The following is a 115343-nucleotide window of genomic DNA, read 5'->3' as shown; positions in this document are numbered from 1 at the left end:
AGCCGTCGCGCGGGACTGGCACGACCATCACCTACACGCCCGACCCGGAGATCTTCCAGACGCTCGACTACGACGTCGCGATGATCGCCGAGCGGCTCGAAGTGAAGACCTACCTCAACAAGGGGCTGGTCATTCAGTTCGTCGATCAGAAGAACAAGACGAGCGTCGAGTTCCGCCACGACGGCGGGGTGGCCGACTTCCTCGAAGCGGTCAACCGCCAGCGCGAGGACGTCCGGGTCGCCCCCTTGCCGTTCGTCCTGGAGCGTGAGGATGACGACCTCCGCTGCTACCTCGCGTTGAGCTGGACCGAGGCGACCGACGAGGACGTCCGGTCGTTCGTCAACACGATCCCGACCCGCGACGGCGGCACCCACGAGATGGGCATGCTGAGCGCCGTGGGGACCGCCGTTCAGCGATTCATGGAGACCCACGACCTGGTCAAGAAGGGGACCGAGATCAAGCGCGAGGACGTCCGCGAGGGGCTCACGGCGGTCCTGGCGGTCTGCCTCCACGAGCCCCAGTTCCAGGGGCAGACGAAAGGGCGCCTGAACAACCCCGAGGCGCGGGCGCAGGTCGAATCGATGGTCCGGCCGAGCCTCGAAAACTTCTTGCTCAAGAACAAGAGCGTCGGCGACGCGATCGCCGCGCGGGTGATCCAGGCGGCCAAGGCGCGCGAGGCCAGCCGGGCGGCGGCGTCGCAGGTCCGCCGCAAGACGGCGATCAGCGGCCGGCTCAACCTGCCGGGCAAGCTGGCCGACTGCGACAGCACCGACCCCGAGGAGTCGGAACTGTTCATCGTCGAGGGCGACAGCGCCGGCGGGTCGGCCAAGCAGGGCCGCGACCGCGACATCCAGGCGATCCTGCCGTTGCGCGGCAAGGTGCTCAACGCCGAGCAGGCCGGGAAGGCCAAGGTGCTCGACAACAAGGAGCTGACCGACCTGATCAGCGCCATGGGCTGCGGGATGGACGACCAGTACGACCCCGCCCGGCTCCGCTACGGCAAGATCGTGCTGCTGACCGACGCCGACAGCGACGGCCACCATATCGCGACCTTGCTGCTGACCTTCTTCTACCGCCACGTCCCCAGCCTGTTCGCCGAGGGCCGGATCTACCTGGCGTGCCCGCCGCTGTTCAAGATCTCCTGGGGCAAGGAGACGTTCTGGGCGTCGGACGACGCGCACCGCGATCGGATTCTCGGCAAGCTGCCGTCGAACGCCAAGCCGAACATCACCCGCTTCAAGGGCCTCGGCGAGATGCCCGCGAAGCTGCTGTTCGAAACCACGCTCGACCCGACGAGCCGTCGCCTGCTCCGCGTCGTGGTCCCCGAGGAGGATCGCTCTTACACCGAGCGGACCGTCTGCGACCTGATGGGCAAAGAGCCCGAGGCGCGTTTCAAATTCATCATGGAAGAAGCCTACACGGCCAAAGACATCGACATTTGAGTCGATGCGAGCCGCTGAACCGAGGAGGACGTCGCGTCCCATGCCGATCATCGAGGTCGCCGGCCTGACGAAGACCTACCGCGTCTTCCAGAAGAAGGAAGGGCTCGCCGGCGCCCTTCGCGGCCTGTACCGCCGCGAATACAAGGAGGTCAAGGCCGTCGATCGGATCGATTTCAAGATCGAGCCGGGCGAGATGGTCGCGTTCCTCGGCCCCAACGGCGCGGGCAAGACGACCACGCTGAAGATGCTCTCGGGCCTGGTCTATCCGACCTCGGGCGAGGCGAGCGTGCTCGGCTACGTCCCCTGGCAGCGGGCCGACGCGTTCCGCCGCCAGTTCGCGCTCGTCATGGGCCAGAAGAACCAGCTCTGGTGGGACCTCCCCGCCGGCGACAGCTTCCAGCTCCACCGCGAGATCTACTCGATCCCCCAGGCCGAGTTCGACAAGACGCTCGCCGAGCTGATCGACCTGCTCGGCGTCGAGAAGCTGACCCGCCAGGCCGTCCGCGAGCTGTCGCTGGGCGAGCGGATGAAGATGGAGCTGATCGCCGCGCTATTGCACGGCCCCAAGCTGCTGCTGCTCGACGAGCCGACCATCGGCCTCGACGTCGTCGCCCAGGCGGCGATCCAGAAGTGCCTGCGCGACTACCACGAGAAGCGCGGCGTGACCATGCTCCTGACCAGCCACTACATGCGCGACGTTGAGGCGCTCTGCGACCGGGTGATCGTGATCACGCAGGGAAGCATCGTCTACGACGGCCCGCTGGCCAAGATCGTCGAGCGGTTCAGCGAGTCCAAGCTGGTCCGGCTCCAGTTCGAGGAGGACGCCCCCGACGACCTGGGGCGGTACGGCGAGGTCGTCCGCTGCGAGGGGCCGTTCGCCGACGTCAAGATCGAGCGGGCGCGCGTGGCCGAGGTGCTGGGCGCGATGCTCAATCGGCACGCCATCGCCGACGTCAGCGTCGAAGACCCGCCGCTCGAAGAAGTCATCGCCAAGGTGTTCGAGGAGGCTCGGCTCGCCCATGACGCCGCCTGAAGCGACCACGACCACCGCGCCGCCGTTGCGGAACCCCGCCGACGCCGAACTCGACGCCGGGCCTCCTCGCGCCTCCGGCCGTCGCGGTGTGCTGGGGACCATCGCCAAGTACGCCAAGATCTTCCGCGTCTCGCTGATCGAGCGGATGACCTACCGCGGCGACTTCCTGTTCGGGACCATCCTCCGGTTCCTGCCGATCGTCACGACGATCCTGCTCTGGAAGGCGATCTACGAGAGTTCGGGCCAGGTCGAGCTGGGGGGCTTCCACTACCGGGAGATGATCGCGTACCTGTTGCTCACCAACATCAGCCGGATGTTTTCGAGCATGCCCGGCCTGGCGGGGGGGATCGCCCGCGAGGTCCGCGAAGGGACGCTCAAGCGCTATTTGATCCAGCCGCTCGACCTCGTGGGGTTCCTGCTGTCCTCGCGGGTCGCGCACAAGGTCGCTTATATCACGATGTCCTTCTTGCCGTACGCGCTTTTGTTCTACCTCTGCCGGGGCTACTTCGACGCTTTCCCCGACGCCCTGACGCTCGCGGCCTACGCGGTGTCGCTGGTGCTCTCGTTCATGGTCGGGTTCTTCTTCGAGGTCAGCGTCGGCATGGTCGGCTTCTGGTTCCTGGAAGTGACGTCGCTGCTCTACATCGTGATGACGCTCAACTTCTTCATCTCCGGGCACATGCTGCCGCTCGACCTGCTCCCCGAGCCCTGGTCGACCCTGCTCAAGATCCTGCCGTTTCAGTATATGGCCTATTTTCCGGCCGTGGTGTTCCTCGGCAAGATCCGGGGCTGGCAATTGGTCCTTCATCTAGGGCTCGAACTGTTGTGGGCCGTCGGGTTCATGGCCCTGGCGCGGGTGCTCTACCGCGCGGGTTTGAAGCGCTACAGCGCGTACGGAGGCTGACGTCGTGGTCGCTGTGGTTTCCAAATACGTGCGCATGATCGGATATCTGGCGCGTTACACGCTCGCCCGCGAGCTGGCGTTTCGCGGCAACTTCCTGGTCAAGGTCTCGGTCGAGCTGCTCTGGCTGGGGATTCTCATCGCCTTCTATAAGACCGTGTTCGCCCGCACCAGTCACATCGCCGACTGGTCCGAGCCCCAGTACTTCTTCTTCGTCGGCTGCTTCTTCGCCCTCAACGGGCTGATCGAGACGCTGTTCCTCGAAAACTGCAACGAGTTCGCCGAGCTGGTTCGCACCGGCGACCTCGACTTCCTGCTCTTGAAGCCGATCGACGAGCAATTCCTGGTCTCGTGCCGACGGATCGACTGGGGCTCCGCGCCTAACCTGCTGATGGGGGCGATCCTCATGGCGACGGCCCTGGTCCAGGCGGGATGGGTGTTCGACCCCGTCCGGGTCGGCGCCTTCTTCCTGACGTTCACTTGCGGCGTGGCGATCGCCTACAGCTTCATGCTGCTGCTGACGTCGGTCTCGGTCTGGATGGTCCGCAACCAGAGCCTGATGGAGATGTGGTGGCTGTTCTCCAGCCTCGCCCGCTACCCCCGCGAGATCTTCTCCGGGCGCTGGGCCGAGCCCCTGGGGCAGTTCTTCACGTTCTTCATCCCGATCCTACTTGTCTCCAACGTGCCGGCCAACGTCATGGTCCGCGCCCTCGAACCCGCCATGGTCGGCCTGACCGTCGTCGCGGCGGTCGTCCTGCTCTGGGTCAGCCGCCGGTTCTTCCTCGTCGCCCTCCGCTCCTACCGCAGCGCCAGCAGTTGAGTTGAATCGAAGCGTGCGGGAACGCCTCGACTGTTGCGTGCAATCGACAAAGTCGAATCAAGGTCGCGATCGGGAGTCATCCGCCGCTCGACGCTCGATGTAGCCTACGCTTCTCATAACGACGCCCCGGCATAATCGTTCAACCCGGACGCGGCTCCCGAGCAGGGAGCGCGGCCGAGGCGAGCGGAGGCCGGCGCGTGTTGAGTCGCGAACGGCGTCGCGGTACGTCCACGGAGCGGCGGTCCACGTGGTGGGACCGTGGGCGACGCCGAAGCGAAACCTGGGGCGAGGTCGGAAAACAACCATGGTCTCGTTGGAAACGAAGCGAAATCTTGGGCCTGGCGTGAACGGCGACGCATCTCTTTTGGGGACGCCGGCGCACGACCTTGCGGAGGTCTCGGCGCGGCTCGGCTCCGCGTCGCCGCCGGCCGTGCTGGACGAGATCCACCAGTTGCGCTCGAAGCTTGAGGAAGCCTACGCGACCATCGACGAGCTGCGAGCCAGCCGGAGCGGGATGGAGGAGGACCTCCATCAGCTCAAGCGGATCGCGTCGATGGACGACTTGACGGGCCTCTGGAACCGGCGGTTCCTGGTCGATTCGCTCGACATCTCGTATTCGTTCGCGCTGCGTCATCAGCTCTCGTTGTCGATCGTGCTCTTCGACGTCGACCACTTCAAGGCGTTCAACGACGGCTACGGGCATCCGGCGGGCGACGCGGTGCTTCGCGAGGTGGCGTCGATCGTGCTCAACTGCGCCCGCAACCACGACGTGGTGGCGCGGTACGGGGGCGAGGAGTTCGCCGTCCTGCTGCCGGGCACCGGACGCAGCGGAGCGATTGCGATGGCCGACCGCGTGCGGCGGTCGCTGGAGGAGCGGCAATGGAACCTCCGGCCGATCACCGCGAGCTTTGGCGTGGCCACGCTCCGTCACTGCGAGAGCGAAGAGGCCGCGACCGCGGCGAACCTCGTCGAGGCCGCCGACCTCGCCATGTACCACTCGAAACGCCACGGCCGCAACCGGGTCACCCACGCGGAAGACGTCGTCTGCGCCGTGTTCATGCAGCCCTGCACTCCGGAATCGCCGGCCGACCGCCGGGCCGACGCCCCCCCCGACTCACGCCTTGGCGACCTCTGAGCCGACGCGGCTTCGACGCGCTCGTCGGAATGCGGCGCTCGCCGCGCGAACGTCCTGTTGACCCTCGCCGACCCGCACTCGATACTGAGAAGCCGTGTCGGCGTGAGCAGGTGTTCCCGTGTCGAGGTCAGGGGATGTTCTACGTGGCGGGGGTCCTGATTTCGGCCATGGCGGTCGCGGTCGTCGCGATCGGCTGGCGGCGGGCGCGCACGCTCGGAGAGATCGCCCGGGGCCTTGAGATGCTGGCCGAGGGGCGGCGGAGCCGGCAGTTGCTCGCCCGCCCCGGGGGTTCGCTGGGGAAGCTGGTCCGGGTCTTCAACGCCTCGTCGCTGGAGGTTCACGAGCGGCTCACGCGGTTCGAGGAAGACCGCCAACAGCTTCGGGTCGTGCTGGGAGCGATGGCCGAGGCCGTCGTCGCCGTCGACGCCCGGCGTCGGCTGCTGTTCGCCAACGCCAGCGCCGACGCGCTGTTCGGCCTCGACGCGACGTCGGTGGGCCGCCTGGCGCCCGAGCTGATCCGCAGCCCCCAGGTGCAGAACGCCGTCGAGGCGACGCTCCGGCTGGCTCATCCCAACGCCTATCAAGGAGAACTGTCGCTGCCGGGGCGCGACGCCCCGTTGCGCGGGCCGGCGCGCGTGCTCGCCGTTCGCGGCACGCCGCTGCCGGGCCATCCCCCCTCGGGCGCGGTGCTTGTCTTCCACGACGTCACCGACCTCCGCCGGCTCGAACGGATGCGGCAAGACTTCGTCGCCAACGCCTCGCACGAACTGAAGACGCCGCTGGCGTCGATCAAGGCGTACGCCGAAACCCTGCTCGACTGGGCCCTCAACGACGACGCCGTCAACCGACGGTTCCTGGAGCGGATCGACGAGCAGGTCGACCGCCTCAACGTGCTGATCCTCGACATGCTCAGCCTCGCCCGCCTGGAATCGAGCCAGGCGTTCTTCGAGCACGGCCCGCTCAGCCTCATCCCGGTCATCGAGCGGTGCGTCGAGGCGCACCGCGATCGCGCCGCGGCCGGCGGCCTGGCGCTCGTGTTCGACGCCGGCTCGCTCGACGGCGACGTCCTGATCCTGGCCGACGAAGAGGCGATCCGGCAGATCTTCGACAACCTGATCGACAACGCGATCAAGTACACGGCCGAAGACGGTGAGGTGAAGCTCGTCTGCTCGCTGGCGCCCACGGCCGTCGTGGTGGAGGTGTCGGACACCGGCATCGGCATCCCGCGCGACGACCTGCCAAGGATCTTCGAGCGGTTCTACCGCGTCGACAAGGCGCGAAGTCGAGAGCTGGGGGGCACCGGCCTCGGCTTGGCGATCGTCAAGCACCTGGTCTCGTCGCTGCGCGGCCAGATCACCGTGACCAGCCGCCCCGGTGTGGGGACGCGGTTCACCGTGCAGCTCCCCCGGGCCTTCGTCCCGGCACCGCGGGCTCTGGACGCCTGAGATCGCGTGCGAACGGACGGTTCGCCTGCGGTGCGGAATTGAAGAGGGAGCAGCCCTTTCCCATCTTCCAACGCAGCGCAGCACCGCCCGAGCGCTCACCAACAAGGCCGGGTTGGCTTCGGTTTGAGTGTTTGGGCTCAAGCGTTTCGTCGGTGCGCCTTGCGTATCTTAGGGATGACGTAATAGGCCATTAATGGGCAAAAGAGCAGAGACGTGCGAAAGGCCTCGAGCTGATTGTAGGAGACCATCTCCCGGAACGGCGTATTCATGTCAAACGTCTTGACGCCGCGATCTTTTATACGCATTAACACGCAATCGCCTAATGACATCGCGACTGAAAGGACCAACGTCCAGAACGCGATGCAGATAACCATTCGTATGACATGGCCTATTATGCGTTTGAACGATGCGTGTCGCATGCCGTTGCTCCGTGGCTATGTCGATTTCAATATGAGCATGTCCGGGACGCCGCAAGCCAGGAGTCATTGACACCGAAAAGGAGAATACGTGCAAGCGATGTATCGGCGGCGTCGGCGAGATCATGAGCCGCCCACATCGACACGGGTTCCACGGGGTGTGAGCGACCCGTGGAACCCGGAAGTCTCGACGCACGCATCCTGCTGAATTCGCCGAGTCGTCACTCGCCCTGGGTTTCCAGCCACTTTTCGCAGTCCATGGCGGCGGCGCAGCCGGAGCCGGCGGCGGTGATGGCCTGGCGGTAGTGGGTGTCGACGACGTCGCCGCAGGCGAATACGCCTTCGATGTTCGTCGCCGTCCCGTAGTTCGGCAGCGAGTCGAGCAGGCCGGCGGGGGCCTCGACGTCCTTCCAGGCGAGCGCCGAGCGCGTCAGCAGGTAGCCCTCGGGCGTCATGGCGAGCTGGTTCTTGAAGATGGCCGAATTCGGGACGTGGCCGATGGCCAGGAACAGGCCGGAGATCGGGAGGTCGCGCTTCGAGTTGTCCTTGGTCGAGCGGAGCCGCACGCCTTTGAGGACCGACAGGTTGCCGTCCTTCTCGCCGAGGATCTCTTCGACCACCGAGTTGAGCGCGTACTCGATCTTGGGGTTCTTTTCGAGCCGATCCTGCATGATCTTGGACGCGCGGAGGTCTTCGCGGCGGTGGATCAGCGTGACCTTGGGTGAGAATCGGGTCAGGAACGTGGCTTCCTCGACGGCCGAGTCGCCGCCGCCGACCACGGCGATCTCCTTGCCCTTGTAGAGCGCCCCGTCGCAGGTCGCGCAGGTGGTGACGCCGTTGCCCTTGTAGGGGCCTTCGAGGCCCAGCCAGCGGGCCGAGGCGCCGGTGGCGACGATGACCGAGTCGGCGGTGTACGTGCGGACGTCGCCGCTCGTCGGGTCGCCGCTGGGATCGTCGGTGGTGCGGACCTGGAACGGCCGCTTCGAGAGGTCGACCTCGAACACGGTCTCCCACTTGGTCACGGCCCCGAACCGCTGGGCCTGCTTCCGCATCAGCTCCATCAACTCGGGACCCTCGACGCCCTCGGGGAACCCCGGGAAATTGTCGACGGAGGTCGTCAGGGTCAACTGTCCGCCCGGCTCCTTGCCCTCGAAGACCAGGGGCGCCAGGTTGGCGCGCGACGCGTACAGCGCGGCGGTCAGTCCGGCGGAACCCGATCCGATGATGATCACGGCCGAATGAGCTTCAGACATCATTCCCTCAAGAGAGCAGGCGTGTTGTTGCGACCAGGCCGCCCGGCGACGGCCGGCCCCGCGGTCGAGAATTCGACTCGTCCGTATTTCAAATAGGGGGGCGGCCGGGCGGAAATCAAGTCTCCGCCGCCGATCGAGGGCCGACCCGCGCCTATTCATTGTCGAGCCCGCGGCCCGATCGTCCAGTCCCTTTCGGCCTGGAACGCCGCGAGCGACGCGAAGAAAGGCCTTGAAACCGAGCGCCGGCCCGGCCGAAGGCGAGATTTCCCGATCATTCTCGATGAGCGAGTCTCAAACCCCGCGAGACATGAGCTAGGTTTTGAGCAGACACCCCTGAACGGCTTCAGAGAACGGCTCTCTCAAGGCCACGACTATCCAGGTAGGCGATAGGCCCAGGGGCGCCAGGAGGATGATCACGCCATGCTCGTGTTGACGCGAAAGCTTATGGAAAAGCTGTACATCGGAGACAACATCTGTGTAACGGTCGTCCGCCTCGAAGGAGGGCAGGTTCGGCTGGGGATCGAGGCGCCGCTCGATATCGCCGTCGTCCGCGCCGAGCTGGTGCCCGAGCGACGGCTGGAACGTCCGCGGCCGACGGCTCGGATCGCGGAGGAGGCGGGCCGATCCGACGTCAGGCTTCCACCAGTCGCGGCTCGTGAAACCGATATCCGACGCCGCGAACGGTTTCGATGAGCTCGCCGGCCTCGCCGAGCTTCTTCCTGAGACTCTTGATGTGGACGTCGATCGTCCGTTCGAGAACGATGGCGTCCTCGCCGATGGCCGCGTCCATCAGCTCGTACCGAGTGAAGGCGCGGCCGGTCTGGCGGAGCAAGACTTCGAGCAGGCGGAACTCGGTGGGGGTCAGCGGCAGTTCCTGACCGCGATACAAGGCCCGGTGGCTGTGGCGGTCGATGACCACTCCCTGGCTGACGATCTGGGCGGCGGTCGGGGCCTCGTCCTGCGACTGGCTCCGTCGCAGCTCCTTCTTGATCCGCTGGATCAGGACCTTCATGCTGTAGGGCTTGGCGACGTAGTCGTCGGCGCCCGTCGCGAACCCGACCAGCTCGTCGGATTCCTCGGCTCTTGCCGTGACCATGATGATGGGGATGTCCTTCGTCCGGGCGCCCCCGCGAAGGTCGCGGCAGACCTCCAGGCCCGGCTTCAGCGGCAGCATCAGGTCGAGGACGATCAGGTCGGGCAGCTTCAACTGAGCCTGCCTCAGCCCTTCCTGGCCGTCGTTGGCCACGAAAACCTCGTAGCCCTCGCGCTCCAGGTTGTAGGTCAAAACCTCGACGAGAGACCGTTCATCCTCGATGATCAGAATCTTCGGCTTGGGCATGAGTCTTGATCCGTGTCGGCTGGCGGGGCGATCGCTCGAATGTTGCTTCCATTGTAGATGCACCGATGTTCCGAACGTGAACATTGCGCGAAGAAATCGTGAAGACGCCCCGGTTCATGATCAGGCGTCGGCAAGCGCTTCGGCCGTCAAGATCGCGCCGTGAGCCAGGATCTTCGCCCCCAGCGTCAGCGCCCGCTCGTCAATGTCGAAGTGCGGCGAGTGCAGGTGATGCCGGGTTTTCCCCTCTTCGGCGACGCCCAGTCTCAAGAGGCAGCCGGGGGCCTGCGTCAGGTATCCCGCGAAATCCTCGCCTCCCATGCTCGGCAGGGGGATCTCCTCCAGGTTCGCCGGACCGAGGACCTCCCCGGCGGCGCGGAGGCAGGTTCCGGTCACGCCGGGGTCGTTGACGACGCCGTCGGTGCTGTTGCCGAGGCTCACCGCGAAGCTCGTCTCGGTGGCGGTCGCGACCCCTTCGGCGATCTGCTGGATGCGCTCGGCGACGCGCTGGGACGAGGCGCGCGAGAGGGTGCGGATCGTTCCCCTGAGCACGACTTCCTCGGGGACGACGTTGCCGCTCGTCCCCCCCTGGATGCTGCCGAACGTCACGACGGTCGGATCGCGCGCGTCGACCGACCTTGGCACGAGCTGGTAGACGGACGAGACGAACTGCGAGGCCGCGATGATCGGATCGCACGCCTGGTGCGGCCGCGCCGCGTGCCCGCCGGCGCCCCGGATCGTGACCTGTAGCTCGTGGCAGAAGGCGGTCAGCGGCCCGACCCGATAGCCGACCCGGCCGGTCGGCCGCTCCGGATCGACGTGCAGCGCCAGGATCGCCCCGACGCCTTCCATCGCGCCGGCGGCGACCATCTCGAAAGCGCCCTCGCCGACCTCCTCGGCGGGCTGGAACAGGGCGCGCCACGCCAGCGGACTCGGGAGGATTTCGCGGCACCGCCAGAGCGCCAGCGTCGCGCCGAGGGCCATCGTGGCGTGAGCGTCGTGGCCGCAGGCGTGCATGACGCCGTCCTGACGCGATCGATATTCGACGTCCTTGGCGTCGGTGATCCGGAGGGCGTCGACGTCGGCCCGGAAGGCGGCCAGGGGGCGGCCGTCGGCCTCCAGCGCGCCGGCGAGGATTCCGCGCCGCGAGGGGGTCAACTCGTAGGGGACTCCCTCGGCTTCGAGGCGGGAGGCGAGGAACCGGATCGTCTGGAACTCTTCGCGACTCGGTTCGGGGTGGGAATGGAGATGGCGTCGAAGGGATCGCAGTTCGTCGGCGTGCGAGTCGATCCAGGAGTCGACGGCGTTGCGCCAGTCGGTCATCAGTCAGGGCCCCCCTTCATGGAGACGCCTCGTCGGGCTCGCGGTCGTGGGATGGTTGTGCTCGACTTATTTTATTACTTCGTTGCGTCCAATTTGCGGCCCTTGCCTTTCATGATCCTCGCGAGTCCCGACAGGACGTTGAGCCCAGGGACGGAGTCGAACCATGCCGTGGTGATGTCGCTCTTGGAGCTGCGCTGCCAACCCAGGCTGGGCTGCGCGACCAACGTGAGGACGTCCGGATTCTGCTGGCGGAAGGTGCTGTACGCGCCGTCCACGTGCATGGGGCCGCCGTCGGGGTGCCCGCCGGGCCGCCCGAGCACCGTGTCGAGGAAGTCGATCAGGCGCGGCAGCACCGTTCCGTTGATCCCCACGAAATGGGCCGTGACGATCGGTCCTCGATAGGGAATGAGAAGCTCGCCACCGGGCGACGGCGGCACGTCCGTGAGCCGATGACCGAAGTAGACGAACCCCCAGGGTTCCTTTCGCAGGGTCGAGACGAACGCGTCGGTCAGGTTGGAGAACTTCGGATCGATCTCAAGATCGTCTTCCATGAGCAAGACGTTGGCGGCCCCCTCGTCGCGGGCCTTTTTAAGGGCTCCGAGATGGCTCAGGAAGCAGCCTCGCGTGCCGATGCTCGCGAAATCGCCGGCCGAATCCGGCCGGGTGGCGGGGAAGTACTCGATCCCCCCGCTTCCCGTCGCCAGGCCGACCCGCTTCAACATGGCGTTCGTCTCGCGCCGGCGGTCCGATCGCGCGGGAAGATTGATGATGTAAGTTTTTGCGAAATAGTCGGAAATCACCATGTGCGCCCCTGGGTGCGGAAAACGAGCCGAAAGTCCGGTCGACGCGCGCCGGCTCGGCCCGGCGAGGCTCGGGGCCCGAACTCCGATCGAGATTCGTCGCGTTCGGGTCGAACGACTCAATCAAGAGACTAACAGAGTCTAGGTTCCGGTTTCGAGACGGATTCGGCCGAGGACGCCGATTCCCGCGGGCCGATCGCGAGCGCGGGTCAGCCGATGCGGCCGGTGATGTAGGCCTCGGTCCGCTTGTCCTTGGGGTTGGTGAACAGCAGGTCGGTCGGGCTGAATTCGGCGAGGATGCCGGTGCGGTGGCCGTCGACGGCCGTCTCGTCGAGCATCAGGCAGGCGGTCAGGTCGCTGACGCGGCGGGCCTGCTGCATGTTGTGGGTGACGATGACGATCGTGTAGTCGGTCTTGAGGTCGTCCATCAGGTCCTCGACGCGCGCCGTTGAGATCGGGTCGAGGGCGGAGCAGGGCTCGTCCATCAGGATGACCTCGGGCTCGACGGCCAGCGTCCGGGCGATGCAGAGCCGTTGCTGCTGGCCTCCCGAGAGTTCCATGCCCGAGCGATGGATCTTGTTCTTGACCTCTTCCCAGAGGGCGGCGCGGCGGAGCGAGCGCTCGACCAGCTCGTCCATGTCGCCGCGGTAGCCGTTGATCCGCGCTCCCCAGGCGATGTTGTTGTAAATGCTCTTGGGGAACGGGTTGGGCTTCTGGAAGACCATGCCGATCCGGCGGCGGAGCGACACCGCGTCGATCCCCGGACCCGAGATCAGGTCGCCGTCGAACCGGATGTCGCCTGCCATTCGGGCACCGTTGATCAGGTCGTTCATCCGGTTGAAGCACCGCAGGAGCGTGCTCTTGCCACAGCCGGACGGCCCGATCAAGGCCGTGATCTTGTTGCGGGGGATGTCGATCGAGATCTGCTTGAGGGCCAGCGAGGAGCCGTACCAGACCTGAAGGTCGCGCGTCGAGAGGACCACGGGGTCGAGGCCGGGCGCGGAGGCGGGGGCGGCCTTGGAGAGGTCGGCCGGGCGTTGTTCCAGACGGGGCTCGGAAAGGCTCATAAGCGAGTCGCTGGGGGATTAGAGGAAGCGGCGGCCGGTTCAGCGGTAGCGTCGAAACCGGTTGCGGATCAGGATCGCCGCCGCATTCATGGATAGCAGCAAAACCAACAGAATCAAGATGCCGCCGGCCGCGATCGTCTGAAACTGACGATTGGGCTCCTTGGCGTAATTGTAAATCTCGACCGGCAGCGCTGTATAGCGGTCGAGCGGCCCCCGGGGCAGCCGGAGGATCGAGCCCGCCGCGCCGACCATCAAAAGCGGGGCGGTCTCGCCCACGGCCCGCGACAGGCCGAGGATCGTCCCGGTCATGATCCCCGGCAGGGCCATGGGGAGCACGTGCCCGCTGACGACCTGCCACTTCGTCGCGCCGAGGGCCAACGCCGCCTGGCGGAGCGAGTTCGGCACGGTCCGGAGCGCCTCCTGGGTCGTGATCACGATGATCGGCAGGATCAGCAGCCCGAGGGTGAACGCGCCGGCCACCAGCGACGGCCCCATCGCCAGCCCCCGGACGCCGAAGGCCCGGACGAACAGCGCCAGGCCGAGTATGCCGTACACGATCGACGGCACGCCCGCCAGGTTGGCGATGTTGGTCTGGACGATCCGCTTGAGCCGCCCCGGCGGCGCGTATTCTTCGAGGAACACGCCGGCGCCGATCCCGGCCGGTATCCCGATCAGGGCCACCAACCCCAGCAGCCAGAGGCTCCCCACCAGGCCGACCCGGTAGCCCGCGATCGCCGGATCGCTCGACTGCCGCTGGGAGATCAGCCGACTGAGCAGAGCGAACAGCTCCCGCATGTTGGCCCCGACGGCGTACCACGGATGGTGCGGCGGGCCGGCGAGCGCGGCGAACAGGATCGCCCCCAGAAGGACGATCAACACGACCACCCCGGTCAACGTGGCCAGGAAGCAGGCCGTCCCGAAGATCGGCCCCAGCCAGCGGCGGACCTGGCGATTGGGGCGAAACCGATCGCCGTCGCCTTGGCTCATTGGTAGACCTCGCGATAGCGCCTGAGCACCAGGCTCGAAATGATGTTGAGGGTCAGCGTGATGGCGAAGAGGGCCAGGCCCACCGCGAACAGCGACAGGTACTTGGACGACCCGTACGACGCCTCGCCGCCGATCACCTGGACGATGTACGTGGTCATGGTCTCGATCGAGGTCAGCGGGTTGACCGTGATCTGGGGGAGCATGCCCGCGGCGAGCACCACCGCCATCGTCTCGCCGACCGCCCGGCTGATCGCCAGCATGAACGAGGCGACCACCCCCGAGAGCCCCGCCGGCAGCACCACCCGCGTCGACACCTCGAACTTGGTCGCCCCCAGCCCGTACGCCGCCTCGCGCAGCCCTTGCGGGACCGCCGAGAGCATGTCCTCGCTCAGCGACGACACCAGGGGCACGATCATGACCCCCACCACGATGCAGGCGCTCAGCGCGTTGAACTGCTCGACCCGGAAGCCGAGCGGCTCGAACACCGCCTTGAGCACCGGCGTCACCAGCAGCAAGGCGAGGTAGCCGTAGACGATCGTCGGCACGCCCGCCAGCAGTTCGAGCGACGGCTTGAGCACCGCCCGGACCGCGCGCGGCGCGTACTCGCTCAGGTAGATCGCGCTCATCAGGCCCAGCGGCAGGGCGATGCACGACGACCCGAAGGCGATCACGAACGTCCCCCAGACCAGCGGCAGGATGCCGAACCGGGGGGGCGAGGCGTCGGGCTTCAGCTCGGTCCCGAGCAGGAAGTCGGCCACGCCGATCTTGGCGTGCACGAAGAACTCCACCGTCTGGACGCTGAGCACCACGACGATACCGATCGTCGTGAGCACCGACACCAGGGCGCAAAGGCCCAGCACCAGGCCGACGAAGACCTCGAGGAAGCCCGAGAACCGAGAATGGCCGGGCCAGAGGTCGTCCTGGGAAGGAGAGACGGACAAGCGAGCCTCCGCCGAGTCGGGTGTCATGGAGTCTTCGCCGGCGTCGGTTCGCCGCCGTCGCCCTGGGGGGCCAACTTGGCGAGGGCCTGGCGGTCGGCCGCGACGTCCTCGGGGGTCGGCGGATCGTAGCCCCCCTTCTGGGCGAGCGTCTCGACGTTGTCAAGGTAGTATTTGAGGAACTTGGCCACTTCCGGCCGCCGCGAGGCCGAATTCTTCACGAAGATGTAGAGCGGACGCGACAGCGGCGTGTACGACTTGTCGGCGATGCTCTCCGGGTTCGGCGCGACCGGCTTGGCGTCGGGGCCGGCCTGGACCGCCAGGCAGCCGAGCCGATCCTTGTTGGACGCGTAGTAGGCGTAGCCGAAGTAGCCGAGCCCGTCGGGGTCGCTGGCGACGCCGTTGACCAGAATGTTGTCGTCCGAGCTTTGCTGCACGCCGTCGCGCTGGTGCGTCCCCTTGCCGAGGATCGCCTCGACGAAGAACTCGAACGTCCCCGAGTCGTTGTCGGGCGAGTAGAGGACGATCTTCTGGTCCGGCCACGACGGGTCGAGGTCTTTCCACGTCTTGATCGTCGACCCGGCGGCCCACAGCTTCTTGAGCTGCTCGACCGTCAGCGACTTCACGAACGTGTTCTTGGGGTTGATCGCCAGCGTGATCCCGTCGTAGCCGACGAGGAACCGGGTCCACTCGATGCCCTGGCTCTTGGACTTCGCTTCTTCATCCGGCTTGGCGTCGCGCGAGGCGTCGACGATGTCGACCTCGCCCTGAAGGTAACGGCCGAAGCCGCCCCCCGTGCCGTGGTTGTCGACGACCACCGTGACTTCGGGCTCGACCGCGCTGAAGCCCTCTTGCGCGGCCTTGCTGATCCGGAACACCGTGCTCGACCCGTCGATGATGATCGAGGCCGACGGCGTCAGGCCGTCGACGCCTTCACCGCCGCCGCCGCATCCGCCGCCGACCGCGCACGCCAGGCCCAGCCCGACGGCCGAGAGCGTCATTCGATAAAACCGCATGAACGGAAGTCCTCGTTCCATATAATGATTCCAGACGAGAGGCGACGACCTTCGCTCGCTCGCGGGAACTCGAATCGTACTCCCTATCGCCCCCCAATGATAAGCTTTCATCATGAAGATTGCGTGAAGGTCTCGCGAGGCTTCGCTGTTTCCACGCCCCCGCGCGGTTGGGGAATCGATTCGAAGCCCTGACGACGGCCGGCGATTTCCGGGCGTCAATTGGTGTAAACTCTACGGACGAGCCTTGCCCCACGGGGGCGGGCGAGCCGAACCCGCGCCACCCATCCGTCGACGCCTCGGGAGTTTGGATTTTTCGCCATGATCGTGGTCAATGATCGCGTGACGCTTGACGACGCCGAGCTCGATTTCGAGTTCATCCGGGCCGGCGGCCCGGGCGGGCAGAACGTCAACAAGGTGTCGACGGCCGTCCGGCTGCGGTTCGACTTGAAGGGCTCGCCGTCGTTGCCCGAGGACGTCCGCCGCCGGCTGATCGGCATGGCGGGCCGAAAGCTCGGCGCCGACGGTTTCCTGACGATCCACGCCCGCGCCAAGCGGACCCAGGAGGCCAACCGCCGCGAGGCCGTCGACCGCCTCGTCGAGATGATCGTCGCCGCCAGCATCCGGCCGAAGCTCCGCCGACCCTCCAAGCCCACCCTCGGCTCCCAGAAGCGACGGCTTGATACTAAGCGCAAGCACAGCGAAACCAAGGCCCGACGTCGCGACAACGGGCCGCCCGACGGCTGACCGACTCTCAGCCCGGCAGCTTCAACGGGTCTGGCCGGGCGGGAACGAGCGTCGTCGAGGGAGCGGACTCGCGGCCGAGCCGGCTCCAGACGATCAGGCCGGACGCCAGCAGCCCCAGGCTGATGAGCTGCGAGATCGTGATCCCCGCGATGATCCCCGGGTCGTCGCCGCGGAGGATTTCCACCGGCCACCGCGTGATGGGGTAGGCGATCATCAGCAAGGCCATCATCTCGCCCGTGCGGCGACGGAACGGGATGTACGCCAGCAGGCCGACCAGCAGCGCCAGGCCGGCCAGCGAGGCGTAAAGCTGGGTCGGATGCACCGGCAGCGACCACGGCGCGCCGGGGTCCAGCAGCCCTTCATCGACGTGTGCGGTCCAGGCGTGCGAGCCGGCCGGAAACTGTATCCCCCAGGGGACTTGCGTGATCGCGCCGTGGCAGCAGCCGTTGAGGTGGCAGCCGAGCCGCCCGAAAAACACCCCCACCGCCAGCGCCGGGGCGACGGCGTCGGCCATGCGCAGGAACGGGAACGGGTGCCGTCGCCAGTAGATGAGCGTCCCCGTCAGGCCGCCGATGATGCAGCCGTAGAAGACGTTTCCCCCCTCCCAGCTTCGGAACAGGTCGAGGGGCGATTGGATCAGGTCGGGACGGCTGGCGACGAACAGGGCGCGCGCGCCGACGACCCCGCCGAGGAACAGCCAGGTCGCCAGCTCGTAGACGGCGTCGGTGTTCAGGCCCTCGCGGCGGGCGCGCCAGACGGCGATCCCCAGGGCCGACGCGCAGCCCAGAAGCATCATCAGCCCGTATCCGTGGACTTTGAAACCCAGAACGGGGAGTTCGAGCACGATCGGGTGCATGGCCGCATCCTCATCCTTTCCCGGCGGGCTGGCTCGTCCCGGCTGGGGCGAGCGAGGGGAGGATGCCACCACGGTTCGAAAGCGGCAAGGTCAAACCCGGGCGTGGGATCGAGCGCTGAAATCGTCGGATTTCGGCTTCGGCCATCTCCGTCTGGCCAGGGTGGGTCGTTTCGATTAGGGTGAATACTCCTTTCGTGATGCCGGTGCGCGGCGGAAATTCGGTTGCGACCTTCGGTTTGGTTGGTTGGGTGCGTGGGTCCGGGAAGTCGGGTCCGGGTTGATCGTTGGAGCCTGGTTGAGGGATTTGACCGGTGTCCTATCGCAGCTTCAAGCACCTGCTCGGCGAGACCAGCCTGGAACGCAAGTGCCGCTTCATCTTCGGACTCGGCATCTTCCTGCTGGTCACGGTCAGTTTCACGCTCTACGGGCTCAAGACCGAGGAGCTGGTCAAGAACCAGACCACCCAGACGGCGCGGATGTTCGTCAACCCGACGCTCAAGGACATCCACGTCAAGGCGCTCGGCAACGAGAACTGGGGAGCGGTCATCGACGTCCTCTGGGGCGATCTGACCATGCTTGACGAGGCGCCCAACGCCAAGGCCTCCGTCCTCAGCCCTTACAGCCCCAAGAAAACCAGCCGCCAGCCCTCGGACGATTTCGAGCGGAACACGCTCGCCCGATTCCTCAAGTCCGCGACCGACGAGGACGCCCTCGGGAAGACGGGGAAGCCGCGCGACAAGCCTTACACGTTCGCCGACGGCACGCCGATGTGGGCCGATCATGTCACGGCGGGGGACGAGGAGTACCAGTACATCCAGGCGGTCACGTTCAAGTCGAGCTGCCTGATGGACTGCCACAGCCGGGAAGACAGCGTGCTCGAAGGCTCCGAGACTGGCCGCAACCACATCGACAACCACATGATGCGGCCGACCGGCGACGGCCAGCACTGGGTCCCGGTCAAGGCCGGCGACCTCGCCGGCGCGGTCGTCGTGCACTATCCGCTCAAAGCCACCAAGAAGGCGATCAACAACAACCGGGCGATGCTGATCGCCGCCGCCATCGTCACCGCCATCCTGGCGATGGTCTCCTCGTACATGATCGTCCGCTACATCATCGTCAAGCCGGTCAAGCACCTCCGCGACGTCTCCGACGCCATCGCGGCGGGTCGGCTCAACATCCGCAGCCAGATCCAGACCGGCGACGAGTTCGAAGACCTGTCGCACGCGTTCAACCGGATGCTCCACAACCTGGTGGCCATGCAGCAAGAGCTCCGCGACGTCAACAACGACCTCGACTACAAGGTCGACGAGCTAGCGCAGGCGAACATGGCGCTCTACGAGATGAACCGGCTCAAGAGCGACTTCCTGGCGACCATGAGCCACGAGCTGCGGACCCCCTTGAACTCGATCATCGGCTTCTCCGAGGTCCTGGGGGGCAACGAGAGCCTCAACGACCGCCAGAAGCGATACGCCAACAACATCCAGACGTCGGGCAAGATGCTCCTGGGGATGATCAACGACATCCTCGACCTGGCCAAGATCGAGAGCGGCAAGATGGAGGTCCGGAGCGAGGACTTCTCGATCCGCGACGTCTGCGAGGCGCTCACGAACCTGACCCGGCCGATGGCAGACAACAAGGACATCACGCTCGAATGCCGGCTCGACGAGGTGATTCCGCTGCTCCGCCAGGACCCCGGCAAGATCCGTCAGATCCTCTACAACCTGCTCTCCAACGCGATCAAGTTCACGCCCGAGGGGGGCCGCGTGACGCTGCGGGCCCGGACCGAGGGGCGGTTCGTCGTGCTTGAGGTCGAGGACACGGGCATCGGCATCGCCGAGGAAGACCGCGACACCATCTTCGAGAAGTTCCGCCAGGCGAAGGCGCCCGGCCAGGAGAACGACGTGCTGATCCGCGAGCACCAGGGGACCGGCCTGGGGCTGTCGATCGTCCGCGAACTGGCCAAGCTTCTGGGCGGCGAGATCCACCTTCGCAGCCAGCTTGGGCAGGGGAGCACGTTCACGGTCCGCATCCCGCTCCAGCTTCCCGGCAACCGACGGTTCGAGGTCAACCTCTCCGACGAGCGGATCGACCTTTCCAAGGCGCGCCGGATCGAGCCGCCGCCGTCGTTCCCTCACCTCCCGCTGTCGAAATCGCCGTCCAGCGGCGTTCCGCCCGACGCGTTGCGGAACCGAGACCGGGGGAGGAACGCGCCGGTCGTTTGAAAGCCTGTTGGTCCGTCTCTCCTTCGTCGAGCTGACATGAGCACCACGAATCGCTTTTCGATCCACGACCGGCGAGGCCGCCGGAACCTCGTCGCCGCCGTCGCCGGGGCCGCGCTGGTCGTCGCCCTGGCCGTCGGGACGTTCGTCTTGCTGCAACCCCAGGTCCAGAACCTCTCCTACGGCCAATTCCGCAAGCGGCTCGCCGAGGGGAGCGTCGGCTCGGCCCGCGTCGGCCCGACGTCGATCGCTGGCCGCCTCGCCGAGCGGGATTCGGGCGGTCGGGCGGTCCGCTACCAGGTGTCGCGCGTCGGCATGGAGCACGACGAGGACCTGATCCGGCTCCTCGAAGCCCACGTCCCCGGCGGCGACTACGACGCCGAGGCCGGGCCGTCGTCGATCCAGACGATGGCGGCCCCCGCGATCATGTTCCTGCTGACGATCGCGTTCCTCTCGATCATTCTCGTCCGTTCGGGTGGGTTCGGGTCGGCCCTGGCTTTCAGCAAGAGCCGGCCCCGCGTGTACGGCGACGACGAGGCTCGGGTCACGTTCGACAGCGTGGCCGGCCACGAGGAGGTCGTCGACGAACTGCGCGAGGTCGTCGACTTCCTGCGGACCCCCGATAAGTTCCAGTCGCTCGGCGGCCGGATTCCCAAGGGGGTGCTCTTGATCGGGGCGCCCGGCACCGGCAAGACGCTCCTGGCCCGCGCCGTGGCGGGCGAGGCCGGCGTGCCGTTCTTCTCGCTCTCTGGGTCCGATTTCGTCGAGCTGTTCGTCGGCGTCGGCGCGGCGCGGGTCCGCAGCCTGTTCGCCCGCGCCCAGGCCAAGGCCCCTTGCCTGATCTTCATCGACGAGCTGGACGCCATCGGCAAGGCCCGAAGCGCGGGGGGATCGGGCGGACACGACGAGCGCGACCAGACGCTCAACCAGCTCCTCGTCGAGATGGACGGCTTCGACGCCAACCGTGGCGTGATCCTGCTGGCCGCCACCAACCGCCCCGAGACGCTCGACCCCGCCTTGGTCCGGCCCGGCCGGTTCGACCGCCAGGTGGTCGTCGACCGTCCCGACCTCGTCGGCCGCGAGCAGATCCTCAAGGTCCACGCCCGGGTCGTTCCCCTGGCCGACGGCCTTAACCTCCGGCAGATCGCCGCTATGACCCCCGGCTTCGTCGGCGCCGACCTGGCGAACCTCGTCAACGAAGCGGCGCTCCTGGCGGCGCGGCGGGGCAAGGACCAGGTCGGGCAGCCGGAATTCGAGGAAGGCATCGAACGCCTGATCGCCGGCCCCGAAAAGCGCCAGCGGCTCCTCCGGCCGGACGAGAAGGAGCGGATCGCCTTCCACGAGGCCGGCCACGCGCTGGTCGCCCGCAGCCTTCCCGGGACCGACCCGGTCCACAAGGTCTCGATCGTCGGCCGCGGCGCCGGCGCCCTCGGCTACACGCTCTACCGGCCCGAGGACGACCGCTTCCTGCACACCCGGACCTCGCTTGAACACGCGGTGTGCAGCCTGCTGGGGGGGACGCTCGCCGAGGAGATCGCGCTGGGCGAATCGTCCGACGGCTGTACCAGCGACCTCACCCGCGCCACCCGGATCGTCCGCCGCATGGTTCTGGAGTTCGGCATGAGCCCCGTCATGGGGAGGCAGAGCTACGGCCGCGACCCGTCCGACCCCTCGGCCGCCGGCGGCCCCGAGCTGGCTTGCAGCGAACAGACCGCCCGCGAGATCGATCTCGAAGTCCGGCGGATTCTCGACGAGGCCCTCGCCAAGGCCCGGCGGATCCTCGTCGAACGTCAGGCGACGCTCGAACGGATCGCCCGGCGGCTGATCGATCGGGAGACGATCGGCGCGGTCGAACTCGCCGAGATCCTTGCCGCCGAGACCGCCGCCGACGCCCCGGCCTCGAATTGACGAACTTTGTTCCATTCCGAAGCGTCGCCTGGTCTTGTAGAATCGTCCGGGCGTCGGCGATGTCGCGCCGTGGTCAATACCGGTTGGGAGCGTTCGAATATGGCAGGGCTGGACGGCGGTCCCCTGGTGGTCGGTGTCGACCTCGGCGGGACGAAGATACTGGCGGGCGTGGTCAGCGCCGACAATCGCATCCTCGGGCGCGGCAAGCGCACGACGCCGGCGAAAGATGGCGGACCGGCGATCCTCCAGGCGATGACCGAGTGCGTCGACGAGGCCCTGGTTCAGGCCGGCGTGTCGCGCGACGCGATCGCCGCGGGGGGGATCGGCTCGCCCGGCCCGCTCGACGTCCATACCGGCGTGATCCTCTTCAGCGCCAACCTGAACGTCAAGAACTACCCGATCGGCCCCGAGCTGGCGGCCGTCCTCGACGCGCCGGTCGTCGTGCGGAACGACGTCCGCGTGGGGGGCTACGGCGAGTTCGTCCTGGGGGCGGGGCGGGGCTACCGCAACGTGATCTCGGCGTTCGTCGGCACGGGCATCGGCGGCTGCATCATCGTCGACGGCCGGATCGTCACGGGGTCGACCGAGAACGCCGGTGAGATCGGCCACATCATCATCAAGGCGGGGGGCCCGAAGTGCGGCTGCGGCCAACGCGGCTGCATGGAGGCGCTTTCGAGCAAGACGGCGATCGCCGGGCGGGTCGCCAAGGCGGTCAAGAAGAAGACGCCGACGGTCCTCGGCGCCAAGATGGCCCGCAAGGGGGGCCGGCTCAAGAGCGGCGACCTGGCCGAGGCCGTCGCCGACAACGACTCCGTGGCGGTCCGCGAAGTCCGCCGCGCCGCCCACTTCCTCGGCCTGGGGCTGGGGGGGCTCGTCAACGTCCTGGGGCCCGAGATCGTGATCATCGGCGGGGGGGTCGCCCAGGCTCTCGGCGACTCGTGGCTCGACCTCGTCCGCGTCTCGGCCCGGCGGCAGATCCTCACCGACCCGGAGGGCAAGATCCAGATCGTCCGCGCCTCCCTCGGCGACGACGCCGCCGTCCTCGGCGCCGCCCTGATGGCCCGCGAAAGCCTGCTCCAGAGCTGACGCGGTCGGTCAGGGTTTGACCTGAAGCAGCCAGGCGAAGACGTCGTGCTGCTGCGAGGCGTTCAGCACCTTGTCGAACGCCGGCATCTTGCGGACCCCCTTGTGGACGGCCTCGTCGTAGGCCTTGCGGCTGTTCAGGACCGCCCGGCCGGCCAGGCTCGGCCCGAGGTCGCCCCCCAGGGCCGTCGGGCCGTGGCAGTTGGCGCAGTTGGTCTTGTACAGCTCCGCGCCGGCGGCTGGATCGCCGGCGTCGGGCCCGGGGGCGGTCCCGGGCCTCGGGATTTCCAGCGAGTTGATCGTCGCCAGCGTGACGCGTCCCGGCGGGACGGCCGGGTCGACGTCCCGGTAGGTTTTCGCCAGGTGATCGATCACCCCCTGCTGGTCCTGCGGCGGCAGGGGCGCCCCCCACGAGACCATCTTGTCGATCTCCGCCTTCCACTGCGCCGGGGTCAACCGCTGGTTCGTGTACATGCCTGCTTCATGACATATAAGGCAGTTTTCCTGGATCGCCCGCTTGGCCAGGACCTCGCGATAAGCGGCTTCATCGTCCTCTTCGTCGTCCTTGTCCGCAGTCTTGGGCGTCGCGTCCTGGGCGGCTTTCTGGTCCTGGACGGCTGAACGGCAGTGCGAGGCGACCGGGGGGAGCAACAGCCCGACGACCGGTACGACGGCGAGTACAGCGGATAATTTCATATTAGGATCTCACGAAACCACGCAGGCGACTTGGTCGTAACCGTTCCACAGGTAGCCGCTCTTGTTCCACGGCGACTTCTCGGGCTGGACGTCCCCTTCCGAGTCGGTCGCCCGGACGCGGAGGACGTACGAGCCCGCCGCGGGGGGCGTCCAGGCGATCTTGAACCGCCGCCAGCTCCCCTGCACGGGCTCGCCGATCAGCTCGGCGACCTGCCAGGTCGGGTCGCGGTCGGTGGAGAACTCGACTTTCGTCACATGGCCCTTGCCCGTCCAGGCGACCCCGCGCACCTCTTGCGGGCGGTTCGCGACCGTCTCGCCGAGGCCCGGCCGGGAGATCAGCGATTTCACATTCATCCACGTCACGGGGGCGAGGTCCTTGGGGTCGGGATTGACGCCCGGGGGACCGGGTGGCGGGCGAGCCGGTAGCCGGTCTTCATGAAGAAGGCCTGCGACTCCTCGGCCGACACGATGATCTTGCGGATCCACTTGGTCCAGTTGTTGGCCGCCCAGCCGGGGACCACCATCCGCGCCGGGCCGCCGTGCAGGACGGGCAGGGGCTCGCCGTTCATGCGGACGGCGATCAGGGCGCCGGCGTCGATCGCCGCTTCGATCGGCACGCTGCGGACGAACGCCGGGGACTTGGGGTTCGGCGGCACGTCGCCGCCGATCAGGTGGACGTGGGCCGCGCCCGGCTTGAGCCCGGCCTTCCGGAGCAACGAGGCGAGGCTGACGCCCGACCATTCGGCGTGCCCGACGGCCCCGCGCTCCCAGGGCGTCCCCGGCATCCGGGGGCGGAACAGCGCCCGACCGTTGCCCGCGCACTGGAGCACGGCCTGCCGGGTCGTCGAATCCAGATCGAGCAGGGCGTCGAGGCTCAGAGCCAGCGGCCGCTCGACGAGGCCCTCGACGGCGATCTCCCACGGGCTGAGCCCGACGGCCGGCGCTCCGTGGTGGCTGCGGACGAAGAACTCCTCGGACGGCGTCAGCCACGAGTCGAGGGAGGCGGAGGGGGACTCCAGGTTCAGGGGCCGCTCGGTCCGGACGATCAGCCGATGGTCGGCGGCCTGGGGCGCTTCGTCGGCCAGGACGCACCCAGCTGTCGCGAGCCGGCCGGCGACCACGCCCGCGCAACCCGACTTCAGGAAGGCGCGACGATCGAAGGATCGACCCGACGACGGAGGCTCGCTGGTGCAATCGCTGTGATCGGAAGAATCCGTGAAATCCGAAGGCATGGCCAGGGGCCTCGCGAAAAGTCCGAACCGCGGCGGCGGATGATGCGTCGAAAGTATGCAGGAACGCCCAGAGACTGCCCAGCGTCGGGACGGTCGCGGCGTGCCGAACGACCAAAATCCACCATACCGCGCGCCGTCACCCGCGGCGAGTCGTTTCCATTTTGCGGCCGCCGCCCGAAGTATGAAGATTCTCACGAAGGAAACTATCGTGATTCGAGTCGAAACCGGTGACCTCGGTATTCCTTTTGCTCTATAATGGAAACGTCGAGAACGAGCCGTCTCCCGGGTCGTTTCGCGTCGCCTCGTCCAACCCGGCGAGAATTGGTTTGCTCGGCCCGTCGTCCCGTCCTAACGGCGTTCGATTTGAGGTGGCCACCGAATCCATTACACGGGTTGCGAACGATGAAAAAAATCCGTCGCAAGCGTCAGCAAGCCCTGTTCTCCCGTCTCGGCCGTCATCTGGAAATCTGTTTCGACTCCTTTCGCCCCCGGCGCATCCGGACCCGTTCGGCGCGTTACGCGGCCGCCCTCGGCGAGTCGCTGGGCTTGATCGATCGTCCCAAGGTCTGTTCGTGGTGTCGCCGTCGCCAGCGCTTGCAACGTCACCACTGGGACTACCAAGAACCACTCAACGTCACCTTCCTCTGCCCCGACTGCCACGCCATCGCCGACGGCATGGTGATGGCCCAGGCGATCGCATAGCATAGATCAGTCGAATCGCCCGTGCGGTGGGCGGTGGATCGACGCCGCACGGGCCTCTCTTTACTTATGGAATCAGCCGCTCGTTTCGCTCGCGCCGCCGTCCGGCGAATTGGGTTCGATCGTCCGATTTCCCACGATCACCGTTGATCGTCCACTGTCCCCCGCCGACGTCCGGCGGATTGGGTTCGATCGTCGCTGTTTTTGATTCATTCGACGTTCCTTCCGACGTCCGCCGTCCGGCGGATTGGGTTCGATCGTCGCTGTTTTTGATTATCCAATCGTTCCCTCTCGTCGTCCGATGGATGGGGGAGGTGAGTGGTGCTGGCCTTACGTAAACCCTTTGGAGGCAACGTTGTAGTGTGGGCATCGCCTGCCGATTGATGGCCGGCGGTCAAGTACCACGAGGGGATCTCGCCTTCGGCGGATTGGGTTCTTCTGAAAATCTTCCGGGCCATGTGTCAGGCTGCAGGGGCTGGTAGTTGGCGTTCGCGGTAGTCGGCCCCGTTCTTGAGCAGGTGCCAGATCACCACCAGGATCTTGTGCGCCACGGCGATGAGAGCCTTCTTTTTCCCGAGTCGTGGGACCCATCGACGGTAGCAGATGCTGAAGGCGGTGTTCTTGGCGTGGCTGGCCGACCACGCCGACTGCACCAGGAGCGAACGCAGCCACGGACTCCCCTTGGTCGTCTTGCCGCTGCGGCGTTTGCCGGCGCTTTGGTCGTTGCCCGGGCACAGCCCCGCCCAGGAGCAGAGGTGGCCCGCGGTCGGGAACGACTCCACGTCCGGCCCGATCTCCCCCACGATCACCTCCGCCGCCCGATCCCCCACTCCGGGGATCCCCTGGAGCCGGCCCGCCGCCTCGTCGAACGGCCTCATGGCCTCGTCGATCCGCTCGTCCAGCCGCTCGATCAGGCGTTCCAACGCGTCGATCTGATCCGTCAGCAGCCGGAGCACGAAGCGGTGGTGGTCGGTGACCCGGCCCAACAGCGCCCGCCTCAGCTCGGGGATCTTGCCCCGGAGCCGCTGCTTGGCCAGATCGGCCAGCTTCTCCGGGTCGTCCTGGCCGTCGATCATCGCCCGGATCATGTCGCGTCCCGAGGCCCCCAGGACGTCGCTGGCCACCGACCCCAGCTTGACGTTGGCGTCCTCCAGCGTCTTCTGGAGGCGATTGGCCACCGCGGCGCGGTCGCGGACCAACTCGGTGCGCTGCCGGGTCAGGTCGCGAAGCTCGCGGATCTCCGGCTTGGGGATGAAGCTGGGCGACAGCAGGCCGTGCTGGAGCAACTGGGCGATCCACTCGGCGTCCTTGACGTCGGTCTTGCGGCCGGGGACCTGCTTGAGCCGGCCGGCGTTGACCAGCATCACGTTGAACCGCCCTTCCAGGATGTGGAAGATCGGCTTCCAGTAGACGCCCGTGCTCTCCATGGCGACCTCGCGGACGCCGTGGGCGTCGAGCCAGTCGGCCAGGGCCAGCAAGTCCGCGGTCATCGTGCCGAAGGTGTGGACCACCGAGGCGACCGAGCCGTCGGGGTTGATGTGGCGGACGCAGGCGACGACGGTCTTCTTGTGGACGTCGAGCCCGGCGCAGCGATCGTGAACGATGTCCATGACGTCCCCTCCAACTCGAGTGGTCGGAAACGAAGCAGTCCGAGCCGGTGGGACGACCTCGGGGCGTAAAGCAGTTTCTTCTACGTGCTTCCCCGCTTCCGGGGGGCGACAGGACGGGGTTCGACGTGAAGTCGAGCCGAGGCCGGGGCCAAGTTCCTTCGCGGGTTCGCGACACCAAAGCCAATGACGGCCTCTCGCCCAGGGCCGGACCCCCACAGCATAACCAACCCCGAACCCATTTTCATGGGTCGGGGTGAGCCAAAGGCTCATGACAGTTCGATCGTCGGCTTTGTGCGATCGTCGTCGGCCGCCGCCGCCCTTGCGCCCGCCCTGGCGAATTGGGTTCGATCGTCGTCATTTCGATCGTCGATCGCCATCAAGCTCGGCTTCCGTCGCCCACTTTCGCCGCCCTGGCGAATTGGGTTCGATCGTCGTCATTCTCGGATCGCCCGAGGCTGTCGATTGAGGATCGGGACGGCCCCGGAACAGCTCGCCGCCGAATTGTCAAAGAGCCGCCGCGCGGGGGAAGTCGTCGCCCCTTCTACTAATTTACGACGGATCATGCATTTTGAACGTGGGATCGACGGTTTCTCGCCGTCAGGGGATTTCGTGGATACGGGCGCTCGCCGGGATCGCCCCGGTCGACATGCTGGGACGAATTGACAATATTTGCCAGTTTCCCTAGCATGAACTCGATCTCAGGAGGGTCGACTATGCCCACGCGAAACGTGAATCTCACCGATCACTACGACCACTTGGTGGCGAATCTGGTCGCCTCGGGGCGTTATAAGAATGCCAGCGAAGTAATGCGTGCGGGTCTGCGGCTGCTGGAGCAGGAGTCGAGGGAGGACGAAGAGAAACTGAACGTCCTCAGGAGCCTGGCATCCGAGGCGTTCTCCTCGCTGGATCGGGGTGAAGGGACGAGGCTCGAAGGGGATCAGCAGCTCGCCGACTTCATCGGGGGACTCGGCCGGCGAGCGGCCGATCGCTGCGCACGCGGTGCCGGTGGCCAATAATCGATGCAACTCTACCGGCTCTCCCCCCAGGCCGAGCGGGATATCGAAACGATCCTGGAATGAACACATGCGGAGTTCGGCAAGAAGGCCCGGATCCGCTACGAAGCCCTTCTGATTCAAGCCATCCTCGACGTGGCCGAGAACCCCGAGCGACATGGCAGCCACTCCCGGCCGGAAATCGCCCCTCCCGCCCGCACCTACCATCTCCGGAACAGCCGCGATCGAGTCAAACGATCTTCGGATCGCGTTCGGCAACCCCGGCATTTTCTCCTTTACCGGGCCGTGGGCGACGGATGGATCGAAATCGCCCGAGTTCTTCACGACGCGATGGACCTGAGCCGCCAACTTCCTGGGGAATACAAACCATCATGATGCGGTCGGGACACCCGGCCTCATGGAGATGGGGCATCGCGTCGGCCGGGGCCGGATACGAGCTCGAAGCGCCAGCGAGTGCATTTCCAGTCGGCCGTTCGAAATCGATTCACTCGCTGGCGCTTCGGGCTCGTATGGGGAGGCCGCCCGTTGGACGACCCGAAGCCCCCTTTTCATGAGGCCGGGTACCGCCACGGCGTCTCGTCAGGCCATCGCCGGCATCGGGCCAAGCACCGCGCTGAATCCCTCCGAATTTCTGGAATGATCGTCCCGCCTCGTCCGTCTATAACATCAGAATGGGCGAGACACCGACACGCGGAGGGGCGGGCTTGTGGCCGTTGAGGGAAGCGGAGCGGTTCCTCGGTCGATCCACGCGCTGTTGACGGCGGGGACGTTCGGGGGCTTGACCGACGGGCAATTGATCGAGCGGTTCGTGACCCGCGAGGGGGAGGCGGCCGAGCTGGCCTTCGCGGCCTTGATGGACCAGCACGGGCCGATGGTCCTGCGCGTCTGTCGAGGCGTACTGCCCAATGAGCACGACGCCGAGGACGCCTTTCAGGCCATGTTCCTGATCCTGGCTCGCAAGGCCCGATCGATCCGGCCGGGGTTTTCCATACTACGTCCTGGTCGACGCTCAGGGCCGAGGCGTCGGAGAGCCGCTAAGGGACCTGAAAACAGAAAGCTCGTCTGAAACCCCAATTTGCTTCTTGCGAATCCCTAAACCCCCGCGTCTTGCCGCTTGCCGAGGGCTTCGCGGAGGCTGCGGTTCTCTTCGACGAGGGTGGCGATCGTCCGGTCTTGGTCGGTCTTGCGGCGCAGGGCGCGGACGACGAAGACGACGAATGTGATGACGCCGCCCCAGACGAGGAGGGACGCCAATCCCATGATCAGCAGTTCGATCGGTCCGATAATGGGCAACATAGCCAGCATGGGCGACGGCTCCGGCGGTCGGTTCTTGAACGTCTTCGCTTCAGCTTACGTCACGGGCTGATCCGCGTCGATAGAACACGGTGCGGCCGGCGCATGGATTTCGCTTCATGTTCCGGCATGCGCCTTTACGGATCGCCCCGATTGGTTTAGTGGTCTGGAACGCATGGGCGAACTCCAAAGGGTTCGGCGCTCCAAGGGATTGAGATCGTGGAAGGGCGGGAGGCCCGGTGAAGACGACCGAATCGACGAGAGGCCGGGCCGACTCGACGGCGAGCAGAGATTCCGCGACGAAGTCCGACGCGGGGGTGATGAGCGGGCGCGTGCTCGAGCTCGACGCGCTGCGCGGACTGGCCTGTCTGGCCATCCTGTTCCACCATTTCAAGCCGCACTTGCTGCCGTTCGGATGGGCGGCCGTCGATCTGTTCTTCATCCTCTCGGGCTATCTGATCACGGCGATCATCCTCAAGAACGGACGCCAGAAGCATTTTCTCTTTCATTTTTACATGCGTCGCGGGCTCCGCATCTGGCCGATCTACTATTTGACGGTCCTCGTGGTCGCGGCGGCCTCGCCGTGGCTGCCTCGGACGTACGACTATGCGGGCCTGCCGTACATCTTGACCTACACGCAGGAAGTCGGGCTGCACTGGTCGCGGTCGACTCCGGCGTTCAGCGAATACCTGATGCACACCTGGTCGCTGGCCGTCGAGGAGCAGTTCTACCTGATCTGGCCGGTTCTGGTCTGCCTGGTCGGGCGTCGCGGGGTCGTGTCGCTGGCCCTGGCCTTGGCGACGGCGGCCGTGTGCGCGCGGTCGTCGGAGATGTACTGGCGGGTGCTGCTGACGAGGGCCGACGGCCTGGCGCTCGGCGCGTTGCTCGCGGCGCTGTTCACCGCCCGCAAGGCGATCCGCGAGCATTCCGCCGTGCCGAAGGTCTTCGCCGCGATCGGCCTGGGCGCGGTCGCGTACCTGGCGTTTCTGATCGCGTCGGGCGGGATGTCGAAGCCCGAAGCGCCCCCCTGGCCGGGGCCGTCGCTCCTGGCGGTCAACGTGCTGGGCGCGGCGATCGTAGGCCTGGTGATCTACTACCAGGGCCGGCCGGCCTTGAGCGTCCTGCGACGGCCGAGGCTCGTGAAGATCGGCCAGTTGAGCTACGGCCTGTACATCTATCATTACGTCTTGATGCTGCTCAGCGACGACCTCGCCCGCGCGTTCGGCCTGGGCGGCCGTCCCTTCTGGCGCGAGGCCCTCACCGCCGCCGTCATCTACGCCGTCGCCGCTCTCTCCTGGCGATACGTCGAGATGCCGCTGCTCCGCCTCAAAGACCGCTTCGACTACCGCCCCACCGCCCGGGCCGAAGCCTCGAAGCCGCACTTCACGGCGTAACGAGCCGGCCGAACTTCTCCCCCTACCAGCCGGCTGAGTTGGAACGGTACTTGAGGATGGTGCCGCTCAGTGGTATAGATTGGTGGTGTGGTCGATTCGGGTCCAGGGGTCGGAAAATGCCCGAGTTCGATTCGGAAAATGCCCGAGTTCGATCCCGAGAGGTGGCTGCGGTTCGTCCGGTTTCCGGCCTTCACGCGTGATTGGGACCGGCTCGGTTTGAGCGGCGAGGATCTCCGACAGCTCGAACTCGTGATCCTTGAGAATCCAACCCGGCCTCCCGTCGTTCAGGGGACCGGGGGCTTGAGAAAGATCCGATTCGCCGGGCGGGGATCGGCTCGCGGCAAGAGCGGGGCGTACCGGGTTTGCTACGTCGTCTATCCTGATTTCGGTGTGATCGCCTTGGTGGTCGTGTTCGGAAAGAAAGAGAAGGATGACTTGAGCCCCGCCGATCGCCGAGCGGTCGCGGTGGTCATCGGAGCGTTCAGGGAGGAACTTGAGGCGGAGTTCCGTCGCGATCAGGCTCGCGATCCAGGCCAGGAGCAAGGGGGCCGATAATGAGCAAGGCGGTCGACGAGAAGCCCAGGCGTGGCGGGAAGAACGCCCGGCCCACGGCGGGCTCTACAGGGAGCGAGAAGCTGTCGTCGGCGGGGTCGAAGATCGTCTCGGCTTTCGAGGAGGCGATCGAGGCCGTGCGATCGGGCGGCCTGGCCGACGGCCGGCTCACGATGCGCAACTACCACGCGGATTTCGTTCGCCCCACCTATGGGCCGGACGACGTCCGTCGCGTTCGCGACGTCCTGGGGATGAGCCAGGTCGTTTTCGCGCGGTTCCTCGGCGTCGGCCCGAACACGATCCGGTCGTGGGAGCAAGGTTCCCGCCCCCCCAGCGCGATCGCCCGGCGTTTCATGGGGGAGATCGAAGGCGATCCGGATTACTGGCGGAACCGCGTGGCGCGAGGTCGCGGCGAGTAGCTCCGATTTCAATCCGCCCGCCCGCGTCGAAGCCGTACTTTTCGGCGTGAAGAGCCGGGTTTCCTTGGACGCTCGTCTCTCGGAGCCGTGAGGCGCGGGGGCGGTGAGTGGTTATACTGATTGTCGCGAATAGGGCGGGGCGCGGGCGGGGGCGCGTCGGGCGGCTTCTTTATAACGATAACGCACAACGAGGATCGAGCAGACGCGATGAGCACTTCCAACGAGGTTCCGGGAGGTCGCCGGTCGCGACGCCGATGGCTGTTGTGGCTGGTCCTGGCGGTCGTGGCGGTTCCGTTCGCGCTGTTCGCGGCGCTGCCGTGGATCGCGGGGACGCCGTTCGCCAAGCATCGGATCGAGGCGTTCGCCAACCAGATCCTCGCGCCGGGGGGCGTCGCCTTCGACCGCGTCCGGCTGTCGTGGTTCCGACCGACGGAGATCGACGGCCCGACGCTGATCGACCCGCAAGGCGACAAGATCGTCTCGGCGCCGTCGGGGACGTTCAGTTGGAGCCTCTGGCAGATCCTCTTCGCCCGGCCGATGGTCGGCACGCTGGCGCTCCATCACGGGGAGGTCGACATCGAACGCGCGGCCGACGGCACGGTCGACCTGCTCCAGACCCTCAAGCCGATCTTGAAGGACAAGCCCGAGCGAACGATCCAGGTCCGACTCGACGACGCCACGCTCCGGTTCCGCCAGGAAGGGCTCGCCGACCCGTTCTACGCCGACAAGGCCGACATCGAGATCGACCTCGCGCGCTATCCGGAACCGATCGCCTGGAACCTCAAGCTCGCCCGGACCAGCGAGCCCTCAGGCCCGGGGACCATGGGCATCGAAGGCCACATCGGCCACGACGAAGTCGGCGGGCCGCCCCGGAACGCGGCGCTTGCGGTGAAGGCCGACAACTGGCCCTGGCGGTTCACCCAGCCCAACCTCCACGCGACGGGCGTCTTCACCGGCTCGCTCGCCGCCCAGCTCGTCGATGGTGTGGCGACGACCGAAGGCGACGCGGCGATCTTGAACCTCGTCGTCGGCGGCGGCAAGCTCTCGGGCGACGAGTTGCGGCAAGACAAGGTCGCGTTGGGCTGGAAAGTCGAAGGCCGCGACGGCTCGTACAAGGCCGACCGGTTCACGCTCGACGCGCCCGTCGCGACCCTCTCGGCCGCCGGCGTCTTCCCGCCCGCCGCCGACCAGCAGGCGAAGGTCGAGGGCCGCGTCGACCTCGCCGCCCTTGCCGGTCAGCTTCGCCATACGCTCCGACTCCAAGACGACCTGAAGCTCGAAAAGGGGACCGTCGAGATCCTCGCCGAGGCGAAGGCCCGATCCGACGAGGAGACCAAGGCGCAGGGGCCGGGCCAGCGGATCAACGTCACGGCGAAGCTCGGCGAGCTGGCCGCGACCAAGGGGGGCCGGGCGATCACCTGGAAAGACCCCGCGACGCTCGTCGCCCGGCTCGACCGCTCGGCCGACAGCCTGAGTCTCGATCAGCTCGAGGTCCAGACGCCGTTCCTGACCGCCACGGGCCAGGGGGACGTCGATCGCGGCATCGACGTGACCGCCACGTTCGACCTCGCCGCCGTCCGCGACCGGCTCCGCGACTGGGTCGAACTCGGTGCCGTCGAGACGGCCGGGCAGGGGACGTTGCACGCCCGATACCGCCGCGAGAAGGCCGATTATCAGCTCGCGGCCGACGCCGAGGTGAAGGGGCTGGTGCTCGGCGGCTTGCCGGTCGTCGAGACCGTGCGCCGGGACGCGGTTCGCGGCGATCTGGCCGTTCGAGGCGCGGCCGAAGCCTCGGGAATTCCGCGCGACTGGCGGTTCGTCTCGCTGCTCGGCAAGAGCGGGGTCGACGAGATCAAGCTCGAATCGACGGCCGACGCCGCGAGCCCCGCGCCGGCGACGGTCAAGGCGAGCGGCCGGACCGAGCTGACGTTCAACGGGTCGAAGCAGGTCGTCAAGGCCGGCTGCGACGTCCGCTCGAACGCCGACGCGATCGACCTGGGCGCGCTCGCGCTCTCGGTCGAGCCGTTCGTCGGGCCCGGCGGCAAGTTCCTGCCGGCGGCGGCGACGGTCTGGAACGGCGGCGGCCGGTACGACCGCAAGAAGGACGAGCTGGTCGTGGAAGCCCGGCCGGCGGCCGACGGCGAGGCTGTGAAGGCGTTCGCGATCGCTCCTCAAAAGCTGAGCGCGGGGGGCTTCCGGTCGAAGGGGGCGGCCTGGTTCGAGGCCGACCTGAAAGGCGATCTCGGCGCGCTCCAGAAGCTGGCCGGGCTCGACGCCGCCTCGGTCGCCGGCCGGCTGACCGGGATCGTTCAGGGGCGACAGAATCAAGACGCCTGGGACCTCGGCTTCCGGCTCCTGGGACACGAGCTGTCCCGAAAAGCGGCGAAGCCGGACGCCCCGCGCGAGGAGATCGGCGAGGTGGAAGTTCAGGCGCGGGCGACGCTCGCGATGAACGCCAGGCGGCTCGATCTCGCCGAGCTGGCGATCGTCACGCCGTACGTCCGGGCGGATGGCGAGGGGACGATCCGCGACCTCGGCGACACGCCCGACGTCGACCTCAAGGGAAACCTCAGCCCCGACTGGGAAGGTCTCACGAGGCTGCTGGCGAGCAAGGTCGAGCCCAACGCCTCGATCAGCGGCCAGGCCTTCCCCTGGCGGCTCGTCGGCAAGCTGCCGCTCTCGGAAGCGACCGATGGAAACCTGCCCGAAACGCTCGACGGCGAGGTCGGCGTGCACGTCGATCAGGCCGACGTCTTCGGCATGCGGCTCCAGCAGACCAAGGTCGTCGTCCGCGTGAAGGAAGGGCAGGTCCTCATCGACCCGATCGACTCGACGCTCAACGCCGGCCGGCTCCATCTCGACCCCGAGCTGGTCGTCGACAAGAAGGGAGTACGATGGCTGCATTTGGGGCGGTCATCGAGCCTGATCGACGCCGAGATCAACGACGAGGTCTCGCACCGGGTGCTCACCTACGCCGCGCCCGTGCTCGACCAGGCGACCCGGGTCCAGGGGCGGATCTCGCTCGACCTGGTTTTCGCGAACGTGCCGCTGGGGGGCGAGCGCGAGGGCGTTCAGACGCGGGTCGAGGGAGACGTTCAGTTCGGCAACGTCGAGTTCATGCCGGGGCCGCTGGTGGACGAGCTGATCGGCGTCTTCCGCCTGGAGCGCCGGCCGCTGCTGGTCCTCCGCGACCCGATCTCGGTGCGCGTCCTCGGCCGGAAGATCTTCCAGGAGGGGCTGATCCTGCCCGTCGGCAACGTCGCGGTGATCGGGGTCGACGGCTGGGTCGATTTCGACAAGAACCTCGACCTGCTCGCCAGTTTCGCCGTCGTCCCCCCCAAGCAGAACATCCCGGTCCTCTCGGCGATCCTCGAATCCACGCAGCTTCAAGTTCCGATATCGGGGACGCTCGACAAGCCGAAAATCAACGGCGACGCGATCAAGGACCGGTTCAAGAATCTGGGCGACGCCCTCCTCGAAACGACGCTGGGGATCGGCGGCGGCGGCCTGGGCCGGCTCTTCCAGGGGGCCGGCCGCCCTCGCCCCGAACGCGAGGTTTTTCCGCCGCTTTCCGGTCCCGACGACGAGCTGGACGAAGCCGGCGACGACAAGCCGGCCAAGCCTGGCGAAGAACCGGCGAAGGCCCGCGACGACGCCCCCAAGGGCCCGCTGTTCCCCAATCTCCGCCTCCCCGGCTCACTCACGCCTGAGGAGCGCCAGCTTCAGCGCGAGACACGTCAGCAGCGCCGCCTCGACAAGCGCGCCGAGCGCCGGGCGCGCCGCGGCCTGCCGTTGGAATGAGACCGCGATCATCGCCGAGGACGCCACTCCCCGCAACGATCATTTTGAGACAGGATGGAGTCATGCGTTTCAAGCGGAACCGGCGTTTGGTCTCCAACAAGTTGCTTCGAGCGATTTAGCGCGGTTTTCCTTTGGGTTGCACACGAACTTGCGTTCGAGCTGGGAGGGCGAGGCTCCCGCCGAGCCAGCCAGTGCGGCTCGGCGGGAGCCTCGCCCTCCCGGATCAATCTTCTTCATCTGTGTGCATCCCAAACGTAATTCGCTCCAAAGGGCTGATCGCCCGACACTTGCATCGAGCCCTCGGAATACGAGCCCGAAGCGTCAGCGAGTGCATGGTTCGACCGGACGGCTTCGGGCGTGACGAGGCTCGGGATGCCATGCACTCGCTGGCGCTTCGGGCTCGTATTCGAATCGGATTCCGATCCGAGAATCGATGATCCCGGCGGAAGCGACCGAACTTCCGATGCGGGCTCGCGATCGGGTCGCCGGGCGGCGATAATCGGCCGGGGCTCGCCGGACGGGCCGTTTTCGAAAGGTCGAATCGAACCGTGAACCCGGAGACAGCGCATGCCGTCGAGCCCGTCAGGAAGCGAACTCACGGAGCCTCTCGAAGTCGAAACGGACGTCATGAGCGGGGCGCCCGTCGTTGAGGACGAGCCCGAGAGTCGGCCGGGGGGCGTGCCGCTGTACGTCTGGGTGATCGTCGCCGCCCTGATCGCGATCCCGATCGGCTGGTACTGGGGCGAGGGGGCGAAAGCTCTGGAGATCATGCCCGCCCTCATCATGCGGGCGCTGACGGCGATCGCCGCGCCTCTGGTCGTGCTGGCCATCCTGCACGCGATCGTCAGCAACGAGATCCACGGCCGCCACGGGGCCTTGATGATGGTTTTCTACCTCATCAACACCCTGATCGCGATGGTGATCGGTCTGGGCCTCACCAACCTGGTGAAACCCGGCCTCGGCGCGGCTCTCACAGAACACGGAATGCCGGCGGCCCCGTTGGTCAGGAAGTCGGTGACCGACCTGGTCGTCGAGCTGATCCCCCGGAGCATCGGCGAGGCGTTCGCGCAGAACAACCTGGCGCAGCTCGTGGTCCTCACGCTGGCCCTGGGGATCGGCCTGGTGAAGATCCGGGACGCCCAGAAGGCGCGCGGCGAGACCTCGTTCCAGACGGTCGTCGACCTGCTGGCGATCGGCTTCGAGCTGCTGATGAAGATCCTGCTCTGGGTCGTCGCGCTGGTGCCGTTCGCCGTGTTCGGGATCGTGGCGGCGCAGGTCGGTCATAAGGAGGGGATGCAGGTCTTCCAGTCGTTGATCTGGCTGATCGTCGTCGTCGTGGCCGGCCTCTGCTGCCAGGTGGCCTGGTATCTGCTTCAGATGGCGGTCTTCGCTCGGATGTCGCCATGGAGGTTCCTCGGCGGCGCGGGCGACGTCATGGCCAACACCTTCAGCACGGCGAGCACCGCCGCCACGATCCCGATCACGCTGGGCGCGCTCAAGCGGCTCGGGGTCTCGCGGCGGTCGAGCCAGTTGTGCGCCTGCATCGGCACGAACTTCAACAACGACGGCACCGCGCTCTACCAGGCGACGGCCGCCCTGTTCATGGCCCAGGCCCTCGGCTATTCGCTGAGCCTGACCGACCAGGTGCTCATCGTCCTGACGACTCTGGTCGCCAGCGTCGGCGCGGGGGGGATTCCCTCGGGGAGCTTCGTGACCATGCCCCTGATCTTCGCCGCCGTCCGGCTCCCCGTCGACAAGATCCCGATCCTCTTGACGGTCGACTGGTTCCTCGACCGCTGCCGGACCACCTCGAACGTCCTCGGCGACATGACCGTCGCCGTCCTCCTCGACCGCGTCGCCCCGCCGAAGGAGACGGAGCGGGCGGCCTGAGCCAAGGGACTGATCGGTCCGTTGTCGTTGTAGCCGGCGTCTGTGAGGCCGGGGGGCCGACCCCGGCCCCAATCGGAATGCAAGGGGGGCTCGATCAGCGCCGGTTGTTCTTGAGTTGGAGGGCGCGTTCGAGCAGGGCCGGGTCGAGCTTCAGTTTCGGGGCGGGCTTCTTGGCCGCGGGAGGGGGCGTGGGCTCGTCGTCCTCGCCGGCTTCGAGGGCGGCGGCGGCCTGGTCGGCCGAGGGCAGGGGGGGAAGCCCAGGGGCGTTCGCGGCGGCCGGCTTGGCGATCGGGAGCCTCTTGGGCTTGGGGATCGCGGAGGCGGCGGAGGCGGCCGGAAGGTTCGGCTTCACGCCGGAGACGGCGAAGGGAACCGGGAACTCATTGGGGTCGGCGGCGGCGTCGTCGGCCCATCCCGTGCCAGGGGAATACCGCATGGGGGGGATGACCTTCGTGGTCGTCTGCAAGGGGCCGCCGACGACCGCTCCGCCGGCGACCGGCTCGACGTCCACGGTCCCCTTGCTGATCCGGGTGCGGCTGACGGCGAAGTCTTCGGTCGAGCCGTTGGGCGCGGCGGGGCCGGATTCGGCCGTCGCGGCGCCGCCGCCCGGCTTGACGCGGAGGTTGTTCACCCAGGCTGCCAGGATCTGGTACGCCTTGTCGTTCGACCCCTGGAAGATCGGCCGGGTGTTGGGGCCTCGGCCGTGCGGTCGCAGCGAGCTGGCGAGCAGTTCGCTCCGGCCGGGGTTCTCGCGGTCGACCAGCCGAAGCACGGCGTCAAGATTGGTGCGGAGGCTGTGGGGCGTGCGATCAGCCCTGCGCTTGAACTCGATGAGCTGGAAGTCCCCTTCGTAGCGGTCGTTGTGGCACTTGGCGCAGTACGACTGAAGGACCGGGTGGACGAAGCTCTGGAATTCCTGGGCCCGCTTCATGGCGGCGCCGGGGGGGAGGTCGAAGATGACGGGCAGGTCGCTGACCCCCATGCCGCGGCGGGCGCCCCGGACCACGGCGTTGTCGAGCGTCGCGGGACGCTCCATGGTCCCCGGCTCGACGGTCTCGGCGCTGGTCTGCTTGACCTCGGCGTCGCGCTGCTGGCGCTGGGCCGTCCGGCTGTCGGCCATGCCGATCGAGGTCAGCATCGCCTTGGCCCGGACGTGCTTGGGATCGATCTTCAGGATGCTGTCGAGATGCCCTTGGGCCTCGGCGGCCAGGCCCTTCGACAGGCACCACTGCGCCAGCTTCAACTGCTCGTCCATGTCGTCTTCGGGAACCTGTTCGAGCTTGTACTGGTGGACTTCCTGGATCGTGTCGAACGCGCGCTCGACCTTCCGCTCGGGGAATTTCATGATCCCCGCCGTCTGGGTCACCGCGACCATGCCGTCCTCCTCCGAGACCACGCCGCTGAGGATGCGGCCGTCGGTGAGCAAGACCAGCTTCGGCTTCGCGGCGTCGGCGGCCGGCTTCTCAACCGCCTGCACGTCCGCTTCATCCGACTTGTCGGCGGCTTGCGATTTCCAGCCCGCAAGCCCCAGGACGGAAATCGCGACAACCATGAGCGTACGATGAGACATAGTCATAAGCCGCTCGGCCCTATCTCGTCGCCGGAAGTGGATTCACTTCGGCCGACAAGTCAAGAAATTGATGGAAGTGGTGGCGGGACGTTAGCCAAGCCCCTAGAATCCGTCAAGGCGAACCGCGGCGCGCCATTTGAATGATCGGAATGCCTGTCCCGAGCGCCGAACCGGATTTTTCACGAGGACGCACGGTGGCTCAGAATCAATCATCCATGCTGATGGGCGTGGTCGGCCAGGTCGTGGTCGTCGATCTCGCATCGACGTACGTCTGCCTCGGGACGCTCGCGGGGTGCGACGAGCTGTTCCTCGAACTCCGCGACGCCGACCTGCACGACTTCCGCGACGGCACGGCGACCCGCGAGGTGTACGTCTACGAGTCGGCGACCCTGGGGATTCGACGCAACCGCGACCGGCTCTTGCTCCGGCTCGCCGACGTCGTGGCCGTCTCCCGGCTGGAAGATGTCGCGACATCGTGACGCAACGCCCGTTTTCCTCGAACCGTCGGGGAAAATCCGCGTAAGATGAGAGAAACCGTTGCGACCGACGAACACGCTCCTGAAACACAAACTCACGCCGCGCTCAGATCGCGGGTGATTTTTCTGGTCGAATGATCGGCTGCCTTGCATTTGGAAGGAACGCGTAAAGCCATGAAGAAGCTCCTTCGCTGGACCTTTTTGCCCCTGATCGCGGCGGCGGCGGCCTGGTCCTCCGCGCGAGCCGCCGAGGTCCGCGACCACGCCGGGATGTTCTCTCCAGAGGCGGTCCAGAAGGCCACGGAGGAACTGACGCGGGTCGAGCGCGTGACCAAGGTTCCGATCGTGATCGAGACGATCGACGCGATCCCCGACCTCGACGCCGACGCCACGCGCGAGGTCAAGCTCAAGGCCGTCAACGAGCTGGCCGTGAAGCGCGACCGCGACATCCGCGCCGAGGGGGTCTACATCCTGCTCTCCAAGAAAGACCGGGTGCTGTCCAACGTCCTGGTGCGCGAGCGGTACGCGAACGTGCTGACCAAGGAGAAGCGGACGACGATTCGCGACGCGTTCGTCGAGCCGTTCAAGGCCGGCGACTACGACGGCGGCCTCGCCAAGGCGACCGCAGCGCTCGCCACGGCCCTTCCCGACGGCCCCGTCGCCGTTCCGGGACGCCGCCGCGCGGCCGACGCCGGTCCCGGCGCGCCGGTCGGAGCGCGTGGGGCCCAGCCGCACGGCATCGGCTCGCTGCTGACGATCGGCCTGGGCATCCTCGCCGTCCTGTTCGTCGTCCGCCTGCTGAGCGGCCTCTTCGGCGGCGGCGCCGGCGCGGGATATCCGCAGCAGATGGGGGGCATGCGCCCGGGGATGGGACAAGGCTTCGGCGGCCCTGGCTATGGCGGCGGCTACGGCGGCGGTCGCGGCGGCGGATTTATGTCGAGCCTGATGGGCGGCATCGGCGGCGCGGTCGCCGGCAACTGGCTCTACGACCAGTTCTCCGGACGCCACTCCCAGGGCCACGTCGACTCGTCGAACTATAACTCCGGCGACGCGACCAACACCGGCGGCGACGACATCGTCGGCGGCAACGACGGCGGAGCCTCCTGGGGCGACTCCGGCGGCGGCGATTGGGGAGGCGGCGGCGGAGACTGGGGAGGCGGCGGCGGCGATTGGGGAGGCGGCGGCGACGGCGGAAGCTGGTGACCGCCGCGCGGCCTGTCGCGTCGATCTGATCTGAGCGAAACCAACGGAAGGGGAGTGCGTCGAAGCCGGCGCGCTCCCCTTTCTCGCTTGGGTCGACTGCGTCAGGGGGTCGTCACCTTGACGTTCTTGAACCAGCAGTCGCTGCCGTGGTCCTGGAAGCCGAAGTAACCGGTCCGCGCCAGCTTGCCGATGGCGACCTTCGAGAACTTGTGGTTGCTGCCGTCGGGCCGCTTGCCGGCCTCGTTCCACTGGTCGAGGTCGATCTTCGAGACTTCCTTATCGTTAAGGACGACCGCGATCTTGGGACCCTTGGCGGTGATGGTCATGTGGTTCCAGTCGCCGGTCGGCTTCTGGGCGTTGACCTTGGGGGCGACCAGGTCGTAGAAGGCGCCCGAGTCGTGGAACCCCGTGCCGGTGGTGTCGTCGAGGGCCACTTCGATGCCCGTGTAGACGGGGTCCTTGAGGTCGCCGACCCGGATGAAGACGCCCGAGTTGCACCCCTTGGTCAGCTTGTAGTCGAAGTCGAGGACGAAGTCGCCGAGCTTCTCCTCGTGGACGGTGATGTAGCTTCCCGTGTCGTGAGGGTTCAGGCCGTCGGCCTGGACGAACTTGTCGGCCAGCGGCTTGCCGTCGCAGAGAATCCAGCCCTTGGGGCTCGAACCGTCGAAGAGGGTCTTGGCGTCATCGACGGCCGCGACGGCCAGCGAGCCGGCTGCGAGACCGGCCAGGACCACGGCGGTCAGTCGGGAACTTTGACGAATCCACATGGTGCTTTTCACTTTCTGTCGGTCGTGGCGGGGACGGGCAGGGCCGTCGCCCCTTTGCGGCGGCCGCTGTTCCGGCTAACGTAACATGCGGAGGTTCCGGTTCCACCCCGCCAGTCCTCGGCGGTCTCGATCCGCGATCCTTCTCGTCCTCGTTTCTCGGAATGATCGTTGGAGTCGCTCATGGATCGAATCTTGCTTCGCCGCGACAAGCTGCGCGCCCGGCTGGCCGCGGAGAACCTCGACGCCTTGCTGGTCGTCCATCCCACCAACGTCGGCTACCTGACCGGTTTTTCGGGCGATTCGACGCTGCTGCTGGCGGGCCGCGATCGCGACGTGATCCTCTCGGACGGCCGGTTCACGACCCAGCTCGAACAGGAATGCCCCGGCCTTGAAGCCGTCATCCGCCCGGCGGTCCAGTCGATGAACCAGGCCGTGGCGCAGACCGTCAAGGGGCTCGGAATCCGCCGGCTCGGCTTCGAATCATCGTACCTGAGCGTCGCCGACTGGGATTTCCTGAAGCGCGAGCTGACCTCCTGCGACCTGATCTCGACCTGCGACCACGTCGAGACCCTCCGGGCCGTCAAGGACGAGATCGAGATCGCCGAGATTCGCGAGGCGGTCGCCTTCGCCCAGCATGCATTCGTGAAGCTGCGGGCCAGCCTGGTTGAAGGCGAGACCGAGAAGCAGGTCGCCGACCGACTGGAAGCCTTCCTCCGCGAGTTCGGGGCCACGGGATCGAGCTTTCCGCCGATCGTCGCAGTCGGTCGCCGCGCGGCCTTGCCCCACGCCCGGCCGACCGCCGAGACGCGGATCGGCGACGACGATTTCGTCCTGATCGACTGGGGGGCGACCGGCCGACCCTACAAAAGCGACTTGACGCGCATGGTAGTGACCGGTAAGGTCACACCGGAATTCGAAAAGGTCTATCGCACCGTCCTGACGGCTCAAGAACGTGCCATCGCGGCGATTCGCCCCGGTGTTAAAGCTCAAGACGTCGACGCCGAAGCCCGCTCGGTCATCGAGCAAGCGGGGTTCGGCCGTTTTTTTGACCACGGGCTCGGACACGGGATCGGCATGGACATCCACGAAGCCCCGAGGCTCCGCAAGGAGTCGCCGACGATCCTCGAACCGGGCATGGTGGTGACGGTCGAGCCGGGCGTCTACCTCCCCGAATGGGGGGGCGTTCGCATCGAGGACGACGTCCTGGTCACCCCGGACGGCTGCGAGGTTCTGTCCGACCTGCCGAAGGCGCTCGACGCGATGAGGCTCTGAACCACGACGCACGACGCGGTCCTCGCCGACACGGTTCCGAGCGGCCCTCTTCATCGATATTCAATAAATAAAAAGCATAGAAACCAGCATCGCGTTGTGGAGTCAAGGAATGGGCGATAACGCTCCCGAAACAAGCGAGCCGTTCGACCTCAAGAAGGTCAAGTACCTGGTTCGGTTGATGAAACATTACGACCTGACCGACCTGGATATCAGCGACGGCCCCGCCCGCATCCACCTCCAACGTCGAGGCCCGGAGCTGGCGATCCCCGCATCGGCCTTCAACCCGCCGGCCGGCTCGCCCCTCGCCTATCCCCAACACGCCGTCGCCCCCTCGGCGTCGCCGGCGCCCCAGCCCGCGCCTCAGGAGGCCGCTGGCCCCAAGACGATCGTGATCGAGAGCCCCATGGTCGGCACGTACTACTCTTCGAGCGCCCCCGACACGCCGCCGTTCGTCTCGGTCGGGACCGCCGTGCAGCCCTCGTCGACGCTCTGTATCATCGAGGCCATGAAAGTCTTCACGGACATCCCGGCCGGCGTCTCCGGGACGATCGCCGAGATCCTGGTCAAGAGCGGGCAGCCGGTCGAGTTCGGTCAGCCCTTGTTCCGCGTCGTCCCGGCCTGACCGCCGCGCCGCGATGCGTCCCGAGAGAAGCGGTAGCAAGACAGTGCGCTTGTCGAGGTAGGTGAAGCCCGATGTTCCAAAGGATTCTGGTTGCCAACCGCGGCGAGATCGCGCTGCGGGTCATCCGCGCGTGCAAAGAGCTGGGCGTCGAAGTCGTCGCCGTCTACTCGCAGGCCGACCGCGACGCGCCCTACCTGGCGCTCGCCGATCGCGCGATCTGCATCGGCAAGTCGGCGAGCACCGACAGTTACCTGAACATCCCCCGGCTGATCGCCGCCGCCGAGGTCGCCGACGTCCAGGCGATCCACCCCGGCTACGGCTTCCTCAGCGAGAACCCCCAGTTCGCCGAGATCTGCCGGAGCTGCAACTTCGAGTTCATCGGCCCCCCCCACGAGGCCATCCGCAAGATGGGGCTGAAGACCGAGGCCAAGCGGATCGCCGCCGAAGCCAAGGTCCCCAGCGTCCCCGGCTCGGACGGGGGCGCCGTCTCCGACGCCGACGCGCTGCGGTTCGCCCGCGCGATCGGCTTCCCCGTCCTCATCAAGGCGGCCGCCGGCGGCGGCGGCAAGGGGATGCGCGTCTGCCGCGACGAAGCCTCGCTCGCCGGAGCCCTGCAAACGGCCCGCAACGAGGCCGAGGCCGCGTTCAAGAACCCCAGCGTCTACCTCGAAAAATACATCGACCGCCCCCGCCACGTCGAGGTCCAGATCCTCGGCGACGTCCACGGCGACGTCATCCACTGCTGGGACCGCGACTGCTCGCTCCAGCGGCGGCACCAGAAGCTCGTCGAGGAAGCCCCCGCCTCCTATCTGCCGATCGAGGTCCGCGCCAAGCTCGGCGAGGCCGCCGTCCGCCTCGCCCGCACCGTCGGCTACTACAACGCCGGCACCTGCGAGTTCCTGGTCGACGCCGACAACAACTTCTACTTCATCGAGGTCAACGCCCGCATCCAGGTCGAACACCCGGTCACCGAGATGGTCACCGGCATCGACCTGGTCAAGCAGCAGATCCGCATCGCGGCCGGCGAGCCCCTCGGCATCCGCCAGGAAGACGTCGTCTCCAACGGCCATTCGATCGAGGTCCGGATCAACTCCGAAGACCCCGACCACGACTTCCGGCCCTCGCCCGGCAAGATCACCGGCCTCCGCATCCCCGGCGGCCCCGGCGTCCGCTGGGACTCGCACATCCAGGCCGGCTACTCCGTCCCCCCCAACTACGACTCGCTCGTCGGCAAGCTCATCGTCCACGCCCCGACCCGCCCCGAAGCCGTCGCCCGGATGCGCCGCGCGCTCGACGAACTGGTGATCGACGGCGTCAAGACGACCATCCCGTTGCATCGCACGATCTTCCGCAACAAAGACTTCATCGAAGGCAACGTCGACACCACCTGGGTCGAGCGCGTCCTCATGCCCCAGGGCCGCGAGTCGGCCGCCGGCGGCTGAGCCAGCTTCGTGCCCCAGGTCGCGGTCAGTCTCAGGACTGACTGTTGCAAGCACGCCTTCTCCCTTGAGGGAGAAGGCGGCCGAGGCCGGATGAGGGGGCACGTGGAAAGTCGTTGAACGCCCATCGCTGGTCGCTTATGTCTCGCGCTCTTGAGGCGCTTCGTCCAGGGCGATCTTGGGATAGGGTTGCCGGGGAGGTTCACGAGCCCTCCGGAGAACGGGAAATGCCAGCACGCGACTACCTGATCGACCATAGCGGCTTCGATTGGACCGACCTTCTCTCGGGCTGGGCCTGGCTATTGCCCGTGGAGGTTACCGTTTGGCTGATGAATCGCTTTGGCGATTTGTTCCTCACGTCGCCCGGCGGGACCGTCCATTTGCTCGACGTTGGTGCCGGATCGCTTACACGTCTGGCCGAGGATCGGAACGACTTCTTCCGCAAGCTCGACGAAGAAGGCAATGCGGACGATTGGTTGATGATCCCGCTCGTCGACAGGCTGACGGCCGCGGGCATTCGATTGCAATCGGGGCAATGCTATAGCTTCGTGGTTCCGCCCGTCCTTGGCGGCGATTACACGGCCGAGAACACCGTGGTCCTGCCGATCAAGGAGCACTATGAGGCGTACGGCTCCTACCACTGTTCATTGCGCGGCATGCCGGACGGGACGCAGGTTTCCATCGAAGTCAAGAATCCTCCGCCGTCCTGACCAGAAATAGACGAGTCGAACAGGGGCTCCACATCGGCGACGACCCGCTAGCCGCCGCCTTCCCGCCGTGCTACGTTCAAATGAAGCGTCCCGCCGACGGAAGGGAACGCGAGAGAGTCGTGGCGATTCCCAACCGGCTCGATTCCGTCGCTCGGCGAGCCCGTCGTCGCGTCGAATGGAAGCGGCATTATGAAAGTCGGCCTGCTCACCGGCGGTGGGGACTGCCCCGGCCTCAACGCCGTGATTCGCTCGGTCGTCCGCCGGATCGCCAACGCCGGAGGCGAGTGCGTCGGCGTCCTTGAAGGCTGGCGCGGGCTCGTCCGTGGCAACACGCGGCCCCTCTCCGTCGCCGAGACCGACGCCCTCATCGGACTGGGCGGCACGATCCTCGGGTCGTCCCGCACCAATCCTTATAAGAATCCCGAGACCGACGTCCCGCTGCTCCGCCGCCATTTCGCCGCGCTGGAGCTCGACGCCCTGGTCGTGATCGGCGGCGACGACACTCTCGGCGTCGCCGTCCGCCTCATCAACGACTTCGAACTCCCGATCGTCGGCATCCCCAAGACCATCGACAACGACCTGAAACTCGTCGACTTCTCGTTCGGCTTCGATACGGCCGTCAACGTCGTCGTCGAATCCGTCGAACGACTCCGGACGACCGCCGAAAGCCACCGCCGCGTCATCGTCGTTGAAACCATGGGCCGCAGCACCGGCTGGATCGCCTGCTTCGCCGGCATGGCCGTCGGCGCCGACTATATCCTCGTCCCCGAAGTTCCCATCGACGTCCCCCACCTCCTCGGCGTCCTCAAATACCACCGCACCCCGTTCAAGAACCACGCGATCGTCATGGTCGCCGAGGGGGCCCGATACACCGACCCGGAACTGCTCGCCCTCGAACCCCGACCGTTCAGCCACCCCCGACTCGGCGGCATCGGTGCCTCGATCGCCGAGATCATCGAACGCCAGACCCGCATCGAAACCCGGACCGTCGTTCTGGGACACCTCCAACGGGGAGGAGCCCCCACGGCTCACGACCGCATCCTCGCCACCCGGTTCGGCCTCGCCGCCGGCGAGTTGGTCCTCCAGCGGCGATTCGGGACCGTCGTCACACTGAAAGACGCCCGGATCTCCGAAACCAGCCTCAATACCACGGCCCTGGCCAACTGCCCGTTGGATTTGGGCTTCTATCAGGACGCGGCGACCTTCTTCTATGAGCCTTACGAGCCAAAAACCAAGGAATAAGGGACGACGTAAACAGCTTGTCCAATGCGGGTTGCGAGATGACCACGAGAAAATACCGTGAAGAAGATTCGGTGGGTTGTTGACCTTCGCCGCCGTCCGGGTAATATATCCCTTGTCGCCAGTAAACGTCGCCTTGAACGACACGGCCGGCTGAGACGCTCGCAAGAGACGGCTCGACCGGCCGAAAACGTCGAGTGGACGGGGGCCGGAGACGCTCTTTGACAATCCGATTGATTGCAAGAATTCGTCAGCCAGACGAAAGCAAGAAGCAAGCCAGTCAGCCAGTGAACCTTTGAGGGGAGCCGGCGTGCGGACGGCACCGAAGGCGTCGTCGACCTCCAGGTCCTGGGGGTCGCCAAAGACGACGTCGGGACGGCCGCAAGGACCGGCGGCAAGAAGCTTCTTCAACGATCCGCCGCTCCTTCGGGGGCGGCGGCGAGCGGGGGAGGCGGGCTTGCCGCGACAGTAAGAATTTCCTCAATCCATTCGGATGGGGACCGGACTTCGGCGAAGCCCGCGAGGGCGAGTCGAGGGACGACCTAATCATGAAGGGTTTGATCCTGGCTCAGAATGAACGTTGGCGGCGTGGATTAGGCATGCAAGTCGAACGGGTCCGGCTTCGGCCGGGCCAGTGGCGGAAGGGTGAGTAAGGCGACGGCAACCAACCCCGAGGTTGGGTATAGCCGCGGGAAACTGCGGGTAATCCCCAGCGACGTGACGACGCCGGCATCGGCGTTTCACCAAAGGCTTCGGCCGCCTTGGGACGGGCCGTCGTGGTATTAGGTAGTTGGCGGGGTTACGGCCCACCAAGCCGATGATGCCTACCGGGCGTGCGAGCGTGGCCCGGCACACTGGGACTGAGACACTGCCCAGACTCTTACGGGAGGCTGCAGTCGAGAATCTTCGGCAATGGGCGCAAGCCTGACCGAGCGACGCCGCGTGGAGGATGAAGGCCTTCGGGTTGTAAACTCCTGTCGAGGGGGAGGAAGGGGCAACCTTGACCGATCCCTGGAGGAAGCACGGGCTAAGTTCGTGCCAGCAGCCGCGGTAAGACGAACCGTGCGAACGTTATTCGGAATCACTGGGCTTAAAGCGCGTGTAGGCGGATGGGTGCGTCGGCTTCTGAAAGCCCCCGGCTCAACCGGGGAAGTGGGGCCGAAACGACCCGTCTGGAGGGACGTAGGGGGATCTGGAACTTCCGGTGGAGCGGTGAAATGCGTTGAGATCGGAAGGAACGCCCGTGGCGAAAGCGAGATCCTGGACGTTTTCTGACGCTGAGACGCGAAAGCTAGGGGAGCAAACGGGATTAGATACCCCGGTAGTCCTAGCCGTAAACGATGAGCACTAGGTAGGGGGCTCGCCGATGGGCTCTCTGCCGTAGGGAAACCGTGAAGTGCTCCGCCTGGGGAGTATGGTCGCAAGGCTGAAACTCAAAGGAATTGACGGGGGCTCACACAAGCGGTGGAGCATGTGGCTTAATTCGAGGCTACGCGAAAAACCTTATCCTGGGCTTGACATGCAGGGATTAGCCGGCGGAAACGTCGGTGACGCCGCAAGGTGGAACCTGTGCAGGTGCTGCATGGCTGTCGTCAGCTCGTGCCGTGAGGTGTTGGGTTAAGTCCCCTAACGAGCGCAACCCCTGTGACTAGTTGCCAGCACGTAAAGGTGGGGACTCTAGTCAGACCGCCGGCGTCAAGCCGGAGGAAGGCGGGGACGACGTCAAGTCATCATGGCCCTTATGCCCAGGGCTGCACACGTGCTACAATGGGGCGGACAAAGCGTCGCCAGGCCGCAAGGCCGCGCTAATCGCAAAAACCGCTCCTCAGTTCGGATTGCGGGCTGCAACTCGCCCGCATGAAGCTGGAATCGCTAGTAATCGCGGATCAGCATTGCCGCGGTGAATGTGTTCCTGAGCCTTGTACACACCGCCCGTCAAGCCACCAAAGCGGGGGGCATCCGAAGTCGTCGGAGCCGAAAGGCAGGCGCCGAAGATGAAACCCGTGATGGGGACTAAGTCGTAACAAGGTAACCGTAGGGGAACCTGCGGTTGGATCACCTCCTTTCTAAGGATACTTAGAAAACCGACCTGGGACGTTCAATCCGGAAGTTGCCGCCAGGCCTCGTCCGCGACCGTCCCAAGGTCTCGTCGGCGCCGTTCCTCCCCGGAGGACCGCCGTGCGTACGCCTGCTCCCCCTGAAGGTTCACACCGAAAGAAACGCTTCTTGCTACAACGACGTCCGGGGCCGGGCTTTTCCAAGAGCCCGCCCCGGACGCCGTCTTCCCTCTTGCAATCGATCTCCGCGTCCGCCGGCCGCGGGGCGGGGCCGTCTCGTTCGGGACGACCTCGCCCCCTGGCCGGCACAAACGCCAGGAAAGGGACCGGCTCGGGCCGCGAGGCTTGATCCGTTCCCGTTGCTTTTTGACAATTCGGTGGTTGGTCATACACGAATCCAAGTTCGTGTCGCGAAAGCTCGTCTTCGGACGGGGGTTCGCGGCGACGGACGAGGGATTCACACTACATCCCCGCGGAAGTCTCATGACGCGAGTTGTGACGCTTTCGCGATCAGGGGTAGTGGCATACTCCACAACACAGTTTCACGCCGCATCGACGAGACGTCGACGCGGCGACAGAATGATACGAACCCTTTAGGAATTGGAAAGTCAGGGCCCGAGAGCGGTCGCCGCGTCGCGAGACGCCGGGATCGCACGCCTCGGGGCCCGCAAGCAGCCCGCAGGTCGGCACCGCGGTCTTCCCAGACGGCGGAGGCCCGATCGGCGTGGTCAAGCTCCTAAGGGCGCGGGGGGAATGCCTAGGCGTCATCAGCAATTCGAGCGTGGAAGGCTGCGATATGTCCGGGGGAGCTGCCCAACGAGCGTCGATCCCGGAATCCTCGAGGAAAACCCAGGGAACTGAAACATCTCAGTACCTGGAGGAGAAGAAATCAACCGAGACTCCCTCAGTAGCGGCGAGCGAACGGGGACCAGCCCAAACCGAGTGGGTCACCACTCGGGGTCGTGGGACCGGAGCCATGGAACGAGTCGAAGCGAGCCGAAGCCGTTTGGAAAATCGCACCAGAGCGGGTGACAGTCCCGTAGGCGAAGCGACGACTCTCCTATCCGGCACCCAAGTAGGGTCGGGCACGGGAAACCCGGCCTGAATTCGCGGGGACCATCCCGCAAGGCTAAGTACTCGATGACGACCGATAGCGAACCCAGTAGGGCGACCGAACGGTGGGAAGAACCCCGATCAGGGGAGGAGACTGAACCTGAAACCCCGCGCCTACAAGCGGTGGGAGGGCGTTGGCGCAAGCCAGCCTGACCGCGTGCCTTTTGCATAATGATCCGGCGAGTTACCGTGTCCGGCCAGGTTAACCCCTTCAGGGGGGGAGCCGTAGGGAAACCGAGTCTGAACAGGGCGTCAGAGTCGGGCGTGGTAGACGCGAAACCAGGTGAACTACCCATGGGCAGGTTGAAGCGGCCCTAACCGGCCGTGGAGGACCGAACCCACCAGTGTTGAAAAACTGGGGGAGGACCCGTGGGGAGGAGTGAAAGTCTAATCAAACCTGGAGATAGCTCGTTCTCTCCGAAATGGCTTTAGGGCCAGCCTCGGGACGTAGCGTGCGGGGGTAGAGCGACGGAATCCGACTGGGGGCCTTCCCGGCTACCCATCGGAACCCAACTCCGAATACCGCACGCCGGACCCCGGGAGTCAGAGTGTGGGGGATAAGCTTCATGCTCGAGAGGGAAACAACCCAGACCGCCGACCAAGGCCCCTAAAGCGACGCTCAGTGGTAAAGGAAGTGGGATCGCGGTGACAGCCGGGATGTTGGCTTAGAAGCAGCCACCATTTCAAAAGTGCGTAACAGCTTACCGGTCGAGCCATCCCGCGCCGAAAATGACGGGGACTAAGCGTCGTGCCGCAGTCGCGGATTCGCAAGAATGGTAGGAGAGCGTCGACGTCAGCAGTGAAGCGGCACGGGTAACGAGCCGTGGAGCGGCGTCGAGTGCGCATGCCGGAACGAGTAACGATAAGACGGGTGGGAAGCCCGTCCGCCGAAAGCACAAGGTTTCCTGGGGAAGGTCAATCCGCCCAGGGTCAGCCGGGACCTAAGACGAGGCCCAAGGGCGTAGTCGATGGACAGACGGTTAATATTCCGTCGCCCGAGCGGGAAGGTTGAACGAGGGAGGACGCCGGGAACAGAGAGGTCGGGGCGCTAGAAACCCCCGTGCCGCAAGGCCGACAGCTTGATCTGGAAGCCTCTGGAAGTCTCGGCCGCGAAAAGCCCCCTCGGGACGACCCGCCGGCCCGTACCGCAATCCGACACAGGTGTGCTAGGTGAGCATCCGAAGGCGTTCGGGAGAACCCTCGTGAAGGAACTCGGCAAAATGACCCCGTACCTTCGGTACAAGGGGTGCTCCCTCGCAAGGGGGAGCCGCAGAGAATCGGCTCTAGCGACTGTTTATCAAAAACACAGGACTCTGCTAATTCGCAAGAAGACGTATAGAGTCTGACGCCTGCTCGGTGTCGGTAGGTTGAGGAAGCCAGTCAGCGCAAGCGAAGCCGGCGACCGAAGCCCCGATAAACGGCGGCCGTAACTATGACGGTCCTAAGGTAGCGAAGTTCCTTGTCGGGTAAGTTCCGACCTGCATGAATGGCGTAACGACTGGAGCACTGTCTCCACGAGGGACCCGGTGAAACTGTAGTCGTGGTGAAGATGCCACGTACCCGCGGTTAGACGGAAAGACCCCGTGAACCTTTACTGCAGGTTGGCACTGGTCCAATGCTCGTTCTGTGTAGGATAGGTGGGAGGCTTCGACCCGGCGGCGCCAGCCGTCGGCGAGCCACTGGTGAAATACCACCCTGAATGATCGTTGGCCCTCACCGACGCGTAGCCCGCGTCGGGACCGTGCTCATCGGGCAGTTTGACTGGGGCGGTCTCCTCCCAAAGAGTAACGGAGGAGCGCCATGGTACCCTCGGCCCGGTCGGCAATCGGGCAACACGAGCGCAAACGTACAAGGGTGCCTGACTGCGAGACGTATGCGTCGAGCAGAGACGAAAGTCGGCGTTAGTGATCCGGCGGTGCTGGATGGAAAGGCCGTCGCTCAACAGATAAAAGGTACTCCGGGGATAACAGGCTGATCTCCCCCGAGCGTCCCTAGCGGCGGGGAGGTTTGGCACCTCGATGTCGGCTCATCGCATCCTGGGGCTGGAGAAGGTCCCAAGGGTTTGGCTGTTCGCCAATGAAAGCGGTACGCGAGCTGGGTTCAGACCGTCGTGAGACAGGTCGGTCCCTATCTGCCGTGGGCGTAGGAAACTTGAGGAGAGTCTCCCCTAGTACGAGAGGATTGGGGAGGACCGACCTCTGGTGTACCGGCTGTCCTGCTAAGGGCACCGCCGGGTAGCTAGGTCGGGACAGGATAAGCGCTGAAGGCATCTAAGCGCGAAGCCCCCTCCGAGATGAGGTTTCCAGCAGGATTTCCTGCGTAGGCTCCTGGAAGACGACCAGGTCGATAGGCCGGACGTGCACGACGAGCGATCGTCTCAGCCGACCGGTCCTAACAGCCAAGCGGCTTGACCACCCCGATCGGCCCTCTTCTCCGAAGAGCGGACCCGAACCGGTGTGGCTGCAAGACAGTGACTCGCCGATCCCGAAAAGGGTCGTGCTGTGGAGTCGCCCCTCCCCTGAACACGCGTAGTGCGTACGACCGACCGACCGAACCACGACCGGCGGACCTCACCGTCCGCCGGCCGTTTTTCCGGCGACCATACCGACGGGGCCACACCCGTTCCCATTCCGAACACGGCCGTTAAGCCCGTCGGGCCTATGATAGTGCTTTCAGCGCGAAAGTCGGTCATCGCCGGAATCCTCCACCCCAGCCGCCCCCGATCGTCCTGATCGCGGGCGGCTGTTTTGTTGCGCGAAAATGGAGTGGTTTCTAAGTGAAAGTGAATTGGCTCGCGCGATCGAAGGAATGCCTGACGCGTAAGCCAATCGAACTTGTGAACACTGATTCACTGGGCCGTCTGACTCTGGTCGACGGGTGGTGGGAGGCCGAGGCCTTTGTCGATGGTGAGCGAGTCTGCTTCCAGATTGGTGGCCGTTACTCCCCAGATCCCGTCCTGATTGCGCGCGCTACGGATATCCTCCGAGATTACGACCAGATCAAATCAGACGTCGCGGCTTTCCTCCAAGCGGAATCCGAAAAGAACTGGGCGGACGTCGCCGAGGAGATCCGGTTGCTTCGGATCAGGGACTTCTTCTTATGCTGGCCGAAGCGTCCCGACGACGTTGAGATCCATTTCGACGGGCCCGCCGACGATTACCGATGCTGGCATTGCAACTACAATGGACGAACCCCGTCCGGTCTCGGATTGTGATACGTAATTGCGTGAAACCGTCGCCCTTGGCGATCGAAGACCCGTGATACGAGCCCGAAGCGCCAGCGAGGGAATCGGCGCAATCCCCTGGAGATCCCTCGCTGGCGCTTCGGGCTCGTATCGGACTGCTCCGTGCGTCCCACCGCGAAACGCGACGGTCCCACGCAATAGCGTATAATGGCTGAGAAGAAGCGAACCGGGGTTTCCGGCACTGTGGCTTCCGCGTCGTAACGCAGATCAGCAGCGATGACCTGCGTTCTATTTCAAGGCTTTGCTGGTTTCTCGATCCAACCTTTGAGCGGCATTGCGACGGCGGATTCTTCCTTGAGCAAGTAGGCGGAATCCGCAGCGAGGTCGGTCCAGCGGTCGGTTTTTCCGGTCGGCCAGCGGACTTCGATGGATGTAACGCGGTCGGCGGCGCCGAGGCCGAAGTGGAGGCGCGGATCGCAGGCCGATTGGTAGCTTCCGCCTCCCATCCGCTGCGAGGTCTGGCGACGGCCGCCGGCCTCGATCGTGACCCGGGCGCCGACGCCTTCGCGGTTCGACCGCGTTCCTTCGAGCTGCACGACGACGAACCGGCCGGGGTCGGCCGTCGTGTTGTGAAAGTACGCAAGCGGTTCGTTCTGGGACAGGATGAGGGCGTCGACGCGGCCGTCGTTGTCGAGGTCGCCGGCGGCCAGGCCGCGGCCGACGCGCAGCGCGGCCCAGGGCTCTCCGGCTTGCTCGGAGACGTCGACGAGCTTCGGGCCGCCGGTCGATCGGTTCTCGTAAAGTCGCGCGGGCATGGCGTAGAGGTAAAAGGGTCGGTTGTCGTTGACGTGTCCGTTGACCACCATCACGTCGAGGCGTCCCCGATTGGCGACGTCGAGCATGGCCATCCCGAACCCGAGCAAGTAGCGCGAGGCGACCCCCAGGCCGGAGCTTGAACTGGCGTCGGAGAACAGGCCGCCTCCCATGTTGCGGTAGAGCGTGGTCCCTTCGCCGTAGAAATTGGTGACCATCAGCTCGGGCCGGCCGTCGCCGTCGAGGTCGCCGCAGGCCACGCCCATGCCGGCTTGATAGCCGCCTCCGGCGTTGCCCGCGACGCCGGACACGAGCGCGGATTCTTCGAAGCGGAAGTCGCCTTGATTCATGTAGAGATAATTCGCCGTGCCGTCGTTGGAGACGAACAGGTCGAGCTTGCCGTCGTCGTCGACGTCGGCCGCGACGACGCCGAGGCTGCGGCCTCCGGCGTCGGTGAAGCCGGCGGCGGTCGAGACGTCGGTGTATCGGCCGCCGTCGTTGCGGAAGACGCGGTTGGGCGCGGGCTCGACCTTGCTCGGATCGCAGTAGAAGAACTCGCCCTTCTCGTTCTTGCAGGTCCGGGGATCGGCGGGGTCCCAGAGCATGTAGTGGCAGACGAAGAGGTCGAGGTCGCCGTCGTTGTCGAGGTCGGCGAACGCGGCCGACGTCGGGTTGTCGCGACGTCCCGCCAGGCCCGCCGCGTCGGTGACGTCCTCGAAGCCGCCGTCGCCTTTGTTGCGTAAAAGTACGTAACGGGCGAGCCGGCTGAGGAAGAGGTCGGGGCGGCCGTCGCCGTCGTAGTCGCCCACCGTCACGCCGAGTCCGTAGCCCTTCGAGCCGACGAGCGCGGCGACGCCGGTCTCGTCGCTGACGTCCTTGAAGGTGCCGTCGCCCTGGTTGCGGAACAGGCGGTCGAGCATGTCGGCGGGCGACCTGGGCGCTTCGCGGATCGAGCCCCCCTGAACGCAGTAGGCGTCGAGCCAGCCGTCGCCGTCGTAGTCGATCAGGCCGACGCCGCCCGACATCGTCTCGGGCAGCAGATGCTCGGGCGTCTGGCCGTTGTCGAAGACGAACCGCAGACCCGCGCGCTCGGCGTCGTCGACGAACATCGGCACCGGCCCGCGCCCGCCGGACGGTTTCGAGGCGATCGATTCGGAGTCGTTTGCCGCCGAGCCTCGGAGCACGTCGTCGAGGCGCTGGGCCAGCGTGTCGCCGCCGCTCGAAGCCGATCCGGTGCTTGCGCTGAGCGCGCGAGCTTGCCTGACGATCGAGTCGGTGGGCGATGCGGACGCGGCGAATGAAACGGGGGCCGTCGTCGACGCTACGGCCCGCGCCTCGGCGAGCAATGACCAGGCGCGGGCGTCGAAATCGCGGTCGAGCGTCCGCGACAGCTCGGCCAGTTCGCCGGCCCTTTCGAACAGCAGGCCGTCGTCGAGGATCAGCTTGCGGAAGCGGTCCTTGGCGACGTCGGTCCGAGCCTTGAGGCGGTGAAGGTCTTCGGCCTCTGGGGCCGCGTTGCTCTCGAGGGCGAGGGCCGCCAGGCGTTCGAGCGCGGGGGCGTCGGCCGGGCGATCCTTCAAGAGGGCCTGCAACGCGAGCCGCTCGGCCTGGGGATCGCGGCGACGGCGGGCGATCCACGCCCGCAAACCGTGGATGTCCGCGTCGCTCCAGCGGTCGGCCGCCAGGCGGGCCGATGCTTCGCGGAAGCCGTCGAGATCGTCGTCCGCGAGAGCCAGATCGAGGCGAGCCCGCCAGACGGGGAGGTCGTCGGGCCGTCGTTTCAGGCAGCGGTCGAGCAGGGCGCGGGCGTCGGCGAACCGGCCGGTGAGGATGGCGTGACGGGCCTGACCGAGCCAGACGCGGTCGTCGTCGGCCTCGGCCTTGCCGAGCGCGGCTCGCCAGGCTTCGATCGGCATCGACGAGTAGTCGAGCAGCCAGAGTTCCTTGAGTACCGCGGCGGGCTCGGGGCCGCGGCCCCACGAGGCTCGAAGCAGCTCGCGGACCTCGTCGAACCTTCCCTCGAACCGGTAGAGCCGCGTCATGGTGCGTTCGAGCGGGTAACGCTCGGCCTCCGGGGCGACGGCCAGCGCCTGGGTCAACACCTCCTCGGCCTGGGCGTAGCGGCCCGAATTCAGCAGGTGCGTCGCCCGCAGATCGGCCGCGCGCGGGAAGTAAGGGCTGGCGGAGGGGATTTGCGCCAAGGCCGCCAGCGCCTCCTCGCGCCGGCCCCGCGCCAGCTCGCATTCGCCCAGCAGAAACGGAACCTCGCCGTCATTCGTCCAGCGTTCCGCCAGCCTCGTGAGCTGCTCGCGCGCGGCGCCCAGGCGGCCGTCGGCGACGGCCTTCCGCGCCTGAGCCAGCTCGCTCCGCCACGTTTGAAGCTGGTAGGCCCGGCCGCAGAGCCCGGCGACGACCGCGAAAGTCGCCGCTGCGAACAGGATCACCCCAACCCGAAATCGCGATCGCTTCGCGCGCATTCATCGTCCTCGTTCCGCCGTCGCTCGGCAGGACGGCCTTCTCCTCGACGGCTCCCGCCTCTGCGGTTCGCCGGAAATCCTGCTTTCCGCCATCATCCCGCATCAACGTCGCCGCCCACAAGAGAAAGAAAGCTCGACTTTCCAGGCACCTCGGACGCTCGAACCGCGATCGTCGCGTGATGGATCCGAGATTGGTCGGGGATATGTCGGTCCCCGGGGGCGGGTTTACGACGCCTAACTACGAATACCGTCGTGAACGGGCTGACGCGCGGTCGAAATAGACCCTGGGAAATTCGGCTCAGGCAAGGTACGGCAGACGCTGTCGTGCTCCGCTATCTGTCGTTAACCCTCGATTTTGTAAAGGGTTCAGACAGGAGGCCGCGCGAGAGTGCGTGCAGGCTTGCTTGGTGCCGCAGGCCGGAAATCTCAAGCCTCGTATGATGGGTCGTCAAAGAAGTGTTGAATTTCTATAGAAGTTTTTCTTGCGGTCCCATCCTCGACGTGGCATAAGTAGGGGCTCGTCGATATTTTTCGATGGAATTCGGTGTTCGCGTCGTGCGCGACGCTCACTGCCTTTAGATCGTGCGTTTGCTTTCTCATCCATTGTCTTTGGGGTGGTCGGTTATGAATCGTGTTTCTCGTTCCAATCGAGGGTTCACCCTCATTGAACTGTTGGTGGTCATCGCCATCATCGCGGTTTTGATTGCTCTTTTGCTGCCGGCCGTTCAGTCGGCGCGGGAAGCGGCTCGCCGGGCTCAGTGCGTCAACAACTTGAAGCAACTGGGGCTCGCCACGCACAACTACCATTCCACGAACAACGTGGTGCCGGCTTCGAATCAGTTCCTGGGCCCCACGAAGGACCTGGGCTGGGGTTGGAACGCCACCTGGGCCGTGATGCTCCTGCCCAACATGGAGCAGGCGCCGATGTACAACGCCTATAACTTCTCTGTCGGTGCCGCGGATTCGAGCGAGCTGCTCAACTCGACCGTGACGCGCAGCCAGGTCGCCTTCATGCTCTGCCCGTCGGAGAGCCAGAAGGCGCGTCCGGGCGGGAACTGGGCGCCGACGAACTACGTGGGCAACCACGGCGGCCCGGGCGTCGACCGAATGTGGTCGGGCATGATCGTCGAGAATTTCACCAAGGGCCCGGCGGGCAGCTCCGTCTATCCGCCGGGGACGGCCTGGTGGGGGGCCGACGGCAACCTCGGGTTCTTCGGGTTCGAGAGCGTGACCGACGGCACCTCGAACACTGCCCTGTTCAGCGAGAAAGTGCTGGGCACGCCCCAGGGGAATCCTCCGGTGACCGCCGGAGCGGGAGCGAATGCGCGGCGCGGGATCTTCGACATCACGACGATGTCCACCGCCTACAACTCGCAGAACCAGGCGCTCGCCGTTCAGTCGATGCAGGCGTGCAATTCGATCCCGGCCACGACGGCGTCGCGGGCGGAGAGCTGGGTCTCCGGCTTCTCTTGGGCGATCGGCTATCAGTGGCACTGGATGAACAACTGCTACAACCATGGCAATATGCCGAACAAGAACATCTGCATCAACACGTCCACGGACGTGGGCGGGAACGTGTACGGCGGCACCAGCGGCATGGCCCCGCCCTCGAGCTTCCACCCCGGCGGTGTGAACATTTGCTTCACTGATGGCTCGGTCAAGTTCATCAAGGACTCGGTCTCGCCGCAATCGTGGTACGCGATCGGCACGCGAAACGGTGGGGAGGTCGTCAGCTCGGATTCGTATTGACGTTCCCCGGAAACTGGCTTCGATCCAAGGGGTCCGGTCGCGCCGCCTTCGTGTGGGGCACCCGGACCCCGAGGCTCCTCGCGTTGTCGTGGGCGGCCTCGCCTCTCACCAAGGAGAATGATTTGATGAAGAAGTATGTGCGCCTCGCCCTGGGCGGGGGAATGCTCGCCGCCATGATCGGGCTGGTCGGTTGTGGCGACGGGGCGAGCGATGGCCTGACCGCCGGCGCGGACGCCGAGAGGGCCCAGAACGTCTCCGATGCGATGAAGAAGATGGGCAACATGTCCGCGCCCAAGAAGGCTCCGCCGACTGTCGGCAAGGACGCGTCGGCTCCGGCCCAGGCCGGGGATGCCGAGGCGAAGTAAGCATCGGCCTTGCGAAGTCCTGGCGCGAGGGACGACGGACGGGATTGGCCGTGTCAAAGCGAAAACGACCATCGTCGACGACCCTCGCCCTCGCGTCGCTGATCCTCCTGGGATCGGCCACGGCGGCCTGGTTCGCCCTCGGGCCGCAGCGATCCGCCGAGGCTGAGGGAGAGCGGGCCGCCGCCCTCGCCGCCATCGCCCGCAGCGACCGCGACGAGGCCAGGGCCCGCCTCGATCGCTGGCTCGCCCTCGAGCCCCGGTCGGGAGAGGCCAAGGCTCTATCGGCCCAGGTCGACATCGAAACAGGCGACCTGGCCCGCGTCAGCGACCAATTGAACGAGGCCCGGGCGCTCGGATTCCCCGAGCCGGGCCTCGAGCGCGTCCATGCGCTGGTCCTGGCGCGGATGGGGCGGTTCGGCGAGGCCGAGCCGATCCTCGCGAGGGAATTGAACGAACACCCGGACGACGCCGCGGTGCTGGAGGCGCTCGCCCTCGTCTACCTCAAGACGTACCGGCTTCGCGACGCCGAGAAGCTGATCGCGCGCTGGATGCGGGCGCAGCCCGACGCCGCCCGCCCGTACGTGTGGCGTGCGGAGATCGATCGACGAATCCAGGTCGACACCTCGATCGACCTGGAGACCGACTACCGCGAAGCGCTCCGGCGCGACCCCGGGCTCGAAGCGGCCCGGCTGGGCCTGGCGGAACTCCTCCGCCGCGCGCATCGAGGCGCCGAGGCCGCCGCCGAATACGAGATCTACCTGAAAGCTCGGCCCGACGATCCCACGGCCCTCGCCGGGGCCGGCCAGAACGCCGTCGATCTCGGCCGGATCGACGAGGGGCTGAAGCTGGCGGACGCCGCACTGGCCGTCGATCCCCAGAACGTGACCGCCTTGCGCGCACGCGCGGCGGCCGAGTTGAGTCGAGGCGACCCCGAGTCGGCGCTCAAGCGGCTCGACCGCTGTTTGAAGATCAACCCGTTCGACAGCGAGGCGCTCTACACGCGAAGCCTCGTCCGGGCCCGGCTCGGCCAGGCCGACGAAGCGCGAGCCGACCTCGAGACCGTAGAACGGCTCAAGCGCGAGCAGGCCGAGCTTTTGGCGATCCGCGACAAGCTGATGGCCGCGCCCGACGACAACGGCCTGCGGGCGCAGGTCGCCGCCTGGATGCTCGCCCACGGCCGGGCCGACGAAGCCGTCGAGTGGGCGCGAACCATCCTCGCGAGCAACCCCAAACATCGAGCGGCCAACCGGATCATGGCCGAATACTACGACACGCAGCCTGACGGCTCGGGGCTGGCGAACTATCATAGACTCCAGGCCGCCGACGCCGACGCCGACGCCGACGCGGGCGCCGAACAGCGCTGAGCGGAGACGGAGATGGGCAAGCGCGGGGTCAGGCTGGTTCTGGGGGGCGTACTGCTGGCCGCGACGTCGGCGGGCGCGGTCGTCGACTACGGAACCTCCCCGTCATTCGTCCAGTGTTCCCCCAGCCTCTAGGAATGCCCGATGTTTTGTTCGGGCCCGTTGTGTTTTGCGGTTCTGCCCCCTTTCCTACTCTCTTTCTGGAAACAAAAAGCGTCTGTATCGCCTAAGTAATTGACACGCCATTACGCGCCGAATATTTTAGGATCGCCTTGAGACGCAATTGCGTTGAGATGTTTGTCACCAATCTCTCCAGGAGGCGCAACATGTCAATCACGTCGATTCGAGGAAACGCAAAACGGCGCAACCGGAATTTCACTCCGGGTTGGATCGCAAAATCGGGCTATGGTCGGCTCGAGGCGCGGGCCCTCACCGCTCCCGCCATTTTCAGGAGGCCTCCATCCGATCCGCTCGAGGCTACGGATTTGTTGACGGCCACAGTGATCGGTCAGCCCGTAGATAACGGTGTCAATGCCGCCGTAGTTGCGGGAACGATCTTCAACGCTGCGGGGACGATGTCCGTTCTTCAGATGGCGAGCATCGGCGTTATAGACTCCGTCAATCCTAACGCTCCCGCAGCCCCGGTCGGCACATACGAGGTCTCTTTCGCGAGCGATGTGACACTCATACACTCCGGCGGAGCTGGTGCTGCCCCCAACGCCCTCGCCGCAACCACTCTCGTTCGAAACTACGTTCTCGCCGACACGAATCCAGGCGGGAGCGTGAATCCTGCCGTCGTCACCGAGAGTTTTACGATGGGCTATACCTTTCAGGTTGGCGGCATGTTCGCCGTCGGCCTGGCTACCCCAGGTATGACCGTTGTAGCCAACGGTGCCGGCACGACCGTTACCATCCCGGGCTTCGCTAGCCTCAACCTCACCACCAGCAGTTCCGGAACGATCGGGGGCGGTCAGACGTACTATTCTTATAGCTTTATCGCGTCTCCAGGACTCCGTTCTCTGACTCTGACGGCAACGCGACCGGTGGGCATCCTTCCTGGGGCGGGAACAAACCCCAACGGCACGGCCACAGGAATCCCGTGGAACGTGGCCTCCAACACCCTCATCAACACGGTGTCAACTATAGGCGGTACTAATGACCTAAAGACGACCTATAAGCTGGATATTGCGTAGGATTCTTCTTCCCGGACCCCGCCCGAGCCAAAGTGCTCTTGGGGAACTTCCACAAGCTCCTGCGGCTCGGCTTTCAGCCATTCCCCACGTCGCTCCTCAGGCCGCGTGAAGCAGTTCCGCGACCTGGGGCCGGCGCTCAAGCGGCTCGACCGCTGTCTGAAGTTCAACCCGTTCGATAGCGAGGCGCGCTAGACGCGGAGCCTGGTGCGCTCGCGGCTTGGCCAGGCCGTCGAGTGGGCCCGAACCATCCTCGCGAGCAACCCCAAACATCGAGCGGCCAACCGGATTATGGCCGAATACTACGACACGCAGCCTGACGGATCGGGGCTGGCGAACTATCATAGACTCCAGGCCGCCGACGCCGACGCGGGCGCCGAACAGCGCTGAGCGGAGACGGAGATGGGCAAGCGCGGGGTCAGGCTGGTTCTGGGGGGCGTGCTGCTGGCCGCGACGTCGGCTGGCGCGGTCGTCGGCTGGCGCGCGTATGCGGCGGGGCGCGTCCGCGCCGAGGTCGCTCAGGCACGCCAGGAGATGGCCTCCGGCTTGATCAACCTGGCGCGCGACCGCTTGACGAAACTCCTCGACGGCGGATGGTCCGACGACGGCGAGGCCGCCCTCGAACTGGCCCACTGCGAGATGATGCGGGGACGCCGCGACGCGGCGTTCGCGGCCTGGGAGCGCGTGCCCGATCAATCGCCCGTCGCCCCTCAGGCGGCCCTCGAACGGGGCGGCGTCCTGACCCAGGCCGGGCGGTTCCAGCAGGCCGAGGAGGTCCTGAGCCCCTTCGTCTTCCGGCCCTCCCCCCAACGCGCCGACATCCGTCACGCGCTGCTGACCGTGCTCGTGCAAGAAGGGCGGCAGGCCGATGCGCGACGGTTGATCGAGCGGCAATGGGACCGGACGACCTCGGACGAGCGCGCCGAGCGGATGGCCTTGCTGCGCGAGCACATCGCGCTCGACTTCGAGCCGGTGGATCTCGAAGTTAACTTTGGGAAGATCCTCGACCACGACCCGCCGGGCGACGACGGGGCGCGGATGCGGCTCGCCAAGGCGCATCTGGCGATCCGGGCGGGGAAGCTGCCGCAGGCCAGGGAATGGCTCGACGTCAACCTCCGCGACCGTCCCGTCGACCCGATAGCCTGGCGGGCGATGCTCGATTGGGCCGTCGCCGCCGCTGATCCCGCCGCGGCGCGATCGGCCCTCGCCCACCTGCCGGCCTCCCACTTCACCACGACCGAGGCCGCGGCCCTCCGCGCCTGGTTCGCCGGCCAGAGCGGCGACGAGGCCGCCGAGCGCGCCGAGCTGGAACGCCTGGTCGCGAGCGAGCCGAACCGGCCGGCGTCGTGGACGCGACTGATCGAGCTGGCCCGCCGGCAAGCCGACGCCGACGCTTCTGCCCGGTTCCAGAAGCGCAAGGCGGAACTCGACGCCGCCCAGGACGCCTATCTCCGGCTCCACAAGAAAGACGCCATGGCTGAGAACCTCGGCGCGTTCGCCGGGCTGGCGGCGACCCTCGGACGCGGGTTCGAGGCTTGGGGGTTTTGCTCGCTGATCCTGACCGACGACCCGAACAACGCCGACGCGCGCGCGACCCTGTCGGCCCTCGCCGAGCCCCCAGCGCTCGCGGGATCGCCGGGCGTGACGCTCGCCGACGCGTTGGCGCTGAAAGAGTCGCCGACGGTCGCGGACTCGACGGCGCTGAAGCCCTCGGCCGCCCGCGCCGTCCCGACCTTCGTCGATGACGCCGAGTCCGCCGGGCTGGGGAGTCTCGTCTTCGACAACGGCCATTCGCCGATCTGGCAGCTCCCCGAGATGTCGAGCGGCGGCGTCGCGCTGATCGACTACGACGGCGACGGCTGGCTCGACGTCTACGCGCTGCAAGGCGGTCGGTTCCCGCCGACGCCCGGCTCGTCGTCCGGCGACCGCCTGATGAGGAATAAAGGGGACGGGACGTTCGAGGACGTGACCGTGGCGGCGGGCCTCGCGGCCTTCCCGCGCGGGTACAGTCACGCGGTCGCCGTCGGCGATTACGACGGCGACGGCCGCCCCGACCTGTTCGTCACCCGATGGCGCGGCTACGCCCTTTACCGCAACAAGGGGGACGGGACGTTCGAGGACGTGACCGTGGCGGCGGGCCTCGGCGGTGGCGACCGCGACTGGCCGACCTCGGCCGCCTTCGCCGACCTCGACAACGACGGCGATCTCGACCTTTACGTCTGCCACTACGGTGCATGGGACGCCGACCATCCGACGCTCTGCAAGGACCCGAGCAACACCTCTTACGCCTCGTGCGATCCCCGCACGATCTCGGCGACGCCCGACCACCTGTTTCGCAACGACGGCGGCGTCTTCGTCGATGCGACCGCCGAAGCGGGGATCGTCGATCGCGAGGGCAGGGGGCTTGGCGTCGTCGCGGCCGACTTCGACGACGACGGCAAGCTCGACCTGGCCGTCGCCAACGACGGCACCGCCAACTACCTGTTCCACAACAAGGGGGGCCTTCGGTTCGAGGAGGTCGGCCACGACTCGGGTTTCGCCGCGAGCGCCGACGGCGGCTACAAGGCCGGCATGGGGATCGCCTGCGGCGACCTCGACGGCGACGGTCGGATCGACCTGGCCGTCACCAACTTCTACCTCGAATCCACGACGTTTTATCACAACATGGGAGGAGGGGCCTTCGCCGATCACACGTCGATCGTCGGCCTCGCCGCGCCGAGCCGCTGGCGGCTGGGGTTCGGGGTCTCGTTTCTGGACGCCGACGCCGACGGCCGGCTCGACCTCATGTCGGCCAACGGCCACGTCAGCGACCTCCGCCCGCTGTTCCCGCACCGGATGTCCGCCCAGCTTTTCGTCGGCCTCGGCGGCGGCAAGCTGGCCGACGTCAGCGAGCAGGCCGGCGAGCCGTTCCAGCGCCCGCTGGTCGCGCGCGGCCTTGTCGTCGGCGACCTCGACAACGACGGCCGACCCGACGCCCTGATCGTCCCCCAGAATGACCCCTTGATCTACCTCCACAACACGACCGCCGACCCCGGCGGGTTCGTCGTCTTCCGGCTCGAAGGGACGCGGTCGAACCGCGACTCCGTCGGCGCGCGGGTGTCGGTCCGATCGGGCGGTCGGGTGCAAGTCGCCGCGCGGTTCGGCGGCGGCAGCTTCGCCTCGGCCGGCGATCCCCGCATTCATTTCGGCCTGGGCGAGCAGACCGCCGTCGAGTCGGTCGAGGTCCGCTGGCCCTCGGGCGTCGTCGACCGGTTCGGCCCGCTCGACGCCGGCGCCGGCTACCTCCTCCGCGAAGGCGAGAAAACCGCCCGGCCTCTGCCGGGCTTCGGCCCCCTTCCGCCGCGCGTCGACGCCACGATCAATCATGAGACGAAAGGATGATGGAATGAAGGTTCGATGGGGCATTCTCGGGTGCGCTCGGATCAGCCGTCGGGGCCTGATTCCGGGGATTCAAGGGTCGAAGTCGGGGACCCTCGCGGCGATCGCCAGTCGCGACCTCGACCGGGCGCGCGCCTGGGCCGAGGAGTTCGCGATCCCGAAGGCGTACGGGAGCTACGAGGAGATCCTGGCCGACCCGGAGATCGACGCGGTCTACATCCCGCTGCCCAACGAGCTGCACAAGCCGTGGGTCGAGGCGGCGGCCGACGCCGGCAAGCACGTCCTCTGCGAGAAGCCGCTGGCCCTCGACGCCGCCGAGGCCCGCGCGACGGCCGCCTACTGCCGATCGAAGGGCGTCCTGCTGATGGAAGCCTTCATGTGGCGGCACCAGCCGCGCACGCTGGAGCTGAAGGCCAAGGTGGCCGACGGTCTGATCGGCGATCTCCGGCTGATCCGCGCCTCGTTCTCGTTCCCGATCGACGCCGGCGACTGGCGGCTCGACCCGGCGCGGGGGGGCGGCGCCCTCTGGGACGTCGGCTGTTACGGCGTCAGCACGGCCCGGCTGTTCGCGGGGGGCGAGCCCGTGAAGGTCCGCGCGACCGCCCGGTTCCACGCCAAGAACGTCGACCTCAGCCTGGCCGCCGTGCTCGAATTCCCCGGCGGCGTGCTGGGGGCCGTCGATTGCAGCTTCGAGCAGCCGTTCCGATGCGTCTACGAGCTGGTCGGGACGAAAGGGGTGATCGAGGTCCCCGACGCCTACCTGCCGCCCGCCTCGGGCGCGCCGATCGCTCGGCTGCGGACGATCGCCTCGGGCTCCGACGCCGACGCCTCGGCCGACGTGGTCCGGACGCTCGAATTCGAGGCCGTCGACCAGTACGCCGCGATGGTCGACGCCTTCGGCCGCTCGATCGCATCAGGCTCGCTCGAATTCCCCGGCGAGGACGGCGTCGCCCAGATGGAAGCTCTCGAAGCGATCCGCACCGCCGCCGCCTCCTGACCCGGATCGGATCAAATCAGCGGAACATCTGGCCTCGCCCCTGGGCGTCGAAGGCGTCGCGGATGTGCTCGATTTCAGGGTCGGCGTCGTCGTCGGGCCAGAGGACGGCGACGACGTCGAACCGCGATCGCACTTCGAGCAGGTTGTATCGCTTCAAGAAATGCAACGCCGCCAACGTGAGCCGGCGCTGCTTTTCGAGCGTGACGGCCTCGGCCGGCTGGCCCCGGCGTCGGGCCTTGACCTCGACGAAGACGAGCGTATCGCCGTCGCGCGCGATCAAGTCGATCTCGCCGTTCGCCGTCCGGTAGCCGCGTCGGAGGATGCGCATTCCCCGGCCGCGCAGGTAGCGGGCCGCGGCGCGCTCGCCGCGGTCGCCGAGGAACCGGTTCCAGAACGCCCGCGTGATCGGGTTCATTCCCGCGCCTCGCCTCGCCTCCGCTCCCCGTCACGGCGAAGTGCCAGTCGGGTTGAACGCGACTATTGTACCCCGAGGCTGCGTTCGATATCACGCGCCTCGGAGCTGAGCGCGCCGGGCTTGCGGTTGTTTTTGAAGAACGGCGACGCGCTCGCCTTGGGGTCGGAATCGACCGCGTGGAGCTTGCTCACGTCGGCGTCGACGGCCGTCGGTTCGAGCGACTCGCCCGTGACCGACTTGGCATGGTCGCCTTTATCCTTGTCATCATGAACCCGGGTCGCGTGCCGCAAGCTCTCGCAACCCAATCCCGTCGCCAAAATGGAAGCCGCCAAGAGGCTCGACAGGCCGATCATGCGTCGCCGCATGGCCACACCATCCTCGCTTTTGAGCGTTTTGCGGAAAGCCACCGACCGAGACCCGGCCGGACGACCCCCCTCTTTTTGAAGCGGGCGAAGGCCCGAAGATGGGAATCCCCAAACGAAAGGCGGCGTACTATGCCGGATGTCTGAAGAGCCGTCCAGACGAATCGTCGATTTCAGCTTCACCGATCTTCAGTAAATCGGTTCTTGCCGTGGAAGGTGCCGACACAAGCCTCGCGAACGGGCGAGGATCTCCCCCGCGTCCTTCAGGAGGAGATCGGGCGGTTGTTTGGGAAGTTCCGCGCGGCGGTCGTGCTCTGCTGTCTCGAAGGTCTTACCGCGAAATGGCGGCCGGCAGATTGGGCTGCCCCGTCGGGACGATCCGCAGCAGGCTGTCGCCCGGCCGCTGTGCGGCGGTGGATCGGGTCGCGGCCCTGGTCGGAGGAAAAGGCCCGTCGCCAGCGCCGGAAGCTCGTTTTCGTGATCTAATCCGGCTGACGGGCGGGGGACGACCTAAGTTACTTTCAGAAGCTGCGACATAGCGCCGTATTGCGGGTCCAGGGGACCGGCTCGCGTCCCTGGAGAGTGATCCCTGAGAGGTCCCAAGGCACATGGCTATCGAAGGGCCGAATCCGACCGCCTTGCGCGAGCTGGCACGAGCCTTCGTGCTGCCGCCCATGCTCTTCGCCGGATTGGCCGCCGTCTTCCTCGGCCTGATCGCGCACTTGGTCGCGGTCATGGCGCGGATCGACCGCTCCGACACGGTCATCGCCCGAACAAGCCTGATCCAGGCGATCCTGGGCGACATGCAGGATTGGAGGCGGGTCGACCTGGATCGCTCGATCGCCGGCGTCCCCGATTCCTTCGCTCGACAGGCGATCGACGTCGACCGCCGCTGGATGATCGACGCGATGCGAGGCCGCCTGACGGAGCTCCTCCGCGTCGAGGAAGAGGAAGTCGTCCGCAGCGAGCGCAACCAAGCCGTCCGGCGGTCGACGTGGACGATCGTGTGTGCGAGCCTCGTCGCCTCAGCTTTACTTGGGTTGATCCTCGCAACCACGGCCCGACGGCAACTGGTAGCCGTGTCCCGGTCTTACGACCACGTTCTGGACGACGCTCGGCGCCAGGCCGAGGCGGTGCGCGATCGGGAGGCGATCCTGAGCAGCTTCTACGACAACGCCCCGATGATGATGGGCATCTCCGAGATCTGCGGCGACGACCTGTTGATGATCTCCGCCAATGCGCCCACGGCGCGCCCTCTGGGCCTGACGCCCGACGCCATGCGTGGACGGCTCTCCAGCGAGGTGGGCATCACGAAGGAGCACAATCGCCGCTGGATCGACGCCTATCGCGACTCCGAGCGGACCGGCCGGCCGATCCGTTTCGAGTACGCGTACGATCACCCCGGCGGTCGGGCCTGGCTCTCCGCAGTCGGCTGCCCGCTCGAAGGCTTCCCGGGCCGATTCACCTACATCGTCCAGGACGACTCCGAGCGCAAGCAGGCCGAGGAGGCGCTCCGCGAGAGCCGCGAGCGACTCCGCGCGGCCTTGACCGCGTCGGGCACCGGCACCTTTCGCTGGGACATCCGCACCGGCGCGGTAGACAGCGACGAGAACCTCGACCGGCTCTTCGGCATCCCCGCGGGCCAGGAGGCCGGCTGCGTCGCGGACTTCATGGATCGGATCCACCCGGACGATCGAGACGCCGTCGCTACGGCCGTCGACCGAAGCGCGCAGCGGGGCGAAGACATTTGTGTGGAGTTCCGCGTCGTCTGGCCCGACGGGACCGTGCACTGGCTCGCCGACAAAGGCAAGACGTTCGTCGACGCCGCCGGCAAGCCGTCGTACATGGCCGGCGCGTGCGTCGACGTCACAGCGCATCGGGTCGCCGAGGAGGAGATTCGCGGCCTCAACGCGCGGCTCGAACTGCGTCTGGCCCGGCTTGCCGCGCTGCGTCGCATTGACGCGGCGATCACCGCCGGCCTCGACCTGCGACAGACCTTGGGAGTCGTCCTCGACGAGGTCGCCGCCCAACTCGGCGTGGATGCTGCCGACGTGCTCATGCACGACACGCAGGCCCGGACGCTGGTCCGCGCCGCCGAGATGGGCTTCCAGACGCCCGGGATGAGCGAGCGTCCCATGCCGCTCGATCGGAGCGTTCCCGGCTGGGTCGCCCTGGAGGGCCGTCGCCTCGACGTGGCTGACCTGAGCTGCTCCACCCTCACCCACGCCTGCGCCGAGGGGCTCGTCGAGGAAGGCTTCGTCGCCTACCATGCCCTGCCACTGTTGGCCAACGGCCAGGTCCGTGGCGTGCTCGAAGTCTTCCATCGGAGCCCGCTCGACGCCGACGCCGATTGGCTCGAATACCTGGAGACGCTCGCCGGCCAAGCGGCTATCGCCATCGACAACTCCTCGCTGCTCGACGGCCTGCGGCGCTCCAACGCGGAGTTGGCGGCGGCCTACGACGCGACGATCGAGGGGTGGGCGCGGGCGCTGGACCTTCGCGATCAGGAGACCGAGGGGCACTCTCGACGCGTCACCGAAATCACCGTCCGGCTGGCCCGCGCCATGGGGGTCGGCGAGGCCGAGTTGGTGCATCTACGCCGCGGCGCGCTGCTGCACGACATCGGCAAGGTCGGCATCCCCGATCGGGTCTTGCTCAAGCCCGGCCCGCTCGACGACGAGGAATGGGAAGTCATGCGCCGCCACCCGGCGTACGCCTACGAGATGCTCTTCCCGATCACGTTCCTCAGGCCGGCGCTCGAGATCCCGTACGGCCACCACGAGCGATGGGACGGCTCGGGCTATCCGCTGGGCCTCAAGGGGGAAGAGATCCCACTGTCGGCCCGTATCTTCGCGGCGGTGGACGTCTGGGACGCGTTGGGGAACGATCGACCGTACCGGGCCGCCTGGCCGCGCGACCGGGTCCGCGACCACATCGCCTCCCTCGCCGGCACCCATCTCGATCCGCGCGTCGTTGAATCCTTCCTGGCGATGATCGACGAGCAGGCGCACTGCGACGCGGTCGGGGCCGAGCACGTGATCAGCGAAGGCGAGACGCCGGCTTGGGCGAGGCATCCCCTCGCGGCGGCGTTCCCGGCGCAGAGCCAAGAGATCAGCGGCAGGAGCGAGGTCGGGTGGCGCATGCAAGAAGCCTAGATCAAAGCACTGGTCGGTTCGTCGGGAGGGCGTTGCAGCGGGAGCTGCACGTTGAAGGCCGAGCCCTGTCCGACGGCCGACGACCAGGTGAGCGAGCCACCCGCCAGCGCGACCATCCGCGCGGCGCGGGGGAGTCCCAGGCCGAGGCCGCGGCCGGCCTGGCGACCGCAGAAGAACGGGTCGAAGAGATGGGCCCCTTCGGACGACGAGACTCCCTTGCCGCCGTCGGCGACCGACAGCCGCAGTTCTTGCCCCTGGCGGGACGAACGGACCTGGATCTTGCCGCCGCCGACGCTCGCCTGCAACGCGTTGCGAATCAGGATGTCGGCCAGGTGGCGGAAGGCGTCGGGGTCCATCCACGTCGGCTGATCGGAGGCCTCGACCTCGCTGGTCAGGCGAATCCCCCGCGACTCGGCCTCGGCCTCGAACTCGGCCAGGCACGCGCGGAGCACGTCGGCGGGACGGCAGGCGCGGGGGCGCGGCTCGGGGGGACGGGCGACGAACATCAGGTCGCGGAGGATGCGATGCGTCCGCTGGGCCTGGCTGAGGATGATCCGCAGCGAGCGCGCGGTCGCCGGGTCCGCCGCCTTCGCCAGCAGCAGTTGGGCGCGGCCGACGATCACCGCCAACGGGTTGTTCAGCTCGTGGCCGGCGCCCGCGGCGAACTCGGCGAGGGCGTCCAGCTTGGCGGAACGAGTCCGCTCCTCCTCGTCCTCGGCGCTCTGGCGAGAGCCCCGGACGACGGCCTGGAGCCGGCGTTCGAGCATGTCGCGATCGGCGATCCGCGTCGCCCACGACCGCCAGGCCTCGATCACGCGGGTCCGTTCGAGCCGGCCGCGCAGCTCGGTTTGATCGGGATCGAGCCAGAGCTGGATCTCGGCGACGACGCCGGTCCGCGATTCGAGCGGGATCGTCCATGACGCGGGCCGGCTGGGGACGTCCAGGCCGTCGCCCTCGGCCGTCGCGGGCTCGGCTTCGGGCCACTCCGGATCGCGCCAGACCACGCGGGCGGCGTTGACCTCGGGTTCCTCGCACCAGATCATCCCCGCGCGGGCGGTCCAGCTTTCGGTCGACTCGTGGGGAAGGTCGTCGGCCAGGGCGTGGATGATCCGCTCCTGGGTGGCGTTGGTTCGCGACAGCGCGGCGAGACGGAGATGCAGCCGGGCGTTCTCGCGAGTCATCCGCTCTTCATGGGGCGAGGCGTCGGCCGTCGCGAACATCGACGCGCATTTCGACTGAACCTCGGCCACGAGGATGCGGAGCCGGGGCTCGGTGGGAAGCGACTCCCGACCGGCGGCGTTCAACGACCAGGGGGTCGATTCGGCCCATCGCACGGCTTCCTGGATCAGCGCCAGCCGCTCGGGCTCGCGGGCGGCCGAGGCCAGCGCGCCGGCGGAATCGTCATGGAGCCAGGCGGCGTCGACGATGAGCGGCTCGCAACCCCAGCGCTCGGCGAGCCGACGGCCGAGGTCGGCCATGTCGGTCCCCAGGTCGGCAAGCTCCAGACGACGGCGGACGGCCCGGTCGTTCTCGTTGAGCCAGCGGGCGAACCAGTCGGGATCGACGGCCGCCACCGCCCATCGGCCGATTCCGTGCAGCAGCCCGGCGCGGACGAGCTGGTCCGGGTCGCGGTCGCCCTTCTCACGGGCCAGCGATCGGCAGGCGAGGGCGACGGCGACCGAATGCCGCCAGAGGCGCTGAATCGCCTCGGTGCACGGGCCCGTGGCCAGCGTCGCGGGCCACCACGCGGTTTCCGCCACGATTTCGAGCGGGTCGGCCCGGCCCGGCCTCGTTCGCTCGGCCAGCACCCACCCCGGGTCGAGGTCGAGCCCCCCCCGGGCGGCACCGACGCCGACGCCCGGCGCGGGGACGTCGGACGGCTCGCCGCTGCACGCCGAGGCGACAGCCGCCACCACCGCGCGGGCCGAGTGGGGACGTACGGGAAGATGGCACAGCCCCTGCAAGCGACTGTGCGGCTTCCCCCCCGGCGACTTTCGTCCTGAATGGACCCGCACGGTAATCGGGCTCCTTCCCGACCCCCCCGCCCGCCTGACTCGAGATCGGGCCGGACGGCCGGATCAAGGCAAGGCCGGACGCCAACGACGATCGAGACGAGGCAAGGCTTGCCTGATGCACGCAAGCGATCGCCAGCGTTTCACCCGTTGGGGCGGGTCTCCATATCCAAGAGTCGGCAGATTCGCTTCATTAGTTCATCGATATCGAGCGGTTTGTGGAGGAAATCGTCCGCGCCGGACGCCTTCAGCTCCTCGATCTTGTCTTCTTCGACCATGCCCGAGATGCAGATGATCTTGATGTCGGCGATCGTCGGGTCCTTGCGGATCAGTTCGCAGACCGCCTGGCCGTTGATGTCCGGCAGCATGACGTCAAGGATGATCAGGTCGGGGTGATACTCCTTGGCGAGCATTCCCGCGCCGAAGCCGTTGTTGACGGATTTGTTCTCGAACCGGTTGTCGCCCGAGAGCACCTCGGCGATGAGGTCGACAACCGCCTGGTCGTCGTCGACGATCAGGATGCGACGGCGCCCGCTCTCCAGCGCGTCGGTGGGAATTCCATTGTCCCTCATGAAGCGGTACAGCGCCTCGCGAGGAATGCGTCGGAATCGGGATCCAGGAACCCGAAATCCTTTGAGCTGACCCGAGTCAAAGCAGCGGATGATGGTCTGCTGACTGACCTTGCAGATCTTGGCAGCCTCGCCTGTCGTGTAAACGGTCTTCATAGTAGTTGAAATCCCGATTTCCCCGACCGAGAAGAGACTCGACCCACGGGACGCCACCCTGACGACCCTCGTGCGACGCGAAACGATTCTCGATCGGCCTCCGTGCGACACATCCTTGTCCAGTTCACCGCCTACGAACGATCGATGGGATGGTTGACCAGTCTTCCTCGCTTACGGTCAACCCGTGGCAATGACTCAGGCGTTAAAACCTGCGAAGGCTATAGATCTTGCCGATCTTGCCGATTCAGCCAATTGTAAAATGCCCCTCTGGTTTGTCAATCCAGATGATTACGTGATGGAATCCGGCGTGGTCCCTGCTCCACGTGCGCCTTGAGTCCCGCTGCCGCCCTCAATTTCCAGGCCGAGCAAAGAGAAAATAGGCGGTCTCTGGCGATCACGCGATCTGGATCGCCTGAGAATTGGCAAAAAATGTCGATTTGTCAAACAAATACCGAATGCGGCTTTCTGTCAATCTCGGTTGTCGCTCACGACTCCGAGGGTGACAGAGTATCCGCGCTCTGAGAAAGACGACGACGCGAAGCGGCTTTCCGGTATTGGGGCGATTTCCGACGAGCGGGTTGCAATCGAGCGCAATGTGATGCGGGCTCGGTTCAGGCGTCTTGGGTCGGCAGCGGGCCACGGCGCTTGAGGTGGATGAGCAGGGTGGCGAGGTCGGCGGGGTTCACGCCGCTGATCCGGCCCGCCTGGCCGAGCGACTGGGGGCGGACGCGCTCGAACTTCTCGCGCGCCTCGGCCCGGAGCTGATGGATCGCCCCGTAGTCGAGGTCGCCGGGGATCGTCTTGTCTTCGAGGCGGCGGAACCGCTCGATCTGCTCGACCTGCCGGCCGACGTAGCCGTTGTACTTGGCCTCGATCACCACCTGACCGACGACGTCGTCCGGCCAGCCGGTCTCGGCCAGCTCGGGGGCGAGGTCCACCAGGTCGGACCAGGTGGTTTCGTGGCGCCGCAGGACCTGGAACAGCGACACGCCGCCGCGCCGGGTGGTCGTCAGGCGGTCGCGCAGGCCGTTGATCGCGTCGCGACGGGCTTCGAACCGCGACCAGCGGGCGTCGTCGACCAGGCCGACGCGGCGGCCGCTCTCGGTGAGCCTCAGGTCGGCGTTGTCGTGGCGCAGCAGCAGCCGATACTCGGCGCGGCTGGTGAACATCCGGTAGGGCTCGTCGACCCCTCGGGTCACGAGGTCGTCGATCAAAACGCCGATGTACGCCGACGAGCGGTCGAGCACGAACGGCGGCTCGCCTTTCACGGCGAGCGCGGCGTTGATCCCGGCGATCAGGCCCTGGGCGGCGGCCTCCTCGTAGCCGGTCGTGCCGTTGATCTGGCCGGCGAAGAAGAGGCCCGGCACGGCCTTGGTTTCGAGCGTGGCGTTGAGCTGCTCGGGAGGCGCGAAATCGTACTCGACCGCGTAGCCGTAGCGCATGATCTCGGCGTTTTCGAGGCCCGGAATCAGCGGAATGACGGCTTCCTGGACGTCGCGGGGGAGGCTCGTGGAGATCCCGTTGCAGTAGTATTCGAGCGTGTTGCGGCCCTCGGGTTCGAGGAAAATCTGGTGCGATTCGCGGTCGGCGAACCGGACGACCTTGTCCTCGATCGACGGGCAGTAGCGCGGGCCGGTCGACTGGATCTGGCCCGAGTACATCGGCGCGCGGTGGAGGTTGGCGCGGATGATCTCATGGACGGCCGGGTTGGTCGCCGTGATGTGGCATTCCATCTGCGGCTGCTCGATCCGGTCGGTCAAGAACGAGAACGGGACCGGCTCGGCGTCGCCCGGCTGCGGGGCGAGCTTGGCGAAGTCGATCGTCCGGCCGTTGATCCGGGGCGGCGTGCCGGTCTTGAACCGTCGCAGCTCGAAGCCGAGCGACCGGAGGCTCTGCGAGAGGCCGAGGGCCGCGACGTCGCCGCCGCGCCCGCCGACGGTCTTCTCCTCGCCGGTGTGCATGAGCGCCTGGAGGAATGTGCCGGTCGTCAGCACCACGGCCCCGGCCTTGTAAACAATCCCCCCCCGGCAGCGAAGCCCGACGATCCGGCCGTCGACGACGTCGAGCGTCTCGATCATCTCCTGGCGGAGCGTGAGGTTCGGCTGCCGCTCGACGGTCAGCTTGGCGAGGAACTGGTACGCCTTCTTATCGCACTGGGCGCGGGGGCTGTGCATGGCCGCCCCCTTGCCTCGATTGAGCAGGCGGAACTGGATCGCCGTGGCGTCGGTCAAAACGCCCATCGCGCCCCCCAGGGCGTCGACTTCGCGGACGATCTGCCCCTTGGCCACGCCGCCGATCGCCGGGTTGCAGCTCATCTGACCGACCGTGTCGCAGTTCATGGTCAAAAGCGCGGTGCGCAGGCCCATGCGGGCGGGCGCGAGGGCCGCTTCGAGTCCCGCGTGCCCCGCGCCCACGACGATCACGTCGAACTGGTAAGGATCGCGTGTCTTTCCCATGTTCTCGCTTTGCTTCGCATCACCGGTCGTTCGTGGATCGTTCGTGCGCCTCGCCCGTTCATTTTAGCGGTGGATTCGCGCCCGCGAACAGAGCAGGAGGTCGAGTCGCCCGCGCCTCGGGTCGTCGCCGCGCCCGGCTTGACCGAGGTTCCCGACCCGCTCTAAGGTGATAGACGTCCGACGACCATTTGGGGACGAGCCCCCCTCGAAATTTTCGTTAACATATGGGAACGCGAGCCATGGCAGAGACGCGCAAGGGCGAAGTGACGTTCAAGGGCAACCCGGTCGAGCTGGTCGGCCCCAAGCTAAAGGCGGGCGACAAGGCCCCGGATTTCCAGGCGGTGGGCGCGGGCCTGGCGGTGCTGTCGCTGGCCGACACCGCGGGCAAGGCCCGGCTGTTCAACGTGGTGCCGTCGCTCGACACCCCGGTCTGCAACAAGCAGACGAAGCATTTCGCCGAGGTCCTCAAGGAGCTGGGCGACAAGGTGGCGGCCTACACCGTCAGCACCGACCTGCCGTTCGCCCAGGCCCGGTTCTGCACCGAGGCCCAGATCGACAACGTCAAGAACCTCTCCGACGCTCACAACCACAGCTTCGGCGAGCACTACGGCGTCTTGATCCAGGGGCTGCCGGTCCCGCTGCTGGCCCGCGCGGTCTTCGTCGTCGACGGCTCGAACACGATCACCTACGTCCAGATCGTCCCCGAGATCGCCACCGAGCCCGACTACGAGCCCGCCCTGAAGGCCCTGAAAGCCGCCGCCGGCGCTTGACGCCTGGCTTCGCCTTGCCGCTCGCCTCGCCCTGGCCTCAAGGCGTCAGGGTGAGGCGGTGGCGGGTCAGCAGTTCGCAGCCGTTTTCGGTGATGAGGTAATTGCGCTCGAACCGCATTAGTCCGACCTCGGGCGCGTTGATGCTCGGCTCAAGGGCGACGACGTCGCCGACGGCCAGAGTCTCGTCGCTGTCGGGGACCAGAAAAGGTGGTTCGGGATGGCCGAGGCCGAGGCCGTGGCCGCTGTGCGATTGGAAGTACGAGTCGAGTTTCAGGCTCGCGAAATAGCCGCGGACGGCGGCGTCGATGGCGCGGGCCTCGCGGTCGGGGCCGAGCAGGGCTTCGCCGGCGGCCAGAGCGCCGAGGCAGGCGTCGGCCATCGCGCGCTGGCGGGCGGTCGGCTCGCCGCCGACGACGAACGTGTTCGTGAAATCGGCCCGGTAGCCGTGGACGACGACCGAGAAATCGAGCAACAGCAGCTCGCCGGCCCGGATCGGCCGGTTTCTCAGCCGAGGGGTGCGCGGGGGCTCGATCGCGTCGGGGCCGCCGCTGGCGACGAAGTCGCCGTACACCTGGACCGGCTCGCCGGCCTCGCGGACGGCCGCCTCCTGCACGATCAAAAAGGCGTCGAGTTCCGTCATGCCCGGCCGCATCCGATCGAGGGCCGCGGCGTGGGCGGCTTCACCCGCCCGGGCCGATCGGCGGAGCAGGGCCAGCTCGTCGGCGTCCTTCGCGCGCCGCAGCTCGCGGACGATCGGATCGATGTTCGACACCTCGAACGCCTGGTCGTCCGAGATGCCGGAGACGCCGTCGAGGATTCCAGCTGGAATCGACGCGTACTCGACGCCGAGCCGGCTCCCCGCGGTTCGCGGCCAGGCCTCCGTGAACGCCTCGACGAGCCTGTCCCCCCGGTGCGGCGCCGGACGCTCGCCCGCATACCACGAGAACGCCGCCGTCGCGTCGACGTGGCTTTCCGCCAGGTACGGATCGAGCAGGTCGTCGGCGATGAGGATCGCCCGGTCGGGAAGCAAAATGAGCGCGGCGCTCGATTCCGACGATCGGAACGTGAAGGGAGAAGCGCGAAAGCCGGCGAAGTAGACCAGGCTTTCCGGCTGCGTGATCACGATCGCGTCGATCGTGCCGGCCGTCGCTTCCCAAAGCCGCCGCCGCCGCGCCAGACATCCTTCACGGGTGAGCATGCAAACCTTTCGGGAATAGCGCGGCCGCCGCGGCGAAGACTCTCTCGGGCCGCCGCGCCGAGGTTGATCGACCGACGAATCTAGCCTAAAAGAAAGGACGCGTTCAAGTCGAGTCGCACCCGATCAGGCCAGCGCGGCCGCCTGGCGGGCGGAAGTCGTGAGCCTCGCGTCCACTTTTCTCATCTCTCGGCCACCTCCGGCAATTCAAAAGGAGCCGCGTCCCGATGCCCGATCCCGTAAACCTGACCGAGGACGTTCCGCCGACCCCGGACGACGACGAGGCGTTCGGCCTGGACCTGGAGATCCCCGCCGAGGTCGTCGCGGCGATCCTCGAACCGGAGGCGGAGCCTGAGCCTGAGCCAATCACGGAGCAAGTTCTCGTCGAGCCCGACAACGACGTCCGCCGGGCGGTCGATCGGCTCGGCGATCGGATCGACCAGCGGCTGGCGGGCCTTCAGGCCCAGTTCGATCGCGAGGTTCGGGCCGAGGCCAGCCGCGAGCGGGTCGTCGACCGGCTGCACGCCGAGCTTCAGGAATACAAGCAGGACCTGCTGCTGAAGGTGCAGCGGCCGATCTTCGTCGACCTGATCCAGCTTCACGACGACGTCGGCAAGATGGCCGAGGCCCAGGGGGACGACGGCGAGGCCGTCCGGGGGATGCTCGAATCGATCCAGACCGCCGTCGAGGACATCCTCTACCGCCAGGGCGTCGAGCCGTTCCGCAACGACGACGAGGCGTTCGACCCCCGCCGCCAGCGCGCCGTCACGACCACGCCGACCGACGAGCCCGACCGCGCCAAGACCGTCGCCCAGCGGCTCCGCCCCGGCTTCCAGGCCGGCGACAAGGTCATCCGCCCCGAGATCGTGACGGTCTATACCCTCAAGCCGTGAGCCTCGCGGATCAGAGCGCGCCTCTGGCCACGATCGCCGTGACGACCCGGTCGCCGAGGCTTTCGAGGTCGCTCGGGCTCTCGGCGACCTTGGCGAACGGCGGCGGGAGCGCAGTCCCCTGGTCGGGCTGCGAGCGGACGCGCTGGTCGGCCAGGTCGAACACGCCGTACACGACCCCGGCCCGCGAATTCCCCTGGAACATCTCGACCTCCCGCTGGACGTCGAACGCCGTGAGGGCGGCGTTGAGGTACACGCCGGTCTCGACCAGCGCGTCATAGTAGCCGGGGTGATTCTTCGCGTCACTCCCGCACACGCGATCAACGGCCTTGGCCGCCCCCCGGACGGCGATCAGCACCCGATCGACGAGCGACCGCAGCGCGTGGGTGAGCCCGAGGTCCGGGTAGTCGTTCGGGGCCAGGTACAGGTCGACGGCCGCCTTCACCGCGCCGCAGCCGGTGTGCCCCAGGACCACCACCAGCGCCAGACTGCCACCAAGATTGCGGACGGCGTAGTCGATGCTCCCCAGGCACTCGGTCCCCAGCACATTGCCGGCGACCCGGATCACGAACAGGTCGTTGGGCGACTGGTCGAAGATCTGCTCGATCGGCGCGCGGGCGTCCGAACACCCCAGCACCAGGGCGTACGGCGTGTGCAACGGCACGCCCGCGACGTCCCTGAGCCCAAGCCGCAGCGGATCGACCTTGATCACCAACGGTTCCGTGAGGATTTCGCCTTCAAGCTCCGCCTTGACCCGATCGACCGTATGGCGATACCGAAGATGTCCGCTTTCCAACGATTTCAAGGCCCCTTCGGCGTTCAGCGCCGGCCGGGGGGCGATCTTCTCGAACGGATCGTAACGGTAGATAATGTCCACATTCGGCTCCGATTTTGGCGGGGCGTCGCGCGAGGCGCTCTCGACGCCCCGTCAGGCGAACATTGTCCCGCGCAGACGATCGCCCGCCAAGATCACGAGGTTCGTTGGCGGGCGATCATCCGGGTTCCCGGTGTTCTCGTCGATCAGGGCTTATCCTCGGCCGGCTCGATGCGGTAGACGGCGGAGTCGAGCTTGACGGTGACGGGCTCGGTGAACGTCAGGTACTGGTTCAGCTCGGACCCTTGCGAGCGGGCCAGGGCGAAGAATTCGTCGCTGAACTGGCGGATCAGCTTGGCCTTGGCGTCTTCCTCGGGCTTCACCACGGCGTCGACCCAGCGCTGGCCCTTGTAATAGAAGGTCTTGGAGCCGACCCGGCGGATCGCCGCCTCGGGGTTCTGTCCGGCCATCCCCATGCCGGCATTCGCCGGGGCTTGCGGGTTGCGGCGCCTCCTGCCGATCGCCGTATCTTTGCCCATCATGCCGCCCATCATGCCTCCGCTCTTGGCGGCGTCGGCACTGAAGCCCGCCATTTGGTTCGGCTCGGCGAACGAGGCACCCGCAGCGCGTTCTTCCCGCATGTAGAAACTCTTCGCGTCCCGCTGGGCGACGCCCGAGGCGCCGCTGAACTCGGACAGTGTTTCCAACGACAACCGGGCGCGGTCGGCGTTCTGGTTCATCGCGTGCAGTTGCACGCGCTCGTCGGCCAAGAACGACGTGTAAGGGGTCATGATTCCGTACTTCGTGCTCAGGCTCACCAACTCGTCGACCAGCTCTTTGTTCTGGCCGCTGAGGTCGATCTGGTCGATCAAATAGCCGATCCGGCGCACGGCCCAGATCCGCTCGACGAAGTTATGGCCGCTGCCTCGATCGGAGTCGGCCAGTTCGGCGGGGAACTCGAACGTGCGGGACTCGTCCGCGATCCGGCCAGTGACCTTGAGCGTCGTCCGGCCCGGCTGGCGATACCGCCCGACCCAGACGATCTGGCCGCCTTCGAACAGGTCGGGCAGGTCGCGTGGGTAGGTCCGGTTGACGTCCGTGCCGGTGAATTCGATGCGGAGATCGGTCAGCACGGGGCTGCTCATCTTCGAATAGAACCGGGCGACGTGGGTCTCGATGTCCTCGTCGGGCCGCACGTATTCGCTCGTCCCGCTGTTGCCGGCGCTCAGGCGGTCGAGCAGCCGGGCGTTGACGTCGAAGCCGACGCCGAAGCTGAAGATCCGCGCCTTCTGCGTGTTGTTCTTCCGGCAGTGGTCGGCGATCGACAGTTCGCGGACCTCGCCGGCGGTCGGAAGGCCGTCGGTGAGGAAGAGGAGGTAGTTGGGCCGCGAGTGGTCGCGAATCAAGCCGAGGGCCGACGTGAGCGCCTCGTCGATGTTCGTGCCGCCCCCCTCGCGGATGTTGTCGACGTACCGCTCGGCCTCCTCGCGGGTCCGCGAGGTGAAGCGTTCCAGCTCGGGCCGGAAGGTTTCGACGGCGTTGTCGTAAACCACGATGTTGAACAGGTCGTCGTCGCGGAGGTTGTTGAGCACCGATTTCAACGCCCGCCGCGCCTGCTCGATCTTCTTGCCGGCCATCGAGCCGGATCGGTCGAGCACGAAGATCACCGTCTTGGGCAGCGGCTTGGCGTCCGGCGCCTTGACCTCGGGGCTGGCCAGCAGCAGGAAATAGCCGTCGTCGCCGGCGCTCGGACGATAGCTCACGACCGACGCCCCGATCGCCCCTTCGGCCAGCGTATAGACCATCCGGAAATCACTCGTCGGGATGACGTTCGTCCGCTCCATGCTGATCCGGGCCTCGTGATCCCCCGAGCGGTCGATGCGGACGTCGTCGCTGGGGCAGTAGACCGATTTGATCGAGTCTTTACTCTCGATCGACGCGCGGATCGACAGCCGCTGGATCGGCTTGGAGGTGAATTTCTGGGTCGACAGCGGATAGGAGAACTCGATCACGTCGCGGTCGCGTTTGCAGAGCTGCGTGTACTTCATCGTCAGCTTGCGATCGGCCCCCGGAGGGATCGGGAAGACGCTCGTGCGGTAGAGCCCCCGGCCCATGTATTCGAGCAGCGCCGGATCGCGCTTGGTGCGGACGATCTCCTCGTAGATCCGCCGCGCCTCGTCCTTGTTCATCAGCCGGCCCGTCAGCTCACGGCCGTCGACCATGAGGACGAAATCCTGCACCGCGCCGTCTTCGGGCAGCGGGAAGAAGAACTCGGCTTCAAGCTGGGTCGACCCGGGGTTGTGGAACGTCTGCGAAACCTGGACCTCGGCCGCCTGGTTGCGAACCTGGGCGTCGACGCCGACCTCGCGGATTTCGAACGAACTCTGGATCGGCACGGTCCGCCGCGTCTCGATGATGAATCCCTGCCCCCAAGCCCCCCCCGCGCCCGACAGCACGACGACCGCCGCCATCCACAGCGTCCCGCCTATTCGCCCCGGCTTTGCAAACATGTGCGTCCCCCCTGGTTCGGTGCCCAACGGACCTCGCCCGACCCTTCCCTCTATCCCGTTAGACGCCGCAGCGGGCGGTTTCTGAGGACGACGCGGAGATTTTTCGCGCAATGGTTTTCGAAACGCCCACGTTGCGACCCTCCACATCGACTTGGACTGACGTGTCAGGAGTACTTTCGCGAGCGAGCGAACCGGGGCTCGTCCCAGGTCGACGCGAAGTTGAACTCAACGACCGAGCGACTTTGCCTTATTCACCAGGCCGAGGAACTCGGTGCGATAGCCGCCGGGGTCGTTCCCAACCGCTGAGCCGGCGATCTCTACGACGGCTGCGAAGGTCAGGTCGCCTTTATGGGGCGAGTCTCGCAGGAGCATCCCGAAACCCGCGACGGCGCTGGCGAACTGGAGATCCCGAGAGGCCGAGGTGAAAGGCGTCCCCGCATCCAAGACGCCCCCTTTGATGAGCTTGCTCGCGTCTCCGTCCGGCGCCTTGTAGCGGAGCTTGACGATCAACGATTCGGGACGAGGCTCAACCTCCTCGGCCGGCTTCTGGAACTCCAACGCGTCCACCTTCGCGTACCCGACGTCCTTCCCCGGAGGGACCAGTTCGTAGAGCGCGGTGACGTGATGCCCGGCGCCGATCTCGCCAGCGTCCTTCTTGTCGTCGCTGAAGTCCTGGGCCTGAAGCAGTCGGTTCTCGTAGCCGATAAGCCGGTACGCCCCGACTTTCGAGGGGTTGAACTCGACCTGGATCTTCACGTCCTTGGCGATCGTGACGAGTGTCGCCCCCAGCTCCTCGACGAACACCTTGCGCGCCTCGCGGGGGGAATCGATGTAGCCGTAGTGACCGTTTCCCTTATCGGCGAGCCGTTCGAGCGTCCCGTCCTTGAAGTTCCCCATGCCGAAGCCGAAAACGCTCAGGAACACGCCGCTTTTGGCTTTCGCTTCGATGAGGCGGGTCAACTCGTCGTGTCCGGTTACGCCGACGTTGAAGTCGCCGTCGGTCGCCAGAATCACCCGGTTCGCCCCTCCCTTGATGAAGTGCTGGATCGCGGTGTCGTAGGCGAGTTGGAGCCCCGCGCCACCGTTGGTCGAGCCGCCGGCCCGGAGACTTTCGAGCGAAGCGATGATCTCGGCCTTCTTGTCGCAGGTTGTGGACGGGAGGACGAGGCCCGACGCGCCCGCGTAGACCACGATGGCCACGCGATCGTTCTCGCCGAGCTGGTCGACCAGCAACTTCAACGACCCGACCAACAACGGCAGCTTGTTCGGCTCGCTCATCGAGCCTGAGACGTCGATCAGAAACACCAGGTTGCTCATCGGCCGGCGACCGGCCTCGATCTTCCGGCCGGTGATCCCGATCCTGGCCAGCCTGTGCTCGGGATTCCAGGGGCACCCGGCCACCTCGGCATGTACCGCGAACGGCTCGTCGCCCTTGGGAGCAGGGTCTTCGTACTGGAAGTAGTTGAGCAGCTCCTCGATGCGGACGGCATCCTTCGGCGGCAGCGTGTTCTGTTCGAGGAACCGTCGCACATTGGCGTAGCTCGCCGTGTCGACGTCGATCGAGAACGTCGAGAGAGGTTCCCGGGCGACCTGGGCGAAGTCATTGTCGACGATCTCCTCGTACGCCTCCTGAGCCGGTACGAGCTTACCCGCGGGCTCCTCGCTCTTGGCGACCGGAAGAGGCGACTCGCCGGCCGCGACAGGGGCCGACGCCGCGGCGGTAGGAGCCTCCGCGGTTTTCGCGCGGCGGCCGGCTTCTCTGGCGGCCTGTTCAGAACAGCCGCCGCCAAGAACGCCCACGCACGCGACCGCGACGACACGCCAGCGATTCAGGTCCATCGACGCCTCCCTTTTCCAGTCCAGCGGGTTCATTTTCAAATTGGGTTCAGGGTGGGCGCAGAAATGTCAGCGCGGCAGCAAAACGTCCGCGTGGGGCCCTCGTCACGTCTTCCTGATTTTACAAAAGTCAAACACAGAAAGGCGGTCTTCCCCCTGATACCAGAGTCCATACGATGAGATTCGCCGATCGGATCGGAATCTTGCGCCGAAAATCGACGCCCCTCGCCGATCTACCACGTGTCGGGTCGTTGGGAGCACGGCATGGAATTGGTGGTCGAATCAAGCCTCGTCGGGATGACGGGCGGCGTATCGTTTATGCAGGGCGGCGTCTCGCTCAAGGAATTGAAGATAAGCCTCCCCCGGCGGATCGCCGTAGTCGACGCAATCGAAACCTTGCGACTGCGCCTTGGCCACCAGTTCCAGCACCTTCTTCCTTCGCACCTCCCAGCCCTCTTCACTGACTCCCGTCACGAATAGCATCGCAAGGCAGTGGGACGCGTAGGCGTCGCCGCCGTCCGAGGCCGATTGCAACCAGGCTGCGGCCAGTTCTCTGTCCTCCTGGGCATACCTCGAGAGGTAATCCGCGATTTGATCAGGGGATGCGGAGTCGGGCCACGCTTGATACGCGTCCCAATCGGAGAAGCGATGCATACCAAGCGACACGATGCCGCCAAGCCTTGCTTGAGCTGTAAGGTTCCCCGCGTTGGCGAGAGGTCGGAGGATCACATAAGCGTCGGCGTAGCGGCCGGCGTCGAGGGCGGCCAAGCCCCGGATTAATTCGGGATTGTCTGGCGTTGTCATCGGAATCTCAGTACCAGGAGCCGGGAAAGTTCGTAAGGGCCGAATGAGTGGCGGCGCTGGCGATCCGGCCCACCTCAATCGTCCTCTTTCCGACGAAGCAATCGTGGGGGGGCGAGCCAGGCGAGGTCGAAGCGGTCGGGGTTTTCGGTCCAGCGGCGGAGGGCGGCGGCGGCTCCTTTTTTGAGGGAGAAGGGGAGCGCGTGGGGGTCGCCGAGGACGAGCAGGCTCAGTAACTCGTCGAGCATCGGGTTGTGGCCGACGATCATGAGGCGGGCGTCCCGGCGGTCGCGGAGCCAGTCGACGACCGACTGAGCGGCGCCGCCGGCGCGGAGGACGTCGGCGGTTTCGAGGCGGTCTTCGAGGTCGAGCGCCTCGGCGACGATCTCGGCGGTGCGGCGGGCGCGGGGCAGGGGGCTCGTGACGATTTTGTCGAGTTCGAGGCCGATCTCGGCGAGGCCGGCGGCGATCTCGCGCATCCGTTTTTCGCCCTTGGGGGTCAGCGGCCGGTCGTCGTCGGGAATTCCCGGCGTGCCATGTTCGACGGTGATCCCGTGTCGTAGAATAGTCAGTTCATCCATCGGCGAACTCCCGTAGTTTCGTTTCCCGGTTTCACCTGCGTGAGTCCTGGGCGAACCCCGGCGCGCGAGGGACTCGACCCGAGACTTTACAGCCCCAAATCGTCCGTATACCATAAAAGTCGTCAAGTCTTGGCGTTGCGTTTCCGCCCCGGATTCGGTCGGACGGGGACGCGCCGGCCGCGAACGGATGTGCCTTTTCCGATCCCCCAGGCTGAATCGAGGTCACGCATGGCCCAAGCAATCGCCAATCCGGAGGAGATCCGCCGGTTCGCCGCGCGGTTGAAGCAGTTCAACAACGATCTCCTGAACCAGTTGACCGTCCTCCACGGTCAGGTCTCCGCGCTGGGCCAGACCTGGCGGGACCGCGAGCAGCAGAAGTTCACCGAGGAATTCGACGCGACCCTGCTGGTCGTCAAGCGGTTCGTCGACTCGACCAACCAGCATATCCCGTTCCTGCTCCGCAAAGCCGAACGTCTCGAAGAGTATTTGCAGCAGCGCTGAGCGGAATCGTCGATCGCTCGGCCGACGGCGCGACGCCGAGACGTCGCGCGTCGGCCCCTTCGTCTTTCCGGGACACGTCACGCCACGGCTCAAGAGGAACAGGCGCCATGAGCAAGGCCGCGAGAGTGTTGTCGGTCGAAGCCCTGACGGACTTCCGCAACTCGATGATCAAGTTCAACGAGGAGGCGCGGGGGGCGCTGTCGGGCGTCGACATGGAGTTGCGGCGGATGCGCGATTGGCTGGAGCGCGACCAGCTCGGCTACTGGCAGATGCAGGTCAAGCGCCGGAGCGAAGAGGTCATGAACGCGCGGACCGAGCTGGCCCGCCGCAAGATCGCCGCGCAGGGCAGCGACACCATCTCCGACACCGAGCAGAAGGAGAAGCTCCGCGAGGCGATGCGCAGGCTTCGCATCGCCGAGGAGAAGGTCGCCCTCGTCAAGCGGCTGATCCCGGTCCTGCACCACACGATCGCCGAGTACAAGTCGTGCGCCTCGCCGCTGGCCGACCACCTGTCGGGCGGGATGGAGAAATCGATCCACCGGATCGGGGCGATGGTCAAGTCGCTCGAAGGATACCTGGCCCTGCGCGCGCCGACAGCCCCGAGCGCGGAAGCGCCGGGCGGCTCGGGGGCGAGCTCGGGCTCGTCCGCGAGCGCCGGCGGCTCGGCCCGCACCGGAGGCGTCTCGGAATCGACGCCCGCCGACGGCCAGGCCGCGCCGGCCGCCGCTGGAGAGCGTCAGTCCGTCGCGGCTGAAGCCGAGACCGTCGCCAACCCGTCCTGATCGCAACGGAAACCGAGTCGTCGTCGCCATTTCGTCCGCCGAGAATCGAGGAGACGCCCCCCAATGAGCGCCCATTCGGCCCGACTTCAGCACGCCATGAAAGACCTTCGCGACAAGTGGGACATCACGACCCAGGCGTGGGACGACCAGGTCGCGCAGGACTTCGAGAAGAACCATCTGGCCCCGCTCGAAGGGCTCGTCAAACGCAACGTCGTCGGCATGGACAAGCTCTCCGAGGCCCTCGGCAAGATCCGCAAAGCCTGCGACGAGAACTCCTGACCCGCTAATGTGGTGAGTCCGAGTTTCGCGACGCGAGTTCTGGGCGCCACGGGGTCGGCTCGAACCCGTGAGCGCTTGCCGTGGCTTGCACCACGGGTTCGGACGAGCCGAACCCGTGCCACCCGTCGAGACTGATACCGAGACATCGATCGCGCCCGACGCCTTTACTCCCTGCTCACTTGATGAACCGGATACCTTGAACATGCCTGAATCACCGCTGATCCAGAAAGAAGTCGCCGCGCTGACCGATCTGGAAAGCCTGATCGCCCATCGAGCCAAGGTCGAGACCGAAGTCGAGCAGACCTTCAAGCGGCGTCGCGATCGCGAGGAGCAAGAGTCGCGGGTGGCGTCCCATCAGCTCAACACCAAGTTCAAGGCCGAGAGCGAGGCGCTGCAAGCTGAGTACGACAAGGTCCGCGCGGGGATCGCGCGCAAGGCGCAGGGCGAGACCCAGGCGACCGAGGCCGAGTACGCCCAGGCGAAGCAGAAGATCGAGGCCCAGTTCAAGTCGGAGCGGAGCAAGTCGAAGAAGGCGAGCGACGAGACCCGCTGGCAGGCCCTGGCGATGTACGAGGCCGCCCGCGACAACACGGTCAAGAGGCGGAAGCGCGAGGAAGAACAGTTGTCGGCCGCCCGCCGCGACTTCGAGCACCTCAAGGAAATGGCCGAGCCCGTGATGGACCGCTGCGGGAAGCTCGCCGGCCCCGCGCCGGACCCGTCGACGTTCCTCGCCTCCGAAGTCACGCCCGAGCCCGAACCGGTCGAAAACTACGACGACGGCGAAGGCGACGGCGAGGGGGGCGCGGCGGAGAAGCCTCCGGTCCAGACGGGTCGGATTGCCGTCCTGCAAGAGCTGATCAAGAAGGCCGACGAGGAGCTGCTGGCCCTCGAATCGCTCAAGCTGCCGAACTTCCTCAAGATCTCGAACTTCATCTGGCCGTTCCTGCTGCTGGGCGCGGTCGTCGGCGGCGGCCTGGGGGCCGTGATCGGCTGGCCGATCGGGATCGGCGTCGGCGTCGTCGCGGCGATCGCCGCCGCGGTCGGCGCGCACGTCGCGCTGTCGAAGAAGGCCCAGGCCGGCGTCGCCCGCCATTTCCACCCGCTCAAGCACGACCTGGAGGAGGCCGAACGGAAGCTCGACGAGACCAAGGACTGGGTCAAGACCGAGTTCGAGCGGCGGCAGAAAGAGGCCGACGAGAAGCGCGAGGACGACTACAAGAAGGCCGAGGACAAGATGAAGGTGCGCGTCGCCGAGGCCGACGCCCGCCAGCAGAAGGCGCTCGCCGAGGCCGACGTCGTCTACCCCCAGCGGCTCGCCGACATCCGCAAGCGCCGCGAGGAGGAATCGCAGAAGTGCGAGGCGACCTACCCGCCCCGCATCCAGGCGCACAAGGAGAAGTTCGACGCCGACGCCAAGCAGCTTCAGGACCACCACCGGGGAATCCGCGAGGCCACCAAGAACGCCTACGACGCCGCCTGGAACGAACTGATCCGGACGTGGACCGAGGGCCTGGCCCGGGTCGGCGGAGCCGTGAACGAGGTCAACGAGGAGGCGACGCGCCGCTACCTCGACTGGACCGGCGCCGACATCAAGGATTGGAAGCCCCCCACCGAGGTTCCTCCGGCGCTCCCCTTCGGCAAGTTCAGCTTCGACCTGGGCGAGTTTCCCAGCGGCTACCCCGCCGACGAGCGGCTCAAGAACGCCGGGCCGACCCGCTTCGAGCTGCCCGCCCTGGTGCCGTTCCCGACCAAGAGCTCGATCCTCATCAAGACGACCGAGTCCGGCAAGGCCGAGGCCAACCTGCTGCTCCAGACGATGATGATCCGGTTCCTGACCTCCATCCCCCCGGGGAAGGTCCGGTTCACGATCTTCGACCCCGTCGGACTGGGCGAGAACTTCGCGGCCTTCATGCACCTGGCCGACTACCAGGAGCTGCTCGTCACCAGCCGGATCTGGACCGAGGCCCGCGACTTCGAGCAGCGGCTGACGGACCTCTCGGAGCACATGGAGAATGTGATCCAGAAGTACCTCCGCAACGAGTTCGCCACGATCGAGGAATACAACGTGCACGCCGGCGAGGTCGCCGAGCCGTTCCGCGTCCTGGTCGTCGCGAATTTCCCGGTGAACTTCAACGAGACCGCCGCGCGGCGGCTCCAGAGCATCGTCGCCAGCGGCGCCCGTTGCGGCGTCTACGCCCTGATCTCGGCCGACCCCAAGCTCCCCACGCCCGCCGGCGTGCAGCTCAAGGACCTGGAGGCCGACTGCGTCAACCTGAGCTGGCGCGACGGCAAGCTCGGCTGGCGCGACGAGCACTTCGGCCGGTTCCCGCTGGCCCTCGACGTGCTCCCCGAGCAGACCCTCTACAGCCGGCTGATGCACGACATGGGCGAGAAGGCCCGCGACGCCAACCGCGTCGAGGTCCCGTTCGACTTCATCGCCCCGACCCCGGACAAGTTCTGGAGCTGGAACAGCGGCAAGGTCATGGAAGTGCCGCTCGGCCGAGCCGGCGCCACCAAGCTCCAGCCGATCACCCTCGGCAAGGGGACCTCGCAGCACGCGCTCGTCGCCGGTAAAACGGGCTCGGGCAAGTCGACCTTGCTCCACGCGCTCATCACCAACGCGGCCTTGCGGTACAGCCCCGACCAGCTCGAACTGTACCTGATCGACTTCAAGAAGGGCGTCGAATTCAAGGTCTACGCTGAGATGGAGCTGCCGCACGCCAAGGTCATCGCCGTCGAATCCGAACGCGAGTTCGGCCTGAGCGTGCTCCAGCGGCTCGACGCCGAGCTGAAGTTCCGAGGCGACCTCTACCGCGACACCGGCGTTCAGGACCTCCGCGGCTTCCGCGAGGCCAAGCCCGATTACCCGATGCCGCGCATCCTGTTCGTCGTCGACGAGTTCCAGGAGTTCTTCGTCGAAGACGACAAGGTGGCTCAAGAGGTTTCGCTCTTGCTCGACCGCATGGTCCGCCAGGGTCGTGCGTTCGGCGTCCACGTCATCCTCGGCTCGCAGACGCTCGGCGGCGCCTACTCGGTCGGCCGGGCGACCCTCGGCCAGATGGCCATCCGCATCGCCCTCCAGTGCAGCGAGGCCGACGCGCACCTGATCTTGAGCGAAGAGAACAGCGCCGCGCGGCTGCTGACCCGCCCCGGCGAGGCGATCTACAACGACGCCAACGGTCTGCCCGAGGGCAACAACCTGTTCCAGGTCGTCTGGCTCTCCGACAAGCGCCGGCAAGAGTACCTGCAAGACATCCTCGACCTGGCCAAGGCCCAGAACCGGCCGCCGGCCTCGCCGATCGTCTTCGAAGGCAACCTGCCGGCCGACACCCGCAAGAACGCCCTGCTGAACAAGCTGCTCGAAGCCGCCGAATGGGCCGAGCAGGGTCCCCGCTACGAGCAGGCCTGGCTCGGCGACGCGATCGCCATCAAAGACCCGACCGTCGCCGTCTTCCGCCCCCAGAGCGGCTCGAACCTGCTGATCATCGGCCAGAACGCCGAGGCCGCGCTGGCGATGTTCATGATGGCGGCCGTCAGCATCGCCGCCCAGCACCCGCCCCGCAAGCACAACGGCCTGAAGCTCTACCTGCTCGACGGCACGCCCGTCGACTCGTGGCTCAACGGCAAGCTCGGCCAGATCGCCGACTGGCTGCCGCACACCGTCAAGAACGTCACCCAGCGCAACCTGGCGGCCTCGATCAACGAAGTCGCCGTCGAGCTCGGCCGGCGCCGCGACAACAGCGGCAGCGCCGAGGAGCAGGCGCCGATCTACGTGTTCATCTACGACCTCCAGCGGTTCCGCGACCTCCGCAAGGGTGACGACGACTTCGGCTTCTCCTCCAGCTTCGGCGAGGAGAAGGCCGCCTCGCCCGGCACGCAGTTCAGCGAGATTCTCCGCGAAGGCCCGCCGGTCGGCATCCACGTCATCGTCTGGTGCGACAGCGTCAACAACATGAACCGGACGTTCGACCGCAACGCCCTCCGCGAGTTCGAGCTGCGCGTCCTGTTCCAGATGAGCGCCAACGACTCGAGCACCGTCATCGACTCGCCCGTCGCCGGCAAGCTCGGCGAGAACCGCGCCCTCTTCTACAGCGAGGAAGAGAACCGGATCGAGAAGTTCCGCCCCTACGGCCTCCCCGACGACGCCTGGATCGCCGAGGTCAAGCACAAGCTCTTCTCGCGTCCCGCCCCTGTCGAACCCGAACCCATCCCCGAGCCGGAACCCGCGCCCGTCGCCTCCCAAGACAACGGCAACGGCCACGGCAACCGCTACGACGACCTCCCCCCCGCTTTCCCAGACGACGACGAGTTGCCGCCTGTTTTCCCCAACTTCGACGAGCCGGCCGAGCCGGCCGAGGCTGAAACCAAGCCCGACAATTTCTGACCCCCCCCCACGGCCCGTCACTCGACGGGCCGTGGTCGTTTTCGGGGCCGAGCGAACGCACGGGGGCCAAATCCTTCGTGAGATCGCCGTCCCCTGGAGGACGAATGATGTCGATCACGCCGAGCGACGATCCAGGCGAGCAAATCGAACGCCTGGAGCGGAGCGTTCAGGAGTTGACGAACCGTCTCGACCGCGCGGAACGCCGGGCGCGAACAAGGCTCTACTTCCTCGGCGGCTTGGCTCTGGTCGGGCTGTTGTCGTACTTGACGGGAGAAGCCCACAAGGTCGCAAACCCGAGGGTCGTCAAGGCAGAGCTATTCCAGCTTCAGGACGTGGAAGGCGTCGTTCGCGGCGAGCTTCGCATGTGGAAGCAAGGTCCGATGTTCGCCTTGTACGATCGGGTGGGCAAGAACCTCCTGCATATCCAGGCCTCCTCCGACGGATCGACGGGCATGTGGATCTCCGATCCGTCCGGGAAGGTGCGCCTCGGTATCGGGCGCGATGATGAAGGGGATGTGGCCCTCACCGTCCGCGATCCGAGAGGCCGCGAACGCATCACCGTCTGCGACGACAAGAACGACAATGCGGCGCTCAAGGTCTACGACGACGAAAGCACTCGGTCCGAAACGCCCAGCGTCGTCGTCGGTTACGCCAAGAACTGGGGCGCGGGCCTGGCCGTCTTCGACGCCAACGGCCGCGACCGCATCGTCGTCAGCAAAGACCGCAACGGTGATGCGGGCCTCAAAGTCTACGACGGCAACGGAAATGCGTCGGTCAAGCTTCCAGGTTCGGGCTCGCTCGCTCCGAATCCGAAAGGCGAATAGCGCTACGGTGGGCCTCAAACGACTCACGCAGGATCTGTGGTTCCGGACGTGGTGGACGTATCCGTCCGGAGGCCCGCCTTGGATCGAGATCCCCTATCATGTTTTCAATCTGTTCGAAGGGGCCGTCTGGACGCTCCTCTCGGCACTGGTCCTGCGCCGATATCTCCGACATCGCCGTTCGGCTGTGGAACTCGCTTATGCTCTGGCCTTCTTCACGTTCGGTCTGACGGACTTCCGTGAAGCATACTCGCTCCAGTCGTGGTTGATCCTGGCCAAGGGAGCCAACCTCTTGGCCCTCTTCTGGCTACGCTCCTTCGTGATCCGCCGCTATTATCCGGAAAGCAAGTTGTTTTGAGGGGAAGACGGGTTCGAGTATCTACAGCGGGCCAGGAATCGGCGGGGGCCGGATTCCGGACCAGGCGAGGAGATCGACGCTGAGATCAACTTGCCGCTCGGCTGGCGGTCCTTCATGCGCCGGTGGATCAGGTCGTCGTGAACGATCTGGTTCGATCCGAGGGCGATATCTTGATATGAGCCTCTGTGAAAAAACAGGAGCGTCATTCCGGGGCGGGAAAAGGGGGCGGGGGAGAGTGCCGTCCCCCTTTTCCCGGCCAGCCGGCCGTCCGAATTCCGTTCACGTGAAATCGAGCGCCGTCGGCTACTTGACGCGCGCCAGCTTCATGATGCGGCCGGAGACGTTCCAGTCCTGGACGTACAGGTTGCCGTCCTTGTCCCAGGACGAGCCGTGCGTGCCGCTGAAGACTCCTTCGATCCAATCCGCTTGCGGAATATTGTAATTCCCCCCCTTCGCCGGGTCCGCGTTGTAGCCGAGCACGGCGACGATCGTGTTGTTCTTGTCGAGGATGACCAGTCGCCCGTGCAGGTCCGGCACCGAGACGTAGTCGCCCTGGACCGAGGCCGACGTCGGCATCCCCAGGCCGGTCACGACCTCGGCGATGAACTCGCCGTCGAGGCTGTAGTGCAGCAGCCGGCCCTTGGGCGCATGGTTGCGGTCGCAGATCAGCAGGCGGGGCGGGTTGTAACGCGTGTCGAGCGTCATGCCGTGGGCGGTGTTGAATTCCTTGAGGCCGTTCCCCTTGGTCCCGAAGTGCATCAGGTACTTGCCGGTCTTGTCGAACTTGTAGATGTGGTCGCTCGCGTAGCCGTCCGACAGGAAGATGTCGCCGTTCGGGGCGACGGTGATCGCCGTGGGGTTGAACTTCTCCGGCTTCGGCCCCGACTCCGTGGGGAACGGCAGTTTCAGGACGATGTCGCCGGTCCGGGCGTTGAACTTGATCCCTTCGGCGTTGGCGTTGCGGGCGCCGTAGATGAACTCGCCGTCCGCTTCCTCGCGGATCTTCATGTCGTGCATATCGGAATACTTGTCGCCGAGGAAGCTGCGGAGCGCCTTGCCTTCGGGCGAGAAGACGAAGACCCCGGCGTGCGCGCTCGTGTAAATGTTCCCGTCCTTGTCGACGACGACGCCGCCGTGGCACGGCCCGATCACTGATTTTCCGTCCGGTCCGAGGCCCCAGCCCGGCGTCGTGTCGAACGTCATCAGCCCACTCCCCATCCGCACGGGCTGAGTCTTGTCCGCCGCGAGAACCGGCAGCGCGAGTCCCAAGACGAGGGCGACAGCGACGGAAGTCGAACAGTTCTTCACGATCAATACTCCAAAATGGCAAGGGGAGAGGGGTCGGGAAGTGGCCAGGTACGTCTTGGCCAGGAAAGCAGGCGACCGATGGTCCGGCCTTTCCCGCCAAGATGTTACGCTCCGGAAAGCCCTCCCGCTAGACTCTGAGTCGGGGACGATGCCAACGGCCCCCGTCATGGGTTCGGAAAATCACTGTCGAGCGTGAAGATCCTTCTCAGGCCGAGATGCTCCGCCGTGGCGACGAGCGAGGCATGGATGGCTCATTCTCTGGAGTAACCGTTCACGGGTCGGCGCTGTTGAATCAGCACGAGCCGACTGAGGGCGGGGTCAGCGATGGGACGGCGAGGGCCGCGCGATGGGCCTGGAAGGCGGAGGTCAGATAGTCGAGCACGTTGCGGCCTTGTCGTCGGCAGGTGGCGACGACCGTCAGCATCCGCTCGACGAACCGACTCCCCGAAGCGCTGGCGGTCCCGCCGCTGATCCGTCGCCAGATCACGGCGTGACGCACCGCGCGTTCCGAGACGTTGTTGGTCGGCTCGACGCCCGGCCGCCGCGCGAAGTTCCACAGCCCGGCTTCCAGCCGCAACAGCTCCGAGCACGTACCGGCCGCCCGCTCGCTCGCGCACCGCGCGCCGGCCTCCAGCGTCGCGTGGACCAGCCGTTCCAGACCGCCGATCGCTTTTTGATATGTCGCTCCGCCGAGCAGTCCGTCGCGCGCCTTGCGATGGATCCGGAACAGCCGGTTCGACAACCCCAGCAGCCGGCCGCCGAACTTCGCGCCGACCCCGCCGCGGTCGATCATCGCCTGGAAATCGCGGCGGAGATGGCTCCAGCACAGTTGCCGGTCCGCCGCGGCGATCCAGTTGTACGCGCTGAAGCGGTCGCTGCCGACGGTCCGGTCCGGCCTGTCGCCGAGCAGGCTTCGGGCGACCTCGCCGGAGCGGTTCGCGGCGATCGCGAAGACCGTGGCGGTCGGGGTCGTCGCCGCCCACAGCCAGGCCCGACGGCCTTGCTCGCGCCAGCCGGTCTCGTCGACGTTGACCACGGCCGCCTCGTGGACCGCCGCGGCCAGTTCGCGGTGGGGTTCGGCCAGGGCGAGGGCCGACCGCCGCTCCAACTTGGCGATCATGCCGGTGGAGATCGACAGCCCCAGCAAGTCGCCGGCCAACTGGCGGATCTGCCGCTTGCTCAGCCGATAGGCCCCGGCCAGGGTCGCCAGCACCGCCTGGAGCCGCGGGCCGAAACAACTCGCGGAGCCCCCCTCGGGGAGCGTGCCGCAAGTCGACGCGCCGCAGCCGGGGCAGGTCAGACGATGCAACCGATACTGATCCACCCACGGATCGAACCGGGGGATTTCGGCGACCTGATGGACCAACGGCGCCGGATCGACGCCGTCGAGCGGCCCCTTGCACCGCCGGCACGACGTCGGCTTGCAGTCGGTCGACGAGTCGAGCTGCTCCGGCGGAACCAGCGGCCGGACCGCCCTGCGATGCCCGGGCTGTCCGCCCCGCTTGCGTCGCGACGGCGGCGCCGGCGGCTTCCGCTTCACCCCGATCGGGTCCGACGACGGCGGCTTCGACGAGTTGGTCGAGTTCTGGTTCAGCCGCGCCTCGAGATCGGCGATCCGCCGCTCCAGAACGTCGATCCGCCGCTGTGTCGCCAGAAACACGGCGGCGACGGCCGCCTGCGCGTCAGGCGGCACTTTACTCCAAAGCTCCTCGGGGATCGGCGGCGCGTTCGTCATTACGACGGTATAGCGCCCTCAACGGCAAAGTTCAATACCAGGCCGTGACCGCTTACTCTCTGGAAGCGTCTCGGACAAGTTCTCGGCGGACGAGATGAGGTGAGCAAGAACCTTATCGAGCATGACCTGCGGATCCGGGTCATCAAGGATGGCGACACGTGCAGTGCGTCTGGCCAGATCGCTGCCGTAAAGAGCAATTACTTCTCAGACTCCTTCGATCAGCCAGTTCCCCCATCAACGCGAATCGACGGCTTACCCTCAAGGGTGTCGCGAATCGGCGAGACTCTGCAATCCAACCTCGGAGCGTTCCCCTTTCCCGCTCCTTAGGAAATTTCCCGCAGTGTCTCGTCCCAGATTTGTTGGATATGTGTCTCTTTAACCTTGCCGTTCAATGTTTGTCTGACAAAAGTCTTAAGATCCTTGTCGGTTAATAGTATAACCATTCCTCGGTTGTTCGTGTTGATCCTTCTAATGTGCTGGTAATACGATTGTTTAAGAGGCTATCCCGTAATGATGTCCTGGTTTTTATGGTACTTGAACGGGATCGCCGGCCTTGAGCGATCGGGCTTCAAGAACTTGAGCATGCGATGAATAGAGCTGATGCGGATCATCGACTCGCTGCTCTCGGCGTGGTGCTCGTAATTCCGACTGTGTCGCCGATGCCGCCCCAGCCAGGCGAACGTCCGCTCCACCACCCAGCGCCTCGGCAGCTTCACAAACCCTTGGCTTCCCGGCGGCCGCTCCACGACCTCGATCCTGTACCCGGCCGAGGCCTCCGCCAGCCAGCCGTCGAGGTGGTGGTTGCGATACTTGCCGTCGCCCCAGACCAACGCCAACCGGCTTCGATGCTCGGCCGTCAGCCGCCCCAGCACCTGGGGGGCGTGCGTCCCGTCGTCGGCGGACGCCGCCGAGACCGCCACGACCAGCAGCAACCCCAGCGTATCCACGATGATATGTCGTTTCACGCCGGTCAGCTTCTTGCCGCCGTCGTAGCCCCGTTCGCCCCCTGTCTCGGTCCCCTTGACCGTCTGGCTGTCGATGCTCCCGGCGCTTGGGGACGGCTCCCGCCCGGCCGTCGTGCGGACCTGGCGGCGCAGGGCGTCCAGGATGAGTTGCCATGTGCCGTCGTCCCGCCACTGGGCGAAGTGGTTGTAGACGGTGCTCTTGGCCGGCAGGTCGTGCGGCAGCATATCCCACTGGCACCCCGAGCGGTTGAGGTAGAGGATGGCATTGAGCACCTCCCGCATGTCGTTGGTCCGGGGCCGTCCGACCTGGGGAACGGGGATCAAGGGCTCGACGATCGCCCACTGTTCGTCGGTCAGGTCGGACGGGTAGGGCTTACGCATCGAACGGTGCTCCTGCGGCGATGAATCCTGCGAACCTCCTGGGAGGACAAGAGTTTACGATCTTCTAGAATTACGGGATAGCCTCTTAGCGGCTAGGGATGACAGGACCAGGGCGCACTTTGGGCGGGCCTTGCCCTACCTTCGGGCTAACTCTGAGTCGGGGACAGAACCAGCTCCACCGGTGAGGTGAGCGTGTCAAACCCCCGCCTTTCGAGCCACGATCGCCCGGCCGGGGCCGGAGCCGCCGGTGAGGAAGAGGGTGGTGGGAAGCTCGCCGGTGGAGCGGAGGAGGGGGCGGATCGTCTCGGGGGTGAGCTTGGTGGTCTTGTGCTTGACGGTGACGGGGCCGAGGGATTCGTCGGCGATCAGGCGTTTGAGGCGTTTCAGGTCGAGGGGGTGGACGGACTGGACCTCGAAGGCTTCGAGCCAGGGGGTGGCGAGGAGTTCGTCACTCGTCAGGTAGGGGAGGTCGTAGGCGATCCGGAAGAGGCCGTGGGCGTTGGCGAACGAGTCGAGCAGGCCGGAGCGGGTCAGGGCGGTGTCGGGCTCGTAGATCCAGCGGCCGACGGGGGCGGCGAAGGCCAGGGTTTGCCGGTCGCCGTCGCCTTCGCGATCGTTCCACGCGACGTTCTCGGGGAGCTTGACGGCGCTCCGCGAGGCCCGGGCGGCGGCGCCGAACCAGACGGTCGCTTCTTTGCACTCGCCGTCGAGGCTGATCAGCTCGACCTCGCAATCGAGGGCCTCGGTGAACCGCGCGAAGTCGCTCGCCGGGCCGAGCTTGATCGCGCCGCCGGGGGCGGTCCGCATCAGCGCGCGGAGGAATTCCGGGCCGGGGGCGTAGCCTTCGAGGGCGACGGTCCGGCCCTTCCCGGAGGTCCGGCGGTCGGGGTCGACGTGGACCCAGGCGGCCGGGGGGATGGGGAAAGACTCGGCGGAAGACCGGCAGGGGAGGATTCGGTCGGCCCGGTCGTAGACGCGGGCGTTCCAGGCGATCCGCCGGCCCATGCCGGGGTCGCGGTCGACGGCGATCACGTCGGCTCGGGCGGCCAGGGCGAGGGCGTCGCCGCCGATCCCCGAGCAGAGATCAACCACGACGTCGGCCTCGAACCGCTTCGCCTTGTGCTCGGCCACGGCCTCGGCGGTCGCCTGTTCGAGGCCCACCGGGTCGAGCCACATCGCTTCGGCCCGCGCGAACTTCGCCAGGCCCTTGCGGCGTCCGGCCGACAGCCGGACGGCGGCCGAAACCATCTCGGCCGGGGCGAGCTTGCGCCATCGCATCACGTCGGCCGGGCCGGGGTTCGGGGTGTCGCGCATCCGGTCGAGCAGGTCGCGGCCGAGGTCGGTCGTGAGCACGGTGAACTCGGCGTCGGAGGCGTCGGGCGGGTGTTCTCGACGATCTTGGGTCGAGCCGGCGGACGTTTCGGAATAGAATGACATTGTGACGTGACGTGTTCGCCTGAGTAGTTGGAGTCGATCGTTGCCCATCCACGAACCATTGTACCCGCCCGTGCCGCCGATCGTCGGCGAACCCATGAAGATCGGCGACGTGACGCTGCAATCGCGGTTCTTCCTCGCCCCATTGGCCGGCTATACGAGCCTCGCCTTCCGGCTGGCCGTGCGCTCATGCGGCGGCCTCGGGCTGGCGACGACCGACCTGGTCAACGCCCGTTCGCTGATCGAGAACCGCCGCCGGTCGCTCGAACTGTCCGAGACGAACGAGGCCGACAAACCGCTGTCGATCCAGATCTACGGCCACGTCACCCCCGAGATGGAGCAGGCGGCGCGGATCGTCGAGGCCAAAGGCGCGACGATCGTCGACATCAACATGGGGTGTCCGGTCCGCAAGGTCGTGCGGATCGGCGGCGGATCGGCCCTGATGTGCGAGGCCGACCGCGCCGTCGAGCTGGTCTCGGCCGTCGTCCGCTCCGTGTCGGTCCCGGTCACGGTCAAGATGCGGCTGGGATGGGACGAGGAATCGCTGTCGGCCCCGGCGCTGGCCCGGTCGTTCGAGCAAATCGGCGTCGCGGCGGTCATCATCCACGGCCGGACCCGGGCCCAGGGCTTCAGCGGAACGGTCGACCGCAGCGGCATCCGAGCGGTCTGCGAGGCGGTGGAATCGATGCCGATCGTGGCCAACGGCGACATCCGTTCCATCGCCGACGCGGCGTCGATGTTCACCGACACCGGCTGCGACGCGATCGCGATCGGCCGGGGCGCGCTCGCCAACCCGTTCTTCTTCCGCCAGCTCGACTGCTGGCGCCGCACCGGCGAGCCCGGCCCCGACCCGTCGTTCGAGGAGCGCGTCGACTTCATGTCGACCCACTTCCACGGCCTGCTCGAACGCCGGGGCGAGCATTACGCCTGCCTCCAGTTCCGCAAGATCCTCAAGTGGTACATGCATTTCACGCGCATGCCCAAGCCGCTGTACCTCCGACTGATCAACCTCCGCAACTCGGCCGTCTTCGACGAAACCGTCGCCGAGATGCGGTCCGAAGGCCCCAGCGCGCCGCTGCCCGGCCACTTCGAGGCCCACGTGCCGGTGCCGTCTGGGCCGATCGACAAGTGGTAGACGGTATTTGACCCGAGAGCCGAAACACGATGAATCGTCGCGGGGACGGCAATCTCGCAGCTCTGCCGATTGAGTGATACAATGTAAAGTGGGTGTCATCCCGATTCGTTGAGCCGAATGCACGATTATGCCCCCCCACACAGATCCTCGTGGAAGGAGCGCCGAAGCCGGACGGCTCGCGGGGAGCCGCCGAGAGGCCGGGCCCTTCAAGTCGCCGGGGCCGAGCGGAGAGCGACCGGGGCCGGATTCCGGACCAGCGAGGAGATCGATGCCGTGCGTGACGAGTGGCATCGCTCCCGACGGGATCAGGATCCGCCGCTTCGCTTGTTTTCGAATCTTCGCGCAAAGACCCCATAATTCGTCAAAACATGAGAATAGCTTCGTTGCATCGCTCGTTCGGCTGAGCGTCGAAGTAAAGGAATTCGCCGATCAAAGCGGGATCACGGGCGGATTCATCAGCATCAGCTGCGCAGGCGGGGTCGCCATAGCGAGCGCCATCACTACCGAGGAATGACTCGTCACGCTAAAGGTAGACCGGCAATGCCGATCACGATCGAGTACCTAGCCATCTTTCGCCAGAGTGACACCTTCTGCGACTCTGCTGCAGGCTTCATCCGTCTGCTGCAGGTGGATTCTAAAATTAGAATCTCGGGCGGTGACATCTGGTACGAAGATCAACGCGCCTGCGGTTTCCAGCTTTTCGATGGCGAGGTCCCGCGAAAGAAGCAGCGGTACTTCCATTTGCGCTTCACCTGGGACGGAGATCCGGACGCGGACAGCGAGGCGCTCGAAAGGTTGAACTCGCTGCTGAAGACGGTGCGCGGAGCGGTCCGGCGGGCCGAAGGAGAGACTGAGACGCTTTGGGACGACCTGTCGGCACATTACGCCCGCAAGGCGTACCCGCAGATCCATGAGATCGAGAGCCTGATGCGGCAGTTGATCGCCAACTTCATGCTGGTTACTGTCGGGCGTGAATGGGCAATCGAGACATTGCCGAAAGCGGTAGAGGACGCTGTCAGGAATAGCAAGCAGAAGGACTACTTGAACGTCCTCTACACGGTGGACTTCATCCATCTGGGCGAGTTCCTGTTCACGGCCTACTCAAAGAAGACGCCGCAGGATATGTACGCCAAGCTCAAGGACGTGAAGAGCGAGGACGATGCGAAGGCCCTTCAGGAGTTCATCCCAGAGTCGAACTGGAAGCGATACTTCGGCGAATTCGTTACTTGCGAGGACGGCTACCTGAAGGCCCGATGGGAGAGGCTCTACGATCTGCGGTGTAAGGTCGCTCACAACGCCCTGATGACTCGGAGTGACCTCGGCGACATCGAGAAACTGATCGGCGAGGTGAAGCCGAAGCTTCAGGAGGCGATCAGGAAACTGTCCAAGGTAAAGGTGCCGGCCGAGGATGCCGAAGCTGTTGCGGAGAGTGTTGCCCGACGTGTAAACGCAACAATCGGTGAGTTCATCAGCGACTGGCAGCAATTGGAATCCGCAATCGAGCGTCGTGCTGAGGCGCAGGGAAGGCCGAGGAGGATGCAACACTCTGGAGAAGAGTTGGTCAAGCTCGGGATCTTGGACCGTTTGATGTTGGACGAGTACAACAAGGTGCGTAGACTGCGCAACAGCATCGTTCACGGTCCCGGATCCCAGATCCCCTTGAACACCATAGAGGCGACGCTCCCCATACTAGAGGAGCTGCTGGTCCTTGTTGAGTCCGGATATATCGAATACCTTCTCGTCCTTTCCGAGATCGATCGGTATGCCGCCGTTGATGCAAGAATTGCGGAAACTTATCACGAGATTGGAGACTCAGACGAGTTCAAAAGTGCCATTGGGGAGGCGAACGCCAATTTGTTTGCAGTCGATGAATACGATATAAACGATATTGGCTTTCCTGGATATGAATGTGTGGTAGCTCTTTGGTTTAGTGCCTCAAGCGAGGTGGCGGAGGCCAACGGAATCAACTTTGATCGGATCGTGGGAAACTGCGAGGCAGTTATCGATTCTGAAGGCAAAGTCGAGTACCGGGATATCCACGCCGAAGTCGATCGAGGGAATGCTGAAGAGCCTTAACGGATGAGTCGCCGGCGATGGTCGTGAGCCCTTATTACAGCATGAGTTTCCTGGGGGCTGTCGCCGCCGGGACTGCGGCATGACGGCCGACGCCGATTTCCCCCGCCGCCGGTGGGTTCCCTCGTCACAAAACTGCGTTTCCGGAGGAAGTTATGGTCCGTGGCTGGAGTCTGATGTGCTGGATGGTCGTGGCGTCCACGGCCCTTGGTCAAGAAGCCGCGATTGAGAGGACCACGGATCTTGTCGGACGATGGCGAGACGACGTGATCAGCACGCCCGTCAACCAGGTCCTCACCCCCTACGGCCGGCAGGTGGAGTTGGCCGGCCTGCGTCCTCAGGCGCTGGCGTTGTCGCCGGACGGCAAGCGTCTTCTGGTATCGGGGAAAACGAGCGAGCTGCTCGTGATCGACATCGATCAGGCCAAGGTGGTGCAACGTGTCGCTCTTCCCGGCGAGGACCAGCAGAAACCGCCGGCCGTGGTTTCGCCGAACATCCTCAATCCGGATCGCAAGGGCCAAGTCAGTTACACGGGATTGACGTTCTCGCACAACGGGAAGCGCGTCTATCTGAGCAACGTGGACGGATCGATCAAGGTCTTCGCCGTGGCGGAGGATGGCGCGATTCAACCCGCGCAGGTTTTCCATCTGCCGGAGGCGAATGCGCCGCGGCGCAAGCCGGAGATCCCCAGCGGATTGGCGATGTCGGACGACGACGCTCGCCTCTATGTGTGCGGCAATCTTTCCAACAAGCTCTTGGAGTTGAACACCGCCGATGGCGCGCTGCTCCGCTCCTGGGATGTGGGAGTCGCTCCCTACGACGTCGTGCTGGTGGCTGGAAAAGCCTTCGTCAGCAATTGGGGGGGGCGACGTCCCGGTTCAGGCGATCTGACCGGACCGGCCGGGCAGGGAACGGAAGTGCACGTCGATCCGGTCCGGTACATCGCCAGCGAGGGCTCGGTGAGCATTATTGATCTGGCGGGGAACCGCGTCTCGCGGGAACTGCTGACGGGCCTGCACGCCTCGGCACTGGCCGTCTCGCCGGACCGCCGGTTCGTCGTCTGCGCCAATGCGGGGAGCGATCACCTGAGCCTGATCGACGTCGCCCGGGAAGCGGTCGTCGAGACGGTGTGGGCGAAGAACAAGCCGTCCGATCTGTTAGGGGCGACGCCCAATGCGCTGGCGTTCGATGATTCCGGCCGCAGGCTGTTCGTCGCGAACGGGACGCAGAACGCCGTCGCCGTCTTTCACTTCGATCCTGACGATAAAGGCGACACGAAGCTCGAAGGCCTGATCCCCGCCGGCTGGTTTCCGGGGGCGATCGCGTTCGACGCACGCCGCAAGTCGCTGTGCGTGGCCAACATCAAGGGGCTGCCGCTTCTTCCGAAGACGCAGAAGGACGGAAAGAAGGGTTTCAACTCGCATCATTATCATGGATCGGTGTCGCTGATGCCGTTGCCCTCCAAAGAGGATCTGCCCAAGCTCTCGGAGCGGGCCGCCAGGAATCTCCGTCGCGGCGCCATCGCCCAGGCGGCGCTGCCGGCCCGCGAGAACCAGCCGCCGCGGGCCGTTCCCGAGCGAATCGGCGAGCCCAGCCTGATCCAGCACGTCGTCTATGTGATCAAGGAGAACCGGACCTACGATCAGGTCCTCGGCGCACACAAGCGCGGTCGAGGTCAGGCCGACCTGTGCATCTTCGGAGCGGACGTCACGCCGAATCAGCACAAGCTGGTCGACGAATTCGTCCTCCTCGACAACACGTACTGCGCCGGAATCCTGAGCGCGGACGGCCACCAGTGGAGCACGACGGCCTTCGGCACCGACTACATGGAGAAGAGCTTCGCCGGGTTCCCGCGAAGCTATCCGGACGGCATGGGAGAGGACGATAAGGACGCCCTGGCCTATTCTCCCGCCGGCTTCTTGTGGGACAACGTCGTCGCCCATAAGAAGACGATCCGCAATTACGGCGAGTTCATGGGCCCGAAGGTTCGCTGGCGCGACGCGACCAGGAAGGGGGTGCCCGATTATCTCGCCTGCTACCGCACCTGGAAGGGTGAGTCCACGGAGGTCGTTTTTCAGAGCGAGCCGTCGGTGGAGTCCATTCGCCCCTTCTCTCCCACGGACTACGTCGGCTGGGAAATGGCGGTCCCCGACCAGTATCGCGCGGACTTCGTCATCCGAGAGCTCAGGGAATTCGAGAAGAAAGGGGAATATCCGAACCTGGTGATCATCTGCCTGCCGAACGATCACACCAGCGGCACGAGCCCCGGCAGCCCCACCCCGGCCTCGTGCATGGCGGACAATGATCTGGCGTTAGGGCGAATCGTCGAGGCCCTCAGCCATTCCCGATTCTGGGACAAGATGGCCGTCTTCGCGATCGAGGACGATCCCCAGGCCGGCTGGGACCATGTCAGCGGTTATCGTACGACGGCGTACTGCGTCAGTCCCTATGCGAAGCGCAACGCGGTGGTCAGCACACAGTACAACACGACGAGCGTCATTCGCACGATCGAGCAGATCCTCGGGCTGCCGCCGATGAACCAGTTCGACGCCAGCGCGACGCCGATGTTCGATTGTTTCATCGACAAACCGGATTTCAGGCCGTTCGACTCGGTTGCCAACCGCGTTCCGCTGGACCAAATGAACCCCGATCCCAAGGCGATCCGGGATGAAGTCCTCAGAGAAGACGCCGTCCTCTCCGCCCAGCTCAATTTCCGCGAGGTCGACAAGGCGCCGGAAGATACTCTCAATCGCATCCTGTGGCGGGCGCGGAAAGGTTCAGCGATTCCCTACCCGGCATGGGCGATCGGCCTCGCGGACGATGACGATGATTAAGCGTCGAGACGGCGCGGCCCGACGACGTGACGACCGCGAAACAAAGAACGATATGTCGACGTCCAACCGCGAATGAAGTGGAGTGCGGCGGCTTGCCGCCGCATGGGGGGGCAGGCGCGGGAGCAAGCTCCCGCACTCCCGAGGGAAAGACGGCTCGGTCACGCGCTACTTTCAGATTCTTAAGGGATTTGCATTTGAGTTGCAGACGGGTCGGAGCCGGATTCCCTTCTCCACCTTGCGGGAGAAGGCATGCTTGCGACAGCCTGTTTTCATGACTGTCTGCAACCCAAATGACATCCGCGCTAAGTCCCTGTTTTCTACTTCGAACGTCGAGGTCGTCGTCCTGACCGCCACGGAACCCGGTGTTTCTCGGCGACGAGTAGGCGGAGCTGAGCCAGGAAGTCGAACGAAATGGTTTCGGCACGTTGCTCCACGGACTACCGGAGATCGGCCGCGACGAATCGTTCGGCTCAGGCTTCCGGGCTGTATCCCAGGACGATGTCCCACTTCGCAGCGAGTTCGCCGATCTTCGACCCTTTGATCGCGGCGAAATCCAGGCAAAGAGTCTCGTGGCCCTTGGGGTCGCGGGCCCGGATCTGCTTGAACTGCCCGTCCTGCTCATTCTTGGGAGATCCCTTGATGAAGCACTCGGTCGTGAGCAGCTTCTTGTCCCCCTTCCAGATCCGAGCGTGGATGTGCGCCGCGGGGCGGCCGTGGTAGGGGACCGGCTTGATCGTGCGGAAGTAGTATTCGCCGGTCGAGCTGGTCAGAAAACGCCCGTATCCCTGGAAGTTCGTGTCGAACGGGTCGCCGTCCCGCGTGTGCTGCTTGAGGTAAATGCCGTCCCTGTCGCATTGCCAGATCTCGATGACGGCGTTGCGCAGCGGGGCGCCCTTGGCGTCGAGGAGCCGGCCGCTAAGGTGCGTGACCTCGCCGACCGCCGGGGTGATCGCGTCGTTGATGATCAACAGGTCATTGTCGGTGTCGAGCGGGAGCTTGTTCGGGAAGAACGGCCCCTCGTTCGTGGTCGGAGTCCGGGTCAATTCCTCGGCGAAGGCGCCTCGGACGGTGAACGCGGAAGAGGCGCCGAGGGCGAGCGCGCCGAGGAAATGGCGTCGATTGCTTTTGAAGAAATGCGTGGACATGGGATATGGGCTCCGCTTCGTTGATTGGATCTGGAATGGACGTTCGGAATCCCTAAATTCCGCTTCATCGTCGCCCGCCGAGCAGTCGCTGGCGGGGAGGGGCGTGAGGTGGGGCGGTTGCGGCGCGACGCCTGCCACGCGTCACCGTCCGACCCATGCCATGCCATCCGGTCCCTCGCCGGTTTCGAGCGTCGAGACGACCTCCAGCTTGTCGAGGTCTACGACGGCGACCTTGTCCTTCTCGGTCATCCCGATGTAGGCTTGCTTGCCGTCGGGCGTGATGAGGATGCTCGAGCCGCCGCCGCCGGTGTCGATTCGCTTGATTTCCTTACGCGACGCCACGTCCAGCACGATCAACGGCCCCATGTGGGTGGCGAGCGCCCGCTTGCCGTCGGGCGCGAACTTGATTCGGTTGACGCCGCCTCCGCCGGTCTCGATGGTGCCGATGACCTGGTCGCCGACCGCGTCGATGATCGAGATCGCGCCACGGCAGCCGACCCAGACCTGCGCGCCGTCAGGCGTGACGTCGATACCTTCGGGGCCTGCCTTCACCGGGATGAGGACCTGGCTCGGCCCCCCGGGACTACGGCCTCCAAGGCCGCCACCCTGACGGCCCCCGCCAGGACCGCCGCCGGGAGCTTCGCCACTCAGGCCGCCGGGACGACCGCCGCCAGGCCCCCCGACGGGTGAAGGCGAGACCACCCCGACCGACCCCGAGCCGCGATTCGCAGTGAAGATCTTCTTTCCGTCCTTGCTGAAAACCAGCATGTGAATGGAATTCTGCCCGACGCCCATCATCCAATCGACGGAGTCCGTCGCCGGGTCGTATCGTGCGATGAGCCTTGCGCCCTCGGCGGTGAAGTAGAACTTGCCGTCGTGCCAGGCGATCCCGTGAGGGTTCGGGAGCGGGCCGAGATCGACGCGATGGATCTCTTTTCGGGCCTTCAGGTCGATCACCGAAAGGGTGTGGCCTGGGTCGGAATAAGGGCCCGTATTGGTGACCACGGCCAGCCTCCCATCGGGAGTGACGGCCACTTCATGGGACTCCATCCCGGTAGGAATCCGGGCGGTCACGTGGCCAGTGGCCGGGTCGACGATGGCGAGTTCGCTCGGCCGGGTCGAACCCCGATGCCCCTTGTTCAAGACCAGCAACGTGGAGGGGGACTTCTCCTCGCCCGGCGCGGCGCCGGACAGAGCCAGTACGAGTAGAATCAGCCGGATTATCAGTCTCATGTGATTTCACCTTCTTGACATGGGCGACCTCTCGGAACAGATCAGCGATGCCGTCTCAATTTGTCGTCTTCCCCGAAATCCAGGCGTGGATAGGGAGGGGCGCCCCGGGATTTTAGCGAACGGACCCCTCGCTCAGGCGGTGAGAAACCTTAAAATCCTCTTCATCGTCGCACGCGGGATCGGGGCTCGCGCGGGTCGAGCCGGATCGTTCGTCCCCGTCGTGAAGTTCTTTTCCGGGATGGTCGCGGCGTCTCCCTCCCATGGCCGATCGCCTCGCTCTGGCACCGCCGTCTCGACGGCGAGATCCGCGACGACCGGGGCGTGGGCGCGTCTCCGCAACGTCCCGCTCCCAGCCTCAACGTTTCTTGAGGGTGATCCCGAGCCCGGCGCCGTCCATGAGCACGAACGACGAATCCAGATCAGGTCTGGTGGTGATCGCCTCGACATAGCGCGGATTGGGCGCCGGTCGCTTCATGTTGTGGGCGATGATCAGTCCGCCGGGACGGACGTAAGGTAGGAGTTCCTTGAGGTAGGCGTCGTATCCCTCCTTCTCCGCGTCGATGAACAGGATGTCGATCGGGTCCTTGTTCCGCGGCGCGGTTTGGTGGGCGTCGCCTTCGGTGATGATGACGAGGTCCTCGACGCCCGCCGTCTTGAAGTTCTTACGCGCGACGGCGATCCGGCCGGGGTCGAGGTCGTGGGTGTGGAGCTTGCCGCCGGTCTTGCGCAAGGCCATCGAGAACCAGAGCCCCGACTCACCGGTCGATGTGCCAAGCTCGACGATCCGTTTGGCCCCGAGCGATTCGGCGAGTTGGCGGAGCAGTCGTCCGTCGGCCGTCGAGACATTCGCGTACCGCTCACCGCCGCGGGCCTGCTCGATCGCGGCGAGGATCCGCTTCTCGCCGTCGTCCAGAGGCAGCGGCGGCTTGCTCAATTCGCCGTCGACCTCCGTGACCCCCGCGCCACGGCCGGCGCCGCCGCGGCCGCCCGTCCCCCGAGGCAGTTCGTCGGCCGTCAACTTGCCATCCTGATTGGCGTCGCGCTCTCGAAGCTTTGTGGCCGCCGCATCGATCTCGGTCGCCGAGAGCGCGCCGTCGTGATCGGTGTCGAAGGCCTGGAGAAGTGGGTTTTGCGGGCCTCCCTGGCCCGTCCGCGCCGTCTGCTGCGCCGAGCTTCGCTGGGGCAGGACGGCGGTCCCGATCAGGGTGACGATCACGATCGCAGTTCGAATCATCGTTCTTCCTCTCAACTGAAGATCTTTTGGAGTAGGAAATCGGCGACCAAGCCCCGTCGCCCGATGAACCTCGGCGATGGAGTTCCGGAGACCGGCCGCGACCTCACCTAAAATCCAGTTCATCATCGCCCGCTGGACTCCTGCGGCCCGACCGGTTGTGATGAGATGCGAGTAGGATGTTCCGCTCATCGTGAGGGATCGGAGGGGGTGGCGTGGCGGGTCGGGTTCTGGTGATCGAGGATGACGCGAGCCTCGCCCGATCGATCGTCGATGGGCTGTCGGACGAAGGCTTCACCGTTTCGCACGTCGCCGATGGCGACTCGGCCCGGGAGACGTTGCGGGCCGGCGAATGGGATCTCGTCATCCTCGACTGGTGGCTGCCCGGCCCGGACGGACTGGAAGTGCTGGAAGGTTACCGCCGCGAGGGGGGGAACTCACCCGTGCTCTTCCTCACGGCGCGCGACGCGGTGAGCGATCGGGTGCGCGGCCTGGACGGCGGCGCCGACGACTATCTGTGCAAGCCGTTCGCGTTCGACGAACTGATAGCCCGCGCTCGCGCCCTGATCCGTCGCGGACGCCCGGCCGAGGTGATGACGCTCTCCTATCGCGACGTGCGCGTGGATCTGGCGTTACAGAAAGCCGAAAGGGCCGGCCATCCTCTGAACCCGACAGCCAAGGAGCTGGCCCTGCTCGTCTTCTTTCTCCGCCATCCCGACGAGATCCTGTCGCGGGGGCGGATCTACGGGCACGTCTGGGGCGAGGACTACGATTTCGCCTCCAACACGCTCGACGTTCACATCAAAGAGCTGCGCCGCACCCTGGAGGCGTGGGGGCCCAGGTTGATCCAGACGGTTCGGGGCCGGGGGTATTTGCTCGGCGATCCTCCTCTTCCCGCGGAGGAGCATCCATGAGTCTCGTGACGCGCGTCTCGGTCGCCTTCCTCGTGGCCCTGGCTTTGGCTCTCGGCGGGTTCTCCGCATCCTTGTACTACCTCGCCGGGCTGCGTCTCCGACTCGCCCTGGACCAGGAGTTGGAGGCGACGCTCGACCGCTTCCCGGATCGCCCCGAAGGGCAGACCGGACGCGTGACCTGGGCCATCTACGACGAGTCGGGGCGGAGGGCGGAGGGGACGCCGGGCGTCGGACGGCCGATGGTCCTGGACGGCCGTGACCTCGGCCCCCTCGCGATCGACGTGGCGACGACTATCGAGGGGGCCGACGGCCTTCGATGGCGGGTGCTGGCGAGGAAGATCGGCGGCGGACGCCCGCATGGCGGATCGCCCGAGGCGAAAGGCGAGGGACGTCGCCCGGAGCGGCGGCCGCGAGACGAGCACAAGGGCGCAACGGCCCACGAGCGGCCGAGCCGGGTGCTGGCCGCGTGGTCCTCGATCGAGCCGGTGGAGGCCGAGATCCGATGGCTGGCGGCCATCCTGCCGCTGATCTCGGTGGGACTCTGGACGCTGGCCGCGGTGATCGGTCGTCATTTCGCCCGTCGCGCCCTCGCCCCGCTGATGCTTATGGCGGAGTCGGCCGGCAGCATGCCCTTCGACGACGGCCGGCTGCCCAGCCCCGGAACGCGCGACGAGCTGGAGGAGTTCGCCCGCAGTTTCAACGGGCTCCTCGACCGCCTGTATGTGGCGCTGGAACGGCAGAAGCAGTTCACCGGACAGGCGTCCCACCAGCTCCGGACGCCGCTGGCCGCCCTGATCGCCGCGATCGAGGTCGCCCGCCGTCGCCGGCGAACCGTCGATGAGCACGAGCGCGTGCTGGACCGGCTCCACGACGACGCCGGCCGACTCTGGCGCGTCATCGAGGCGCTGCTGTTCCTTGCGCGGGCTGACGCCGAGGCCGAACTGCCCAACCTGGAACGCATGGATCTCGCCGCGTGGGCCTCCGACCACCTCCGCGCCTGGTCCGGCCACGACCGGGCGGCGGATCTCCGGTTCGAGGGGTGCGACGGAGACCCGCCCTGGACCCGGGCGCACCAGCCGCTGATCGGCCAGTTGCTGGACAATCTGCTTGAGAACGCATGCAAATATAGCGAGCCCGGCACGCCGATCGTCGTCCGCGCCTGGAGCGAGCCCGACGCCGTCGCGTTATCGGTTGAAGACCGCGGGGGCGGCATCCCGAATGGGGAACTCCCGCGCATCTTCGAGCCGTTCTATCGCGCCGAGTCGGCCCGCCGGCTCGGTCATGCGGGGGTCGGGCTGGGCCTGGCCGTCGCCCATCGCATCGCCGAGGCGCACGGAGGCGCGATCGCCGTGGAGAGCGAGCCGGGTCGTGGCAGTCGCTTCCTACTCCGTCTGCCTCGGGTGCCGGCGTCGGGCTTCGCCACGGCGGTCATCGATCACCCCGAGCCGGTCCGCCCGACCTCGGGATAGCGGGTTGGCGGGGAAGAGGCGTTGACGGCTAAGTATCGTCGATCCGGCCGAGGCAGCGATTGAACGTCTTCAGCGTAGCCAGCATCAAGCCGAACGCGACCAGGCCGTATGCCAGGATCCAGAGGACGAGCCAGGCGGACTGCTCCTCGATGTCATGCCTTGGCCCGGCCGCGCCGCCGAACATGGCGCTGGAGAAGCCGACGCCCCAGAACGGGCTGGCCGCGGCGAAGCCGGCGCCGGCGGCTTTGGGGCTTGCGCCGAAGAAGTTCATCCCAACTGGGACGGCCCCGATCAGCACGATGATGTAGAGCCCGGCGGTCAGGCCGATGGCCTGGCCCATCCGAGGCAGCCACGTGGCCAGGGCCAGGCCGAGGCTCGTGATCGCGGCGCCGTAGGCGAGGACCAAGCCGCCGATCAGCGCCGGGGCGAGGGGGAATCCGGTGTGCGTCGCCAGGGCCCCGGCGATGAGCACCGGCCACATCGCCAGCGGCGGGACGCCGCGGAAGGCGGCCCACCACTTGCCCAGGACGATCGACCGGGTCGACAGCGGAGTCGACAACAGCACGTCGAGGCTGCCGCGCTGGCGCTCCTCGGCCAGGCTCGTCGCGGCCGAGACGCTCAGGAGCAGCAGCCCGGCGGCCACCTGCACGCCGCCGATCACCCCGGCCCGCTCTCGGCCGCCTGGCCCGGCGCCGTCGAGCGTGTCGACGATCGCCCAGAGGCTGAACCCACTCGAGAGCACGCCGAAGAGGCCCCATACGGCGACCGACCAGCGCGACGGCCGCCGCCGATGCCACTCGCGCCAGAGCACCGGGTTGCCGTCGAGCGAAGGAGACGGCAGCAAACGGACGAGCCGGTAGAGCGGGCCTCGGCGGGCCGCTCGACGTATCGCCTCCACCCGGCCAGCCTGCCGGATGACCACGGCCCGGATCCGCCAAGTCGCGGCGACGGCCAGAAGCGCCGAGGTCAGGAGCCCGAGGGCGCAGAACCTGGCCTGCGTCGCAAGCCCGACTGGGCCGAGCGCCGCCGGGGCGTTTAGTGGGGCGAGCACGAGGAAGACGGGGTTGTAGGGCAGCAGGGCCAAGTAGTTCGGCAGCCAGGCCGACCGGGCCCATGTGGGCAGGTTCGAGACCAAGACCGCCCAGATCGGGGCAGCCAGCAACCAGGAGACGCCGAAGGCGTAGGTCGCCAGCAGCACCTCGTGCGTCTTCCGGCCCCAGACGGACAGCGTCAGCGCCAGCGTGCAGCCGAAGACGGCGCAGGCCAGACATACCAGGATCGCACCGGTCGTCATCGCCGGGGCGACGCCGCCGAGGAGCGTCGACAGCCCCAACACCGGGGCGGCGCAGGCGATCAGGCCGAGCACCTGTACCAGTCGCGGCGCCAGCTTGCCTAGTACGATCTCGGCGTCGGTCAGGTCGGTCGCCAGCAGCAGGGTCAAATTTCCCCGGGCCTTGTCCAAGCAGATCGCCCCGGCCGTCGCCGCCGGAGCCGCCAGGCCCACCAGCCCGAGCAGTATCAGCGTCGTCACGGCGTAGAACGCCCGTCCGACCTCGGCCATCTGCTGGACCGACAACTCCCCCGCACCGTCGCGGTTCCCCAGCCAGACGGCCGATAGGCCGAACAAGAGCAGTAGGACCAGCAACGACCGCAGCCCATAGCACTGCCAGCGCCGCGAGGCCGTCAGCCATTCATAGGCGAAGACCGGACCTAGTCCCGGCCATCCGCGCGTCGCCATCGGGGCGGCCTCCCGCATCCACACGGAGCAAGGGTCTACGAGTTGGTTCGGAGGCCGGGCCGTGGTCTCGACCGGACCCAATCCGGATCAACTTTATATCGCAAAGTATTCCGGGGGCAAGAGCCTTCCGATCCCGGGGGAGGCCGGTACGCAATCCACCAAGGCCTTTGACCATACCGCCGATCCGCGCCAGACCTCTCTCACCGAACTGCCGAGGACGGGATCGAAAACACGTTCCAAGCTATCCACGAGGGCTTTCGAAGCCCTCGCGTACGGTTTGGGAAGGGCCTGGCCGTCGGCGTTGGCAGAGAAGTCGGCAGACGTCGCGAGTCACAAAGGGATCAGGAGCCGGTTTTGAGGCGCATCGACACGTCATGACGCGATGCGCGCGACAAGGACTGGCCTTCACGAGCTTCTCGCACGCCATCTGGACGCACCACCACGTCGACGCCGCGGGCCTGCAAGGCGGCGATCACCCAGTATGAGCAAAAGAACAGGTCGGCCAGGGCGACGTCGCTCTGGTGGAACACGGACATGATCTGACGGAGCAGGGCCAGTTCACTGGTCTGCTTGCCCTGGTACGGCCCCAACACGGCGTCGAGCACCGTTCCCACGGCCAGGCTGAACACCACAAGGATGCGGGCGATCGGGAACCCGACGCCGGGCTCCTGGGACGTCGCCTGTGGGTGCGCCGCCTGGTTCTCCGGCGTGTCCGGCATGGTCACGGTGGACCCGTCGGGGATCTTCACCGCCCGCCCGTGAAAGAGCCAAGGATCGTCGGCTCTCTGATGGCTCGCACGCCCAGTGCGGCGGACCAGGTTCCAGGCGAGCCCCTCGGGCAACCGCCGCCGGGCCTCGCAGTAGCTGGCGGTCTCGGGAGCGACGGCGGCGAGCCCCTGGTCGAAGCGGAACTTCTGGAACCGATCGACCGCGTCGTCGCAGGAGTGGTCGTCGGAGAGGACCTGGGAGAGGAAGATGCTCAAGGTGATCCAAGGGGTGTAGAGACGCTCCCGCCAGCAGTGGTTGCATCGCCGGCAAGCCGCCTCGACGAGATCCCGAGAAAGGAACTTGAGGAAGGGAAGTCCCTGCCGCCGACCAAGTTCGTTTCGCAAGGATACGAATTGGTGACGAGGACATGTGGGGGTAGACTGAATCACGGCGACCTCTTTGACGAGGTGACAGGTGGAGTTGAAGTACCACCACGTTACCAACCAAGGAGGTCGCTGTACTCGCTCGCCACGTCGCTTGGCTCAATCCCAAGCCCTCTTGAAGCTTACGTTATCCTGGCGCCATTCGCTCCTGACCCCTTTGATTCTTCGGCCGAAAACCACGGCTGCCGGGCTTTCGCAACGACGAGGGCGCCGATCGAAACAATCTCAAGGAAATGCTCATCGACGCAAACCCTTCGCAGTGGGCCCATCTAGTGTGATCGCCAATCGATAACGAAAACCAATCGTCTTGCAAAACTTCAGCCTAAAACCTCAATAAATCCGAGTGGTCAGGTCAAGAAGCCAGACACGCTGGAGAGGGGACTGGGTCTGTCTGGCGAAAACAGGCGACAAGAAATGACGCAAACAATGAGACTGAAGAGTCTCCCGTTCGAGATGGTTGCGTCCAGCCATTTCAGGGGCGGCCAACCTCTGTATCGCAAATGGCAGCGACGTGGGAGCGGCCGTTTAGTTGAATCGGTCCGTAGGATAGGGTGACGAGGTTCGGCTTGGGCTGGCCTTTGGCCCGGAAACGGCCTCGGCGAGGCTGGCTCGCTGATCGGCGGACGGAATGGGGAGGATTCGATGGGCGAGGCTCTGGACATCGTTTCGCTGGGACAGGGCGACGGGCGGCTTGCCGACGGGATGGTCGTCAGCCGCTCGTCGCCCCTGAGGCCCGTCGTGCGCGGCCGGCACGCCCACGACTTCCATCAAGTCACCCTGTTCCTCTCCAGTCCCGGACACGTCGAGTGGCAGATGGGCGAGGGCCGCGCCTACTCGGGCCGACCGACGTCGGGCGACATGGTGTTGACGCCGGCCTTCGTCCCCACGCTGGTCCGCTGTGACCGGCCGTTCGAGGCGGTCTCGGTGCGCTACTCGACCAGCCTGCTCGATCGGGTCGCCACACGGGCGGGTCTGGACGCCGGCCGCCTCCGACCGACGGCGGTGCGGCGGGACACCTTCGCTGGGGAGGTCGCCCGCAAGCTCGCCGACGAGGCCGAGGCGGGCGGCGGGCCGTCGTTGCTTGCCGAATCCCTCAGCACCGCCCTGGCCGTCCACCTGCTGCGGCAATACGCCGACGATGGCCCGCTCCCGCCCCCGAGCGTGGCCGGCTTGTCCGACCACGAACTGCGGCGGGTGACGGACCTCATCGAGGGCCGCCTCGACGGCGACCTGTCGCTCAGCCGGCTCGCCGACGTCGCCGGCCTGAGCCCGTACCACTTCGCCCGCCGGTTCCGGGCCGCCACCGGGACGACGCCCCACCAGTACGTCATCCGCCGCCGGGTCGAGCGGGCGAGGGCACTCCTGCTCGGCGGCGCGGGCATCGCACAGACGGCGGCTCGGGTCGGCTTCTCCAGCCAGTCTCACCTGCACCACCACTTCCGGCGGCTTTTGGGCGTCACTCCCGGCGCGTTGGTCCACCGTTCGCGGGCTGGTGGGCGTCCACAGTGAAGATCATCTTGCTGGCAGAGCGAGCGTGGTGTGGCGTGGAGAGGTCGGACGGGGCTCCCCACAGGAGCAACGCCTAATCCTTATAACCTACGATCATATAGTGCTGCGGCATCGATTCGCGCGCGATCTCAGCGCGAAAGCCGGCCGTTTCAAGCTCCTTCACGACCCGCCCTGCTGCGAGCCGCATCTCCTTCGGCGGCCCTGACTCCGCGTCGACTTCGGAATCCACCACCACGAATCTCCCCCCACGTTTCAACCCCGCATACACCTTCTTGGCATAGGCCTCTCGCCCCTTGATGTGATGCCAGGTGTTCAATGTGATCACGCCGTCCACGCTGTCGTCATGTAGCTCCGGGCTGTCTCCTCTCGCCTTGTGGGGCACGATCTTGGCTGGTCCCAGTTCTTCGCCGCGCCTCGTCAGATACGTGATCATCGCCTGCTCGACGTCGATCGGGATCACCGTGCCGCGCTCCCCCACCGCCTCGCTCAGGTGCGCCACCATGTAGCCCGTCCCCGCGCCGATGTCTGCCACCGTCGCTCCGGGCGTCAGGGCAAGAGCCGCGACGATCTCCTCTGGGTGCTGCCATTTGTCGCGATCTGGGTCGTTCCACCGCGTTTCGAACAGTTTGGGATCGTCGAAGCCACCGTGGTGATGTCCGTGCTCTCCGTGCATGTTCGCTCCTTCTTGCTCAAGACCTTGCTCGGCGACCTGTTTGCTCTCGACGAACGGCGCGGCGCTCTCTGTGGGCTTCTGGCACCCCATCATTCCTCCCGCTCCCGTAATAAAAAATGCAGACAGAAGCATTGATTTGTTCATAGTGAATCACCTCATTCGTTTCGCAAGCTTGTGTTAGAGCGGGCGAGGGAACTCCCGCTCGGCGGCGCGGGCCGGCTTCTCCGGCCAGAGCCACCTGCACCATCACGTCCGGCGGCTCCTTGGGATCATTCCCGGCGCGCCGGCCCGCCTCTTGCGGGCCGGCGGGCGTCCTCGGTGAAGATCGCCTTGCTGGCGATGGCTGCCGCTACCGAGCCCTCGGCCACCGCCGAGGCCACGCTTGGCATGCCGGCGTCGGAGGCGTCCCCAACGACGTAGAGGCCTTCCACGCTGGTCGCCCCGAACGGGTCGGTCCGCACCATGCCCGCTTTCGGACCGTCGGCGACCACCTCGCCCCCCAACCGCTCGGCCAGGTTGGACGGCTGCCGGAGCCGGGTCCGCACGAAGAGAACTTCCCGCTCCAGCCGACGGCCCCCGTCGAGCTGGATCGCCCGGAGCCGTCCCCCGTCCCCCTCCAGCCGCTCGACCCGGCCCTCGACCACCTCGACGGCGCGCTCCTCCAGCCAGGCTTTGTCTTCGGGGACGAGCGCGGACGGGCCGTCCGTCAGCAGGGTCAATTGGTGGGTCCAGCCGAGCAGCAGCGTCGTGAGCTCGACGGCCTCCTCGGGCGGGGCGAGGACGGCCCAGGGCTGGCCCCGGTGCTCCCAGCCGTGGCAGTAAGGGCAGTGGATCACGCCGACGCCCCACAACTCACGCAGGCCGGGGATCTCGGGCAGCGCGTCCACCAGCCCAGTGGCCAGGATCAGCTTGCGGCAGGCGACGACGTCGCCCTCGGCGAGCGTGACCTCAAAGCCGCCCCCGGCCTTCCGGGCATCGACGACCGCCTCCTCGCGGAAGGCGACCTCATACGGCCGGAGCTGCTCCCGGCCGATCCGGCGCAACTCGGCCGGCGGGGTGCCGTCCTGCGTGAGGAAGCCGTGGACGCCGGCCGCCGGGGCATTGCGGCCCTTGCCCGAGTCGCAGACCAGCACTTCCAGGCAGGCCCGCCCCAGCACCAGTGCGGCGCTCAGCCCGGCCGGCCCTCCTCCGACGACCACCACGTCGAACCGACGTATCGGCCTCGCCGTCGGGGCCTTTTCCTGGGCCTCCACGGCTCCGACTCCCAGGACCATGCCGGCCGAGCCCGCCGCCAGGGCGACGGCCTGCCGGCGGGACATTCGATCGCCTTCGATTCGTTCATCCGTCTCGTCGGTCATTCCGAAACTCCCCCGTGTTCCGCGGCGTCCAACGGTCAGCCGAGCCTCCGCAAGGCAGGGCGCAAGGAACGTCGACGTGCTCGCTTTCCAACCTCGCCAGCAGCCGA

89 protein-coding genes and 3 rRNA genes (1 of these 92 only partly in view) are annotated in these 115343 nt (G+C 66.4%); 53 read left to right on the top strand and 39 right to left on the bottom strand.

Annotation, left to right across the window (positions count from 1 at the left end; all coding sequences use genetic code 11):
- The 6 genes from BSF38_RS00755 to BSF38_RS00730 form a co-directional block, all read left to right on the top strand.
- Positions 1 to 1442, top strand: the 3' portion of a protein-coding gene (locus tag BSF38_RS00755) for a DNA gyrase/topoisomerase IV subunit B (RefSeq protein ID WP_076343016.1). 481 nt of this gene lie to the left of the window's left edge; only the last 1442 of its 1923 coding nucleotides appear in the window; its start codon lies off the left edge, out of view; its stop codon occupies positions 1440 to 1442.
- Positions 1443 to 1482: 40 nt separating this feature from the next.
- Positions 1483 to 2475, top strand: coding sequence for an ABC transporter ATP-binding protein (locus BSF38_RS00750; RefSeq protein ID WP_076343015.1), 993 nt, complete (start codon positions 1483 to 1485; stop codon positions 2473 to 2475).
- Positions 2462 to 3379 (top strand): ABC transporter permease, encoded by a 918-nt coding sequence (locus BSF38_RS00745; RefSeq protein ID WP_076343014.1) that lies wholly within the window; start codon positions 2462 to 2464, stop codon positions 3377 to 3379. The genes BSF38_RS00750 and BSF38_RS00745 overlap by 14 nt, the downstream gene beginning before the upstream one ends.
- Positions 3380 to 3383: 4 nt before the next feature.
- Complete coding sequence (locus tag BSF38_RS00740) at positions 3384 to 4196, top strand: ABC transporter permease (protein ID WP_076343013.1); 813 nt, start codon at positions 3384 to 3386, stop codon at positions 4194 to 4196.
- Positions 4197 to 4500: 304 nt separating this feature from the next.
- On the top strand, positions 4501 to 5331 hold the full coding sequence (locus tag BSF38_RS00735; protein ID WP_083712590.1) for a GGDEF domain-containing protein: 831 nt from the start codon (positions 4501 to 4503) through the stop codon (positions 5329 to 5331).
- Positions 5332 to 5465: 134 nt separating this feature from the next.
- A complete protein-coding gene (locus BSF38_RS00730; protein ID WP_076343011.1) occupies positions 5466 to 6776 on the top strand; it encodes a sensor histidine kinase in 1311 nt (436 codons plus the stop codon).
- A 637-nt stretch (positions 6777 to 7413) separates the two neighbouring features.
- On the opposite strand, the gene trxB is transcribed toward BSF38_RS00730, so the two are convergent.
- The gene (trxB, locus tag BSF38_RS00720; RefSeq protein WP_076350507.1) at positions 7414 to 8445 is read right to left on the bottom strand and encodes a thioredoxin-disulfide reductase; all 1032 of its coding nucleotides are present in this window, start codon (positions 8443 to 8445) and stop codon (positions 7414 to 7416) included.
- A 420-nt stretch (positions 8446 to 8865) separates the two neighbouring features.
- On the opposite strand from trxB, the gene BSF38_RS00715 reads away from it, so the two are divergent.
- Entirely contained in the window at positions 8866 to 9138 is a 273-nt protein-coding gene (locus tag BSF38_RS00715; protein ID WP_076343009.1) for a carbon storage regulator, read from the top strand.
- Here BSF38_RS00715 and BSF38_RS00710 read toward each other — a convergent pair.
- The 7 genes from BSF38_RS00710 to BSF38_RS00680 form a co-directional block, all read right to left on the bottom strand.
- Positions 9077 to 9784, bottom strand: coding sequence for a winged helix-turn-helix domain-containing protein (locus BSF38_RS00710; RefSeq protein WP_076343008.1), 708 nt, complete (start codon positions 9782 to 9784; stop codon positions 9077 to 9079). The genes BSF38_RS00715 and BSF38_RS00710 overlap by 62 nt on opposite strands.
- A gap of 120 nt (positions 9785 to 9904) precedes the next feature.
- Entirely contained in the window at positions 9905 to 11104 is a 1200-nt protein-coding gene (locus BSF38_RS00705; RefSeq protein WP_076343007.1) for a M20 metallopeptidase family protein, read from the bottom strand.
- A gap of 74 nt (positions 11105 to 11178) precedes the next feature.
- Entirely contained in the window at positions 11179 to 11907 is a 729-nt protein-coding gene (locus BSF38_RS00700) for a glycosyltransferase family 25 protein (protein ID WP_076343006.1), read from the bottom strand.
- A 206-nt stretch (positions 11908 to 12113) separates the two neighbouring features.
- Positions 12114 to 12971, bottom strand: a complete 858-nt coding sequence (gene pstB / locus BSF38_RS00695) for a phosphate ABC transporter ATP-binding protein PstB (RefSeq protein WP_083712589.1) — start codon at positions 12969 to 12971, stop codon at positions 12114 to 12116.
- Between the two features lie 39 nt (positions 12972 to 13010).
- Positions 13011 to 13958, bottom strand: a complete 948-nt coding sequence (gene pstA, locus BSF38_RS00690; protein WP_076343005.1) for a phosphate ABC transporter permease PstA — start codon at positions 13956 to 13958, stop codon at positions 13011 to 13013.
- On the bottom strand, positions 13955 to 14926 hold the full coding sequence (gene pstC / locus BSF38_RS00685) for a phosphate ABC transporter permease subunit PstC (RefSeq protein ID WP_076343004.1): 972 nt from the start codon (positions 14924 to 14926) through the stop codon (positions 13955 to 13957). The genes pstA and pstC overlap by 4 nt, the downstream gene beginning before the upstream one ends.
- The gene (locus tag BSF38_RS00680) at positions 14923 to 15912 is read right to left on the bottom strand and encodes a PstS family phosphate ABC transporter substrate-binding protein (protein ID WP_076350505.1); all 990 of its coding nucleotides are present in this window, start codon (positions 15910 to 15912) and stop codon (positions 14923 to 14925) included. Before BSF38_RS00680 ends, pstC begins: the two co-directional genes overlap by 4 nt.
- Before the next feature lie 318 nt (positions 15913 to 16230).
- On the opposite strand from BSF38_RS00680, the gene arfB reads away from it, so the two are divergent.
- Positions 16231 to 16656, top strand: coding sequence for an alternative ribosome rescue aminoacyl-tRNA hydrolase ArfB (gene arfB, locus BSF38_RS00675; protein WP_076343003.1), 426 nt, complete (start codon positions 16231 to 16233; stop codon positions 16654 to 16656).
- Positions 16657 to 16663: 7 nt separating this feature from the next.
- Here arfB and lgt read toward each other — a convergent pair whose 3' ends face one another.
- Positions 16664 to 17512 (bottom strand): prolipoprotein diacylglyceryl transferase, encoded by an 849-nt coding sequence (gene lgt, locus BSF38_RS00670; protein ID WP_076343002.1) that lies wholly within the window; start codon positions 17510 to 17512, stop codon positions 16664 to 16666.
- A gap of 311 nt (positions 17513 to 17823) precedes the next feature.
- Between lgt and BSF38_RS00665 the strand changes: the two genes are divergently transcribed.
- The 3 genes from BSF38_RS00665 to BSF38_RS00655 all read left to right on the top strand — a co-directional run bounded on the left by BSF38_RS00665 (position 17824) and on the right by BSF38_RS00655 (position 22725).
- Positions 17824 to 19734: an ATP-binding protein gene (locus BSF38_RS00665; protein WP_076343001.1), complete on the top strand. Its 1911-nt coding sequence runs from the start codon at positions 17824 to 17826 to the stop codon at positions 19732 to 19734.
- A gap of 36 nt (positions 19735 to 19770) precedes the next feature.
- On the top strand, positions 19771 to 21639 hold the full coding sequence (gene ftsH, locus BSF38_RS00660; protein ID WP_083712588.1) for an ATP-dependent zinc metalloprotease FtsH: 1869 nt from the start codon (positions 19771 to 19773) through the stop codon (positions 21637 to 21639).
- A gap of 99 nt (positions 21640 to 21738) precedes the next feature.
- On the top strand, positions 21739 to 22725 hold the full coding sequence (locus tag BSF38_RS00655; RefSeq protein ID WP_076343000.1) for an ROK family protein: 987 nt from the start codon (positions 21739 to 21741) through the stop codon (positions 22723 to 22725).
- Between the two features lie 9 nt (positions 22726 to 22734).
- On the opposite strand, the gene BSF38_RS00650 is transcribed toward BSF38_RS00655, so the two are convergent.
- Genes BSF38_RS00650 through BSF38_RS00640 form a run of 3 tightly spaced genes read right to left on the bottom strand, consistent with a single transcriptional unit; the run spans position 22735 to position 24650 of the window.
- Positions 22735 to 23418: a c-type cytochrome gene (locus BSF38_RS00650; RefSeq protein WP_076342999.1), complete on the bottom strand. Its 684-nt coding sequence runs from the start codon at positions 23416 to 23418 to the stop codon at positions 22735 to 22737.
- A gap of 9 nt (positions 23419 to 23427) precedes the next feature.
- A complete protein-coding gene (locus BSF38_RS00645) occupies positions 23428 to 23772 on the bottom strand; it encodes a molybdopterin-binding protein (protein WP_237170886.1) in 345 nt (114 codons plus the stop codon).
- 5 nt (positions 23773 to 23777) lie between these two features.
- On the bottom strand, positions 23778 to 24650 hold the full coding sequence (locus BSF38_RS00640) for a molybdopterin-dependent oxidoreductase (RefSeq protein WP_076342997.1): 873 nt from the start codon (positions 24648 to 24650) through the stop codon (positions 23778 to 23780).
- Between the two features lie 402 nt (positions 24651 to 25052).
- On the opposite strand from BSF38_RS00640, the gene BSF38_RS00635 reads away from it, so the two are divergent.
- Positions 25053 to 25352 carry a hypothetical protein gene (locus BSF38_RS00635; protein ID WP_076350503.1) on the top strand — a complete coding sequence of 100 codons (300 nt, stop codon included), beginning with the start codon at positions 25053 to 25055 and terminating at the stop codon, positions 25350 to 25352.
- A gap of 458 nt (positions 25353 to 25810) precedes the next feature.
- Here BSF38_RS00635 and BSF38_RS00630 read toward each other — a convergent pair whose 3' ends face one another.
- On the bottom strand, positions 25811 to 26959 hold the full coding sequence (locus BSF38_RS00630) for an IS110 family RNA-guided transposase (RefSeq protein WP_076342996.1): 1149 nt from the start codon (positions 26957 to 26959) through the stop codon (positions 25811 to 25813).
- 686 nt (positions 26960 to 27645) lie between these two features.
- Between BSF38_RS00630 and BSF38_RS32540 the strand changes: the two genes are divergently transcribed.
- From BSF38_RS32540 to BSF38_RS30495, 3 genes are all read left to right on the top strand, one after another.
- Positions 27646 to 27975 (top strand): type II toxin-antitoxin system ParD family antitoxin, encoded by a 330-nt coding sequence (locus tag BSF38_RS32540; RefSeq protein WP_420819236.1) that lies wholly within the window; start codon positions 27646 to 27648, stop codon positions 27973 to 27975.
- 93 nt (positions 27976 to 28068) lie between these two features.
- A complete protein-coding gene (locus BSF38_RS32535) occupies positions 28069 to 28347 on the top strand; it encodes a type II toxin-antitoxin system RelE/ParE family toxin (protein ID WP_210405724.1) in 279 nt (92 codons plus the stop codon).
- Between the two features lie 331 nt (positions 28348 to 28678).
- A complete protein-coding gene (locus BSF38_RS30495; protein WP_145951911.1) occupies positions 28679 to 29038 on the top strand; it encodes an RNA polymerase sigma factor in 360 nt (119 codons plus the stop codon).
- Between the two features lie 26 nt (positions 29039 to 29064).
- Here BSF38_RS30495 and BSF38_RS00610 read toward each other — a convergent pair whose 3' ends face one another.
- Positions 29065 to 29277 (bottom strand): hypothetical protein, encoded by a 213-nt coding sequence (locus BSF38_RS00610; RefSeq protein WP_076342993.1) that lies wholly within the window; start codon positions 29275 to 29277, stop codon positions 29065 to 29067.
- A 320-nt stretch (positions 29278 to 29597) separates the two neighbouring features.
- Here BSF38_RS00610 and BSF38_RS00605 point away from each other — a divergent pair, with 320 nt between their 5' ends.
- The 5 genes from BSF38_RS00605 to BSF38_RS00585 all read left to right on the top strand — a co-directional run bounded on the left by BSF38_RS00605 (position 29598) and on the right by BSF38_RS00585 (position 37321).
- Positions 29598 to 30659, top strand: a complete 1062-nt coding sequence (locus BSF38_RS00605; RefSeq protein WP_168189283.1) for an acyltransferase family protein — start codon at positions 29598 to 29600, stop codon at positions 30657 to 30659.
- A gap of 138 nt (positions 30660 to 30797) precedes the next feature.
- Positions 30798 to 31214, top strand: a complete 417-nt coding sequence (locus tag BSF38_RS00600) for a hypothetical protein (RefSeq protein ID WP_076342992.1) — start codon at positions 30798 to 30800, stop codon at positions 31212 to 31214.
- Complete coding sequence (locus BSF38_RS00595; RefSeq protein WP_076342991.1) at positions 31214 to 31630, top strand: helix-turn-helix domain-containing protein; 417 nt, start codon at positions 31214 to 31216, stop codon at positions 31628 to 31630. The genes BSF38_RS00600 and BSF38_RS00595 overlap by 1 nt, the downstream gene beginning before the upstream one ends.
- A gap of 207 nt (positions 31631 to 31837) precedes the next feature.
- The gene (locus BSF38_RS00590; protein WP_076342990.1) at positions 31838 to 35431 is read left to right on the top strand and encodes a hypothetical protein; all 3594 of its coding nucleotides are present in this window, start codon (positions 31838 to 31840) and stop codon (positions 35429 to 35431) included.
- 627 nt (positions 35432 to 36058) lie between these two features.
- Positions 36059 to 37321 carry a dicarboxylate/amino acid:cation symporter gene (locus tag BSF38_RS00585; RefSeq protein WP_076350501.1) on the top strand — a complete coding sequence of 421 codons (1263 nt, stop codon included), beginning with the start codon at positions 36059 to 36061 and terminating at the stop codon, positions 37319 to 37321.
- 94 nt (positions 37322 to 37415) lie between these two features.
- Here BSF38_RS00585 and BSF38_RS00580 read toward each other — a convergent pair whose 3' ends face one another.
- Positions 37416 to 38897: a hypothetical protein gene (locus BSF38_RS00580; protein WP_145951910.1), complete on the bottom strand. Its 1482-nt coding sequence runs from the start codon at positions 38895 to 38897 to the stop codon at positions 37416 to 37418.
- 188 nt (positions 38898 to 39085) lie between these two features.
- On the opposite strand from BSF38_RS00580, the gene BSF38_RS00575 reads away from it, so the two are divergent.
- Positions 39086 to 39370 (top strand): hypothetical protein, encoded by a 285-nt coding sequence (locus BSF38_RS00575; protein ID WP_237170679.1) that lies wholly within the window; start codon positions 39086 to 39088, stop codon positions 39368 to 39370.
- A gap of 171 nt (positions 39371 to 39541) precedes the next feature.
- On the top strand, positions 39542 to 40570 hold the full coding sequence (locus tag BSF38_RS00570; protein WP_076342987.1) for a TPM domain-containing protein: 1029 nt from the start codon (positions 39542 to 39544) through the stop codon (positions 40568 to 40570).
- A gap of 101 nt (positions 40571 to 40671) precedes the next feature.
- Here the strand turns inward: BSF38_RS00570 and BSF38_RS00565 are convergent, their stop codons facing one another.
- Positions 40672 to 41337, bottom strand: coding sequence for a 3-keto-disaccharide hydrolase (locus BSF38_RS00565; protein ID WP_076342986.1), 666 nt, complete (start codon positions 41335 to 41337; stop codon positions 40672 to 40674).
- Positions 41338 to 41517: 180 nt separating this feature from the next.
- Between BSF38_RS00565 and BSF38_RS00560 the strand changes: the two genes are divergently transcribed.
- The 9 genes from BSF38_RS00560 to BSF38_RS00520 all read left to right on the top strand — a co-directional run bounded on the left by BSF38_RS00560 (position 41518) and on the right by BSF38_RS00520 (position 53003).
- On the top strand, positions 41518 to 42609 hold the full coding sequence (locus tag BSF38_RS00560) for a M24 family metallopeptidase (protein WP_076342985.1): 1092 nt from the start codon (positions 41518 to 41520) through the stop codon (positions 42607 to 42609).
- A gap of 109 nt (positions 42610 to 42718) precedes the next feature.
- The gene (gene accB, locus BSF38_RS00555) at positions 42719 to 43231 is read left to right on the top strand and encodes an acetyl-CoA carboxylase biotin carboxyl carrier protein (RefSeq protein ID WP_076342984.1); all 513 of its coding nucleotides are present in this window, start codon (positions 42719 to 42721) and stop codon (positions 43229 to 43231) included.
- Positions 43232 to 43302: 71 nt separating this feature from the next.
- A complete protein-coding gene (gene accC / locus BSF38_RS00550; protein WP_076342983.1) occupies positions 43303 to 44673 on the top strand; it encodes an acetyl-CoA carboxylase biotin carboxylase subunit in 1371 nt (456 codons plus the stop codon).
- 224 nt (positions 44674 to 44897) lie between these two features.
- Positions 44898 to 45380, top strand: a complete 483-nt coding sequence (locus tag BSF38_RS00545) for a DUF1851 domain-containing protein (RefSeq protein WP_076342982.1) — start codon at positions 44898 to 44900, stop codon at positions 45378 to 45380.
- A gap of 189 nt (positions 45381 to 45569) precedes the next feature.
- On the top strand, positions 45570 to 46622 hold the full coding sequence (locus BSF38_RS00540; protein WP_076342981.1) for a 6-phosphofructokinase: 1053 nt from the start codon (positions 45570 to 45572) through the stop codon (positions 46620 to 46622).
- Between the two features lie 542 nt (positions 46623 to 47164).
- Positions 47165 to 48685: ribosomal RNA gene (locus BSF38_RS00535) — 16S ribosomal RNA — on the top strand.
- A gap of 717 nt (positions 48686 to 49402) precedes the next feature.
- Positions 49403 to 52204, top strand: a 23S ribosomal RNA gene (locus BSF38_RS00530).
- A gap of 176 nt (positions 52205 to 52380) precedes the next feature.
- Positions 52381 to 52489 (top strand): 5S ribosomal RNA (rrf, locus tag BSF38_RS00525).
- Together the 16S, 23S and 5S rRNA genes form the textbook arrangement of a ribosomal RNA operon.
- A gap of 76 nt (positions 52490 to 52565) precedes the next feature.
- Positions 52566 to 53003, top strand: a complete 438-nt coding sequence (locus tag BSF38_RS00520) for a hypothetical protein (protein WP_145951909.1) — start codon at positions 52566 to 52568, stop codon at positions 53001 to 53003.
- Between the two features lie 263 nt (positions 53004 to 53266).
- On the opposite strand, the gene BSF38_RS29725 is transcribed toward BSF38_RS00520, so the two are convergent.
- A complete protein-coding gene (locus BSF38_RS29725) occupies positions 53267 to 56263 on the bottom strand; it encodes a CRTAC1 family protein (RefSeq protein WP_083712585.1) in 2997 nt (998 codons plus the stop codon).
- 624 nt (positions 56264 to 56887) lie between these two features.
- Between BSF38_RS29725 and BSF38_RS00500 the strand changes: the two genes are divergently transcribed.
- From BSF38_RS00500 to BSF38_RS00470, 7 genes are all read left to right on the top strand, one after another.
- The gene (locus BSF38_RS00500; RefSeq protein ID WP_076342979.1) at positions 56888 to 58012 is read left to right on the top strand and encodes a DUF1559 domain-containing protein; all 1125 of its coding nucleotides are present in this window, start codon (positions 56888 to 56890) and stop codon (positions 58010 to 58012) included.
- 125 nt (positions 58013 to 58137) lie between these two features.
- Positions 58138 to 58377 carry a hypothetical protein gene (locus BSF38_RS00495; RefSeq protein ID WP_145951908.1) on the top strand — a complete coding sequence of 80 codons (240 nt, stop codon included), beginning with the start codon at positions 58138 to 58140 and terminating at the stop codon, positions 58375 to 58377.
- Between the two features lie 50 nt (positions 58378 to 58427).
- The gene (locus tag BSF38_RS00490; protein WP_145951907.1) at positions 58428 to 59741 is read left to right on the top strand and encodes a tetratricopeptide repeat protein; all 1314 of its coding nucleotides are present in this window, start codon (positions 58428 to 58430) and stop codon (positions 59739 to 59741) included.
- Positions 59742 to 60064: 323 nt separating this feature from the next.
- Positions 60065 to 60931 carry a hypothetical protein gene (locus BSF38_RS00485; RefSeq protein ID WP_145951906.1) on the top strand — a complete coding sequence of 289 codons (867 nt, stop codon included), beginning with the start codon at positions 60065 to 60067 and terminating at the stop codon, positions 60929 to 60931.
- 204 nt (positions 60932 to 61135) lie between these two features.
- Positions 61136 to 61318 (top strand): hypothetical protein, encoded by a 183-nt coding sequence (locus BSF38_RS00480; protein ID WP_076342975.1) that lies wholly within the window; start codon positions 61136 to 61138, stop codon positions 61316 to 61318.
- A gap of 12 nt (positions 61319 to 61330) precedes the next feature.
- Complete coding sequence (locus BSF38_RS00475) at positions 61331 to 64309, top strand: CRTAC1 family protein (protein WP_076342974.1); 2979 nt, start codon at positions 61331 to 61333, stop codon at positions 64307 to 64309.
- A 4-nt stretch (positions 64310 to 64313) separates the two neighbouring features.
- Complete coding sequence (locus BSF38_RS00470) at positions 64314 to 65303, top strand: Gfo/Idh/MocA family protein (protein ID WP_076342973.1); 990 nt, start codon at positions 64314 to 64316, stop codon at positions 65301 to 65303.
- A 16-nt stretch (positions 65304 to 65319) separates the two neighbouring features.
- On the opposite strand, the gene BSF38_RS00465 is transcribed toward BSF38_RS00470, so the two are convergent.
- Together BSF38_RS00465 and BSF38_RS00460 are read right to left on the bottom strand one after the other, a co-directional pair.
- Positions 65320 to 65718, bottom strand: coding sequence for a YraN family protein (locus tag BSF38_RS00465; protein ID WP_076342972.1), 399 nt, complete (start codon positions 65716 to 65718; stop codon positions 65320 to 65322).
- 62 nt (positions 65719 to 65780) lie between these two features.
- Entirely contained in the window at positions 65781 to 66083 is a 303-nt protein-coding gene (locus BSF38_RS00460) for a hypothetical protein (protein WP_076342971.1), read from the bottom strand.
- A 605-nt stretch (positions 66084 to 66688) separates the two neighbouring features.
- Between BSF38_RS00460 and BSF38_RS00455 the strand changes: the two genes are divergently transcribed.
- Positions 66689 to 69235 (top strand): HD domain-containing phosphohydrolase, encoded by a 2547-nt coding sequence (locus BSF38_RS00455; protein WP_076342970.1) that lies wholly within the window; start codon positions 66689 to 66691, stop codon positions 69233 to 69235.
- Here BSF38_RS00455 and BSF38_RS00450 read toward each other — a convergent pair.
- The 3 genes from BSF38_RS00450 to mnmG all read right to left on the bottom strand — a co-directional run bounded on the left by BSF38_RS00450 (position 69232) and on the right by mnmG (position 74428).
- On the bottom strand, positions 69232 to 71250 hold the full coding sequence (locus BSF38_RS00450; RefSeq protein WP_083712583.1) for an HDOD domain-containing protein: 2019 nt from the start codon (positions 71248 to 71250) through the stop codon (positions 69232 to 69234). The genes BSF38_RS00455 and BSF38_RS00450 overlap by 4 nt on opposite strands.
- A gap of 140 nt (positions 71251 to 71390) precedes the next feature.
- Positions 71391 to 71972 (bottom strand): response regulator, encoded by a 582-nt coding sequence (locus BSF38_RS00445; protein WP_076342968.1) that lies wholly within the window; start codon positions 71970 to 71972, stop codon positions 71391 to 71393.
- Positions 71973 to 72583: 611 nt separating this feature from the next.
- Positions 72584 to 74428, bottom strand: coding sequence for a tRNA uridine-5-carboxymethylaminomethyl(34) synthesis enzyme MnmG (gene mnmG / locus BSF38_RS00440; RefSeq protein WP_076342967.1), 1845 nt, complete (start codon positions 74426 to 74428; stop codon positions 72584 to 72586).
- Between the two features lie 239 nt (positions 74429 to 74667).
- Between mnmG and tpx the strand changes: the two genes are divergently transcribed.
- A complete protein-coding gene (gene tpx / locus BSF38_RS00435; protein ID WP_076342966.1) occupies positions 74668 to 75198 on the top strand; it encodes a thiol peroxidase in 531 nt (176 codons plus the stop codon).
- A 37-nt stretch (positions 75199 to 75235) separates the two neighbouring features.
- Here tpx and BSF38_RS00430 read toward each other — a convergent pair whose 3' ends face one another.
- Complete coding sequence (locus BSF38_RS00430) at positions 75236 to 76396, bottom strand: M24 family metallopeptidase (protein WP_076342965.1); 1161 nt, start codon at positions 76394 to 76396, stop codon at positions 75236 to 75238.
- Between the two features lie 224 nt (positions 76397 to 76620).
- On the opposite strand from BSF38_RS00430, the gene BSF38_RS00425 reads away from it, so the two are divergent.
- A complete protein-coding gene (locus BSF38_RS00425) occupies positions 76621 to 77286 on the top strand; it encodes a nucleotide exchange factor GrpE (protein WP_076342964.1) in 666 nt (221 codons plus the stop codon).
- Between the two features lie 10 nt (positions 77287 to 77296).
- Here BSF38_RS00425 and BSF38_RS00420 read toward each other — a convergent pair whose 3' ends face one another.
- From BSF38_RS00420 to sixA, 5 genes are all read right to left on the bottom strand, one after another.
- The gene (locus tag BSF38_RS00420; protein WP_076342963.1) at positions 77297 to 78160 is read right to left on the bottom strand and encodes a carbonic anhydrase; all 864 of its coding nucleotides are present in this window, start codon (positions 78158 to 78160) and stop codon (positions 77297 to 77299) included.
- Between the two features lie 143 nt (positions 78161 to 78303).
- Entirely contained in the window at positions 78304 to 80568 is a 2265-nt protein-coding gene (locus BSF38_RS00415) for a VIT domain-containing protein (RefSeq protein ID WP_237170678.1), read from the bottom strand.
- Between the two features lie 264 nt (positions 80569 to 80832).
- Positions 80833 to 82446 carry a vWA domain-containing protein gene (locus tag BSF38_RS00410; protein ID WP_076350499.1) on the bottom strand — a complete coding sequence of 538 codons (1614 nt, stop codon included), beginning with the start codon at positions 82444 to 82446 and terminating at the stop codon, positions 80833 to 80835.
- Positions 82447 to 82725: 279 nt separating this feature from the next.
- Positions 82726 to 83211, bottom strand: coding sequence for a hypothetical protein (locus tag BSF38_RS00405; protein ID WP_145951905.1), 486 nt, complete (start codon positions 83209 to 83211; stop codon positions 82726 to 82728).
- Between the two features lie 110 nt (positions 83212 to 83321).
- Complete coding sequence (gene sixA, locus BSF38_RS00400; RefSeq protein ID WP_076342960.1) at positions 83322 to 83825, bottom strand: phosphohistidine phosphatase SixA; 504 nt, start codon at positions 83823 to 83825, stop codon at positions 83322 to 83324.
- A gap of 228 nt (positions 83826 to 84053) precedes the next feature.
- On the opposite strand from sixA, the gene BSF38_RS00395 reads away from it, so the two are divergent.
- The 6 genes from BSF38_RS00395 (at position 84054) to BSF38_RS00370 (ending at position 90950) form a co-directional block, all read left to right on the top strand.
- Positions 84054 to 84326, top strand: a complete 273-nt coding sequence (locus BSF38_RS00395; protein ID WP_076342959.1) for a WXG100 family type VII secretion target — start codon at positions 84054 to 84056, stop codon at positions 84324 to 84326.
- A gap of 107 nt (positions 84327 to 84433) precedes the next feature.
- The gene (locus tag BSF38_RS00390; protein ID WP_076342958.1) at positions 84434 to 85108 is read left to right on the top strand and encodes a hypothetical protein; all 675 of its coding nucleotides are present in this window, start codon (positions 84434 to 84436) and stop codon (positions 85106 to 85108) included.
- A 63-nt stretch (positions 85109 to 85171) separates the two neighbouring features.
- The gene (locus BSF38_RS00385) at positions 85172 to 85387 is read left to right on the top strand and encodes a hypothetical protein (protein ID WP_076342957.1); all 216 of its coding nucleotides are present in this window, start codon (positions 85172 to 85174) and stop codon (positions 85385 to 85387) included.
- Between the two features lie 202 nt (positions 85388 to 85589).
- The gene (locus tag BSF38_RS00380; RefSeq protein ID WP_076342956.1) at positions 85590 to 89771 is read left to right on the top strand and encodes an FtsK/SpoIIIE domain-containing protein; all 4182 of its coding nucleotides are present in this window, start codon (positions 85590 to 85592) and stop codon (positions 89769 to 89771) included.
- A gap of 107 nt (positions 89772 to 89878) precedes the next feature.
- Complete coding sequence (locus BSF38_RS00375) at positions 89879 to 90595, top strand: hypothetical protein (protein ID WP_076342955.1); 717 nt, start codon at positions 89879 to 89881, stop codon at positions 90593 to 90595.
- 7 nt (positions 90596 to 90602) lie between these two features.
- Positions 90603 to 90950 (top strand): hypothetical protein, encoded by a 348-nt coding sequence (locus tag BSF38_RS00370; protein ID WP_076342954.1) that lies wholly within the window; start codon positions 90603 to 90605, stop codon positions 90948 to 90950.
- A 303-nt stretch (positions 90951 to 91253) separates the two neighbouring features.
- On the opposite strand, the gene BSF38_RS00365 is transcribed toward BSF38_RS00370, so the two are convergent.
- The 4 genes from BSF38_RS00365 to BSF38_RS00350 form a co-directional block, all read right to left on the bottom strand.
- On the bottom strand, positions 91254 to 92258 hold the full coding sequence (locus BSF38_RS00365) for a 6-bladed beta-propeller (protein ID WP_076350498.1): 1005 nt from the start codon (positions 92256 to 92258) through the stop codon (positions 91254 to 91256).
- A 292-nt stretch (positions 92259 to 92550) separates the two neighbouring features.
- Positions 92551 to 93993, bottom strand: coding sequence for an IS66 family transposase (gene tnpC, locus BSF38_RS00360; protein WP_076342953.1), 1443 nt, complete (start codon positions 93991 to 93993; stop codon positions 92551 to 92553).
- Between the two features lie 500 nt (positions 93994 to 94493).
- The gene (locus BSF38_RS00355) at positions 94494 to 95339 is read right to left on the bottom strand and encodes an IS5 family transposase (RefSeq protein WP_076342952.1); all 846 of its coding nucleotides are present in this window, start codon (positions 95337 to 95339) and stop codon (positions 94494 to 94496) included.
- A gap of 195 nt (positions 95340 to 95534) precedes the next feature.
- Positions 95535 to 96776: a THUMP-like domain-containing protein gene (locus BSF38_RS00350; RefSeq protein WP_076342951.1), complete on the bottom strand. Its 1242-nt coding sequence runs from the start codon at positions 96774 to 96776 to the stop codon at positions 95535 to 95537.
- Positions 96777 to 96816: 40 nt separating this feature from the next.
- Between BSF38_RS00350 and dusB the strand changes: the two genes are divergently transcribed.
- The 3 genes from dusB to BSF38_RS00330 all read left to right on the top strand — a co-directional run bounded on the left by dusB (position 96817) and on the right by BSF38_RS00330 (position 102815).
- On the top strand, positions 96817 to 97908 hold the full coding sequence (gene dusB, locus BSF38_RS00345) for a tRNA dihydrouridine synthase DusB (RefSeq protein ID WP_237170677.1): 1092 nt from the start codon (positions 96817 to 96819) through the stop codon (positions 97906 to 97908).
- 540 nt (positions 97909 to 98448) lie between these two features.
- Complete coding sequence (locus tag BSF38_RS00335) at positions 98449 to 99984, top strand: HEPN domain-containing protein (RefSeq protein WP_076342949.1); 1536 nt, start codon at positions 98449 to 98451, stop codon at positions 99982 to 99984.
- Between the two features lie 263 nt (positions 99985 to 100247).
- Entirely contained in the window at positions 100248 to 102815 is a 2568-nt protein-coding gene (locus BSF38_RS00330) for a bifunctional YncE family protein/alkaline phosphatase family protein (protein ID WP_210405665.1), read from the top strand.
- A gap of 470 nt (positions 102816 to 103285) precedes the next feature.
- Here BSF38_RS00330 and BSF38_RS00325 read toward each other — a convergent pair whose 3' ends face one another.
- From BSF38_RS00325 to BSF38_RS00315, 3 genes are all read right to left on the bottom strand, one after another.
- Positions 103286 to 103960 carry a dioxygenase family protein gene (locus BSF38_RS00325; protein ID WP_076342947.1) on the bottom strand — a complete coding sequence of 225 codons (675 nt, stop codon included), beginning with the start codon at positions 103958 to 103960 and terminating at the stop codon, positions 103286 to 103288.
- A 141-nt stretch (positions 103961 to 104101) separates the two neighbouring features.
- On the bottom strand, positions 104102 to 105193 hold the full coding sequence (locus BSF38_RS00320; protein WP_076342946.1) for a YncE family protein: 1092 nt from the start codon (positions 105191 to 105193) through the stop codon (positions 104102 to 104104).
- A 355-nt stretch (positions 105194 to 105548) separates the two neighbouring features.
- The gene (locus BSF38_RS00315; protein ID WP_076342945.1) at positions 105549 to 106427 is read right to left on the bottom strand and encodes a class I SAM-dependent methyltransferase; all 879 of its coding nucleotides are present in this window, start codon (positions 106425 to 106427) and stop codon (positions 105549 to 105551) included.
- Between the two features lie 212 nt (positions 106428 to 106639).
- Here BSF38_RS00315 and BSF38_RS00310 point away from each other — a divergent pair, with 212 nt between their 5' ends.
- Positions 106640 to 107338: a response regulator transcription factor gene (locus BSF38_RS00310; RefSeq protein WP_076342944.1), complete on the top strand. Its 699-nt coding sequence runs from the start codon at positions 106640 to 106642 to the stop codon at positions 107336 to 107338.
- Positions 107335 to 108807 carry a sensor histidine kinase gene (locus tag BSF38_RS00305; protein ID WP_076342943.1) on the top strand — a complete coding sequence of 491 codons (1473 nt, stop codon included), beginning with the start codon at positions 107335 to 107337 and terminating at the stop codon, positions 108805 to 108807. The genes BSF38_RS00310 and BSF38_RS00305 overlap by 4 nt, the downstream gene beginning before the upstream one ends.
- A 28-nt stretch (positions 108808 to 108835) precedes the next feature.
- Here BSF38_RS00305 and BSF38_RS00300 read toward each other — a convergent pair whose 3' ends face one another.
- A complete protein-coding gene (locus tag BSF38_RS00300; protein ID WP_076342942.1) occupies positions 108836 to 110545 on the bottom strand; it encodes an ABC transporter permease in 1710 nt (569 codons plus the stop codon).
- 341 nt (positions 110546 to 110886) lie between these two features.
- Positions 110887 to 111657: an IS4 family transposase gene (locus BSF38_RS00295; RefSeq protein ID WP_168189282.1), complete on the bottom strand. Its 771-nt coding sequence runs from the start codon at positions 111655 to 111657 to the stop codon at positions 110887 to 110889.
- 681 nt (positions 111658 to 112338) lie between these two features.
- On the opposite strand from BSF38_RS00295, the gene BSF38_RS00290 reads away from it, so the two are divergent.
- Positions 112339 to 113205, top strand: coding sequence for a helix-turn-helix domain-containing protein (locus tag BSF38_RS00290; protein WP_076342940.1), 867 nt, complete (start codon positions 112339 to 112341; stop codon positions 113203 to 113205).
- Positions 113206 to 113278: 73 nt separating this feature from the next.
- Here BSF38_RS00290 and BSF38_RS00285 read toward each other — a convergent pair whose 3' ends face one another.
- Positions 113279 to 114022 carry a class I SAM-dependent methyltransferase gene (locus tag BSF38_RS00285; RefSeq protein WP_076342939.1) on the bottom strand — a complete coding sequence of 248 codons (744 nt, stop codon included), beginning with the start codon at positions 114020 to 114022 and terminating at the stop codon, positions 113279 to 113281.
- Positions 114023 to 114147: 125 nt separating this feature from the next.
- The gene (locus BSF38_RS00280; RefSeq protein ID WP_237170676.1) at positions 114148 to 115197 is read right to left on the bottom strand and encodes an NAD(P)/FAD-dependent oxidoreductase; all 1050 of its coding nucleotides are present in this window, start codon (positions 115195 to 115197) and stop codon (positions 114148 to 114150) included.
- Positions 115198 to 115343 lie beyond the last annotated feature (146 nt).

Source organism: Paludisphaera borealis (genome assembly GCF_001956985.1).
GTDB lineage: Bacteria > Planctomycetota > Planctomycetia > Isosphaerales > Isosphaeraceae > Paludisphaera > Paludisphaera borealis.
Note: the sequence above shows the minus strand (reverse complement) of the source record. Positions and strands in the feature narration are given on the sequence as shown.

Coding starts and splice junctions, on each gene's coding strand:
- BSF38_RS00750 (WP_076343015.1), top strand. CDS start 1,483: ATGCCGATCATCGAGGTCGCCGGCCTGACGAAGACCTACCGCGTCTTC.
- BSF38_RS00745 (WP_076343014.1), top strand. CDS start 2,462: ATGACGCCGCCTGAAGCGACCACGACCACCGCGCCGCCGTTGCGGAAC.
- BSF38_RS00735 (WP_083712590.1), top strand. CDS start 4,501: ATGGTCTCGTTGGAAACGAAGCGAAATCTTGGGCCTGGCGTGAACGGC.
- BSF38_RS00730 (WP_076343011.1), top strand. CDS start 5,466: ATGTTCTACGTGGCGGGGGTCCTGATTTCGGCCATGGCGGTCGCGGTC.
- trxB (WP_076350507.1), bottom strand. CDS start 8,445: ATGTCTGAAGCTCATTCGGCCGTGATCATCATCGGATCGGGTTCCGCC.
- BSF38_RS00715 (WP_076343009.1), top strand. CDS start 8,866: ATGCTCGTGTTGACGCGAAAGCTTATGGAAAAGCTGTACATCGGAGAC.
- BSF38_RS00710 (WP_076343008.1), bottom strand. CDS start 9,784: ATGCCCAAGCCGAAGATTCTGATCATCGAGGATGAACGGTCTCTCGTC.
- BSF38_RS00705 (WP_076343007.1), bottom strand. CDS start 11,104: ATGACCGACTGGCGCAACGCCGTCGACTCCTGGATCGACTCGCACGCC.
- BSF38_RS00700 (WP_076343006.1), bottom strand. CDS start 11,907: ATGGTGATTTCCGACTATTTCGCAAAAACTTACATCATCAATCTTCCC.
- pstB (WP_083712589.1), bottom strand. CDS start 12,971: ATGAGCCTTTCCGAGCCCCGTCTGGAACAACGCCCGGCCGACCTCTCC.
- pstA (WP_076343005.1), bottom strand. CDS start 13,958: ATGAGCCAAGGCGACGGCGATCGGTTTCGCCCCAATCGCCAGGTCCGC.
- pstC (WP_076343004.1), bottom strand. CDS start 14,926: ATGACACCCGACTCGGCGGAGGCTCGCTTGTCCGTCTCTCCTTCCCAG.
- BSF38_RS00680 (WP_076350505.1), bottom strand. CDS start 15,912: ATGCGGTTTTATCGAATGACGCTCTCGGCCGTCGGGCTGGGCCTGGCG.
- arfB (WP_076343003.1), top strand. CDS start 16,231: ATGATCGTGGTCAATGATCGCGTGACGCTTGACGACGCCGAGCTCGAT.
- lgt (WP_076343002.1), bottom strand. CDS start 17,512: ATGCACCCGATCGTGCTCGAACTCCCCGTTCTGGGTTTCAAAGTCCAC.
- ftsH (WP_083712588.1), top strand. CDS start 19,771: ATGAGCACCACGAATCGCTTTTCGATCCACGACCGGCGAGGCCGCCGG.
- BSF38_RS00655 (WP_076343000.1), top strand. CDS start 21,739: ATGGCAGGGCTGGACGGCGGTCCCCTGGTGGTCGGTGTCGACCTCGGC.
- BSF38_RS00650 (WP_076342999.1), bottom strand. CDS start 23,418: ATGAAATTATCCGCTGTACTCGCCGTCGTACCGGTCGTCGGGCTGTTG.
- BSF38_RS00645 (WP_237170886.1), bottom strand. CDS start 23,772: ATGAATGTGAAATCGCTGATCTCCCGGCCGGGCCTCGGCGAGACGGTC.
- BSF38_RS00640 (WP_076342997.1), bottom strand. CDS start 24,650: ATGCCTTCGGATTTCACGGATTCTTCCGATCACAGCGATTGCACCAGC.
- BSF38_RS00635 (WP_076350503.1), top strand. CDS start 25,053: ATGAAAAAAATCCGTCGCAAGCGTCAGCAAGCCCTGTTCTCCCGTCTC.
- BSF38_RS00630 (WP_076342996.1), bottom strand. CDS start 26,959: ATGGACATCGTTCACGATCGCTGCGCCGGGCTCGACGTCCACAAGAAG.
- BSF38_RS32540 (WP_420819236.1), top strand. CDS start 27,646: ATGAACTCGATCTCAGGAGGGTCGACTATGCCCACGCGAAACGTGAAT.
- BSF38_RS00610 (WP_076342993.1), bottom strand. CDS start 29,277: ATGCTGGCTATGTTGCCCATTATCGGACCGATCGAACTGCTGATCATG.
- BSF38_RS00600 (WP_076342992.1), top strand. CDS start 30,798: ATGCCCGAGTTCGATCCCGAGAGGTGGCTGCGGTTCGTCCGGTTTCCG.
- BSF38_RS00595 (WP_076342991.1), top strand. CDS start 31,214: ATGAGCAAGGCGGTCGACGAGAAGCCCAGGCGTGGCGGGAAGAACGCC.
- BSF38_RS00590 (WP_076342990.1), top strand. CDS start 31,838: ATGAGCACTTCCAACGAGGTTCCGGGAGGTCGCCGGTCGCGACGCCGA.
- BSF38_RS00585 (WP_076350501.1), top strand. CDS start 36,059: ATGAGCGGGGCGCCCGTCGTTGAGGACGAGCCCGAGAGTCGGCCGGGG.
- BSF38_RS00580 (WP_145951910.1), bottom strand. CDS start 38,897: ATGACTATGTCTCATCGTACGCTCATGGTTGTCGCGATTTCCGTCCTG.
- BSF38_RS00570 (WP_076342987.1), top strand. CDS start 39,542: ATGAAGAAGCTCCTTCGCTGGACCTTTTTGCCCCTGATCGCGGCGGCG.
- BSF38_RS00565 (WP_076342986.1), bottom strand. CDS start 41,337: ATGTGGATTCGTCAAAGTTCCCGACTGACCGCCGTGGTCCTGGCCGGT.
- BSF38_RS00560 (WP_076342985.1), top strand. CDS start 41,518: ATGGATCGAATCTTGCTTCGCCGCGACAAGCTGCGCGCCCGGCTGGCC.
- accB (WP_076342984.1), top strand. CDS start 42,719: ATGGGCGATAACGCTCCCGAAACAAGCGAGCCGTTCGACCTCAAGAAG.
- accC (WP_076342983.1), top strand. CDS start 43,303: ATGTTCCAAAGGATTCTGGTTGCCAACCGCGGCGAGATCGCGCTGCGG.
- BSF38_RS00545 (WP_076342982.1), top strand. CDS start 44,898: ATGCCAGCACGCGACTACCTGATCGACCATAGCGGCTTCGATTGGACC.
- BSF38_RS00540 (WP_076342981.1), top strand. CDS start 45,570: ATGAAAGTCGGCCTGCTCACCGGCGGTGGGGACTGCCCCGGCCTCAAC.
- BSF38_RS29725 (WP_083712585.1), bottom strand. CDS start 56,263: ATGCGCGCGAAGCGATCGCGATTTCGGGTTGGGGTGATCCTGTTCGCA.
- BSF38_RS00500 (WP_076342979.1), top strand. CDS start 56,888: ATGAATCGTGTTTCTCGTTCCAATCGAGGGTTCACCCTCATTGAACTG.
- BSF38_RS00495 (WP_145951908.1), top strand. CDS start 58,138: ATGAAGAAGTATGTGCGCCTCGCCCTGGGCGGGGGAATGCTCGCCGCC.
- BSF38_RS00485 (WP_145951906.1), top strand. CDS start 60,065: ATGTCAATCACGTCGATTCGAGGAAACGCAAAACGGCGCAACCGGAAT.
- BSF38_RS00475 (WP_076342974.1), top strand. CDS start 61,331: ATGGGCAAGCGCGGGGTCAGGCTGGTTCTGGGGGGCGTGCTGCTGGCC.
- BSF38_RS00470 (WP_076342973.1), top strand. CDS start 64,314: ATGAAGGTTCGATGGGGCATTCTCGGGTGCGCTCGGATCAGCCGTCGG.
- BSF38_RS00465 (WP_076342972.1), bottom strand. CDS start 65,718: ATGAACCCGATCACGCGGGCGTTCTGGAACCGGTTCCTCGGCGACCGC.
- BSF38_RS00460 (WP_076342971.1), bottom strand. CDS start 66,083: ATGCGGCGACGCATGATCGGCCTGTCGAGCCTCTTGGCGGCTTCCATT.
- BSF38_RS00455 (WP_076342970.1), top strand. CDS start 66,689: ATGGCTATCGAAGGGCCGAATCCGACCGCCTTGCGCGAGCTGGCACGA.
- BSF38_RS00445 (WP_076342968.1), bottom strand. CDS start 71,972: ATGAAGACCGTTTACACGACAGGCGAGGCTGCCAAGATCTGCAAGGTC.
- mnmG (WP_076342967.1), bottom strand. CDS start 74,428: ATGGGAAAGACACGCGATCCTTACCAGTTCGACGTGATCGTCGTGGGC.
- tpx (WP_076342966.1), top strand. CDS start 74,668: ATGGCAGAGACGCGCAAGGGCGAAGTGACGTTCAAGGGCAACCCGGTC.
- BSF38_RS00430 (WP_076342965.1), bottom strand. CDS start 76,396: ATGCTCACCCGTGAAGGATGTCTGGCGCGGCGGCGGCGGCTTTGGGAA.
- BSF38_RS00425 (WP_076342964.1), top strand. CDS start 76,621: ATGCCCGATCCCGTAAACCTGACCGAGGACGTTCCGCCGACCCCGGAC.
- BSF38_RS00415 (WP_237170678.1), bottom strand. CDS start 80,568: ATGGCGGCGGTCGTCGTGCTGTCGGGCGCGGGGGGGGCTTGGGGGCAG.
- BSF38_RS00410 (WP_076350499.1), bottom strand. CDS start 82,446: ATGGACCTGAATCGCTGGCGTGTCGTCGCGGTCGCGTGCGTGGGCGTT.
- sixA (WP_076342960.1), bottom strand. CDS start 83,825: ATGGATGAACTGACTATTCTACGACACGGGATCACCGTCGAACATGGC.
- BSF38_RS00395 (WP_076342959.1), top strand. CDS start 84,054: ATGGCCCAAGCAATCGCCAATCCGGAGGAGATCCGCCGGTTCGCCGCG.
- BSF38_RS00390 (WP_076342958.1), top strand. CDS start 84,434: ATGAGCAAGGCCGCGAGAGTGTTGTCGGTCGAAGCCCTGACGGACTTC.
- BSF38_RS00385 (WP_076342957.1), top strand. CDS start 85,172: ATGAGCGCCCATTCGGCCCGACTTCAGCACGCCATGAAAGACCTTCGC.
- BSF38_RS00380 (WP_076342956.1), top strand. CDS start 85,590: ATGCCTGAATCACCGCTGATCCAGAAAGAAGTCGCCGCGCTGACCGAT.
- BSF38_RS00375 (WP_076342955.1), top strand. CDS start 89,879: ATGTCGATCACGCCGAGCGACGATCCAGGCGAGCAAATCGAACGCCTG.
- tnpC (WP_076342953.1), bottom strand. CDS start 93,993: ATGACGAACGCGCCGCCGATCCCCGAGGAGCTTTGGAGTAAAGTGCCG.
- BSF38_RS00355 (WP_076342952.1), bottom strand. CDS start 95,339: ATGCGTAAGCCCTACCCGTCCGACCTGACCGACGAACAGTGGGCGATC.
- BSF38_RS00350 (WP_076342951.1), bottom strand. CDS start 96,776: ATGTCATTCTATTCCGAAACGTCCGCCGGCTCGACCCAAGATCGTCGA.
- BSF38_RS00335 (WP_076342949.1), top strand. CDS start 98,449: ATGCCGATCACGATCGAGTACCTAGCCATCTTTCGCCAGAGTGACACC.
- BSF38_RS00325 (WP_076342947.1), bottom strand. CDS start 103,960: ATGTCCACGCATTTCTTCAAAAGCAATCGACGCCATTTCCTCGGCGCG.
- BSF38_RS00320 (WP_076342946.1), bottom strand. CDS start 105,193: ATGAGACTGATAATCCGGCTGATTCTACTCGTACTGGCTCTGTCCGGC.
- BSF38_RS00315 (WP_076342945.1), bottom strand. CDS start 106,427: ATGATTCGAACTGCGATCGTGATCGTCACCCTGATCGGGACCGCCGTC.
- BSF38_RS00305 (WP_076342943.1), top strand. CDS start 107,335: ATGAGTCTCGTGACGCGCGTCTCGGTCGCCTTCCTCGTGGCCCTGGCT.
- BSF38_RS00300 (WP_076342942.1), bottom strand. CDS start 110,545: ATGGCGACGCGCGGATGGCCGGGACTAGGTCCGGTCTTCGCCTATGAA.
- BSF38_RS00290 (WP_076342940.1), top strand. CDS start 112,339: ATGGGCGAGGCTCTGGACATCGTTTCGCTGGGACAGGGCGACGGGCGG.
- BSF38_RS00285 (WP_076342939.1), bottom strand. CDS start 114,022: ATGAACAAATCAATGCTTCTGTCTGCATTTTTTATTACGGGAGCGGGA.
- BSF38_RS00280 (WP_237170676.1), bottom strand. CDS start 115,197: ATGTCCCGCCGGCAGGCCGTCGCCCTGGCGGCGGGCTCGGCCGGCATG.